106 protein-coding genes and 1 tRNA gene (1 of these 107 running past the window's edge) are annotated in these 115343 nt (G+C 35.3%); 56 read left to right on the top strand and 51 right to left on the bottom strand.

Annotated elements, in window-relative coordinates; all coding sequences use genetic code 11:
• The 7 genes from BUA89_RS00540 to BUA89_RS00510 form a co-directional block, all read right to left on the bottom strand.
• On the bottom strand, positions 1 to 956 hold the 5' portion of the coding sequence (locus BUA89_RS00540) for a CsgG/HfaB family protein (RefSeq protein WP_072952679.1). It extends 409 nt beyond the left edge of the window; 956 of the gene's 1365 nt are visible here — the first part of the coding sequence; the start codon lies at positions 954 to 956; its stop codon lies off the left edge, out of view.
• Positions 957 to 989: 33 nt separating this feature from the next.
• Positions 990 to 1400 carry a curli production assembly/transport component CsgF gene (locus tag BUA89_RS00535; protein ID WP_072952678.1) on the bottom strand — a complete coding sequence of 137 codons (411 nt, stop codon included), beginning with the start codon at positions 1398 to 1400 and terminating at the stop codon, positions 990 to 992.
• 11 nt (positions 1401 to 1411) lie between these two features.
• Positions 1412 to 2143 (bottom strand): CsgE family curli-type amyloid fiber assembly protein, encoded by a 732-nt coding sequence (locus BUA89_RS00530; RefSeq protein WP_072952677.1) that lies wholly within the window; start codon positions 2141 to 2143, stop codon positions 1412 to 1414.
• Positions 2144 to 2154: 11 nt separating this feature from the next.
• Positions 2155 to 2553, bottom strand: coding sequence for a hypothetical protein (locus BUA89_RS00525; RefSeq protein WP_072952676.1), 399 nt, complete (start codon positions 2551 to 2553; stop codon positions 2155 to 2157).
• Between the two features lie 171 nt (positions 2554 to 2724).
• A complete protein-coding gene (locus tag BUA89_RS00520) occupies positions 2725 to 3543 on the bottom strand; it encodes a hypothetical protein (protein ID WP_072952675.1) in 819 nt (272 codons plus the stop codon).
• A 497-nt stretch (positions 3544 to 4040) separates the two neighbouring features.
• Entirely contained in the window at positions 4041 to 4430 is a 390-nt protein-coding gene (locus BUA89_RS00515) for a VOC family protein (RefSeq protein ID WP_072952674.1), read from the bottom strand.
• Positions 4431 to 4437: 7 nt separating this feature from the next.
• On the bottom strand, positions 4438 to 5580 hold the full coding sequence (locus tag BUA89_RS00510) for an acyltransferase family protein (protein WP_072952673.1): 1143 nt from the start codon (positions 5578 to 5580) through the stop codon (positions 4438 to 4440).
• A gap of 110 nt (positions 5581 to 5690) precedes the next feature.
• Between BUA89_RS00510 and BUA89_RS00505 the strand changes: the two genes are divergently transcribed.
• The gene (locus BUA89_RS00505) at positions 5691 to 6551 is read left to right on the top strand and encodes an AraC family transcriptional regulator (protein WP_072952672.1); all 861 of its coding nucleotides are present in this window, start codon (positions 5691 to 5693) and stop codon (positions 6549 to 6551) included.
• A 332-nt stretch (positions 6552 to 6883) separates the two neighbouring features.
• Here BUA89_RS00505 and BUA89_RS00500 read toward each other — a convergent pair whose 3' ends face one another.
• The 8 genes from BUA89_RS00500 to BUA89_RS00465 all read right to left on the bottom strand — a co-directional run bounded on the left by BUA89_RS00500 (position 6884) and on the right by BUA89_RS00465 (position 22483).
• Positions 6884 to 7588 carry a hypothetical protein gene (locus BUA89_RS00500; protein WP_143152231.1) on the bottom strand — a complete coding sequence of 235 codons (705 nt, stop codon included), beginning with the start codon at positions 7586 to 7588 and terminating at the stop codon, positions 6884 to 6886.
• 69 nt (positions 7589 to 7657) lie between these two features.
• Positions 7658 to 8074: a hypothetical protein gene (locus tag BUA89_RS00495; RefSeq protein ID WP_072952670.1), complete on the bottom strand. Its 417-nt coding sequence runs from the start codon at positions 8072 to 8074 to the stop codon at positions 7658 to 7660.
• Positions 8075 to 8191: 117 nt separating this feature from the next.
• Positions 8192 to 8467, bottom strand: a complete 276-nt coding sequence (locus tag BUA89_RS00490; protein WP_072952669.1) for an RHS repeat domain-containing protein — start codon at positions 8465 to 8467, stop codon at positions 8192 to 8194.
• Between the two features lie 270 nt (positions 8468 to 8737).
• Positions 8738 to 9166: a hypothetical protein gene (locus BUA89_RS00485; RefSeq protein ID WP_072952668.1), complete on the bottom strand. Its 429-nt coding sequence runs from the start codon at positions 9164 to 9166 to the stop codon at positions 8738 to 8740.
• Complete coding sequence (locus BUA89_RS23025; protein ID WP_262487532.1) at positions 9132 to 10109, bottom strand: RHS repeat-associated core domain-containing protein; 978 nt, start codon at positions 10107 to 10109, stop codon at positions 9132 to 9134. Before BUA89_RS23025 ends, BUA89_RS00485 begins: the two co-directional genes overlap by 35 nt.
• A 268-nt stretch (positions 10110 to 10377) precedes the next feature.
• Complete coding sequence (locus BUA89_RS00475) at positions 10378 to 10767, bottom strand: hypothetical protein (protein WP_072952666.1); 390 nt, start codon at positions 10765 to 10767, stop codon at positions 10378 to 10380.
• Positions 10764 to 21092, bottom strand: a complete 10329-nt coding sequence (locus tag BUA89_RS00470) for a SpvB/TcaC N-terminal domain-containing protein (protein WP_083531559.1) — start codon at positions 21090 to 21092, stop codon at positions 10764 to 10766. Before BUA89_RS00470 ends, BUA89_RS00475 begins: the two co-directional genes overlap by 4 nt.
• An 8-nt stretch (positions 21093 to 21100) precedes the next feature.
• A complete protein-coding gene (locus BUA89_RS00465) occupies positions 21101 to 22483 on the bottom strand; it encodes a T9SS type A sorting domain-containing protein (protein WP_178362409.1) in 1383 nt (460 codons plus the stop codon).
• A gap of 514 nt (positions 22484 to 22997) precedes the next feature.
• Here BUA89_RS00465 and BUA89_RS00460 point away from each other — a divergent pair.
• Genes BUA89_RS00460 through BUA89_RS00445 form a run of 4 tightly spaced genes read left to right on the top strand, consistent with a single transcriptional unit; the run spans position 22998 to position 26252 of the window.
• Positions 22998 to 23624 (top strand): NUDIX hydrolase, encoded by a 627-nt coding sequence (locus tag BUA89_RS00460; protein WP_072952663.1) that lies wholly within the window; start codon positions 22998 to 23000, stop codon positions 23622 to 23624.
• Positions 23625 to 23651: 27 nt separating this feature from the next.
• Positions 23652 to 24458, top strand: a complete 807-nt coding sequence (locus tag BUA89_RS00455; protein WP_072952662.1) for a lysophospholipid acyltransferase family protein — start codon at positions 23652 to 23654, stop codon at positions 24456 to 24458.
• 12 nt (positions 24459 to 24470) lie between these two features.
• Complete coding sequence (locus BUA89_RS00450) at positions 24471 to 24908, top strand: hypothetical protein (protein ID WP_072952661.1); 438 nt, start codon at positions 24471 to 24473, stop codon at positions 24906 to 24908.
• Positions 24909 to 24914: 6 nt separating this feature from the next.
• Positions 24915 to 26252 carry a UDP-N-acetylmuramate--L-alanine ligase gene (locus BUA89_RS00445; RefSeq protein ID WP_072952660.1) on the top strand — a complete coding sequence of 446 codons (1338 nt, stop codon included), beginning with the start codon at positions 24915 to 24917 and terminating at the stop codon, positions 26250 to 26252.
• Positions 26253 to 26299: 47 nt separating this feature from the next.
• On the opposite strand, the gene BUA89_RS00440 is transcribed toward BUA89_RS00445, so the two are convergent.
• From BUA89_RS00440 to BUA89_RS00430, 3 genes are all read right to left on the bottom strand, one after another.
• Complete coding sequence (locus tag BUA89_RS00440) at positions 26300 to 26746, bottom strand: lipocalin family protein (RefSeq protein ID WP_072952659.1); 447 nt, start codon at positions 26744 to 26746, stop codon at positions 26300 to 26302.
• An 88-nt stretch (positions 26747 to 26834) separates the two neighbouring features.
• Positions 26835 to 27164, bottom strand: coding sequence for a RebB family R body protein (locus BUA89_RS00435; RefSeq protein ID WP_072952658.1), 330 nt, complete (start codon positions 27162 to 27164; stop codon positions 26835 to 26837).
• A gap of 109 nt (positions 27165 to 27273) precedes the next feature.
• Complete coding sequence (locus tag BUA89_RS00430) at positions 27274 to 28149, bottom strand: aldo/keto reductase (protein ID WP_072952657.1); 876 nt, start codon at positions 28147 to 28149, stop codon at positions 27274 to 27276.
• Between the two features lie 201 nt (positions 28150 to 28350).
• On the opposite strand from BUA89_RS00430, the gene BUA89_RS00425 reads away from it, so the two are divergent.
• On the top strand, positions 28351 to 29946 hold the full coding sequence (locus BUA89_RS00425) for a T9SS type A sorting domain-containing protein (protein WP_072952656.1): 1596 nt from the start codon (positions 28351 to 28353) through the stop codon (positions 29944 to 29946).
• A gap of 112 nt (positions 29947 to 30058) precedes the next feature.
• Positions 30059 to 30493, top strand: a complete 435-nt coding sequence (locus BUA89_RS00420; protein ID WP_072952655.1) for a GNAT family N-acetyltransferase — start codon at positions 30059 to 30061, stop codon at positions 30491 to 30493.
• A 192-nt stretch (positions 30494 to 30685) separates the two neighbouring features.
• On the opposite strand, the gene BUA89_RS00415 is transcribed toward BUA89_RS00420, so the two are convergent.
• On the bottom strand, positions 30686 to 31603 hold the full coding sequence (locus tag BUA89_RS00415) for a LysR family transcriptional regulator (protein WP_072952654.1): 918 nt from the start codon (positions 31601 to 31603) through the stop codon (positions 30686 to 30688).
• 293 nt (positions 31604 to 31896) lie between these two features.
• On the opposite strand from BUA89_RS00415, the gene BUA89_RS00410 reads away from it, so the two are divergent.
• The 6 genes from BUA89_RS00410 (at position 31897) to BUA89_RS00385 (ending at position 36569) form a co-directional block, all read left to right on the top strand.
• Positions 31897 to 32679, top strand: coding sequence for an alpha/beta hydrolase (locus BUA89_RS00410; protein WP_072952653.1), 783 nt, complete (start codon positions 31897 to 31899; stop codon positions 32677 to 32679).
• Positions 32680 to 33033: 354 nt separating this feature from the next.
• Positions 33034 to 33648 (top strand): NAD(P)H-dependent oxidoreductase, encoded by a 615-nt coding sequence (locus tag BUA89_RS00405; protein ID WP_072952652.1) that lies wholly within the window; start codon positions 33034 to 33036, stop codon positions 33646 to 33648.
• The gene (locus BUA89_RS00400; RefSeq protein WP_072952651.1) at positions 33648 to 33935 is read left to right on the top strand and encodes a putative quinol monooxygenase; all 288 of its coding nucleotides are present in this window, start codon (positions 33648 to 33650) and stop codon (positions 33933 to 33935) included. The genes BUA89_RS00405 and BUA89_RS00400 overlap by 1 nt, the downstream gene beginning before the upstream one ends.
• Positions 33936 to 34078: 143 nt before the next feature.
• On the top strand, positions 34079 to 34831 hold the full coding sequence (locus BUA89_RS00395; protein WP_228420502.1) for a type 1 glutamine amidotransferase domain-containing protein: 753 nt from the start codon (positions 34079 to 34081) through the stop codon (positions 34829 to 34831).
• Between the two features lie 192 nt (positions 34832 to 35023).
• Positions 35024 to 36007 carry an aldo/keto reductase gene (locus BUA89_RS00390; RefSeq protein ID WP_072952650.1) on the top strand — a complete coding sequence of 328 codons (984 nt, stop codon included), beginning with the start codon at positions 35024 to 35026 and terminating at the stop codon, positions 36005 to 36007.
• A gap of 97 nt (positions 36008 to 36104) precedes the next feature.
• A complete protein-coding gene (locus BUA89_RS00385) occupies positions 36105 to 36569 on the top strand; it encodes a PPC domain-containing DNA-binding protein (protein ID WP_228420501.1) in 465 nt (154 codons plus the stop codon).
• 62 nt (positions 36570 to 36631) lie between these two features.
• On the opposite strand, the gene BUA89_RS00380 is transcribed toward BUA89_RS00385, so the two are convergent.
• The 4 genes from BUA89_RS00380 to BUA89_RS00365 form a co-directional block, all read right to left on the bottom strand.
• On the bottom strand, positions 36632 to 37075 hold the full coding sequence (locus BUA89_RS00380; protein WP_072952648.1) for a carboxymuconolactone decarboxylase family protein: 444 nt from the start codon (positions 37073 to 37075) through the stop codon (positions 36632 to 36634).
• A gap of 68 nt (positions 37076 to 37143) precedes the next feature.
• Positions 37144 to 37587: a carboxymuconolactone decarboxylase family protein gene (locus BUA89_RS00375; protein ID WP_072952647.1), complete on the bottom strand. Its 444-nt coding sequence runs from the start codon at positions 37585 to 37587 to the stop codon at positions 37144 to 37146.
• A 5-nt stretch (positions 37588 to 37592) separates the two neighbouring features.
• On the bottom strand, positions 37593 to 38024 hold the full coding sequence (locus BUA89_RS00370; RefSeq protein ID WP_072952646.1) for a DoxX family protein: 432 nt from the start codon (positions 38022 to 38024) through the stop codon (positions 37593 to 37595).
• A gap of 63 nt (positions 38025 to 38087) precedes the next feature.
• Complete coding sequence (locus tag BUA89_RS00365) at positions 38088 to 38660, bottom strand: Crp/Fnr family transcriptional regulator (RefSeq protein ID WP_072952645.1); 573 nt, start codon at positions 38658 to 38660, stop codon at positions 38088 to 38090.
• Between the two features lie 65 nt (positions 38661 to 38725).
• Here BUA89_RS00365 and BUA89_RS00360 point away from each other — a divergent pair, with 65 nt between their 5' ends.
• Positions 38726 to 39091, top strand: a complete 366-nt coding sequence (locus BUA89_RS00360) for a DUF1304 domain-containing protein (protein ID WP_072952644.1) — start codon at positions 38726 to 38728, stop codon at positions 39089 to 39091.
• Between the two features lie 270 nt (positions 39092 to 39361).
• On the opposite strand, the gene BUA89_RS00355 is transcribed toward BUA89_RS00360, so the two are convergent.
• Together BUA89_RS00355 and BUA89_RS00350 are read right to left on the bottom strand one after the other, a co-directional pair.
• On the bottom strand, positions 39362 to 39829 hold the full coding sequence (locus tag BUA89_RS00355; RefSeq protein WP_072952643.1) for a thioredoxin family protein: 468 nt from the start codon (positions 39827 to 39829) through the stop codon (positions 39362 to 39364).
• A 150-nt stretch (positions 39830 to 39979) separates the two neighbouring features.
• The gene (locus BUA89_RS00350) at positions 39980 to 42049 is read right to left on the bottom strand and encodes a TonB-dependent receptor plug domain-containing protein (protein ID WP_083531558.1); all 2070 of its coding nucleotides are present in this window, start codon (positions 42047 to 42049) and stop codon (positions 39980 to 39982) included.
• A 148-nt stretch (positions 42050 to 42197) separates the two neighbouring features.
• Here BUA89_RS00350 and BUA89_RS00345 point away from each other — a divergent pair, with 148 nt between their 5' ends.
• The 8 genes from BUA89_RS00345 (at position 42198) to BUA89_RS00310 (ending at position 51500) form a co-directional block, all read left to right on the top strand.
• On the top strand, positions 42198 to 43499 hold the full coding sequence (locus BUA89_RS00345; protein ID WP_072952641.1) for a toxin-antitoxin system YwqK family antitoxin: 1302 nt from the start codon (positions 42198 to 42200) through the stop codon (positions 43497 to 43499).
• A 110-nt stretch (positions 43500 to 43609) separates the two neighbouring features.
• Positions 43610 to 44797, top strand: coding sequence for a homogentisate 1,2-dioxygenase (locus tag BUA89_RS00340; protein ID WP_072952640.1), 1188 nt, complete (start codon positions 43610 to 43612; stop codon positions 44795 to 44797).
• Positions 44798 to 45141: 344 nt separating this feature from the next.
• Positions 45142 to 46416: an acetyl-CoA hydrolase/transferase family protein gene (locus BUA89_RS00335; protein ID WP_072952639.1), complete on the top strand. Its 1275-nt coding sequence runs from the start codon at positions 45142 to 45144 to the stop codon at positions 46414 to 46416.
• A 284-nt stretch (positions 46417 to 46700) separates the two neighbouring features.
• Positions 46701 to 47831 carry a 4-hydroxyphenylpyruvate dioxygenase gene (hppD, locus tag BUA89_RS00330; protein ID WP_072952638.1) on the top strand — a complete coding sequence of 377 codons (1131 nt, stop codon included), beginning with the start codon at positions 46701 to 46703 and terminating at the stop codon, positions 47829 to 47831.
• 69 nt (positions 47832 to 47900) lie between these two features.
• Positions 47901 to 48380: a hypothetical protein gene (locus BUA89_RS00325; RefSeq protein ID WP_072952637.1), complete on the top strand. Its 480-nt coding sequence runs from the start codon at positions 47901 to 47903 to the stop codon at positions 48378 to 48380.
• Between the two features lie 138 nt (positions 48381 to 48518).
• Positions 48519 to 49766 (top strand): fumarylacetoacetase, encoded by a 1248-nt coding sequence (gene fahA, locus BUA89_RS00320; RefSeq protein ID WP_072952636.1) that lies wholly within the window; start codon positions 48519 to 48521, stop codon positions 49764 to 49766.
• Positions 49767 to 50060: 294 nt separating this feature from the next.
• A complete protein-coding gene (locus tag BUA89_RS00315) occupies positions 50061 to 50882 on the top strand; it encodes a flavin reductase family protein (protein ID WP_072953260.1) in 822 nt (273 codons plus the stop codon).
• 18 nt (positions 50883 to 50900) lie between these two features.
• Positions 50901 to 51500 (top strand): hypothetical protein, encoded by a 600-nt coding sequence (locus tag BUA89_RS00310; protein ID WP_072952635.1) that lies wholly within the window; start codon positions 50901 to 50903, stop codon positions 51498 to 51500.
• A gap of 44 nt (positions 51501 to 51544) precedes the next feature.
• Here the strand turns inward: BUA89_RS00310 and BUA89_RS00305 are convergent, their stop codons facing one another.
• Positions 51545 to 51754, bottom strand: coding sequence for a hypothetical protein (locus tag BUA89_RS00305; RefSeq protein WP_072952634.1), 210 nt, complete (start codon positions 51752 to 51754; stop codon positions 51545 to 51547).
• Positions 51755 to 51851: 97 nt separating this feature from the next.
• On the bottom strand, positions 51852 to 52694 hold the full coding sequence (locus BUA89_RS00300) for an alpha/beta hydrolase family protein (RefSeq protein ID WP_072952633.1): 843 nt from the start codon (positions 52692 to 52694) through the stop codon (positions 51852 to 51854).
• Between the two features lie 182 nt (positions 52695 to 52876).
• Here BUA89_RS00300 and BUA89_RS00295 point away from each other — a divergent pair, with 182 nt between their 5' ends.
• The 5 genes from BUA89_RS00295 to BUA89_RS00275 all read left to right on the top strand — a co-directional run bounded on the left by BUA89_RS00295 (position 52877) and on the right by BUA89_RS00275 (position 58561).
• Positions 52877 to 53650: a HipA family kinase gene (locus tag BUA89_RS00295; RefSeq protein ID WP_072952632.1), complete on the top strand. Its 774-nt coding sequence runs from the start codon at positions 52877 to 52879 to the stop codon at positions 53648 to 53650.
• Positions 53637 to 54020, top strand: coding sequence for a DUF3037 domain-containing protein (locus BUA89_RS00290; RefSeq protein ID WP_072952631.1), 384 nt, complete (start codon positions 53637 to 53639; stop codon positions 54018 to 54020). The genes BUA89_RS00295 and BUA89_RS00290 overlap by 14 nt, the downstream gene beginning before the upstream one ends.
• A 73-nt stretch (positions 54021 to 54093) precedes the next feature.
• Positions 54094 to 55116 carry an alpha/beta hydrolase gene (locus tag BUA89_RS00285; RefSeq protein WP_072952630.1) on the top strand — a complete coding sequence of 341 codons (1023 nt, stop codon included), beginning with the start codon at positions 54094 to 54096 and terminating at the stop codon, positions 55114 to 55116.
• A 305-nt stretch (positions 55117 to 55421) separates the two neighbouring features.
• Entirely contained in the window at positions 55422 to 56522 is a 1101-nt protein-coding gene (locus BUA89_RS00280) for a serine hydrolase domain-containing protein (RefSeq protein WP_072952629.1), read from the top strand.
• A gap of 197 nt (positions 56523 to 56719) precedes the next feature.
• A complete protein-coding gene (locus BUA89_RS00275; protein ID WP_178362408.1) occupies positions 56720 to 58561 on the top strand; it encodes a carbon starvation CstA family protein in 1842 nt (613 codons plus the stop codon).
• A gap of 88 nt (positions 58562 to 58649) precedes the next feature.
• Here the strand turns inward: BUA89_RS00275 and BUA89_RS00270 are convergent, their stop codons facing one another.
• From BUA89_RS00270 to BUA89_RS00255, 4 genes are all read right to left on the bottom strand, one after another.
• Positions 58650 to 59417 carry a phospholipase D family protein gene (locus BUA89_RS00270; RefSeq protein WP_083531557.1) on the bottom strand — a complete coding sequence of 256 codons (768 nt, stop codon included), beginning with the start codon at positions 59415 to 59417 and terminating at the stop codon, positions 58650 to 58652.
• 154 nt (positions 59418 to 59571) lie between these two features.
• Positions 59572 to 60390, bottom strand: coding sequence for an alpha/beta hydrolase (locus BUA89_RS00265; protein WP_072953257.1), 819 nt, complete (start codon positions 60388 to 60390; stop codon positions 59572 to 59574).
• Positions 60391 to 60592: 202 nt separating this feature from the next.
• Complete coding sequence (locus BUA89_RS00260; protein ID WP_072952628.1) at positions 60593 to 62926, bottom strand: ATP-dependent helicase; 2334 nt, start codon at positions 62924 to 62926, stop codon at positions 60593 to 60595.
• 152 nt (positions 62927 to 63078) lie between these two features.
• A complete protein-coding gene (locus tag BUA89_RS00255) occupies positions 63079 to 63690 on the bottom strand; it encodes a short chain dehydrogenase (RefSeq protein ID WP_072952627.1) in 612 nt (203 codons plus the stop codon).
• 161 nt (positions 63691 to 63851) lie between these two features.
• On the opposite strand from BUA89_RS00255, the gene BUA89_RS00250 reads away from it, so the two are divergent.
• From BUA89_RS00250 to secG, 3 genes are all read left to right on the top strand, one after another.
• Complete coding sequence (locus BUA89_RS00250; RefSeq protein ID WP_072952626.1) at positions 63852 to 65165, top strand: M16 family metallopeptidase; 1314 nt, start codon at positions 63852 to 63854, stop codon at positions 65163 to 65165.
• Between the two features lie 51 nt (positions 65166 to 65216).
• Positions 65217 to 67262: an insulinase family protein gene (locus BUA89_RS00245; protein ID WP_072952625.1), complete on the top strand. Its 2046-nt coding sequence runs from the start codon at positions 65217 to 65219 to the stop codon at positions 67260 to 67262.
• 133 nt (positions 67263 to 67395) lie between these two features.
• A complete protein-coding gene (gene secG / locus BUA89_RS00240) occupies positions 67396 to 67743 on the top strand; it encodes a preprotein translocase subunit SecG (RefSeq protein ID WP_072952624.1) in 348 nt (115 codons plus the stop codon).
• Positions 67744 to 67816: 73 nt separating this feature from the next.
• On the opposite strand, the gene BUA89_RS00235 is transcribed toward secG, so the two are convergent.
• The 5 genes from BUA89_RS00235 to recR are packed head-to-tail and all read right to left on the bottom strand — an operon-like array spanning position 67817 to position 72607.
• On the bottom strand, positions 67817 to 68845 hold the full coding sequence (locus BUA89_RS00235; RefSeq protein WP_072952623.1) for a WaaS/CpsH family glycosyltransferase: 1029 nt from the start codon (positions 68843 to 68845) through the stop codon (positions 67817 to 67819).
• Positions 68842 to 69972 (bottom strand): NAD-dependent epimerase/dehydratase family protein, encoded by a 1131-nt coding sequence (locus BUA89_RS00230; protein WP_072952622.1) that lies wholly within the window; start codon positions 69970 to 69972, stop codon positions 68842 to 68844. Before BUA89_RS00230 ends, BUA89_RS00235 begins: the two co-directional genes overlap by 4 nt.
• 4 nt (positions 69973 to 69976) lie before the next feature.
• The gene (locus BUA89_RS00225; protein WP_072952621.1) at positions 69977 to 70804 is read right to left on the bottom strand and encodes a glycosyltransferase family 2 protein; all 828 of its coding nucleotides are present in this window, start codon (positions 70802 to 70804) and stop codon (positions 69977 to 69979) included.
• Positions 70801 to 71964, bottom strand: a complete 1164-nt coding sequence (locus BUA89_RS00220) for a hypothetical protein (RefSeq protein ID WP_072952620.1) — start codon at positions 71962 to 71964, stop codon at positions 70801 to 70803. The genes BUA89_RS00225 and BUA89_RS00220 overlap by 4 nt, the downstream gene beginning before the upstream one ends.
• A gap of 28 nt (positions 71965 to 71992) precedes the next feature.
• A complete protein-coding gene (recR, locus tag BUA89_RS00215) occupies positions 71993 to 72607 on the bottom strand; it encodes a recombination mediator RecR (RefSeq protein WP_072952619.1) in 615 nt (204 codons plus the stop codon).
• Between the two features lie 220 nt (positions 72608 to 72827).
• Here recR and BUA89_RS00210 point away from each other — a divergent pair, with 220 nt between their 5' ends.
• The 5 genes from BUA89_RS00210 to BUA89_RS00190 all read left to right on the top strand — a co-directional run bounded on the left by BUA89_RS00210 (position 72828) and on the right by BUA89_RS00190 (position 76691).
• Positions 72828 to 73433, top strand: a complete 606-nt coding sequence (locus tag BUA89_RS00210) for an LURP-one-related family protein (RefSeq protein WP_072952618.1) — start codon at positions 72828 to 72830, stop codon at positions 73431 to 73433.
• A 17-nt stretch (positions 73434 to 73450) separates the two neighbouring features.
• Positions 73451 to 73942: a hypothetical protein gene (locus BUA89_RS00205; RefSeq protein WP_072952617.1), complete on the top strand. Its 492-nt coding sequence runs from the start codon at positions 73451 to 73453 to the stop codon at positions 73940 to 73942.
• Between the two features lie 125 nt (positions 73943 to 74067).
• Positions 74068 to 75513, top strand: coding sequence for an aminoacyl-histidine dipeptidase (locus BUA89_RS00200; RefSeq protein WP_072952616.1), 1446 nt, complete (start codon positions 74068 to 74070; stop codon positions 75511 to 75513).
• Between the two features lie 81 nt (positions 75514 to 75594).
• A complete protein-coding gene (locus BUA89_RS00195; RefSeq protein WP_072952615.1) occupies positions 75595 to 76110 on the top strand; it encodes a DUF2963 domain-containing protein in 516 nt (171 codons plus the stop codon).
• Positions 76110 to 76691 (top strand): LOG family protein, encoded by a 582-nt coding sequence (locus BUA89_RS00190; RefSeq protein WP_072952614.1) that lies wholly within the window; start codon positions 76110 to 76112, stop codon positions 76689 to 76691. The genes BUA89_RS00195 and BUA89_RS00190 overlap by 1 nt, the downstream gene beginning before the upstream one ends.
• A gap of 82 nt (positions 76692 to 76773) precedes the next feature.
• Here BUA89_RS00190 and BUA89_RS00185 read toward each other — a convergent pair whose 3' ends face one another.
• Together BUA89_RS00185 and BUA89_RS00180 are read right to left on the bottom strand one after the other, a co-directional pair.
• The gene (locus BUA89_RS00185) at positions 76774 to 77103 is read right to left on the bottom strand and encodes a 2Fe-2S iron-sulfur cluster-binding family protein (protein WP_072952613.1); all 330 of its coding nucleotides are present in this window, start codon (positions 77101 to 77103) and stop codon (positions 76774 to 76776) included.
• An 81-nt stretch (positions 77104 to 77184) separates the two neighbouring features.
• Positions 77185 to 78240 carry an NAD(P)/FAD-dependent oxidoreductase gene (locus tag BUA89_RS00180; protein ID WP_072952612.1) on the bottom strand — a complete coding sequence of 352 codons (1056 nt, stop codon included), beginning with the start codon at positions 78238 to 78240 and terminating at the stop codon, positions 77185 to 77187.
• A 157-nt stretch (positions 78241 to 78397) separates the two neighbouring features.
• Here BUA89_RS00180 and BUA89_RS00175 point away from each other — a divergent pair, with 157 nt between their 5' ends.
• Entirely contained in the window at positions 78398 to 79168 is a 771-nt protein-coding gene (locus tag BUA89_RS00175; protein WP_072952611.1) for a DUF3108 domain-containing protein, read from the top strand.
• 569 nt (positions 79169 to 79737) lie between these two features.
• Here BUA89_RS00175 and BUA89_RS00170 read toward each other — a convergent pair.
• The 4 genes from BUA89_RS00170 to BUA89_RS00155 all read right to left on the bottom strand — a co-directional run bounded on the left by BUA89_RS00170 (position 79738) and on the right by BUA89_RS00155 (position 83995).
• On the bottom strand, positions 79738 to 80382 hold the full coding sequence (locus tag BUA89_RS00170) for a response regulator transcription factor (protein WP_072952610.1): 645 nt from the start codon (positions 80380 to 80382) through the stop codon (positions 79738 to 79740).
• Positions 80379 to 82109 carry a sensor histidine kinase gene (locus tag BUA89_RS00165; RefSeq protein WP_072952609.1) on the bottom strand — a complete coding sequence of 577 codons (1731 nt, stop codon included), beginning with the start codon at positions 82107 to 82109 and terminating at the stop codon, positions 80379 to 80381. The genes BUA89_RS00170 and BUA89_RS00165 overlap by 4 nt, the downstream gene beginning before the upstream one ends.
• A gap of 85 nt (positions 82110 to 82194) precedes the next feature.
• Positions 82195 to 83205, bottom strand: coding sequence for a phenylalanine--tRNA ligase subunit alpha (gene pheS / locus BUA89_RS00160; RefSeq protein ID WP_072952608.1), 1011 nt, complete (start codon positions 83203 to 83205; stop codon positions 82195 to 82197).
• Positions 83206 to 83335: 130 nt separating this feature from the next.
• Entirely contained in the window at positions 83336 to 83995 is a 660-nt protein-coding gene (locus BUA89_RS00155; RefSeq protein WP_072952607.1) for a YceI family protein, read from the bottom strand.
• Between the two features lie 85 nt (positions 83996 to 84080).
• On the opposite strand from BUA89_RS00155, the gene BUA89_RS00150 reads away from it, so the two are divergent.
• The gene (locus BUA89_RS00150) at positions 84081 to 85016 is read left to right on the top strand and encodes a sulfate/molybdate ABC transporter ATP-binding protein (protein ID WP_072952606.1); all 936 of its coding nucleotides are present in this window, start codon (positions 84081 to 84083) and stop codon (positions 85014 to 85016) included.
• Positions 85017 to 85752: 736 nt separating this feature from the next.
• Here BUA89_RS00150 and BUA89_RS00140 read toward each other — a convergent pair.
• Complete coding sequence (locus tag BUA89_RS00140; RefSeq protein ID WP_072952604.1) at positions 85753 to 86097, bottom strand: zinc ribbon domain-containing protein YjdM; 345 nt, start codon at positions 86095 to 86097, stop codon at positions 85753 to 85755.
• A 173-nt stretch (positions 86098 to 86270) separates the two neighbouring features.
• On the opposite strand from BUA89_RS00140, the gene BUA89_RS00135 reads away from it, so the two are divergent.
• Positions 86271 to 87476: an RsmB/NOP family class I SAM-dependent RNA methyltransferase gene (locus BUA89_RS00135; RefSeq protein WP_072952603.1), complete on the top strand. Its 1206-nt coding sequence runs from the start codon at positions 86271 to 86273 to the stop codon at positions 87474 to 87476.
• Positions 87477 to 87504: 28 nt separating this feature from the next.
• Here the strand turns inward: BUA89_RS00135 and BUA89_RS00130 are convergent, their stop codons facing one another.
• Positions 87505 to 88464: a hypothetical protein gene (locus tag BUA89_RS00130; RefSeq protein WP_143152230.1), complete on the bottom strand. Its 960-nt coding sequence runs from the start codon at positions 88462 to 88464 to the stop codon at positions 87505 to 87507.
• Between the two features lie 134 nt (positions 88465 to 88598).
• Here BUA89_RS00130 and BUA89_RS00125 point away from each other — a divergent pair, with 134 nt between their 5' ends.
• The 13 genes from BUA89_RS00125 (at position 88599) to BUA89_RS00065 (ending at position 102902) form a co-directional block, all read left to right on the top strand.
• Entirely contained in the window at positions 88599 to 90263 is a 1665-nt protein-coding gene (locus tag BUA89_RS00125) for a GLPGLI family protein (RefSeq protein ID WP_083531556.1), read from the top strand.
• Between the two features lie 323 nt (positions 90264 to 90586).
• On the top strand, positions 90587 to 92260 hold the full coding sequence (gene asnB / locus BUA89_RS00120; RefSeq protein WP_072952601.1) for an asparagine synthase B: 1674 nt from the start codon (positions 90587 to 90589) through the stop codon (positions 92258 to 92260).
• Between the two features lie 518 nt (positions 92261 to 92778).
• Positions 92779 to 93591, top strand: coding sequence for a hypothetical protein (locus BUA89_RS00115; RefSeq protein ID WP_083531555.1), 813 nt, complete (start codon positions 92779 to 92781; stop codon positions 93589 to 93591).
• Between the two features lie 205 nt (positions 93592 to 93796).
• Positions 93797 to 95203 carry an MFS transporter gene (locus tag BUA89_RS00110; protein WP_072952599.1) on the top strand — a complete coding sequence of 469 codons (1407 nt, stop codon included), beginning with the start codon at positions 93797 to 93799 and terminating at the stop codon, positions 95201 to 95203.
• Positions 95204 to 95454: 251 nt separating this feature from the next.
• A complete protein-coding gene (locus BUA89_RS00105; protein WP_072952598.1) occupies positions 95455 to 96330 on the top strand; it encodes a pirin family protein in 876 nt (291 codons plus the stop codon).
• Positions 96331 to 96512: 182 nt separating this feature from the next.
• A complete protein-coding gene (locus BUA89_RS00100) occupies positions 96513 to 96824 on the top strand; it encodes a GNAT family N-acetyltransferase (RefSeq protein ID WP_072953255.1) in 312 nt (103 codons plus the stop codon).
• A gap of 76 nt (positions 96825 to 96900) precedes the next feature.
• Entirely contained in the window at positions 96901 to 97803 is a 903-nt protein-coding gene (locus BUA89_RS00095; RefSeq protein WP_072952597.1) for a pirin family protein, read from the top strand.
• A gap of 18 nt (positions 97804 to 97821) precedes the next feature.
• On the top strand, positions 97822 to 98355 hold the full coding sequence (locus BUA89_RS00090; RefSeq protein ID WP_072952596.1) for an NADPH-dependent FMN reductase: 534 nt from the start codon (positions 97822 to 97824) through the stop codon (positions 98353 to 98355).
• A gap of 49 nt (positions 98356 to 98404) precedes the next feature.
• A complete protein-coding gene (locus BUA89_RS00085) occupies positions 98405 to 98803 on the top strand; it encodes an OsmC family protein (protein ID WP_072952595.1) in 399 nt (132 codons plus the stop codon).
• Between the two features lies 1 nt (position 98804).
• The gene (locus BUA89_RS00080; RefSeq protein WP_178362407.1) at positions 98805 to 99107 is read left to right on the top strand and encodes a GNAT family N-acetyltransferase; all 303 of its coding nucleotides are present in this window, start codon (positions 98805 to 98807) and stop codon (positions 99105 to 99107) included.
• A 113-nt stretch (positions 99108 to 99220) separates the two neighbouring features.
• Positions 99221 to 100660: a sodium:solute symporter gene (locus tag BUA89_RS00075; protein WP_072952594.1), complete on the top strand. Its 1440-nt coding sequence runs from the start codon at positions 99221 to 99223 to the stop codon at positions 100658 to 100660.
• A 345-nt stretch (positions 100661 to 101005) separates the two neighbouring features.
• On the top strand, positions 101006 to 101857 hold the full coding sequence (locus BUA89_RS00070; RefSeq protein ID WP_072952593.1) for a transketolase: 852 nt from the start codon (positions 101006 to 101008) through the stop codon (positions 101855 to 101857).
• Positions 101858 to 101954: 97 nt separating this feature from the next.
• Positions 101955 to 102902: a transketolase family protein gene (locus BUA89_RS00065; protein WP_072952592.1), complete on the top strand. Its 948-nt coding sequence runs from the start codon at positions 101955 to 101957 to the stop codon at positions 102900 to 102902.
• 238 nt (positions 102903 to 103140) lie between these two features.
• Here BUA89_RS00065 and BUA89_RS00060 read toward each other — a convergent pair whose 3' ends face one another.
• From BUA89_RS00060 to BUA89_RS00040, 5 genes are all read right to left on the bottom strand, one after another.
• Positions 103141 to 103554: a nuclear transport factor 2 family protein gene (locus BUA89_RS00060; protein WP_178362406.1), complete on the bottom strand. Its 414-nt coding sequence runs from the start codon at positions 103552 to 103554 to the stop codon at positions 103141 to 103143.
• Between the two features lie 6 nt (positions 103555 to 103560).
• Positions 103561 to 104085 carry a TetR/AcrR family transcriptional regulator gene (locus BUA89_RS00055; protein ID WP_072952590.1) on the bottom strand — a complete coding sequence of 175 codons (525 nt, stop codon included), beginning with the start codon at positions 104083 to 104085 and terminating at the stop codon, positions 103561 to 103563.
• A 462-nt stretch (positions 104086 to 104547) separates the two neighbouring features.
• Entirely contained in the window at positions 104548 to 104925 is a 378-nt protein-coding gene (locus BUA89_RS00050; protein ID WP_072952589.1) for a hypothetical protein, read from the bottom strand.
• A 67-nt stretch (positions 104926 to 104992) separates the two neighbouring features.
• Entirely contained in the window at positions 104993 to 105463 is a 471-nt protein-coding gene (locus tag BUA89_RS00045; protein WP_072952588.1) for an Lrp/AsnC family transcriptional regulator, read from the bottom strand.
• Positions 105464 to 105597: 134 nt separating this feature from the next.
• Positions 105598 to 110394 carry a translocation/assembly module TamB domain-containing protein gene (locus BUA89_RS00040; RefSeq protein ID WP_072952587.1) on the bottom strand — a complete coding sequence of 1599 codons (4797 nt, stop codon included), beginning with the start codon at positions 110392 to 110394 and terminating at the stop codon, positions 105598 to 105600.
• A gap of 4 nt (positions 110395 to 110398) precedes the next feature.
• Here BUA89_RS00040 and tsaD point away from each other — a divergent pair, with 4 nt between their 5' ends.
• From tsaD to BUA89_RS00025, 3 genes are read left to right on the top strand one after another with little or no spacing between them, the layout of a single operon-like run.
• Entirely contained in the window at positions 110399 to 111415 is a 1017-nt protein-coding gene (gene tsaD, locus BUA89_RS00035; protein ID WP_072952586.1) for a tRNA (adenosine(37)-N6)-threonylcarbamoyltransferase complex transferase subunit TsaD, read from the top strand.
• On the top strand, positions 111412 to 111822 hold the full coding sequence (locus BUA89_RS00030; protein ID WP_072952585.1) for a hypothetical protein: 411 nt from the start codon (positions 111412 to 111414) through the stop codon (positions 111820 to 111822). The genes tsaD and BUA89_RS00030 overlap by 4 nt, the downstream gene beginning before the upstream one ends.
• Positions 111823 to 111867: 45 nt before the next feature.
• Positions 111868 to 112563, top strand: a complete 696-nt coding sequence (locus tag BUA89_RS00025; RefSeq protein WP_072952584.1) for an RsmE family RNA methyltransferase — start codon at positions 111868 to 111870, stop codon at positions 112561 to 112563.
• Here the strand turns inward: BUA89_RS00025 and BUA89_RS00020 are convergent.
• Together BUA89_RS00020 and BUA89_RS00015 are read right to left on the bottom strand one after the other, a co-directional pair.
• A complete protein-coding gene (locus BUA89_RS00020; RefSeq protein WP_143152229.1) occupies positions 112560 to 113147 on the bottom strand; it encodes an XAC2610-related protein in 588 nt (195 codons plus the stop codon). The two genes, BUA89_RS00025 and BUA89_RS00020, sit on opposite strands and share 4 nt — an antisense overlap.
• 77 nt (positions 113148 to 113224) lie before the next feature.
• Positions 113225 to 113899 (bottom strand): TrmH family RNA methyltransferase, encoded by a 675-nt coding sequence (locus BUA89_RS00015; RefSeq protein ID WP_072952582.1) that lies wholly within the window; start codon positions 113897 to 113899, stop codon positions 113225 to 113227.
• 65 nt (positions 113900 to 113964) lie between these two features.
• Between BUA89_RS00015 and BUA89_RS00010 the strand changes: the two genes are divergently transcribed.
• Together BUA89_RS00010 and BUA89_RS00005 are read left to right on the top strand one after the other, a co-directional pair.
• Positions 113965 to 114981 (top strand): asparaginase, encoded by a 1017-nt coding sequence (locus BUA89_RS00010; protein WP_072952581.1) that lies wholly within the window; start codon positions 113965 to 113967, stop codon positions 114979 to 114981.
• 58 nt (positions 114982 to 115039) lie between these two features.
• Positions 115040 to 115126, top strand: a tRNA-Ser gene (locus BUA89_RS00005).
• The last annotated feature ends 217 nt before the right edge of the window (positions 115127 to 115343 follow it).

The following is a 115343-nucleotide window of genomic DNA, read 5'->3' as shown; positions in this document are numbered from 1 at the left end:
ATATAGTCATCTCTTACTTTCTGTGCTTCCACATTTCCGAACACGGCAAAATTATGCCTGTGATAGCTTGGAAATTTATTCCCGATAACCCGGTTGATATTTTCCTTCTGCTCTCTGTCGTATTCATCTATTATGGCCTGATAGTTTGCCATATCTCCTGCAGATTTACCCCATATTTTATCTTTAATGCCTTCTACAATCAAGGCTTTAACAGATTTTTCAATAGCTTCGGTTACGGCAAGCTGAACAGGCTCGTTTTGGGTAAGCCCCACCTCAGCTTCCAGTAATCTTTCGGTATCGATATACCTGAAAAAGCTTCCGTTGACACTGGTAGATAGAATAGTTTTGGAAGTATAAACCGTCTTCAGGATTTCTCCGTTTAAGGTAGAAACGGCACGCAGGTAAATGGTAATTCTGTCCTGTCTGTATTGGGTAGAAGCTCCGATCCCGAAATACCGGGCTCCCAGACCACCGGTCATAATATTGCTGTCATAGGAAATTACTCCGCCTTCCAGCAAAATTCCTGCGTACAGAAGGGGTGGCAGAGCGGTGCTGTTTTTGTCGGCATCTTTAAGGTATTCCTGTCTTGTAGAACGGATAATCTGTCTTTCGTTCAGCAGGTTGGCAATATTTTCTCTTTCGATGGGAATAAACCATTTACTGTCTTCAAGCGCTTTTATCAAGATAGTGGTGGTACCCTGCGGAACAGCAGTACTCCAGTTGTTTCCGTTTTCTGCCGGCTTATACTGCCCTGTCTGATCCCTGAATTTGTAAACGCCGATTACAATTTTCTCTTTGGGGAGGGGCATACTTTTTAGTTCTGTGGTGTAGACTGTATTTTCTCCTAATGTGGATCTTTCAGGATTGGAAGGCAGCCCTAATAAGGAACTGCACGCCTGCAAAATACACAGCATCACAGCACAGAAAAAAATTCTGGTGTAGGTTTTGGATCTCATGGTTAAAAAAAAATTAGTTTTTTAGGTATTTCTTTATTTTGGAATAATAATCTCGGACTGTTCCCCTGTGCTGGTATCCAAGATATTAATCAACAATCCCTGAGCGGTAGAAGTTACCTGCAGATACATCGAGCCGAAAAGATAATTTCCGGGCTGGAGGCTTCCTTCTCCGAACTGATCCTGAAACAGCTTTCTGGACAATTCACTTAATACCTGCCGGTTGAGGCTCTGGCTAAAACTGTCGAGAGAATTCACGTCATTCAGCAGGCTGGCAAAATCGTTTTTCTGATCAAACTGATTCTGTGCGTTTGCGGAACTTAGAAGCCACTGATAATTGAATGTATCTCCTCCGAAAGCAGGATTAATAGGTTTATAAACAAGCTGCTGAGATTTCCCGAGAAATATTCCTCCGAAAAGCATTAAAATAAAAATAATAGTTTTCATGGCTTTTATTTTTAGTATATAAATTCATTTTTTATAAGATTTTTCCTGGCATTAAATTCTTTGATATATTTTAAACTGGCACTGAGCTGCTCTTTCAAATAATCATCACTGGGATTCGTCATAAAGCTGTAGACTATTTTATCATCAATCTGCACATTAATCTGCCCGCTGGTTCCCCGCGAAGGCAACTCTGAAATGGTAACTGCTGAGGTACTTTTATCAGGAATCTGACTGTAATACATATAAAAAAGATCATAAAAATCTTTTCCCACCTTACTTTTGGTTTCGTCTATGGTAAGGCCTTTCAGCTCATAGAATACCTCTTCTTCAATTTTTGCCACCTTTTTTTTAAACAACTCATTATTCAGCTCCAGACTGTCTTTGGCAACAAGCTTCTGGGTTTCTTCATCTCTTATATAAAGAAAAGCTTTCAGGGCATCTTTAGTTTGAAAATTGACATTGATCTCCGAGAGAACTTTAACCTCATTAGGATTAATCGAAAATTTTCCTTTTTGCTGATTGTTGGATAAATTTCCTCCGTCGCCTTTTTTTATTGAAATCAAAAGATAATTAAGCTCCTGGTAAATGGCTGTTCCGTTGGTAACGGTTGCTTTAATCCTTATCTGATCTTCCAGCATACTGCTTTCGATTTTTGCAGTTACTTTCTTATCTTCCTGTCCGTAAGTGGTAATGGCCAGGAAGATAAAAAAAGTACACAAAGTCAAAGCTGATAATTTTTTCATCACCGAGGTTTTTAATAGTTTCTCATGAATATGGTTTTGTTATCTCCTTTTACATTGATCTGCAAACCGTCTGAAATGCTGTTACTTCCCGTAATATCGATGATATTGTTATGTCCCTGAGTTGTAATAGCTGTTTTGGTTTCCGTATCTGTAAAGGAATTCACAAAATACAAGGTGTTGTAATCCCCCAATTGCTTCACCACAATGTCTGTTTTTGAATTGATATATAGATCTGCGTGATTGGCGTTTCCCTCCTGAATAATGTTGGAGTACGTAGCTTTGGGATCTGTATTCTGCAGTGCAATGATGTTGACAGCATTATTACTGTTGATTTTATCCCAATCGATCTGCTGTGATTGTACAGACATGAATAAGAAAAGTGCGGGGACACTCCATCTCAGTGTAAACATGGTTATTAATTTTATTTAAAGATACTTTTTTGATGTATGGAAGAAAACACGTTTGGCAGGTAGTCTGATAAAGTAGTGGTTTCCCGTTACGTAAAATCCCTGTTAAAAATGGTAAACAAAAAGGAGAAGCCATTCGCTTCTCCTGAATTTCACTCCAAAGTTAAGAAGCTACTAATTTGATTGATTAACCATTAAAGAATTATTGTTTCCGGTTTGAACTCCTATATGAGTATGCGCATCTCCAGATTGGCTTACCAATGCAATATTTCCGTCACCAGCCTGAGTATTTAGTGCTGTATTTCCGTTTCCAACCTGTAATTGGCCTAAAAGATTACCATCTCCCACCTGAGCACCCATCGCTACGTTGTCGTCACCGATCTGAACTGCCCCTGCGATGTTACCATCACCCTGCTGATAGTGAGATGCCATGTTGTCGTCCCCAAGCTGATACTGTACCAAAATGTTTCCGTTTCCGACCTGAGCTCCGGAAGCTTCATTTCTTCTTCCGTCCTGAACCTGTCCGGCAATGTTTCCGCTACCCCATTGGAAAGAATCTGCGGAGTTTCTGTTACCTTCCTGTGACTGAACAGCAATGTTTCCTGCCCCCCACTGGATGGAAGAAACTTCGTTTCTGTTTCCTGTCTGAGTCTGAACGGTAGAGTTTGAAATACCCACCTGCCAGGTAGAAGCTGCGTTTCTGTTTCCTGTCTGGGTAACTTCATTAGAATTTAACCATCCGTTCTGGTCTACATCTACAGAGTTTCTGTTTCCTACACTCTCTGCAGTATTAGAGTTCATAATACCCACCTGATCGATATCGGCTGTATTTCTGTTTCCGTCCTGCAAAAGCTCGTTGGAGTTCATCATCCCTGTCTGATCAACGGTTGCAGTGTTCAGGTTCCCATTTTGAGTACTCATGTCCAAATTTGCCTGTGCAAATGTGAAGCTCATAGCCATTAGTGTAAATACACCAGTAATAAGGTTTTTCATATTAGTAAAAATTAATTGGTTAATAGTGAGACAAAGGTATACGCTAAACCAACTGCGCGAACCACGAAAAAGGTGTAAATTTTCAAAATCACTGATTACGGTATGAAATTGTCACCAATTTCTGTTTTTGTGGTATCATTGATTTTAATTAGGGGAAAATACGGTAAGAGAAGGATGAAAAACTAAAATGAATGATCGTACTTTGAAGTTAAACTTGTTTAAACTTTTTTTATTTAACCGCAAAAGACACAAAAGATCTGTATACTATATGTAAAACTTATCATTTAAGATAAAAAAAGAACGCATAAGCTCTTAAAAACTTTTGATTTTTATTTTTTTGATGGCTTTTGTCCCTTTTGCGGTAAGATTTAAAATGAGTTTAAACAGATTTGTTATTTAAACTTCGCAGCCAATCAAATATCAATAAAAAAATCGGCTCAGATCTTCTATCTGAGCCGAACAAAAGCGAACGATGAGTTTCACTTTGAGAATTAAAACTATTTTAAAATCTCGATGATGTTATTTTCAGGATCGAGAATTACACTTTCGTAATAGCCATCGCCGGAAGTTCTTGGTTCTCCTACAATTTTATAGCCGTCGTTTCTTAAAATTTCCGTTAATTCATCCACTTTTTCTTTGCTTCCCGTTTCAAACGCAAGATGAATAATCCCGAATTTTTGAGCTTCAAACGAATTATTTCCATCTTCAATATCGGGTCTTGTCATGATTTCCAGCCTGCTTCCGTTATCAAAACTTAAGAAATAAGATTCGAAATTTTTAACAGGATTATGATATTTTTCGTTGGAAACAGCTCCAAAATATTTTTCATAAAAACTTCTCATGAGTTCCAAATCCTTTACCCAAAACGCAACGTGTTCTATTTTCATTTAATCTTTATTTATTTGAAATTAATTTTTTATTTAACCATGTTCTCACCGGAATATCATAGAATTTCATGAAGCCATACGCTAAAATTATTGAGGTAAATACCGTTAACAATCCTAAAATCCATGACTGAGGTTCTTGCAGAGTATGTTTTCCATTCACAATCCATGCCATATAAACGTACACCAACGGAAAATGGGTAATATAAATCGGATATGAAATATCCCCTAAAAATTTACATAATCGATTCGCTTTTTCACCAACAACTTTTCCGCCTGCTCCCAATAAAATAATAATCGGAAACATTATCATCAATGTAAAACATTCGTAAAAAGCATTCTGCCAATGTGCCGAAGTCCCTCCTAAACGTGGAAACGCAAATAAAATGATTAATAAAATACTCGTTGTAAAAAAAGCGTGTTTGGTGAATTTTAATTTAACGGCTCTTGCCAAGAAAATTCCCATTAAAAAAGGAAAAGCCAATCTTGTAAAACCTATTTTTAATTGCGTTATATCATCGATTGACCAACCTCCAATGATGTCTCCATTTGGATTTGTAAAAGCATAATGAATCGTAAATCCGGCTGAAATGATCACTAAAATTCCTAATACAATTTTAGAGACTCTTCTTAAAATTAAAGCATAAACGATATTCGCAATATACTCAAAAAATAGCGACCAAGCCGGTCCGTTCAATGGGTGCATTTCATTCCAGCCTCTGATGTCGAGACTTTTTCCGACCGGAATGACTGTCATTCCGATGAGCATGACCAATATTAATTTCCAAACCGGAGTTGTTGAAATTCCGCCCCAACCTAAACCTTCCGATTGTTGGAAATAAAATAAAACCGCTCCAACCAAAGAACCAATGATAATCATTGGCTGCAATCTCACCAAACGACGGATGGAGAAATCTTTCAATGTCATCTGATTCCAACGATTGTCGTAAGCGTAACTGATCACATATCCCGAAAGCATAAAGAAAAAATCCACCGCCAAATAACCATGATTGATGATCTGTTTGGTATGATCTCCGTTCGAAAATGTTTCAAAAACATGGAAAAATACGACCATGATTGCGGCAACACCACGCAATCCGTCAAGGATTTCATAATGAGGTTTTGATTGAGAAATATTTAAAGCTTGATTCATATTTTCACTTAAAAATTAATGCAAAAATATAGGGTATTGTCTCAAAAGGATTGTTTTATATTTTTTTATTATTGTCTTATATTTACATTATCCTGATTTCAACTATTAAAATGAAGCAAAATTTAAAATATTATCCAAAAGCAAGAACCCATACTTTCCACTTCGATCACGTTCATATCCAATGGAATCAGCAGGTTCCCCTTCATCAACAGGAAACATGGGAATTGTCTTATATTATCACCGGAAGCGGTGCAAGAATTATTGGTGACGTTGTGGAAAACTTTTCGAAAGGAGAAGTTATTCTGATTCCCCCCAATATTCCGCACTGCTGGTCTTTTGATGAATCAGTTCATGACCGTGAAGGAAAAATTGAAAACATCACCATTGTTTTTGAAAATGATTTTCTGGAAAGCTGTAAAAATCTTTTCCCTGAACTTTTCAACCCTATTTCTGAACTTCAAAATAATGAAAATGCAGTATCTTTTAAAGATGAACTGTTGGAAAAACTTCAAATTTTAATGACTTCTATGATTCATCAAAATAGTATTGAAAGGGTTTCTTCTTTTATTAAATTATTAGAATTAATTTCTTACTGTAAAGATATGCAAGTGGTCGGAAGACCCGTCATTGAAAACAAGAAAGAGAAAAAAATGCAGGAAATTTATCTTTTTATTCTAAGTAATTTCCAGCGAAATATCACTCTGGAAGAGATTTCAAAATCTGTCGGAATGCAGAAATCTTCATTCTGCGTTTTTTTCAAAAAAATGACCGGAAAATCTTTTTTCACCTATTTAACAGAATTCAGAATTGAATCTTCCTGCCAAATGCTGCTGAAAACGAAACTGTCTGTCGGAGAGATTTGTATTGCTTCCGGTTTTAGTGATATTCCTTATTACAATCGGGTTTTTAAGAGGATTAAAAGTGTGACGCCGACGGGGTTTAGGAAGCGGGGATTTGTTGTGGAAGAGTGATTTACGGATTAGCAAATTACAGGAAGACTATATTTGTCTCAGATTCGCCATAAAAAATCCGAAGAAATAAAATATATCTTCGGATTACATATTGTTTAATCTATGTTAACCTTTTTAGTAAGGCTCAAGTGGACGAGGAAAATGCTCGCAATAGCGGGTTGCTAAATAAAATAAAATCCACCGCAAAATAGTGGGTTTATTTTTATCTGCTCAAAGTCGAGAGACTTTGCGTAGCGGGCATTACCTTTAATATAAAAAGCCAACTCCTAAAAAGTTGGCTTTTGTGTTGTTCTTCTTCTAAATTTCATAAAAAAAAAGAAAAGAGCCGGAAATTAGGAAGTTGACAATATCGTATAATCTTCTATTTCCCAATAATTATCATGCAATCTTAGTTTAAATACAGCATTTCTACCGTAATAATCTTTTTTTATATGATGGTCAACAAAAACTAATGCTCTTTTTTTAGAAGGATCAAATACAATCTCTGAAAAATAGACAACACCTATCTCACATTCATTTGTATGTTTATCATACTCTGCCAGATCCAAGACTTTTGCGGTACACAAATTAAATTGATTTGCTTTTATAGAACTTCGTGTACTTAATTTTTTAATAATATCTGTATTATTGGAAAATTCTTTTAAAAGTTCCTTCCTACTTTTTTTGTGATTTATATGAGCTTCGGGATGGCCTGTAATAAAATTTTTACTACTTGTAGCAAAATCTGTATTTTTATTTTTAGTAGAATCTATATACAAATTGCAAAATTTTTCACGATGATTAAAAATTTCGTTGTGGGCTTTTGTCTTCTCTTCGATATATAAATCTTCATCGTGAACTCTTAAACTATCAAAATATCTTTTTTCACCTAAATAATCTTCTCTAAAAAAATAAGGTATCAACTGATCTGTTAAATCATTATATAGTTTTACATTAGTATCGGTAGATTGGCTTACACATTTTTTCATTTCCTCCTTACAATTCGTAAGTAATAAAGAGGATAACAAAATCACAACTATTTTAGTTTTAAAATTCATATTGTTTAGGGATTTTGGGTTAATAATATGGTCTTACTCGCAAATTATCTTTTGGTTTTTTATAATTATCTAAAACAGATGGCATTTTTTGTGATTCAAGTCCCTGATTTCACGTTGTTGCCTAAAATCTTTTGCAGCATTATTCCTCCTAAATCCATCAAACTTTTCACTAATTATATCACGATCAGAAGCAGAAAATTGAGTATCTGTTCCAAAATAAATAATTTCCCAATTATCTCCTATATCACCCTTAACACCTTTTGATTGAAGACTCTTCTTAAAAAGTGGGTCCTGTTCCTTGGAAACATGGTCAATTGCATAGTCTGCCCAATGACCACCTTCATGAATTATTATTTCTGCTAAATTATCAATATACTTTTTATTTCCTTTATTTTTTGAAACCGTGTTTACTACGCCAGAATCTATTTTAATAACATTGGGATGATCTGGATGAAAACTCGCCAAATCAAGTAAACTTTCATTCATTATAACAAGGGGCCCATCTCCATTTGAGCATTTTCTGTATCATTTTATCATTTACTTTAAATCTGTCTTTAAACGCTTCTCGAAATTCTGAATCTCGAAACACCGCTTTTATAGTTTTTATTGCCGCTGTATATAATGCTCTTTCCTCTTTCGTAGCATTTGCTGGTAATCTAAAATTTCCATCAGGATCAATGTAATTAATAGGGTTGTTCCACAATATGCATACGGCGACCAACTTGGATACTTCTCCGCTAGTGGATCGACACCATACCAAATACTCAACCTTGGATTATAATATCTTGCACCATAATAATACAGCCCCGTATCTTCATCCAATTCTTTTGCATTAAACTTATACGGATTATTATAAGATCCATCCATCTGTTCCAACATCGTTTCCCCGAAAGATAAATTTAAGAAAAATTGTGTTGTCTCGCCCTGAGAATTTTTTTAATAAGTTTTATTTTATCACTATCACTAAATCTGATACACAAGGAATGATCTTCAATCAATTGGATATGTTTTTTTCAGTCAAAACAAACACGAGTAAAGAACCTTACTCGTGTTGTTAATAATACATTTTTAATAATTGTTGAAATTTAATGAGTTAATTATATAAAAACCATCATCACTAAATTTGATACATTACCCAGCCTTTTTATTCTATAATCTAAATGACTTTAGTTTAGTTGGATTATTAGTTTGTAGATTAATTAAAATCCTTTTCTTTTTGTCATTGGAGTATTGTAATATTAAAGTATCTTCTTTAAACTTTAATACATCATATGTCTTATTTTCTATTTTCAGAACATTATCTTTTTGTTGATAATTCCATTTCATAATCTGCTTAACGTCATCCATTCTGAAATTCTTTAAAGAGTTGGTTGAAAAATCAAAACCCTTATAATCAATACTTCCATCAGGATAAAATTTGTATCCATAATTAATATTTTCATAAATGTTTTCTTCTTTGTTGGATGCGTAAATATACCAAAAACTATTTTTTTCTGTTATTTTTTGTTCTAATGAACTTTTGGTACAGCTAGATAATAAAAAACTATTTAAGATTAGGAGCACTATTAGATTTTTCATATATTATAGATTTAGTTTTATTATCTGGGGTATTGATGTACATTTTTCCATCTGATTTATCAAATAATAATGAATAACCTGAATTGTTATTATTAAAATCTTTTATTAAATCATCTGCTCTTTCTGTATTTCCCTCTTGATAATATGAATTCATTATTAATTGTGAAAAATATCCCACTTCACCTTCTTGATGAGCTCTTGATGATTCTTTAAATGTCCAATGACTAACAGCTTTATTAGCAACCACGGCATGAGAATAAAAAGTTGAAGATTCAATATTATGATAATCGTCGTATTTATGCATGTTTTCATGATATGTAATATTCATTAAATCATATTTATTGTTTACCATAGGATGAAGATAGCCATTCTTCTGAGCATTAAAAACAATACCTCCATCATTGTTATAATATGCGGTAGAGTTATTACTTCTTTCCGATGTCGTGCTAATATTTGTCGCCCCAATTTTTGAAGCATAATAGGCAATAACATTTTTACTTGCTTTCATATTAAACCCATAAGCATTCGACATGGGAAGATTTCCTAGTAATAAAGATTTATTATTATGAACCAAGGTAATATATTTAGACCCATTATTAACAACTCTGTTAATACTACCATCATTATTTAAATAAATTATATCTTTCGGTGCCATTCCGTCTGGATCGGTAAATCTTACTGGATTATCAAACGTATATGCATACGGCGACCAATTCGGCATTTTTACTGCTAGTGGATCAACCCCATACCAAATACTCAACCTTGGATTATAATATCTCGCTCCATAATAATACAGTCCTGTATCTTCATCCAATTCTTTAGCATTAAATTTATACGGATTATTATAAGATCCATCCATCTGTTCCAACATTGTTTCCCCGAATGGTAAATTTAAGAAAAATTGTGTTGCATCACCTTGAAAATTGGCAACACTACACCATATTCTCTAGATAATCTAAAGCTTATTAACGAAATTAATAGAGAAGAAAAATATTTTCTTAAAACTTATTGAAACTTTCATTTCAAAAATTTTTAAAATTTATCTGCAACAAAATATTGCAACACTGTAAAATAACCAAAGCCACCTTGAAGAGTGGCTTTGGTTTATTGTTGGAACGAGCGAGACACTCGCACCAGCAGGGGAAACGCTTTCTAAGGCTCTTGCAATATAAAAAAGAGGCGGTCTCAAAAGTGAGATAGCCTCTTTTTTATTAGAAATTAGTTGTTAGTATTTCTTCTTGATTATTTTCATAGTCCAAAGTGTCTGTTTTAAAATTATTTTTAATAACCAACTTTAGAGAACCTTTTGGTTTTATTATTGAATCTCCTATCTCAATTTTTTCATCCCAACCTGTATGGGTTGGTAAACTATCTCTTCCAAATACAACATATGTAGCTCCATGGTTACTAAAATCAATACTTTTATTTGTAATTACAGAATTAACTGATTTATCTTTTATCTTTTTAAAAAGAAGTTGATTAAGATTTTCATTATTTATTGGAGTATTTTTAAAATAAATAAAAATAAAAGTAAAAACACTTAAAATAATAACGGATATAACTAAGATTAAACGAGGATATTTTTTATTGAAAAGCATCATTTCTTTTTGTTATATGGGGTGAAAAATTTTGTATTTGTTCTTGTCCAAGCAGCACCTGCATCTAAACCAATACCATAACCAACACCATTCGTAGTATATCCGTTCTTATTCTTGCCCCATGCATTTGGATTAATATTTTGCATAAAGGTTGTATTTGTATCTGTTGTGCCACCATAACTAACAGATGCGCCTATACCTCCAGAATATGCATTCCCATAACCTTCAAAATCTGCCACTTTGAATAATCTCTCATTATCTGTTGTCTTAATTGGCGTAAAATCAAATCCTACTCCTATATTAAGACCTATAGCTTTGCCATACGAGTAATAAAATTTTCCATCTCCATAGGAGTCTTTAACATATCCTGCTGAAAGAGTAAAACCAGGTGCAATTAATGGTGCAAAAGTAATTCCACCTTGAACAGACAAACCGCTTACGCTTGTTTGAGAAGTTGTAATTGTACCACCTGAAATCATACTTAAAGATTCGCCACCTTCTGCATGAAAAATAGTAGTTTTAGCATCACCTGTTTTTACTGTGGCAGAACCATTAGCATGTAAATAATACATCCTATCAATACCATCCGCAGAAGCTCCAATTGTATTACTCTTACCTAAATGTTCATAACCTTTAACCTCTTTATTGGTATCTTTCCACTCTATATTATTGGTTTTCTTATTACGATACCAATCAGTTGCTTCACGTCCATCGGGATCCACATATCTTATCGGGTTATCGAATGAAAAAGCATACGGCGACCAGCTTGGCATCTTCTCCGCCAGCGGGTCAACACCATACCAAATACTCAACCTTGGATTATAATATCTCGCTCCATAATAGTACAATCCTGTATCTTCATCCAATTCCTTTGCATTAAACTTATACGGATTGTTGTAAGAACCATCCATTTGCTCCAACATTGTTTCCCCGAATGGTAAATTTAGGAAAAATTGTGTTGCATCACCAAAAGAATTGGTCACAAATGTAGCAGTTCCCAGATGGTCTCCATGCAGATAGTATAAATCCGGTCGTTGCCACATTTCTCTAAATTCTATAGAAATATCATTGCCAAGCCCTGCTTTTTCAAGATACGCTCTGAAATCAGATTTTGTATCCGGTGTTTTTTCTTCAGTCTTGCTTGCTGCAGATTTATTCAGAATACTCGGATCTTCAAACATGGCTGCATTATCCAGTACCCTGCTCGCAAATCTTTTGGAACCTTCAAAATAATGTTTTGTATACTGTCCTGAAGAGCTTACCGTAACATAAGGATTAGGATAAATTTTATATTCCAGCATTTTAAGATCATCAATCTGAACAGGAGCTCCGTTCTGATATAGCTGTGCCGGAGCTTCCAGCCCATACTTAATTACCCTTTCACCTTTATCGTCATAGGTATAGTATTGGTATATTCCTGTGTTGTCATTGTAAAAGGCTCTCAACCTGTCTTGTTCGTCCCAAAACATAGATCTTGTGCCATTACTGTCATTGTGCTTCACAGCATTACCATTATAATCATAGACAAATGACTCTTCATTTCCTGTAAAGCTATCCATTACCTTTTCCACCTTATGGGTTCCGTCCACATATTTGTATTTGTTCTGATAGGTATTTTCAGGAATGACTGTCAGATCTCTTTCATGATGCTGTTTTTTTCTAATGATTCCGCCTGCATTATTATACTCCATTTCAATATTATTTTTTGTAGGAGCCATATAAGCAGGATTTACAGGCTGAGTGCCCATATCTTCCAGATAAACAGTATCTCTTGTTGAAGTTCCTCCAAGTCTGTTCAACGTATCATAAGTAAAATCCATATGGAATACTCCTCCCATTCCGTTAGACAAGGGATAAGCATCATTTTTAATTGTAGTGACATTACTAAACTCGTCATATCCGTAGATGTTATTCAGCATCGGCTGATTGGAAGAATTGATCAGGTTATAGAACAGCAGCTTTCTATTCTGAATATTATACGTATATTTTTGGGAAGTCCCATTTCCGTATTTAATCATAGTGCGCTGTTCATAGCCATCATAATCAATCTTCTGAATATAGGTTTCTCCGAAGTTATTATTCACAGATTTAAGATTTCCTCCCAAATCATAATGATAAGAAACAATCTCATCATCCGGATATTTAATCTTTGTAATACGATTCCAACTGTCGTAGTTGAAGTAGGTTTTAAAATACATGGTGGGTATATTATGTCCTACTACTGTTCTTTCTTCAGAAAGTACTTCTCCCATTCTTCCGTACGCGTAAGAGGTTGTCCCGGATCCGTCATATTTTGAGACAATTCTTCCGGCGTTATTTCCTGCTGTTGAAAGACCATATTCGTAATACACTTCATTTGGGTTAGGGTCCCCGGAAGGTAAATCCGGCAATACAATTCCTGTAAGCCTATTGTAATCATATTTATAAAATATATGATGTGTGCTGATGCTGGAATCATTCACCAAATTATCTGTTGATAATCTGATAACATTTCCTGCCAGATCATATTCATAAAGAGTTGTTCCTTTATCCGGATGGATCTGGCTTTTACGTCTTCCTGCCAGATCATAGAAATACTGAGTTTCAATCCCCTCAGGATCTCTTACACTGACAAGCTCCCCAATGGTATTATACTTAAAAGCAGTTGTCAGTGGTTGCGTATTAAGATAATCATCTTTTTGTACAATCTTACCTTCTGCATTGGTATAAGATTCCGACTTTTCATTTGAAATTTCGGTTGTCGTTTTAAGCAGGTCGCCGTCGATAGCATACGTTGTATTAGTATCAATCCCGTCTTCATCCGTAAAGGTAATTACCCTGTCTTTGCTATCATAAGCTGAAGAGGTAAAAGGAGAGGATAGCGAATTACTATTTAAATTTTGATTTCCCATTCCTTCCACTGTTGGATGATGTTGCCGGATCACTCTTCCCAAAATGTCATATACTGTTCTTCCCGATATTGATCTGGATTCAGCACCATAGAATTCAATATCTTTTTTCACCTGTACGATTCTTCCAAGGAAGTCCGAGTAAGTATCTGTCATAATGGTATTATTTATACCAGCATACTGAGGATCAAAATTAGATGTTGAAGCTCTATAAATTTTTACAGACGCATCATTATTCGGTATTCCTGCATGATCCAGCCAGTATCTGTACCTAATGGTAGGAACAGTAGAACCACTTGCAATCTCATTAGGTCCCATAATGGATTTTGTTCTTCCAAAGCCGTCGTAATAAAATACCATGGCATTTCCTCCTGTATCTACCTTTCTCGTTACTACATCAAAAAGCGGATTATATTTTGCTGTTGACTGGATATTGAAAACATCTTTCACCTGAACAACATATTTCCCTGTTTCAGTATCATCATAGGTATACTCAACGAAATACCTCTGTGCACTGTTATTTTCAGGATAGGTCACTTTTTTCACATTTCCTACAGAATTGTATTCTACATCGGTAACACTTTCATTAGTCCCGTTAAAAACCGCATATGTACCTACGTTACCGTTATTCCAATTGATATTATAAGCTCTTCTTCTTCTCAGCAATGTGGATGTTGCAGTTCCGTCGTATACTTCAACAAGTACAGGAATACCAATAATATTGTTAGCAACTGCCTGATAGGTGATATTAGAATTATATGTTGCAGAAGGACTAGTGTATTGATACTTTGAAATAAGACCTTCCGGTGTATATGAAAACTTTTCAGTCGTTGTAATACTACCGCCTGTTTCAAATATCGTTTTTACCTTTTCATCTAATAGAGCGATGCCCATTTTTCTACCTTCCCTACCCCCACTGTCATAATCTAAAGGTAAATCTGAACTTAAATCGATCTCTGATGTATCATTGATAAATTTTCTAAGTTTATAATTGTACTTTATATCTGACATCAAACTTCCGCCATCTCCTTGTACTGTACTTTGCTTAATTAATCCACTCAATAAATAACTATTGGTAAAATAATAGTCAGTAGAAGTCCTTGCAACTGTGCCACTATTCATTTCCTCTTTTACCACAATACCAAACCCAAAATCGTCTCTTTCTCTTCTGTCATACTTCCTGTTCTGGAAAGTATAATTGGTTTGCATTTTATTCCCGTATTCTGTCGTATAATTTGCAGAAAATACATCCGGTTCTACTACACTAATTTTGTTAACAACCAACTTAGCATGTGGGTTATTATAATTAGCTCTGGAAAATCCGTAATCTACCAAGTATTTTCCTTTTGAAAATGTATTGGTAATTGATTTAAGTTTATTGGTTCTTCCTATTAATGAATAATTAACAACCAATCCACTGTCAGTATCCTGAACAACATCTGTGAATCCGTCACCGTTCATGTCTTTAAATGCCTTTTTCGTTTCAGAAACATTAATCCCTAAATTAACTGTTGCTCCTGCTCCTGCTTTAATCCAAAGTATCAGTGCTACTACTGGGGGAATAAGAGTAATAGGTCCTATATTAAACATATAGTTTCCACCGAAAGAAAGAGATCCGTTAAATGATTGCGTTTCATCAGTAAAATCAATATTTCCTCCACTTTTTACCAAAGGAACGGCAGTATTAAATTTATTTCCTAAATTATATCTTACTGAAGTAGAATTGTTAGAATTATCAATTTCAAGAATATCAATAAGCCCATCACCATTTACATCTTCATATACTACCTCTGCAGTTCCTTTTGAAGCAGATGCTCCTGCACTAGCACTTATTCCAAAACCGAAACTACTTAATGCACCTAGATTTGCCGAAGCTCCCAAAGCTCCGCCTATGCCAATACTAAAGCTTCCCTTAGGATGAGATCGGTAGGTAATTAAGTTGTCGACCGGAGTATATCCACCTAAACTCTTTCCAAAGTTTAAAGCTACTGCCATATTGGATGCCCCGCCATTTTTTATCCTATCTGGAAGTCCATCTCCATTAATATCCATCCAGAATGTTTTTCCCGAATCATATGAATCATAATAATCATTCATACCTGCACTTACTGATCCTCCTCCCGACCATGGTAATCCTGTGTCAGATTGAGTAGACGTTCCGTTAGACCCCTGTGCTCCTATTCTTCCTGTTACAGAGAATGCATTATAAGAAAAACCTAAGGAATTCATCCTCTGATAGCTCGCAGAATTTGTTGGAAAATCTCCTGTATTATAGCTCATTACATCTTCCAAACTTCCTGTAGAATTAGTAAACTGAACAGACGCCGGATATATGATGTCCGGATATCCATCTCCATTAAGATCTGAGAAGGTTTGTGTTTCAACACTTCCCTGATCTCCCGAAAGGACAGTTTCAGAATTTCCACCGCTTCCCATCCCATAGCTCAAGCCATTGGTTGTATTTTTTGAACTGCTTTTATATATTTTATTGATCGATTTCATCGTTGTATCCACAGACAACTGCCCTGAAGTATAAGTAGCAGGTGTTGGAACCGGAACATTAGAAACCGGGTCAGAAAAATAACTTACTGTATCGTCGTCCTGAAAACCTGATGTTGATGAATATTGATTAGGTCCTGCACCTACCCATTTTCCCAATGAAACTCGCCCACTCTTTGTTAGCTGTGGTTTCATTGGAGCTACTAATTGAGAAACAGTATTATTACCTAAATTAGGATTGCTGGTAGCATTTAAAATACATTCGGCTAAAGCAGCATTATTATTAGTTATTGTCTGACATGCAGTATAAGTATTCTGTGTAGAAACAGCAGATGAAAAGGCAGAGTTTTCAATTACATTCCCATAAGTGTAATCATAAAAACTTCCAGGTTTATATAAGAATTGTCCCCAATTTTTGAAGAAAGGAGTTTTTGTATTATACATTGCTGTATTAACAGCCGTTGCCGAGGTAGATCCATACATCGTTGTATCATCATAATAAACATTGAAAGGATTTCCTGAAAAATACTCTGTATATTTATTAAATAAAGCGTAGTCTCCTCCCGTTTTGCAGTATACCTCTACCGTTATCAAATGATCAGTGCCAACAGTAGCTAACGTGGGATTCCCCGTAAAAAAATTAACTGGAAGGATCCCCGAAATATCAGCATCGGTATCCATATCCTTCTCTATAAGAATATTATTGGTGTGTGAGACAACAACTTTTCTTTTGCCAAGAACCTGATTTCCCTTTTTTATAATATAGTAGAATGATCCAGTTCCCAGATTTGAAAAATTGGTAATATTTTTGTTAATCTGTATACCAAAATTATGATCTGATGTAAAAAAGATACTATTAGGAATACTGTAAATATCTAATTTTGATTTTAATTGTGTTACAGCAAAAGATGGATACTCAGGAATAGCTGAGAAATTAACACTTACATTTGGGGTATTCGGATTGGCCGTTGTAACTGCATTATAATCAACAGTAATTTTACCATTCCAACTAGATAAAAAATTAGTATGTGAATCTGACTCTACTATGAATCTCAAATATACAGGCTCAGAGGGATTAACGTCCAAAGTCAGAGATTGAGGTACTGTAAAAAACAGAAAATCATTTTGCGGATATACCTGTGGAGGTACCAAATTGGTAATTACTCCCGTAACAGCATTTTCTTTTACAATTCTAAAAGTAATTTTATCGGTTGTAGCACCTAACAAAACACGTTCTACATTAATTGTTGCTGTTCCTTGGGCATCAAGATAAATTGGTGCAATAAGATTATTTAAGAGCATATTTGTTCCATAGGTTCCATTATTTAATTGAAATGACCCTTGTGAAAGTTCAAAAGTATTTGGAATGTCGTTTCCATTAGTATCAACATAAGTTATATTTGGATCGGAGGTTATGGGATAATCTTGAACTGTATTTTTATGTAATCTTACATACACTTTATCTCCACTTCTTACATATAGCTGTTCTGAACTATTAATAGCCGCATTAACTGGAAATGATTGCATAGAAGTATAATAATCATTATATCGTCTAATGTTGATATTTTGCATCGGGTCTCCTGCATGTAACTCAGTTAAATAAATTCTTCCGTTTCCATTATTATTTTGTACTCCTAATGGAGCAGGACGTTGAATTTCTACAGAATAAAAAATCCTCTGTGGAGGATTTTGAATTGTCCCATACGATGCCATTACAATATTATCTATAAATCTGATATATCCGTCTTTCGGTGCTATCCACACTTTTACAACATCAACAATTGGAGTGGGCGGATATTCGGGATCTATAGGGCATTCTTTTGGATCCGGACAGATCACATGGCTCTGTATGGCTTTCGCTTTTACAACCATATTTTCTGTATATTCGGAATACTTGGTCATTTCAGATTTTCCTGAAACAGTATCATATTTATTAAACCAAACTTCTCCGTTATTTACAATATCCATCAATCCATCCGAATTGGCATCGGTAAGGTATGTTTTGGTAGTACTGGTAGAAGATGAGCCTATTTGTGAACGGCTATAAATAATCGCTCCCATATCCCATCCTGAACTCGTGGTTTTTGTTTCTGTAAATGAAAAATCGCCTCCATTATAATTACCTATGAATTTTGATCCTAAAAAGCTTAGATTTCCTCCAGAATCCAATTGCCCCGTTCTTAAAAACAACCCCTCATTAGGAACTCTATAAATCATATCTTGTATTCCATCTCCATTGAAATCCACAAGCTGTTGCGCATTTCTGGCTTTAGAACTAGAGTTACCAAAAGGAAATCCAAACATTAAATGTCCGTATGCATCACTAGAAGGAGTATAAAAATTTAATCCCGCAGCAGGTCTAAAATTTATTCCTGTTTCAGAGCTGATATTTCCATTAATTTTAGAAGGTTTTAGGTTATTTATTATTCCTGAGTATGCTTGTTTATCATTTTGAAAATTAATATAAGTATCAGCACCAAATAATCTAACATTTCCCTGTCCGTCTTTTACATCATTATAGTACTCGAAAGTATAGCTATCTGAAATTTCATTACAGGTAGGTTCAATTCCACCATCAGTTCCGCCATTACCTCCAGTTCCATCATCCATATCCCTCTCCTTGTTAGCTATTGTTTTATTCATTGGTAAGGTTGTAGTACAGGGATTATTTGGAACGATATAAATTCTTTTTAAAAGAGTTTTAAAAAACTCTCCCTCAATATAATCCATTTTATATGTTCTGACAAGCTCAGTTTTATATTTAACTTCAATATCATTGAGTAAATAAGGTTCTACCCGTGCGAAGCCTTGTTTAGCATTAACACTGATATCTTTTCTAGTAATACTTACTTGTCTGTTAAAATTTACAGTATAATCATAATTCTTTCCATATTCAATTTTTTTGACTTGAAAAAAAGTACCACCTCCAGCAGATTCATTATAATAAGTAAACTTTATAGTATTTCCATGCGCGTCTTCTATTAGCCTTAATCCCCAATGTGCGACTCCTCCCACACCAGAAAGTACGGAATCCCCAGACCCTCCATAATATCTTTTAGTTCCATCAGTAGAAGTTACTTTCCACGTATAATTAGACGGACTTGTTCCTATTCTTTCAATAAGTGTAAAATCATGATTTTTTCTAAGATAGAATTTTTTCACTTGGTTATTACCTGCATCAGTATAAGCTGTTCTAAGTTGCTTTTCGGTGGTAATAGCTGTATTGGATTCACTAACATCATTATGTCTGTGCGGTAAATAGGTATTGGGATATACCAGCATTTCCCCATCTAATGAGTATAGTTCTGTTTCTTTATCGCTATTAAAAGTTGGCGTTCCCCATCTTGTATCCACTGTAATAGCCGACAAACCATTGATATTCCAACCATCTCCCATCCAGCCGTTTCCTCCTCCACTGCTGTAGCCAATTGACAGTGAAGGCTGAAGACCGCCAAGACCTGCAGGCACGCGGATCGGATAATTCGCATTTGCATCTCCCTTTTGTGTTGCTGTTGGAACCTCCATCAATTGGAGACCTGCGGTAGGATCTGCTGCTTTCAATCCGCTAATGCTTGTAGGGGCAAAAGCTTCCAATTGTGAAGATTCAGGAACGGAAATTACACCATTAATATAATCTGTATCTCCTTTCGTCTCAACGATAACTACTTTTTTCTCGGTATCTACTTTACTGGTAGGATCAACTTTCCATTTTTTTGATGTATAATCAAAATAAAAAGCCTTTAATTCTTTTGCAGACCTTGCTCCCAATTTCTTTTCATCATATGGAAAAGAGAAAATCATACTTTTTGTAAGTTCTCCCGAACGGTTTTCTAAACGGTAAGCGCCAGAATTTACAGTCATACTTTTAATCTCTCTCGAAATAGCAGGATAATCTTTTTTTCTAAGTTTTAAAACCTGAACATGGGCAGTATTTTCTACAGAATTCTTTTCAACCGAAATTGTAGTACCTTCATACGTATTGGTATATTCTGCATCTTTTGAAATATTAATGACAAGAGGTGCAAACCTTTCCTCACTCAGGGTTTTGAATGAAGACTTGCTTTCAGGAAATTTATATTCTTTAATTCCGTTTGAGGTCGTAATGGTAACAAAACCTTTGTCTTTGTCTTCTTCTGTAAGATTCAATAAGGCTTCGTATTCACCTTTTACCGATGAAACAGCTTTACCTTTAATATTAACAGATCCGTTTTCAACTCCTTTTATGTAAAGATTATTCCCTGATAATAAAGATGAGATATTATCAGACAGTTTAAAATTATTCTCAAAAACAATTTTTACATTCTTTACCTTATATTTTACTCCATTAAGAGAAGAAGTAAACAGAATTGTATTTTTTCCTTTTTCTAAAGAATTTAAAGCAATTTCTTCTTTTTGAAGACTCCACTTGCTGTTTGCAACAATAATGTCTCCTCCAAAAGCAATATTTTTATTGATTGATCTTGAAACCGAATGATAAGAATCCAGCCCAAAAAGATCATATACTAAATATGCTTTAGTATTTTGTTTTTTTATTTCAGGAATAACAATAGTAAAGAAATTATCAGAAACATTATCCGATTCATCTTCCGAAAATTCACCAATAATTCCCTGCTTTTCTTCAGAAGCAAAAATATTATCTAAATTCTCATTCCCATAAAATGTAGTATTAGACAGTATTTTATTTGGAAAACTATCTTGATTTGTTTTCTCAATGATGTCAGGATTTCTATGACCTTGATTTTTAGATTTCGAATATTCCGGCAAGTTTACATCATTTGATTCCGAATGATAAATATATTTATCCATCATTCGTAGCTTAAAGGATCTCACCTTCTGTCGGTCTTCTTTTGTAAAGCCCGCAAATATAAACATGCTGGCAAAGAAGCAAACAATAGATATTGATCTTTTAAAAGAAAACGATTTATTAGTTTGTATTTTCATGATTGCTATTAATCAACAATTAGTTTGAACGTTTTGATAATTTTTCCGTTTTGTGTAAGAGTAACTAGGTATGAACTCTGGATCGGAAGGTGATGAACATATGAGCTGGCCGTATGGCTTATCTTTTCCAATTTAACCAACCTTCCACCAGCATCATAGATGGAGATTACCAGATTTTCCATCGGAGGGAAAACAATCGTAAAGTTTTGGTCTTTTTTAACAGGATTTGGATATAAAGAAATCTTTTCATAATCCAATGAAAGATCACTCTGGCTGTATTGGGTTTCAGTTCTCGGATTATGATTTCCGTCCGTAGGTTTTGAGTCTTTCAAAGGACTTACTGCAAAAGTAAAATGTGCCTTATTACCGGAATCAAAAGCATCAAGAAAATCTACCTTATTAAACAAAACATATTTTTCATTTTCAATTCCCGGAATTTTTTTGATTTCTCCATTATCTTTTTTAATCAGCATCCAATATGAAATAGGTAAAGATCTCGGATTAAGAGTTTCTTTGATAATTCTTACACTATAATCGGTTTTTTGAATTTTGCTTCCTATAAAATTGATTTCCCAATTCCTTTCCAGAATATCCAAATCTTTTTCATTTTTTAAAGACATACCGTTGTTGTCATCCGACCAGATCACAAAATTGTTATTCTCAATTGTAGTCGGATTTTCAAAATTAGTTCTTGATATAGTATTCATTCCGATTGCTAAAAACTGGTCAGCCTGATTAGACGATTGTTTTTGATACAATTCATTGGCTTCATCCCTACCTAATCCCGTGGATCGATTATGATACTCTTTATGCTTTTCAGGATCCCAAATCACTTTTCCATCACTTCCATAGTATTTTCCTTTCTCTAAAGAAATTCCATATTTAATGGAGAGATAGGAATGAAGTTTATTAAGTTCCATTGCTTTTACTTTCCTTGGAAAGAAAATCATCTCATACAAGTTTTGATCCTGAAATCTGATTTTTAAACTGTCGCTTTTCTTATTGTGAGGATCTGCAGTTCCGGTATAAGAAAAAATACTCGGTCTCTTACCAACCTCATTAATGATTTTACCTTTATTATAATGTGTATTACTTAAGGAAGTATTCTGGTCAGTATTTTCCCAAATAAGCTCATCCTCCATTGAAGTATGAACCAAGCTTAGCGTATGGCTTTTATTTTTGCTGTATTTAATGTATTTTTTAAGAGATTTACCCTTTATTCCACAGTGAAAATTCAACAAATTTTCATCCGGACACCGGGTTGCTTCACGAAGCGTAGAATTGGATTTCTCCCAAGGACCCGCATCCGAGCCAACTAATTGTGAATATGCAGAGAATGAAAATGAGAATACAATCATTGCGAAAATTCTCCTGTAGAAGATTTTAATCATAAAAAATTGTTTTGTAGCGGTTATTGAAATATAAAAAGAAGAGTAATACATTAAGTTAAAATTATGTCTGTTAATCAGCAATAACTCAACTCTTTAAAAGAAATTTATTTTGATTCATGGTTTAGTCATTATTTCCCAAATGTAAGAAAAAAATAATATCCAACATTAACATATATTAACTTATTTTATAATAGTATTCTTCTTAATTATCTTGATACAAATATCCTGACCCTTAGCGTCAAAACATGTCGTATTTTAATAATTTTCAAATATGTACAAACAAAATAATTCTTAATGTTTTCTTAGAGAGTTCTTCGACACTCCTTCGAAAAAAGTACCTTTTTTCCGAAGCCTATCCGAAGGTCTTCCGAAGAAGACCCGAAGAAATAAAGACTCAAATAAAAAAACTGAGTAAACAATATTTTACTTCGCAACTTCATACCCCACCTTACTTTTACATTTAATTAACATTTCACACTCTTCCATCCTTCAAAAGAAATTCCTAAATTTGAGAATGAGTTTTGGAAAAGATTTATTACGAAAAATAAAAACTGCGGAACTGCCAGGCATAAACGCTCACGGAATTTTCTCTCCGCCTGCACGGCCTGTTTTTACCTATGAAGAAGTTTTGGAGAAAAATCCGAAATTTGCAGCAGTCAACATTGTTTTGTATCTGAAAAATGATGAATGGCATTTCCCTTTAATTCAGAGAACGATTAACGAACATGACCGACACAGCGGGCAAATTTCCTTACCCGGCGGAAAACGTGAAGAAATGGATCAGGATTTTGCGGAGACAGCTGTTCGGGAAACGTCGGAAGAAATCGGAATCGAGAAACACTATGTGAGAATTATCCGGGAAATGTCGCCGATCTATATTCCGCCAAGCAATTTTTACGTATATCCTTATATTTCTTACACCAAAAAGAATCCGGAATTTATTTTACAGCAAAGCGAAGCAGTGGAAGTGATAGAATTTCCGATTACATGTTTTTTAAACCTTCCCGATCAGCCTGAAATTATGGCATTGCCAAGCGCAGGAGGAAATGAAGTACCGGTGATTAATTTCAACGGGTATATCATTTGGGGAGCTACAGCGATGATATTGAGCGAATTCAGTCAGTTGCTGAAAAAAATGTAACTTTGCAGTACCGTGTTTAATTGAGAGATGGCGAAGAAAAGTATTTTTACCGACGCGTTCGGAACTCCTTATTTTTTAAAAAGGTTAATTATTTTTATTTTGGGAGTTGTATCTTACCGAAGATTCAATGGCTTTAATAAATTAAAAATAACCGGAACCGAGCATCTTGTGGATCTTCCGGATTCCAATGTTCTGTTTGTATCCAACCATCAGACTTACTTTGCAGATGTGGCAGCCATGTATCATGCCTTCTGCTCTGTGAATAACGGATATTTAAATACCATAAAAAACCCGATCTATCTGCTGAATCCAAAGATCGATTTTTACTATGTAGCAGCAGAAGAAACCATGAATAAAGGGATTCTTCCTAAAATTTTTAAAATTGCAGGTGCCGTTACCGTAAAAAGAACCTGGAGAGCTGAAGGCAAAAATGTCAACAGAATGGTGGATATGAGCGAAGTGGACAATATTATGAAAGCTCTTGACAACGGCTGGGTAGCGACTTTCCCTCAGGGTACTACTTCTGCTTTTGCACAGGGACGAAGAGGAACGGCAAAACTGGTAAAAAACCAGCGCCCGATCGTAATCCCTATTAAAATCAACGGATTCCGAAGAGCGTTTGATAAAAAAGGACTCCGCGTAAAGGTAACAGGCGTAAAGCCTACCATGGAGTTCAAAGCACCGCTTGACATTGATTATGACAATGAAAAAGCACCTGAAATCCTGCATAAAATTATGACTGCCATAGAGCAGACAGAAGATTTCAACCTACTGCACCATTATGATGAAGAATTAAAAGCTAAAAAGTTAGAACAAAAAGACTCGGATAATTAAAGCAGAAAAATTATGAAAAGAATAATAGGTATCTTATTCGCCCTCATAGTATTAGTATCATGTAACAGCCAGAAAGCATATTCGGACTTTGATATCAGTTATTCAAAAAGCGGAGGTTTTGCACCAATCTATGAGAATCTACTCATCAAAGGAAACAATGCAATGTATTCTTTCGAAGGCCAGGGGAAAAAATACAAACAGGATTTTAAAATTACAGATGAAGATCTGAAAAAATTGGACCAGACACTTTCCCAAAACAATTTCAGAAGAATACAGGAAGATCATCAGAAGATATACGACAATATCACAACTTCTATTAACGTAAAAAAAGGTCCGAATGAAGGCAGTAAGACGGATGCCAGTGCAGTAATGCCCAATTTTAAAACCAACTGGACAAACATCACCTCTGCTTTTCAGGAACTCATTAATATTAATGTAAAAAAACAGTAAATACAATTGAAGACCCATTTCATCGCAATCGGCGGAAGCGCTATGCATAATCTTGCGATTGCATTAAAAGACAAAGGATATCAGGTAACAGGCTCGGATGATGCTATTTTCGAACCGTCAAAATCAAGGCTGGAAAAGAAAGGAATTTTACCCGAAGAAATGGGTTGGTTTCCGGAAAAAATTACGTCTGATATTGATGCTGTAATTCTCGGAATGCATGCTCATCAGGACAATCCTGAATTGGCAAGGGCAAAAGAACTGGGTTTAAAAATATATTCCTATCCTGAATTTCTGTATGAACAGTCAAAAGATAAAACAAGAGTTGTCATCGCTGGTTCTCATGGAAAAACGACGATCACTTCAATGATTCTTCACGTCTTGAATTTCCATCAGAAAGAAGTGGATTTTATGGTAGGAGCTCAGCTGGAAGGTTTCGATTGTATGGTTAAACTTTCTCAGGATAATGATTTTATGGTATTGGAGGGTGATGAATATCTTTCCTCTCCTATCGATTTGCGCTCGAAATTTTTATTATATCAACCGAATATCGCTTTATTAAGTGGAATTGCTTGGGATCATATCAATGTTTTTAAAACGTTTGATGATTATATTGAGCAGTTCAGAAAATTTGTTGCAAGCATCACCGCAGGCGGAGTTTTAGTATACAATGAAGAAGATGCTGAGGTGGTAAAAGTAGTGGAAGCAGCTGAAAATTATTTCAGAAAAATTCCTTATAAAACTCCCGAGTACGAAATTGTGAACGGAAAAGTTCATTTAAAAACTGAAATGGGCGATGTTCCGCTTTCTGTTTTTGGGGCCCACAATTTATTGAATCTTGAAGGGGCAAGACATATTTGTCACACATTGGGCATTATGGATGAAGATTTCTATGAAGCGATTATGAGTTTTAAAGGGGCTTCAAAACGTTTTGAAAAAGTTGAAAGAGAAGATAAAGGAACACTTTATAAAGATTTTGCGCACGCGCCGAGCAAGGTAAAAGCTGCAGTAAAAGCCTTTAACGAACAATTTAAAAAAGATAAAAAATACGGTTTCCTGGAATTGCATACTTATTCTAGCTTGAATCCTGTGTTTTTAGAACAATATGACCATGCAATGGATGGTTTGGATGAAGCGATCGTTTTCTATTCTGAAGATGCTTTAAAGATCAAAAGAATGGAACCTATTTCTCCTGAATTCATCAAAGAAAAATTCAAAAATGAAAATTTAAGAGTTTTCACAAACGCTGAAGAACTTCACGCTTACTGGGATTTGTTAGATAAAACACAAGGTGTTTTTCTGATGATGAGTTCCGGAAATTTTGGAGGACTGGATTTGACAAAATAATTTTATATATAAAACAAAACTCCTTTCGATTTGAAAGGAGTTTTTATTTAATTGATTCTTTTATAAAAACGTCTGAGTATATCTTTGATACCGTCACCGTCAAAATCTTGAGTTCTGTCTTCCATTACCATATCGCTTAAAGTAAGCTTAGTGACGAAATACGGATAATTTTCTTCGCCTTCATACCAAAATTTACCATTTCCTTTATCAAACATATATTTTCTTGCTACGGCATCTGTCTTCACGCAGGTGTTATTGCTTTGCGCAAAAGTAATCGACATTACATGAGACGGAGTAAATTCATGAGTGCTCATTTTCTCGCAGTCTGTTGAATAAAAAGTCTGGATCTGCGGATTTAATGATCTATATATTTCACTTTTCTCAATATACCATTTTCCGACGATTGCAGGCTTGTCTCCTGAATTTTGGACCTCATCATCGCTGCTACAAGAAATGATTGATAATAAAATAACCGAAAGAAATATTTTTCCCATAATTAATTTGAACTGATTTAAAATCAACAAAAATAAATCAATTAAATGAGATCATTTCTTTTTCAATGGTAAGTTTATTCATGCAAAATTACTCTTTTTTATCATTATTTTTAGAAGATGATTCCGCATTTCGACCATTGGGATTCATCATTTGCGCTATAGAAACTGCATCAGCAACTGTATCCAAACTATAAATTTGCATTACTCCCTGCGTTGTTGCAGCCTGTCCCAAAATATTCTGTTGATTTTGATTATTTACAGCATTTTCAAACATAATTCCTGTTGAATGTGCTGCTGTTTGGTATACATTCCCTAAAGCAATTGCCGGAGCTTCTCCCACAGCTTTCACGTTGGATTGAGTTACAGCATCCGTAATTTGTTCATTTACTGATGTTGATTTTTTGTCTTTGTTTTCCATGGTTTAACATTTTAAATTTGATGATTAAAGTTAAGCTTTATTTTACATTAATGCCACAAAAAAAGAAGCAATAATTCATTGCTTCTTAATCATTTATATATTGAAAAAATTAAATATCCGCCACAGCCTTCAACATTTTCTCTTCCCAGACCGGATCTTTCGGATCGAAGAACAGTCTTTTTCCTGTATCTAGAGAACGAACAACATTCATTTCGTCTTCTGTCAGTTCAAAATCAAAAACATTGAAATTTTCTTCAATTCTGGAAGGTGTTACCGATTTCGGAATCACGCAGAAACCTTCCTGTAAATGCCATCTCAAGATAACCTGAGCAACTGTTTTATGATATTTTGCGGCAATAGTTTTTAGTTCTGAATTATCCAATAAACCAGCATTTCCGTTTCCAAGAGGGCTCCAAGGCTGTGTAACGATATTGTTTTCTCTGTTATAAACCTGAAGTTCTTTTTGCTGAAAAATCGGGTGCAATTCAATCTGGTTGATGACTGGTAAAACCGTTGAATTCGCTTTCAGCTCTTCCATTTTCTCAATTGTAAAATTGCAGACACCAATTGCCCTGATTTTTCCTTCATGGTATAATTCTTCCAGCGCTTTCCAAGCCCCAACAAAGTCAGAGTAAGGCCAATGAATAAGATACATATCCAGATAATCCAGCTGTAATCTGTCCAATGTTCTCTGGAAAGCTCCTTTCGCCTTCTCATACACTGTATCCTGAACCCAAAGTTTTGAAGTCACAAACAAATCTTCTCTGTTTACTCCACTATTTTTGATAGCATTTCCGACAGCTGTTTCATTTTGGTAAATCGAAGCTGTATCGATCATTCTGTATCCCGTTTCAATCGCTTTGATAACCGCATTTTCACACTCCTGCAAATCTTCCATCTGCCAAACACCAAAACCCAGTGCAGGAATATCAACTCCGTTGTTTAATGTAATTACAGGTTGTCCTGCATATGTCTTTTGCCCCATATCAATAATATTTTGTTTATTTTTTAATTTAAAGTAAGACAAATTTCCGATAAAATTTTGAAATTCTTGCTTACCAATTTTACTTAAGATTTTATTTTTAATTACATATTTTACTTTTTTATAATTGTTGCTATTACATAAATAATAAAGGGTTTTTCATTTATAAATTATATATTTGCGCCTCTAATTCAATAAAAAACCATGAAATTAAATTACAAGAAAATGCTGCCTTTTATAGGTATTCTGTGTTCAAACGCTATTATCGCACAAGCTCCAGCCATAGAATGGCAAAAATCTTTAGGAGGAACAGGAGATGAATCCGCGAGCTCTATCATTCAAACTTCAGATGGTGGTTTTATGATCGCCGGAAGTTCTAATTCAAATAATGGTAATGTAACCGGAAATCACGGAAGTTTTGATTACTGGCTTTTAAAATTAAGTTCAACAGGAAATCTTCAATGGCAAAAATCTTTGGGAGGAACAGGAAACGATTATGCAAGTTCTGCCATTCAGACGGGTGATGGTGATTATGTGGTTGCCGGAACTACTGATTCAAACAATGGAGATGTGTCAGGAAATCATGGGCTTACAGATGGCTGGATTTTAAAATTAAATTCTGATGCAGGAGTTATTTATTGGAAAAAAACTTTTGGTGGGACAAATTATGACGTCATTAATGAAATAATCCCAACAACAGACGGCGGGTATATCTTTGCAGGAAACTCTTCTTCAAACAATGGAGATGTTCCGGGAAATAACGGCTATGTAGATTATTGGATCGTGAAAGTAAATGCCGATGGAAATGTTCAGTGGAAAAAAAATTTAGGAGGAACAGGAGACGACAGAGCCACTTCTATTACTCAAACCAACGATGGTGGATATGTAGTAGCAGGATATGCCGAAAATAACAATGGTGATGTAACCGGAAACCACGGGGGAAAAGATTATTGGATATTGAAATTAAATACTGACGGTGGCGTTATTTATTGGAAAAAATCTTTAGGAGGATCACATCAAGATTTAGCGAGGTCTATTGTAAAAACTTCTGATGGAGGATATATTGTAGCAGGTCATGCTTTTTCTAATGATGGAGACGTAACAGGAAATCACGACGGAACAGATGCATGGATTGTAAAATTAAATTCTGACGGAAATATTCAGTGGCAAAAAGCTTTAGGAGGAACTAAAGTAGATGAAGCATATTCTATAATTCAAACTACCGATGGTGGATATTTGGCTGTAGGACATACAACTTCAAACGACGGTCAGGTCGTAGGTTATCATTCCCCTTCAAATACAGGTGGTGGAGAAGCCCCTCTTTCTTACGATTATTGGGCTGTAAAATTAAGCGCTACAGGAAATCTTTTATGGCAAAAATGTTTAGGAGGCTCAGGAAGTGAAAGCGCTAATTCTGTTATTCAAACAGCAGACGGTGGTTACGTTATTGCAGGAAGTTCAAATTCAAACAATGGCGATGTAACAGGAAATCATGGAAGCGATGATGTTTGGATTGTAAAACTGGCTCCTGATAATATACTTGCAACCAGTGAAGTAACAGAAGATATAAAGTTTAATATCTTCCCAAATCCCGCAAAAGAAAGTCTTAATGTAAGACTTGATTATTTTACGCCGACTATGAAGATTACAATTACTGATGTTTTAGGAAGAACAATTCATACTCAGAAATTGGACGGATTAACTACAAAAATAAATACCAGCAACCTTGAAAAAGGAATTTATTTCTTAAACCTAACTGGAGGTAAAGAAAATATAAGCAAAAAATTCATTAAAGAATAGTTTTATATTACAATTCCATTTACAATAAAACCCGCATTTCTTGTGCGGGTTTGCTATTCATTATTTCTAAAGTTTATTCTTATTTCTTACTTTTATAAAAATTTTAAAGATAATGTCGCACTCAATTAGACTCGCCACATCAGAGGATTATCCAAGAATTATGGAAATTTGGGAATCTGCAGTGAAAGCAACTCACGATTTCTTAGCCGAAGAAGATTTTAATTATTTTAAAGAAGCAATTCCAAGAGATTATTTGCCCAATCTTGAAGTTTATTTAATTACTGAAAATGAAAACCCGAAAGGTTTTGCATCCGTTGCGGAAGGAAATCTGGAAATGCTTTTCATTCATAATGATGCGCGTGGAAAAGGTCTTGGCAAAGAATTATATCACTTCATGAAGGAAAAAACCAATTTAACAAAAGTTGATGTGAATGAACAAAATTTACAGGCTATCGGGTTTTATGAAAAATTTGGTTTCAAACAAATCGGAAGATCCGAAAAAGATGGCTCCGGAAAAGATTATCCCATTATTCACATGAGTCTATAATCAATATAAACGTTTTTTACTAAACTAAAAGATTGCCATTCTGAATGAAATAAAGAATCTCTAAAAGTAATTTGAGCTTCTTTGAACTCCGTTCGCATCCCTCCAGGCTGTGTCAGAATGACAGTTAAGATCTCCAACTTGCACACAACATCTGTGTAAATCAGTAAAATCTGTGGGGTAAAAAAGAAAAAATTAAACCATCAAAGTCTCATCCTTACTCATCACTTTTCTGAATAAACTTTTGATATGATCAATTTCTTCAGCATAATTGGTCTTCTTTCTGAATCCGAAATATAATGTATTTTCTAACTTTTTCTCACCTTGCCAAATCAGTTTTACCTCGCCGCTTTCAATTTCATTTTTGCATAAAAAATCCGGAACAACAGCCAATCCTGTACCCCCTTTCAGACATCGGATGATTGAATTTAAATTCGGAACGATATAATTCGGACGGAAATTCGGCTTATGCCCAAAATTCAGGATCCAAAACTGGAAAAGATGCTCCATATCTCCCGTTGTACCGTACCATTTTTCCTGTTTCAGCCATTCTTCCACATGCTCCAGACCTTTTGTGGCCACTACTTCATTGAAGCTTTCGGTGTCTACATTTTTACCCCCGACTAAAATAATCTGCTCTGAAGAAAACGGTTCATGTAAAATATTAGGCGAAGTCCCTTTTTTAGGGGTAATAATTAAATCTAAAATCCCTTTATCCAACTGATCCAGCATTTCAGGATATTCACCGAAACTAATAATCAAATTAAAAGGCAAGGTCGAAACATACTGTTCCAAAGTCGTCTGAAACGTCTCAAAACACATTCCCACACTTATTGTCGGTGTGTGTTTTTCTGTAGATTTTTGGAAGTTCTTTTCAACATCTTCCAGTTTTGTCAACGGTTCAGAAACCGCATTGAACAACACTTTTCCTCTTTCCGTCGGAATCATTTTCCTTCCGGTTCTGTCGAATAATTTATATCCTACGTACGCTTCCAAAGAACTTAAATGAAGACTCACTCCCGGCTGGGAAATAAACAGTGAATCTGCAGCTCCGGTCAACGTTCCGGTTTTATAAATAGCTTTAAAAGTTCTGTACCATTCAAGATTTACCATGATGTTAATTTGTGAATTATAAATTGTCAAATTGTTCCGGAGCGAATTTGCATTAAAGCTTCTGTTTTAATTTGCAGAAAATTCATCGCTCATTCATTATATTTCTAATGCAAAATTATAAAATAATCATCATTATAATAATTAAAAAATATTAAGTCACGTGTTACATGTTTCAAAAAAATACAGAAAGGAAAAAAGTACAATAAATACGAACTTTTATGTATTTTTTCAAAACACTGACCTCTATATCTTTGCCATAGAATTTTAACAATAACAATCTTAAATTCAACATAATGAAAAAATCATCAGTTTTAAAATCGCTTGGATCAATTTTATCCATATTATTTATTTTAGCAATAACCGTTTCAAATGTTTCTGCGCAATCACAAAAAGTAATCAAAAATGTAGTATTGGTACATGGTGCTTTCGTAGACGGATCCGGTTATAGAGGAATCTATGATATTCTGAATAAAAAAGGATACAATGTTACGGTTGTTCAAAATCCTCTAAGTTCTTTAGCAGATGATGTGGATGCGACAAAAGCTGCACTCGACAGACAAGATGGGCCAACCTTATTAGTTGGACATTCCTACGGCGGCAGTGTTATTACCGAAGCCGGGGATCACCCCAATGTTGCAGCACTGATTTATGTAGCCGCATTCCAGTTAGACAAAGGAGAATCTGCACTGGATTGGGCAAAAACAGAACCCGGTTCTCCTAAAAACGGGATTTTACCCGCCGACGAAAAAGGAATTCTTTATTATGACAAAGATAAATTTCATGATGGATTTGCTGCAGATCTTCCGAAAGAACAGACAGATTTCATGTATGCTTCGCAAGGCCGTTTCGCAGCAGCAGCATTGGATGCAAAAGTAACCAAAGCTCCTTGGAAAACAAAGCCGTCCTACGGAATTGTAGCCACTCAGGACGAAGCGATATTACCTTCTATCCAGCGTAAAATGTATAAAAAAGGAAACGCTAAAATCACTGAGATCAAAGGAAGTCATGCAGTCTTTATTTCCCATCCGCAGGAGGTTGCTGATGTTATCATCAAAGCTTCGAAAGATGTAAAATAATATTTAATAACACCCGTTGTACATTTTGCGAAATTTTGTTATTAGATCCGTCAGTTTTAGTGTTTTTTCGTAACAAGGTGAAGAAAAAATGTATTAAGAACAAATTGATCTTCAAAATTAAAAACTTTCGATACGATTTTTTTCAATAATCTACTCAAATTGACGAAAAACAAATCAAAATGGACAACGGATTTAATAAAAGAAAATCTACAAGCTGTTTCAATTATGAGACAGCTTTTTCTATTTAATAAAATTTAATTATCACTATTCTGATAACTAACTATAATTCATATTATTTTTATTATACAATCTACGGTTATAACTTTGCATCGTAAAATTTAACATCATACAACAATGAAAAAAGTATTAATCATCAACGGCGGACAAAATTTCGGACATTCCGGAGGAAAGTATAATCAGACAATTGCAGAAAATACATTGGAAGTCTTGAAAAGCTTCGAAAATGTAGAGGTAAAAATTACCAACGTAAGCGACACCTATGACAGACACGAAGAAGTTCAGAAGTTTGTTTGGGCAGATTACATTATTTATCACACTCCAATCTGGTGGTTTCAATTACCAAACGGATTGAAAAAATATATTGATGAAGTTTTCACCGCCGGTCATGCCAAAGGAATTTATATGAGTGACGGCAGAACTGCGGAAAATCCTAAAATCAATTACGGAACAGGAGGAATGCTGAAAGGCAGAAAATATATGTTGACTACAAGCTGGAACGCTCCTGAAACGGCTTTCACGCTTCCAGGAGAATTCTTCAACGAAACAAGTGTGGATAACGGACCACTATTTGGTTTTCACAGAATGAATGCCTTCGTCTCATTAGAAAAAATGGAAAGTTTCCACTTTCATGATGTAGAGAAAAACGCCAATATTGAACGGGATATGAAATTATACAGAGAACATTTAACAAATGTTTTTGAAAAAGAATTAAAACCACAATTAGTCTAATGAAAATTTATTTAACAGCCATTATCAAAGCAAAAGAAGAGCACAGAACAGAAGTTTTGGAAGTTCTTCAAAATATGGTAAAAGAAACCGTGAAGGAAGAAGCCAACGAATTATACACGCTTCACCAGGGCATTGAAGATAAAAATCAATTTGTTTTCTATGAAATCTGGAAAAGCAAAGATGGTTTGGAGCAACACAATCAACAGCCTTACATTCAGGCTTTCGGAGCTTTGATTGATGAAAAACTACAGGAAAAACCGCAGATTTATTTAACTGAAATTATTTAACATTAAACCATTAAGAAAATTAAGAAGTTAAGATATATTAAGAAAAATCAATAGATTCTTTTAGGCATACCACTTAAAGCATCGCTAATTCTTAATACTCTAAATTCCTTAAATAAACCTTAATGGTTAGAAAATTATTAAATATGAAAAAAATAGCATTTTTATTACTGACAATCTTCACGATAGGATTTATTCAGGCACAAACCAAAAAATCTAAAAATATGAACAAGAAAATTTTATTCGTCGTGACGAGCCATGACAAAAAAGGTGACACCGGCGAGGAAACAGGATATTATCTTGGCGAGGTTTCGCATCCCTGGGAAGTTCTTCACAAAGCAGGCTACGAAATCGATTTTGTAAGCCCGAAAGGCGGAACTCCACCTGTTGACGGTTTTGATTTGAAAGATCCTGTCAACAAAGAATTCTGGGAAAATAAAGAATATAAAAATAAAATCGATCATTCTTTAAAACCTTCAGAAGTTAATCCAAATGACTACTCTACTATATTTTATGCCGGAGGTCATGGTGCGATGTGGGATTTTGCAGACAATACACAACTATCAACCATTGCTTCAAAAATTTACGAAAACGGAGGAATTGTTGCCGGAGTTTGTCACGGTCCGGCAGGTTTGGTGAATATTAAACTGAATAACGGTAAATATTTGGTAGACGGTAAAAAAATCAATGCCTTTACCAATGAAGAGGAAGCTGAAGTGAAATTAACGAAGGTTGTTCCTTTCCTTCTGGAAGATAAACTGAAAGAAAGAGGGGCAAAATTTGAAAAATCGGGGCTTTGGCAGAATCATGTCGTGAGTGACCAAAGAGTGATCACCGGACAAAATCCTCAATCGGCAAAAAGTGTTGGTGAGGCTATTTTAAAAGAATTGAACAAATAAAATTTTCAACCACAAAAGTCACAAAAGACACTCATAATTCAATCATAAAAAGTTAAAATTATTCTTTTGACTAGAGCATAAAGTTTTCTAAAAATCTTTGAATTTCTTCTTATGTGATCTTATGTTTTTCATAGTGTAAGCTTAAAAAATTAAACTTTTTGTGACTTTTATGGTTAAATAAATTAAAACAAAATGGAATATAGAAAATTAGGAAACACCGATCTGGAACTTTCAGTGATTACTCACGGAGCCTTTGCCATCGGTGGAAATATGTGGGGCGGAAATGAAAAACAGGATTCTGTCAATTCAATTCACGCATCTTTGGATCACGGGGTAACATCCATTGATACCGCACCATTTTACGGGTTCGGATTGAGTGAAGAAATGATCGGAGAAGCCATTAAAGGAAAGGACCGCTCGAAAATTCAGCTGCTGACAAAATTTGGGCTGGTTTGGGACGGAAGTAATGACGGGAAAGGAGAATTTTTCTTTGATGCAGAGGAAAATGGTAAAAAAATTCCGGTTTATAAATTTGCTTCCAAGGAAAATATCATCAAGGAAGTCGAGGAAAGCTTAAAAAGATTGGGAACAGATTATATCGATCTTTTGCAATTGCACTGGCCGGATTCCACAACGCCAATCAATGAAACGATGGAAGCTTTGGAATTGTTGATTAAACAGGGAAAAATAAGAACAGCAGGTGTGAGCAATTATTCTGTTCAACAAATGGAAGAAGCGAATAAAACGGTAAAACTATCGAGCAATCAGGTTTCATACAGTATGCTGAACCGTGCGATTGAAAATGATCTGGTTCCTTATTCTTTGGAAAATAATTCAGGAATTATCGTATACAGTCCGATGGAAAGAGGATTATTGACCGGAAAATATTTTAAAGATAATAAACTCAAAGAAAATGATCACAGAAACGGATATTTTTCGCAGTTTGATTTAAATAAAGTAAAAAATTTTTTAGATAAAATTGAACCGATTGCTCAGGAAAAAGGAGTGAGTCTTTCTCAACTCGTTTTACGTTGGACTACTTTGCAGCCAGCGATTACAGTTGTTTTAGCAGGAGCAAGAAACGCTCAGCAAGCCATTGAAAATGCCAAGGCAATGTCTTTCGATTTATCTCAGGAAGAATTTAATTTTATTAATTCTTCTTTAAAAGAAATTTAGGATCATCAACTTGGTGCAAAATTTTCATTATTTAATTTAAATATCATTGATTATGAATGTATTGAAAAACATTTTTATCGTCTTAATAATTCTGATAATGAACAATTTAACAGCACAACAAAAAGATAACTGCCGCTACATCAAAACTCCGACAGGCTATTTAATGGTTCTTCGGCAAGGTGATGATGTGATTGCCAACATTGAAAATTTAGCAAAATCCGAAAAAATTCCTTCTGCAAGTTTTACAGGAATCGGTTTTGCTTCGGATGTCACTTTTGGATTTTATGATTTTAATGCTAAAAAATTCGATCCCAAAACTTTTAATAAAGTAGAGATGGGCAGCCTTACCGGTTCGATTGCCTGGAATGATCAAGACCCATCCATCCATGTTCACGGTGTTGCGACGGACGATAAATTCAATGCATATGGCGGACATATTTTGTCTCTTCGCGTTGGAACGGGCTCGATGGAAATTTACATCAACGTTAATGACCAAAAATTAGAACGGAAAGTTGAACAGCCTTTAAATGCTAATGTCTTGCAGCTAAACTGCCAAAAATAACAAAGCGCTTCTCCATATTGAGAGGCGCTTTGCGTAAATAACTTTTTAAACAAATAACAGATTTATTTACCGATCGGCATGTGCGTTGAAATTGCAATTCTGTTCCACATATTGATAGAAATGGCTGCCATGATAATATCCACCAGCTGTTTTTCGTTGAAAATTCCTTTGGCCTGCTGATACGTTTCTTCCGAAAGCCCTTTATCACTGATTAAGGTAATTTCTTCAGCAATCGTTAAAATAATCTGCTCTTCAAGGCTGAACAGTTCTTTCGAATCTCTCCATGCATTCAGAAGAAAAATTCTTTGGGGAGTTTCACCATATTTCAGAGCATCTTTGGTATGCATATCGAGACAGAAGGCACAGCCATTGATCTGTGAAGTTCTGATTTTAATTAATTCTTTTTGAATCGGGCTTAAAAAACTATCCTGAAGAGCAGTTTCCATTCCAATTCCCGCTTTATAAGAGGCAGCGTTTGTCGTTGCCATGTTGAATCTTGCACTCATAATCGTATATTTTTGTGAATTTGTTTTGTTAAGAATTTCTTTTTATCGTTAATTAATTTTGACCAGAATTATTTCCCGATTTCCATGTGGGAAGCTTTTGCAATTCTGTTCCACATATTGATCGCAACTGCCGCCATAATGATTTGAGAAATCTGGGTTTCATCGAACAGCTTCTTTGCTTTTTCATACGTTTCTTCTGTCAGTCCTTTCTGGTTGATCAGCGTAATTTCCTCTGTAATCATCAAAATAACCTGCTCTTCTTCCGTAAAAAATTCTTTCGCGTCTCTCCAGGCATTCAGAATAAAAATTCTCTGTGGAGTTTCACCATGCTTCAGGGCATCTTTGGTATGCATATCCAGACAGAACGCACATCCGTTGATCTGTGAAGATCTGATTTTAATTAATTCTTTCTGAATCGGATCTAAAAAGCTGTTCTGAAGAGCCATTTCTATTCCTATTCCCGCTTTGTAAGCTGCAGGGTGAAGCGTTGTCCAGTTGAATCTTGCGCTCATAATACTTAATTTTTTTTAGTTAATGTATCTAGTGAATAATTATAATTTTGTTGTGATGCTAAAAGAAATGCAGCCGCACTTCCAATCCAGACCGAATAATCTAAAGGAGCTTTTGCCCCTAAAGCGATCGTCATCGATAAGGCAAAAGTCAGCAATAAAAATCCTGTTCCATAAGCTGCTAATCTGGTTTTGAAACCTAAAATCAACATCAAAGAAAAAAGGATTTCCAAAAAAGTTGCGGTGTATGCAGAAAAAGTACTTAAGCTTTCAGGAAGAAAATAGGTAAGCTGTTCCGTATATTTTTCGAAATTCCCCCAGTTTCCCCAGGCAGAATTTTCACCCCAAAATCCGAACCGGTCTGCAACGGCAGAAAGCATCGTAGCTGAAATGGCAAGTCTTAAAAATAATTGCGGATACTGAACTTTTTCTTGTGCCATGATGTTTGCTTTTAATTACATGACAAAGTTCAGCATATAGAATCTTAAAAATCTTAAACTGGTTTAAGAACGTAATTTTGCCCGTATTTCACTTAAATATTCCGGAGTGAAACCTAAAAAGGAAGCAATCAAATATTGCGGGATTCTCTGAATAAACCAAGGATATAATGTACTGAAATTGATATACAATTCTTCTCTGGTCATTTCATAAAGATAGCGAATTCGCCTTTCAGAAGCTGCATAAGCTCTCTGATAAATCATTCTGAAATAACGCTCCATCACCGGATGTTTTTTCAGTAATTCTTCCTGGGTCTGAAGATTTATTTCTAAGATGATCGATTTTTCAACCGCCTGAATACAAAAATCAGTCTTGATCTGCCTTTCATAAGCAAAAGTATCGGTCATCCACCAGTTTTCTATTGCAAATTCAGTAGTTTGTTCTACTCCCTTTTCATTAACGAAAAATTTTCTCAGACAACCTTTTACCACAAAAAACATTGATCTGCAAACTTCCTGGCTTAGTATCAAATCCTGCTTTTTTTTAACCTCTCTAACCTCAAAAAAAGATAACACCGAAGTAAATTCTTCGTCACTGATCGTTATAAATTTGTCTAAATGTGCCTTGAAAGTTTCCATTTTTGAAATTGAGTATTCAAACTTAACTTTATTTTTTTAGTTTTACAATGACAAAACAGTAAATCATGGAAATCGTTGCCAAAATTTTAATTGCTGCTGTAGCCATCGAACATCTTTATATTCTCTGGATGGAAATGTTTGCATGGGAAACCAAAGGAAAAGAAGTTTTTAAATCTGCGTTACCTGCTGAACTATTTAAACCAACCAAAGGTTTAGCAGCCAATCAGGGATTGTATAACGGGTTCTTATCAGCCGGATTAGTATGGTCCTTCCTGATTGAAGATGAGAAATGGCAAACGAATATCGCTCTATTCTTCCTGGGATGTGTTGCTGTGGCAGGAATTTACGGTGCTGTTTCTGCGACAAAGAAAATCTTTTTCGTTCAGGCTTTGCCGGCGATTTTGGCGATTGGTGCGGTGCTTTTGAAATAGTATTTTATTATATCCCCGTAGATTTTGAGGATTACGTAGATGCTGATGTTATATTTTTTTAGAAGCAATTCCCTCTTTCGCGACTCGCTTTTTCCTGATTAGGCTCGGCGGCTTCGCCGCCGAGCCTAATCAGGAAAAGAGCTTAAACATACCGCTCAATCGGGGCTAAGATTTAAGTCATCCATCTAAGTATTTGAAAAATATTTACAACTTTAGGGGAATAAATTAAAAAACTAAAGATTAAAAAAAGATCTGCGAAATCCACTAAAATTAAAAATTTAAAATCGCATTAAGTCTCCGTTTTATTTCCTCAGCTTTAAATATCCCTTCATGATATTCAATCAAATTCTGATTTTTATCCAAAATAATCCACAACGGATAAACAGGCTGTTTTTTATTTTTAGACAACGCCAGAACCAACTCATGAATTCCGGAATTCCCATTCGATAAGTACTCAAATTCTTTTCCCTGAAAACGGATTTTCTCTTTTGTTTTTTCCGCTTCAAAATTGATGAAGTAAAAATTGTCATTAATCAACTGAGCTAATTCTTTATCTTTATTTAATTCAAAGGACTCAATCTTGCAAACCGAACACCAACTCGTATAAATATGAATAATAATCGGCTTCGGATTTTCTTTTTGCCCAATTTCCAAGTCCGAAAAAGTGCCTGTCTTTATCTGCGAAAGACAAAAACACGGCACCAACATTAAAAATAAAAATATCGTTAAAGTTTTCATTCTTTATATTTTTTCAACCACAAAAGAGACAAAAGATTTTTGAAACCTTTTTAGATAATTAAAAGCAAACAAAGTTTGAAATTTAAGTTTTGTAAACTTTTTAAAATCTTTTTTCCAATCATTTCTTTTGTTTCTTTTGCGGTAAAATCATTATTTCAAAGTATATTTCACACCCAAAAAGCCTCTTATTTTCTGCATCGGCGCATATCCGTAAGTCGTATCAAAAGTATAATGTTTCGGATTATTAATCGGATCATCCACATTTTTATCAAACGGATCAAAGGGGCGCATCAAAGGATCTTTTGGTGTGAAATTGAACAGATTTTTGATTCCGCAATACACCTCAAATCCCGATTTGAAACTCTTCGAAACCTGAACATTTGCCAAAGAATAAAACGGAGAATATTCAGAGCGGTAATCATTTGGCAAAACTGGTAACCTCATCGGTCCGTAAAATTGTCCGGTAAAATCTATTGTTAAATTACTTGGAAATTTATACGTTAGATTGTAAGTTCCGCTCCATTTCGGGGCATGAAGCTGCTGTGATTTTTCATTTTCACCATCAAATTTCTGATAAACATCCAGGTATGTCACTCCTAAATTGATACTCAATGGAAAACTAAAGTTATAATCTACATTCAGAGAAGCTCCTCTGGAAATTCCATAACCGTGGAGATTATCGTAAATGATCTTTTCAGGATCAGTATCAAAATCACCGACAATTTTATTACTGAAATAGGTGTAAAAAGCAGAAGCATCCAAATTAATCAACTTATCTCCGACAGGAATTTTCCAGACATAATTTAAATTTCCGTTAATTGATTTTTCTGGTTTTAAATTGGATTGAATCACAACTTCACGAGAACCCGTCAACGCTGCATGATCTTCCGTAAATAAATTTACCACACGGAAACCCGTTCCAAAATTGAAATGTAATGTATGATAAGGATTCGGCGAAAACTTCCACGCAAAACGTGGTGAATGCACAGTATGATGAATTTTATCATAATCAAATCTGTAACCGAGCAACAAAGTATTTTTCTCGTTAATTTCCCACTGATCCTGAATAAACGCTCCGAAAATCGGTGACTTCATCGGCTCATTTATGAGTCCGTCTGAAGACAGAGTTCCGGGTGTATTGTCGTCATAAAAAGTTCGTTTGAAAGTCGCTCCTACAATTAAATCGTGTTTTCCCAATTTTTTATCCCAATACGTTTGTGTAAAAGCCACTTTCTGGGTCGCCACAAAAGGATTATTTCCATAGAAAGAATTCTGATCATGGAAATTGTAAGAGAACTGAGTAATTATATTTTCCTTCAAAGGCCATTGATAAACGCCAAAAGCTTCTACTCTATTCGTATAAATACTTTCTCCGTAGACCTCATCACTGCCACGATACGATTTATTCCACTGCATTTCTCCGCCAAAACGGTCTTCATATAAATATCTTAATGCAAAACTTGCCAGTCGGTTTTCTTTTCGTTGAAAATTCCATTTATTAAAGATGGAAATCCTGTTCTGCAAAGCAGCATCCGTAAAGTTGTCTTTATTATAATCAAATCTTTTTTCGTAATTGAAATAATTCAAACTTAATAAGGAAGCGGCATTTTTACCCAGATTAAATTTTGTGGAAAAATCAAGGTTATTTTCACTCCAGGTGGTGGTCATCAGATCAACACTTAATTTCGGAGCGGTCAAAGCATTTTTAGTAATGATATTAATAACTCCTCCCATCGCTTCAGAACCGTAAATGGATGAAGCCGGACCTTTTACGACTTCAATTCTATCGACCAGACTATTTGGAATACCACTCAGTCCGTAAACGGTTGAAAGTGAACTTACAATTGGCATTCCGTCAATCAGAATCATCGTATAAGGGCCTTCCAAGCCGTTGATGTGAATATCTCCCGTATTACAAACCGAACAGTTCAGCTGAGGTTTTACTCCGTTTACCATAGAAATGGCTTCAAAAATATTCGGAGTCGGGTTTTTCTGGAAAAATTTCTGGCTGTAAATTTCCACCGCAACAGGACTTTTCGATTTACTGATTGGTTTTATGGTTCCTGTAATCACAACATCGTCAATATCTTTCGTCTTCATTTTTCTATCTGAAATTTTAACTGAATCCATTTTCTTTGATGGCTTTAGATGCAAACTATCAGTTTCTTGTGAAAAACAATATCCGGAAAAAAAGAGGGCAGAAAATAATATTCGCTTCATGAAATTAAAATTGTTAGACAAAGCTAACAATTATTTTTAGAATAGAAAAACTAATTATAATGTGTTTATAATTTTTATCACAATAAAATTGAAAACATGTACAAATTATCGTAGAAATTCATAATTTTATTATATAAAAACTAAAGCTATGAAACTACAAATCAACATACTAACAATACTCTTATTTCTCACCAACGTATCTATTGTAAAAGCCCAGAAAATTGTTCCAGAAGATCAGCAATATGCAGAATTTTATTATGCCGAGTTTGGATTACCAAATTCTGACGAGCCTAAAATACTCGTAATCACCAGCTACATTTACAGATTGAAGGAAAATTTCGGAGATGCTGCTTCTGTAGTATTGGAACCTTATATTTACAACAAAATTCAGCAGATTGAAAAAGAAGGATTTAACGGCAATCAGCTTGTTTTAAAATCCAAAATAAAACAAGTTTATGCTGTCATCTATAATGGAAAAATGTCAAATTATATAGGAGATCAGGAAGTACAGTTTAATAAAAATGTAAAATCTACCACCGCATTTGTACTCAATGCAAGGCAAGCCATTCTTGATCAATACCAAAAAAAAGGCTACACCATTTATCAGACAGATTTGACAAACGATTTTGCTAAAAGCAGTTCCTACAAGTACACCAACAAAGTTGAAAAACTTTTATCTTCATATATTGAAGAGTATAAAGCAGGCACATTAAGCACGATTACAAAAACCATCAAAAAACCACTAGAAAATCAAAATATTGTAAGTAATAATCAAAACAAAGAAATAAAAGAATACCATGATAACGGAAAACTTTCTGCTTATGGTTATGAGACACCAGACGGAAAGGAAACAGGAGTATGGAAATTTTATTATACAAATGGAAAGCTGAAAGAAGAAGGAAGCTATAAAGATGGAAAGGAAACAGGACAATGGAAAACCTATTTTGAAAGTGAAAAAACTAAAGAAATAGGAAACTATAAAAATGGGCTAAAAGACGGGGAATGGAAAACTTATTTTGAGAATGGGAATTTAGATCTGGTGGCGAACTACAAAGATGGAAAAGTTATCGGTGAAGGAAAAAGCTATTATCAAAATGGAAAATTAAGCAGCATCGGAACTTTTTCTGCAAACGGAAAGTATATTACCGAAAAACTTTACTACGAAAACGGCAATTTAGAATCGGAAGGAAAATACATCATCAATACAAATACAACTACAATCATAGTGAGTGGTGGAAAAATGATACCGATAGGAGAATGGAAATACTATCATGAAAATGGAAAATTAAAAGCTGTAGGAACTTATGGCGGGGTGAACAAAGATGATTTCACCGGTGAATGGAAAATGTATGACGAGAATGGAACTCTAAGAGAAGTTTCTTCAAGTTTTGTAGCCGGAACACCTCTGAAATCGAAAAAATATGATGAAAAAGGCAAACGTATTAACTAAAATGTTAACTCAAAAAAATCAATTAAAACTTCTGAAATCTTCAGAAGTTTTTTTGTTTTTAATGATTCCCCAAAAAGTATTAAATTTGAGAGTCAACATATAAAAGTAAAATGAGATATCATCAGTCGGGAAATATCCCACAAAAAAGGCATACGATTTTCAAATCTCCTGAAGATAAGTTTTACTATGAACAGCTTTTCGGAACCGAAGGTTTTCATGGAATTTCTTCATTATTGTACCACATTCATCGTCCGACTCAGATCAAATCGATTGGCGAACCGAAAGATGTAGCACCGAAAATCGCAGTCGAGAAAAACGTAACTCCAAGAATGTTTAAGGGAATGAATGTAACTCCCGAAGATGATTTTATGGACAGCCGCAAGTTTTTGATGGTAAACAATGACCTGAAAATGGGATTGTCGAAGCCAAGAAAATCGATGGATTATTTCTACAAAAATGCAGAATGTGACGAGCTTTTATATGCTCACAGCGGAAGCGGAATTTTGAAGACTTTTGTTGGAAATTTAGAGTTTTCTGTCGGTGATTATTTAATTATCCCAAGAGGAACCATTTATCAGGTAGAATTGCATTCTGATGATACGGTTTTCTTTGTGGTAGAAAGTCATTCTCCAATTTACACACCGAAAAGATACAGAAACGAATTTGGGCAATTGCTGGAACACTCTCCTTTCTGCGAAAGAGATATCATTACTCCTACTTTTGTTGAGCCTAAAGATGAAAAAGGGGAATTTCTAATTAAAGTAAAAAAGGAAAATCAGATCACAGATTTCATCTATGCAACGCATCCATTTGATGTAGTAGGTTGGGACGGATATTTTTATCCTTATAAATTCAATATCAAAAACTTCGAACCGATTACGGGAAGAATTCACCAACCACCGCCCGTTCACCAGACTTTTGAAGCGCATAATTTTGTGGTTTGTTCGTTCTGTGCAAGAATGTATGATTATCATCCACAGGCAATTCCTGCACCTTATAATCACTCGAATATTGATTCTGATGAGGTTTTATTCTATACAGAAGGTGACTTCATGAGCCGTAATCATATTGATTTAATGGACTTTACGCTTCACCCGGGAGGAATCGTACACGGACCTCATCCTGGGGCGATGGAAAGAAGCATCGGTAAAAAATTCACTGAAGAATATGCTGTTATGGTTGATCCTTTCAGACCTTTAAAATTGACGGAAGAAGCTTTAAAAGTAGAAGATCCTTCGTACAAAACTTCCTGGCTGGAAAGTGAAGATCCTAGTTTGGAAGACCGTTCGCAAGAGTAATATTTGATTTAAAAAATTAAATAAAATAAGAAAGACTGAATGTAATACATTCGGTCTTTTTTGTTGGTCAATCGCTAAGGCGCAAAGTTTTTTTTTCTTCATATTGCTTTTAAAACACAAGAAAATCATAGATTTTCAGCAAAGTTTTTCCAGTACTAAAATTTTATCACAGATAGAATTCTTTCGTCTTAAACATGCTTTATTTAATATACTTCGCGTCTTTTGCGATTCACCAACAAAAACACAATTTTCAATAAAAACATGACAAATATCTTCGGATAATTGGGCGTATTAAAAACAATATAACTTATCTTTAAGACAGAGAAAATTATAAAACTTTCAATATGTACAATTATATAAGTGCCGAAGAAGCTGTATATACTGTAAAAAGCGGAAATCGTGTGTTTTTTCATGGGAGCGCATGTACTCCGAATTATTTAATTGATGAATTGGCGAGACAGTCGCACCGATTGGATAAGGTGGAAATGGTTTCCATCACCCAACAGGGAAATGTGGAAATTGCCAAACCAGAATACAAAGATAAATTTTTCGTGAATTCCCTATTCGTTTCGTCTCCCGTAAGAGATGCAGTGAACTCAGAGAGAGGCGATTTTGTTCCTGTTTTTCTAAGCGAAATCCCGATTCTTTTCAGAAAAAAAATTTTACCGCTTGATGTTGCATTTATTACGGTTTCTCCACCCGACAAACATGGTTTCTGTACATTGGGTACTTCCGTGGATGTTGCAAGAGCTGCGGTAGACACTGCTCAAACGATTGTTGCGATTGTTAATCCTTTGATGCCAAGAACGCATGGCGACGGAATGATTCACATCAGCAGAATACACAAACTGGTTTGGCACGAAGAAGAACTTCCGACGGTTGATTACGGCGCAAAAGTAGGTCCTGAAGAAATGCTGGTCGGAAAAAATGTTGCAGAATTAATTGATGATAAATCTACTTTACAGATGGGAATCGGGACTATTCCTGATGCGGTTTTAAAATGTTTAGGAAATCACAAAGATCTTGGCGTTCACACCGAAATGTTGAGCGACGGTGTGATTGATTTAATTCAAAACGACGTTATCAATAATAAATACAAAGGTTACAACGATAATAAGACCATTACCAGTTTCTGCTTCGGGACGAGAAAACTGTACGATTATGTGGATGATAACACGGTATTTTCATTTGATGATGTTAGTACCGTGAATTTCCCGATTAATATTATGCGTAATCATAAAATGGTAGCGATCAATTCTGCGATTGAAATTGATTTGACAGGGCAGGTTTGTGCCGATTCTATCGGAACCACACAGTACAGCGGAATCGGCGGCCAGATGGATTTCATGAGAGGAGCAGCTTTAAGCGATGACGGAAAACCGATTATTGCCATTACCTCAAGAACAAAAAAAGGAGTTTCGAGAATTGTGCCTTTCCTAAAACAGGGAGCCGGAGTTGTTACGACGAGAGGTCACATTCATTGGGTCGTTACAGAATACGGAAGTGTGTATTTATATGGAAAAAATCTTCGCCAGAGAGCGCAGGAACTCATCAGTATTGCACATCCTGATGACAGAGAGATGTTGGAAAGGGCGGCTTATGAGAGATTTAAGCATTAAACACACATCGATTTTAACACATTAGTCACATCAGTTTTTTAATATTCTTTAATCATAAGAAAAGCACAGAAGATAAAAATCAAAGATTTTTTTTGGATCGCCTCAGAAATCTTTGATTTTCTCTCATGTGATCTAAAATATTTTCAAACCAAGATGAAAACTGATGTATCTATTATCTCTTTGTTTTTTATTAAAACTTTAACTAACAACTGTTTGTTTTCGATTTTAAAGATTTGAGAGAATTTTGTAATTTGCAACTCAAATAAAAGTAAAAAATAGAAAATATGTCAACATTAACATTTGCCGAAAAAATTGCTCAGGCAGAGAACTTTTTACCGATTAACGGTACAGATTATATCGAGTTTTATGTGGGTAATGCAAAGCAGGCAGCTCATTATTATAAAACAGCGTTCGGTTTTCAGTCGGTTGCGTATGCAGGACCTGAAACCGGAGTGAGAGACCGTGCATCATACGTTCTTCAGCAGGGAAAAATCAGATTGATTTTAACAACTGGTTTAAAGTCTGATTCTCCAATCAATGAGCATGTAAAAAAACACGGTGATGGTGTTAAAATTTTGGCACTTTGGGTTGATGATGCTTATGCAGCTTTCGAAGAAACGACTAAAAGAGGTGGAAAACCTTATTTAGAGCCTACCACATTGACAGATGAGCACGGTGAAGTGAGAATGTCAGGAATTTATACTTACGGAGAGACTGTTCACATGTTTATCGAAAGAAAAAACTATACAGGACCTTTCATGCCTGGTTACGAAAAGTGGGTAAGCGATTATAATCCTGAAGAAGCCGGACTTTTATATGTTGACCACTGCGTTGGAAACGTAGACTGGGACAGAATGCTTCCAACTGTAGAATGGTACGAAAAAGTAATGGGATTTGTGAACATTCTTTCTTTTGACGACAAGCAAATCAACACAGAATATTCTGCTTTGATGTCTAAAGTAATGTCAAACGGAAATGGTTACGCAAAGTTCCCGATTAACGAGCCTGCAGAAGGTAAAAAGAAATCTCAGGTTGAAGAATATCTTGATTTTTACGAAGGTGAAGGCGTTCAGCACATTGCTGTTGCAACAAAAGATATCATTCACACCGTAACTGAATTGAAAAAAAGAGGGGTAGAATTCCTTTCTGCTCCACCGGAAGCTTATTACGACATGGTTCCTGAAAGAGTGGGCCACATCGACGAAGACCTTAAAAAACTTCAGGAATTAGGGATCCTTATTGATCATGACGAAGAAGGATATTTATTACAAATCTTCACAAAACCGGTTGAAGACCGTCCTACTCTATTCTTCGAAATCATTGAAAGACACGGAGCTCAGAGTTTCGGAGCAGGTAATTTCAAGGCGCTTTTTGAAGCTTTAGAAAGAGAACAGGAAAGAAGAGGAAATCTTTAATTTTAATAACAATATTGAGTTTTGTCAGGATGAAAAGTCTTGACAAAACTTTTTTATAAACACATGATTATGAGAAAATTTTTAATCGGAATGTTATTTTTTGGAGCAACTTTTGGCTTAAAAGCTCAATACGGTTCACTAAACGGCATTCTTACCAGACTTGAGGAAAGGAAAGGAATCAATCAAAATCTGGAAGCTGTAAACATAGACAATAAGAAATTTGTCTTCATTAAAGATGAAGCAGACCATACGGAAAGGGATTTTATCGTCATTAAGGGCAATAAAGCGACTTATGTGGAAGTTTTCGACGATAAAGCAACGGGAGAAACAAGTTCTAACGTATTTTCGGGGGATATTGTCAGAAATAAAAAGAACATCATTTCTTTACGGGCAGATTTGCTGGAAAACAAAAAAGTTCCCATTCCGGTTACCAAAACCTTGTTATTAACCATGCAGGATAATATTTTATACCTGATTGATGTCAACACAAAGGACAGATGGATCGACGAGGCCTCCTTTTCTAAAACAAAAATCAAGTCTAAAAAATAAATATTCTGTAATCATTGTAAGGAAATGAATGATGAAACAATCTATTTCTGATTTTCATTCCGTTTTAGCAATGTAACAGATGTTTAAAGTAAAATTATAACGGGTTTTCATTAAAATCCAAATTAAAATTCTAAAATTATGAAATCATTTGTAGAATATTCATCAAATTCAGATTTTTCTATCCATAATATTCCGTTTGGAGTAGCAGTTTTCAATAAAGAATATATTGCATGCTGCACAAGAATCGGAGATCAGGTTATTGATCTTGCAGCATTGTATGATCTCGGATACTTCGAAGAAATCGAAGGTCTTGAGGATAACGTTTTTGAAGCATACACCATCAACGAATTCATCGAACTTGGAAAGCCGGTTACGAATGCAGTTCGTTTGAAAATTCAGGAATTATTACAGGAAGGTTCAACATTGTCTAAAGACCAAAAAACAATCGAGGAAGCATTCTACGATTTGGATAAAGTGAAAATGATGATGCCCGTTCACATCCCGAATTACACGGATTTCTACAGCAGCATCGAACACGCCACCAACGTTGGAAAAATGTTCAGAGATCCGGCAAACGCATTACTTCCCAATTGGAAGCATCTCCCTGTAGGATATCACGGAAGAGCTTCATCCATCGTAGTTTCAGGAACTGAAATCAACCGTCCTAAAGGTCAGACAAAACCTGCAGATGTGGAAAAACCAATTTTCGGACCTTCAAAACAACTGGATTTTGAATTGGAAATGGCATTCATCATCAACAAAAATACAGAGATGGGCGAAAGTATTTCTACAAAAGACGCTGAAGATGCTATTTTCGGAATGGTTGTTTTCAACGACTGGTCTGCAAGAGATATTCAGGCTTGGGAATACGTTCCGCTTGGACCGTTTTTGGCTAAAAATTTCGGCTCATCAATTTCTCCATGGGTTGTAACGCTGGAAGCTTTAGAACCGTTCAGAACTGCTTCTCCTACACAAGATCCTGAGGTTTTAGATTATTTAAAATTCGAAGGCGATAAAAATTACGATATCAATCTTGAAGTATATATTCAACCGGAAAATGGTGAACAAAACCTGATCTGCGAAAGCAATTACAAACACATGTACTGGAATATGACGCAGCAATTGGCGCATCACACCGTAAATGGTTGTAACGTCGAAGTTGGGGATCTATACGCAAGCGGAACGATTTCAGGAAGCGATCCAAAATCTTTCGGATCTATGCTTGAGTTAACCTGGAGAGGACAAAATCCTTTACAGCTTAGCAACGGACAGGAAAGAAAATTTATCGACGATAATGATACCGTAACAATGAAAGCCTGGGCTGAAAAAGACGGGGTGAGAGTTGGTTTTGGTGAAGTGAGTGGTAAAATTATTCCTGCTTTGTAGTTTACAATCAAAAAAATTTTGACACATTAGTCACATGAGATTTAATTAAAATATTTTATGAATATCCGTTATTTGTCATGATTGATTTTAACCACGAAGCGCACTAAAGATTTCACCAGGAACACCAGAGTTGTGAGCTTTGTGGATAACCTTAGTGTACGTTGTGGTAAAAATAATCATAATTACAGAAAACAGTTTTTTAATTACTGCATATTGCGTACAATCAGAGAATATTTTCAAAATAATAACCTAAAATAACTAATGTGACTTATGTGTCAAATTAATTTATTTAAAATGAAAACAGTAATCCCATCCGAAATAACTCCCGTTCAACTACAAACAATCATGCAGACCGCCGTTTCGCCACGTCCGATTGCATTGGCGTCAACAGTTGATAAAGACGGAAACAGTAATTTATCGCCGTTCAGTTTTTTCAATATATTCAGTACGGTTCCCCCGATTTTGATTTTTTCACCTTCGAGAAGAGTTCGTGACAATACAACGAAGCATACTTTGGAAAACGTATTGGAAACCTCTGAAGTTGTCATTGGAACCGTAAACTTTCCGATTGTACAGCAGATTTCTTTGGCCTCAACAGAATATGGTGACGGCGTAAATGAATTCATCAAGTCGGGCTTAACCATGAAAGATGCTGATTTGGTTGCACCTAAATTAATTGCAGAATGTCCGGTAAATTTCGAGTGTAAAGTTTTAGAAATAAAATCTTTAGGAGATCAGGGCGGTGCCGGAAATCTGGTGATTTGTGAAGTTCAGAAAATCCATATCCGTGAAGAATATCTGAATGAAGAAGGAAATTTAGACCAGAAAAAGTTGGATATGGTTGCACGGTTAGGCGTGAATTGGTATTCGAGAAGTAACGAGAACAGCCTTTTTGAAGTGCCAAAACCATTGGTAACCAAAGGAATTGGCTTCGATCTTCTTCCTGATGAAATCAAACTGAGCAAAATCTTTACAGGAAACGATTTGGGGATGTTGGCAAATGTGGAGGTTTTGCCTGTAGGAGAATATCACTCAGATGAAAATATTCATCAGGATGCTCAGAAATTATTGCTTGAAAGTAAGATTGAAGAGGCATGGAGAATATTAATTAAATAATCTGAAAATATCAGCTTTATGAAAAAATATATTTACCTGCTAATTATATTAATCAGCTTACAATCATGCTATTATCCGGTAAGGAAAGATTATGGAGTTTACAGCAAATCGCTGGCTTTTTCAAAAGATAAAAAGTGGCTGATTAATAACATCAATACAGATGTAGATGCTCATCACAGAGAAATGATGAGCAGGGAAACGCTTAAATTATTTCAGGAACTGAGTGATGGTAAAGCTTCTGATCTGAAAACAGCAAAATCTGAAAACATCATCAATCACAATATTCCATTTGATCCTGAAGATGAAGATCTTAAAGAACTTAAAAACAATACAGATTTTAATTTTCTGGTGAATATTTATACCTTTAAAGTTAGGAACGGCTTAGACGGAGAACTCGGTGTACAATATGAATACAAGAAAAATGAAACTTTTGCCATGATGGATGTGTATGATATCCAAACGTTGAAAAAAATCTATTCATTCAAAGCGTATTCAGAAGTTTCTGTGGAAAAGGGTGAAAAGGCAACGATCTTTAATCCGTCAACAGAAATGATGACCATGAAAAATTTCAGGGCTCTTTTAAAATCAGTAAAAAAGAATGCCGTAAAAGTAGACTAAAAAAGGAGTGAAAATTTTCACTCCTTTCTATTTAATATTAGAATTTAGTAACAACACTGCCAACGTCCGTTTGCATTGGTTTCTGTACCAAAATTTGGTGTTTGACATGGAGGTACAAGACAATTGCCATTTCCATCACTTAGATAAAAATTATAGCAACCTGCCGCACACACTAAAACTTTTTCTCCACCTGAAATGTGCTTTTGAGCTTCTCTGCTTAATTTCTGACCATTTTTTAAATTTGATTTTTTCATAGTAATTTAATTTAGTGTTAAAAATATTTTTCACTAATATATGAAAAATTTAAACAAATTTTAAAAACAAATATTGAAATTCAATAAATTACAACATTTATTGCAATTTTTCTTTGATAAAATCAATCGATTTTTCAACTACCTTATTCAGATCTTCAGGCAATTCTTTTCCTTCCCACGGTTCTTTTGCGCCAAAAGTATGATTGGCATTTTCAATTAAATACAATTCCGAGTTTGGGTTTAAAATATGAAGATGTTCCGCATTTTTTACGCTCACCGATTCATCATTTGTCCCATGAATAATAAGAACATGCGCCTTTGCCATTTCTGTCGCTCTCTCCACATCAAAACGGTGCTCATCTTTTTCAAAATCTTCATAAAACTGATAATAATGTGGCATTTCCTGTTTCGTTCTTCCGTTCAAAACGTAATAAACGCCTGCTTCTTTCCATTTTTCAAAGGCGTCATTTTTCGGGAAACGTTCCAAAGTATCTACACTTGCCAAAGTAATCAAACCATTGATTCTTTCATCTTCATAAGTCTTCACAATAGAAATCCCCCCTCCCCGGCTGTGACCAATTAAAATAATTTTCTGATCATCAACTTTAGAATCCTGAACAAAATAATCGATCACCGCTCCCAAATCAGACAATTCTTTTGAGTAATTATTGTTTCCAAAGGCTTCTAAATCTGCAAAATTATAAGGATCTTCAACCGTAGTTCCATTATGTGAAAAATTAAACTTAACAAAGAAAAATCCTGCTTCCGCAAACTTTTCTGCCATTAAATTCCATGCGCCCCAATCTTTATAACCTTTATAGCCATGCACAAAAATCACTAATGGTAATTTTTCATTGGTACCAGGATAAAATGCATCTGCAAGAAATTCTTTGGTTTCCGGATTTGGGATGATAATATTTTGCTTTTTTGTGATTTGCATATTTATTTTATTTAGTACGTTTTCTGTCATTTCGACGAAGGAGAAATCTATATAACAGATTCTTTATTACGCTTCCCTTCATTCAGAAAGACAGACTGTATATTTTTAATGATTAATTTAAATTCCACTTAAAAATATTAAAAATAGAAATAAACACAAAGTAAAAACCTTATTTTTGCTTCATGTTGGATTTAAGAACGGTAACCGTCATGCGTTACATTCTGCCCCTTCGTGAAGGAGGTTCGCTTCCCGCTTTGGCAGAGGCTGATGATGATTTTAAATATGTATTGAAATTCCGTGGTGCAGGTCATGGCGTTAAAATGCTGATCTCAGAATTATTAGGTGGCAAAATCACCGAATTATTAGGATTAAAAATTCCGGAGCTGGTTTTTATTAACCTTGATGTCGATTTCGGAAGAACGGAGGCAGATGAAGAAATTCAGGATTTACTGAAAAATTCTGAAGGCTTAAATTTGGGATTGCATTATCTTTCAGAAGCGATTACGTATGATCCGAGCGTTCAGGTTGATCCTTTTCTCGCTTCAAAAATTGTCTGGCTCGATGCTTTTATTACAAATATCGACCGTACTTTCAGGAATACCAATATGCTGATGTGGCATAAAGAATTATGGATCATCGACAACGGTGCGTCTTTTTATTTCCATCATTCCTGGCAGAATTTTGATACAGCGGCAAAAACTCCGTTTAAATATGTAAAAGACCATGTTTTGCTTCCAAAAGCATCAAAATTGGATGAAGCGGACCAATTGGCCAAAGAAGTTTTGAATGAAAAAGTATTCAGGGAAATTGTTGATATGATTCCCGAAGACTGGTTGCACTGGAACGATGCCGAAGAAACGCCGGAAGAAATCCGTAATGTGTATTTCAACTTTTTGAAAACACGATTAGAACATTCTGAAATCTTTTTAAACGAAGCCAAAAATGCAAGAGGATAAAATTTACGAATACGCAGTAATACGTTTGGTTCCGAAGGTTGAGAGAGAAGAATTTTTCAACATCGGACTGGTGATGTTTTCTAAAAAAGAGAAATTTATCAAGGTAGAATTTTATTTGTGTCCTGATAAATTTAAGCTAATGCACAGTAAATTGGATTACGAAGATGTGATACAAAATCTGGAAAGTTTTAAAAAAATTGCAGAAGGAACCAAAGACGGCGGGCCGATTGCCCAGCTTGAAATTCCCGAGCGCTTCCGTTGGCTCACGGCAGTTCGAAGTGCTGTTGTGCAGACATCCAGACCTCATCCAGGAAAATCCAAGGATCTTGAGAGTACTTTTAATAAGCTTTTTAAAGAATTAATTATGTAAAACCTTATTAATCGGTCAGGTTTTTGGTAAACTTTTTGAAGAGCTATTAGCAACACGCTTCAAATAAAATTCTATGAAACCACTCAGCTACAATATAATTCACAGGTTTTCTATAAACCTGTTTTTTATTTTATTTTTCAGTTGTTCAGCTTTAATCTATTCTCAACCTCCTGCTGAACAGCCTCTAACACCGCCAAGTTCTATTCTTCCTGAAAAAACTGATTTTTTAAAGGATATTTCCTATAAAACTGATAATGCCGGAAAGCCTCTGCTTTTAGATATTTACAAACCCAAAAACTCAACGTCTGATAAACTTCCGGTTGTTGTGTATGTTCATGGCGGAGCTTGGGCAAAAGGTGATAAAACGGTGAGGGCCGACAGTTATATTGAAAGTTTTATTTTAAAATTAGTCGATAAAAATTACGCTGTCATCAGCATTGATAATACTTTGGTAAGTGAGACCGTACATTTTCCGCTGCCGATTCAGGATACTAAAGATGCAGTGAGATGGGTAAGAAAAAATGCAGAGAAATATAATTTTGATATCAATAATATTGGTTTTTTCGGAGCTTCGTCGGGTGCACATTTGTCGATGCTTTCGGCTTATACTAACGATACTGAATATGTCGGAAGCCCTGGACTTTCAGCATATTCAGGAAAGGTAAATTATGTTGTCAGCAATTTTGGGCCGACGGATTTAAATAATCTGTTGCATACTAGATTAGGAAAGTTTCCGGTAACCATTGTTGGCTGGTTTTTCAAACCGATTGTCGAAATCAGACAAAAGCTTGTTATGGGAATTTCTGGATATGATATTCAAACTGAAAAAAGGAAAGCCATAGATTATCTGGAAACTGTTTCTCCCATTAATGATGTTGAAAACGGTATTCCTACATTCATGCTTCATGGGAATAAAGATAAAGTTGCGCCAATAAAACATTCAAAAAGACTAGCCAGAAAGTTAAAAAAACAAAATATAGAAGCGACTTTGGTAGTAGTAAAAGATGGAACACATGGCTTTGGAAATACGGATAAAGCGTATCTTAACCAATTAACAGATAAAATGGTAGACTTTATTGAATCGCATAAGAAATAGCTTAAATTTTACTCTCACAAAGTCTTGATTCTTGACAAACTTTGTGGATTACAGCCTCATAGATTTTTCGACAACCTATGAGGTTTAGTTTTATATAACAGTCGCAAGTTCATAGCCCCGATTGGCGCGGCATCCTTTTGGGTTGCGGCGGTGCGAAGCGGAGCCGTAACCCAAAAGATATAGCAGAAAGCGGGATAAAGCTCCTAATAAATTTTAAAATATATAAATTAATTTAAATTTTATTAGTTTAAATTTAACCGTCATACATTTTATTTATCTAAAAACTAAAATTAAACTAGTTTTACATGAAAATAAAAAATTTACTTTCTATTTCTGCATTTTGTCTTATTGTAATATCTTGCAGCAGCTCTACAGAGGATTCCGCAGACCAAAACTCTTCGCAGAATGATACTTCTACCACAACAGAAGCAATGTATTTTCCGCCATCTAATAGTGATATGTGGGAAACAAAATCGATTTCTAATTTGGGATGGCATCAGGATAAAGTTCAGGATTTACTGGATTATTTGCAGACTAAAAATTCTAAAAGCTTTATGATTCTTCAAAACGGAAGAATTGTGATGGAAAATTATTTTTCGGGACACACCGCTACAACGCCATGGTATTGGGCAAGTGCAGGAAAAACTTTGACCTCTACCGTAACCGGAATTGCAGAACAGGAAGGATTTTTAAATATCGATAATAAAGTCTCAACCTACATCGGGACGGGCTGGACGAGCGAACCTTTGGCGAAAGAAAATCTCATCACTTGTAAAAATTTATTGACTATGACTTCAGGATTAGACGATAGTTTGGGCGATGACGTAACCCCCGCAAACCTAAAATACAAAGCCGATGCAGGAACAAGATGGGCTTATCACAATGTTTATGTGAAACTTCAGGATGTTGTGGCATCCGCAACCGGACAAACTTGGTCGCAATATTTCAATGCAAAACTGAGGGATAAAATTGGGATGACCGGCAGTTGGATTCAAAGTGGTGACAACAGTGTGTATTGGAGTACCACAAGAAGTATGGCTCGTTTTGGCTTGATGGCTCTAAACAATGGCAGTTGGAATGGCACACAGATCATTAACTTCAATTATTTTCAAAGTGCTACAACGACTTCTCAAAACATCAATTTGGCTTACGGATATTTGTGGTGGCTGAATGGGAAATCGAGCTATCATTTGCCTCAAACGCAATTTCAGTTTAATGGAAAGCTGATTCCGAGTGCGCCGGATGATCTGTTTTGTGCTTTAGGAAAAAATGATCAGAAAATCTATGTTGTTCCGGGTAAAAAACTGGTGATTATCCGGATGGGAGACGCTGCTGATAATGTAAATCTTGCGCTTTCTGATTTTGATAATGTGCTGTGGCAGAAAATCAATGCGGTGATTAATTAATATACATAATCTTTTCATTAAATATAACTAATAATTAATTTTCAGATACTTAAGTTTAGATAAAAACATAAATTTGCTAAATTAGTATACATATCAATATTTTTATATCTAAAATAATTAACTTGGCTATTGTTTAAATTATTCAAATTAAAACGACCAAAATTTTATATTTTTTATTTATAAAAAACTTAACTGATATGGATTCACTAAATAACATCAACGCATTAACCTTAGTTTTTGTTTCCGTACTGATTTTTGCTATCGCTTATCGTTTTTACGGAATTTTCATGGCAAATAAAGTTTTGAAACTTAATGACAATAACACAACTCCTGCTGTAGAATTTGCCGATGGAAAAGACTATGTGGCAACAAATAAAAATGTACTTTTCGGGCATCACTTTGCGGCTATTGCAGCAGCGGGACCTTTGGTGGGACCTGTTTTGGCAGCACAATTCGGCTATCTTCCCGGAGCTTTATGGATTCTGATCGGCTGTGTGTTGGGAGGTGGCGTTCATGATATGGTGGTTCTATTTGCCTCCGTTCGCCATAAAGGACAAAGTTTGGCAACCATTGCATCTAAAGAAATTGGGAAAACAACAGGAACTGTCGCAGGTTTTGCAATATTATTCATCTTAATTCTTACTCTTGCAGGGTTGTCTTTGGCTTGTATTAATGCCATGCACGAAGCATCCTGGTCGTCATTTACAGTGGTGATTACGATGCCAATTGCGATTATCATGGGATTGATCATGCGATACAGAAAAAACTCGGTAACATTTGCAAGTATTTTAGGCGGAATTCTTTTAATCGCAGGAATTATTGGCGGACACAATCTCATGCAGAACGAAACGATGAATAATCTTTTCTCTTGGCATATTACAACGATTTCCATCGCCATTCCGCTGTATGGATTTTTAGCTTCGGTTTTACCGGTTTGGCTGCTTTTGGTTCCTAGAGATTATCTTTCAACCTACTTAAAAATCGGAACGATTATCATGTTGGCTATTGGAGTAATTGTTATTCACCCGACAGTTCAAATGCCGGCCTTAACACAATTTGTAAACGGCGGAGGCCCTGTAATTGGCGGACCAGTTTTACCTTTTATTTTTATTGTGATCGCCTGTGGCGCAATTTCAGGATTTCACGCAGTGATTGCAACGGGAACCACTCCCAAAATGCTGAACAGAGAAAGAGAAATTCTTTTTGTCGGCTACGGAGCGATGCTGGTGGAAGGTTTTGTGGCTTTAATGGCTTTAATTGCCGCTTGTACTTTAATGCCAGGAGATTATTTTGCCATCAATACTCCGAAAGATTCTTACGATGCTTTTCTCGCTGCACATCCTTCTCTACATGGTGTAGATATTGATTATTTCTCACAAAGAATTGGCATCGATCTACATGGAAGAACAGGCGGCGCGGTTTCTCTCGCTGTGGGTATGGCTCATATTTTCAATAAAATCCCGTACATGGATCAATTAATGGCATATTGGTATAACTTTGCCATCATGTTTGAAGCCGTTTTTATCCTTACCGCAATCGATGCAGGAACGAGAGTAGGACGTTTCTTTTTACAGGAAATGTTGGGTTCTGTGATTCCAAAATTTAATGATAAAAACTGGACACCGGGAATTATTATCAGCAGTTTACTCTTCACTTTTGCCTGGGGATATTTAGTGTATACCGGAAATGTAAGCAGCATCTGGCCTTTATTCGGAATTAGTAATCAGCTTCTGGCAGCTTGTGGGTTGATTGTCTGTACAACCATGCTCATCAGGTTAAACAGAGGAAAATATGCGCTCTGTTCTGCAATTCCGGGAGTTTTTATGGCGATTATTACATTTTGGGCCGGATATATTCAGGTGATGACGATTTACATTCCGAAAGAACAATATTTATTGGCAACATTAGCAGTGGTAGCAATGGTTTTAATGCTCATTGTATTCATCGGAGCATTTAGAAAGTGGTATCAGCTTTTGAAAGTAGATAAAACAGAAATCGATTTTTACGGAGAATCAGTGAAAGAATTAGTGGAAAGGTAATTTTAAAATGGATGGTCAATACTCAATTTGCTTCGCAGTTAATTTAAAAATTCATAATTGACTGCAACGCAAATTGACCATTCACTTTTTAGTTGATTGGTTCTTCATACAACTGACTTCCCCAAAATTGGATATCCCTTTCGGGTATATTTGAATTGAAATAGATTTCTTTCATTTCTTCAATAATTTTGGCGACTGCATTCGGATCGGTGGTTCGGATTCTTGTCTCATGATTTTCTTTTACCCCACTTCCTGTAAAATTAAGAGAACCTAAATAAGCAATTTCATCATCGATAATATAAATTTTACTGTGAATAAAGGTTTTATGGGTAGAATTCCCGCTATTCGGAGAAACAAAAACTTTAAACGGAAATAACTGTTTGTAAGTATAATGATACACTTTTGTTCCCTTGATTTTCTTCACAACAGAATCTCTTATAAAAAACATCAAAACAACCAAAATAAAGCCGTAAGCCAATTTGAAATTGTTTAAAAGATACATCAAAGGAAGCAAAACGATACCCAAACCAATCATCGCAAAAAGCAAAGTCCCTGATAAACTCACGAGATGATCTCTCGTTTCTTTTGCCTTTTCGTCGATACTTTTATTTTGAATAATAAGTTTGTGGATATTTTTATCCTCTCCATAAAAATCTTCGATTTCATCACTGGTAATCAGTCTTATTTTGATGCCTCTTGAATGAAGATAAATGAGTTCTTTAATTAAAAACGGAGAAAGATAAGGCGAAACAATTTTCACGTTCTTCTTTGCATTTCTAATATCCTGCAGCAGCTTGGCTCCCGCTTGTTTTCCTATGTAAATATCACAGACCGCATTATTGTAGAACGTTCCCATTGTTTCGAAATCAATTTATTTTCACCCCAAAGAAATAAAAATTTAAAAACTTTGCAAAATAATTGGTGGGAAATTGGAAGCACGAAGCTTGAAGTCTAAAAATTGCATGTATAGCTTTAAACCTCCTGCTTTCCTCTTCCAACTTCAAGCCATATTACTTCTTCAATTTCTCGATCCTCTTAATTTCATTCAAAAGCAATGGAAATGCTGGTTGAGCCATTCCACCATGATCAAAGCCCTGAAGTTCGTATAAAGTCGTTTCTTTGTGACCTTTCAGCTTCATCATTCGGGCCATGTAGGCGTTTTCTTCGTATCGACCGAGCAATTCTTTTTCACGATCACCAGTAATTAAAAGCAGAGGCGGCGCATCGGCTCTGATAAAGTGAAGCGGTGCAAAATCATCAATTCTTGCATCCAGTTCATCGATTCCTTTTTCTTTTCTTGTGGTAAAATGCGAGATCATTTGTCCGCTGAAAGGGATAATTCCTGCCAGTTTATTAGCATCAATCTGATATTTATTTAAATAAGTTTTATCCAAACCTACCATAATGGCAAGATACCCTCCCGCAGAATGCCCGGTGATGAAAATTTTCTCATCATTTCCGCCGTATTTTTTAATATTGTTGAAAACCCATGCTGTTGCAGCGGCTGCATCCTCAATATACTTGGGAGCAGTTACTTTTGGCGAAAGTCGGTAATTAACAGAAATTACTGCAACCCCTTTATTCTTCAGCTCTTCTGGCAAATGTTTTTCTCCGCCTGTAATGCCACCACCATGAAACCAGATGATCGTTGAAAAATTCTTTATATTGGTCGGAATATAAACATCTAAGACACATCTTTCATTGATATATGCATCAGATTTATTTATTTTCTCATCGTAATAATGGATATTTTGAGCCGTTTTGTATTCCTGCGAAAATAATGGTGTGGAAAATAAAGTTATAATTAAAAATATCAGAATCTTTTTCATTTGAGAGCTTTTTAAGGTTTTTAAATATACGAAATTCATATTGTCTCAAATTGAGGTTATTCATTTAGTAAAGTTTTAAACTAAAATTCCCACAGATTTCACAGCTTGCACAGATTTTTTGTTTATTTTTTCTGTGAGATTTATGAAATCTGTGGGAAATATTTTGAGATCGCTTCGTCGCTTCGCTCTTCGCGATGACAATTTAGATCTTTGTCAATTTAGCATATTTCAAAATCAAATTTTTCTCGCCTTCATGCATAAAGACTACTTTTGCTTTGATATTCTGCGGATCGGTTCCGTCGAGGAAAGTTACTTCCCCAATTCCGAAACGGTCGTGTCTTACTTTATCTCCCACTTCAATATCTTGTGAAGAAGCGCCACTTGGGTTAATAATTTTCGCTGTTGCAACAGGTTTTAGTTTACGAGGTTCAGCGATTGGTTTTGAACTGTCTGATCTTTCGATGGTTTTCTTTTCAACCTTTTTAAAGCTTCTCATTTCAGAAGGATGCTCATCAAAAATATTGGATTTTACTCCTGAATTGTTGATGAAACGCTTCTCAATCGCAGGATTTACAAATTCAATATACTGCTCATCGATTTCACTTAAAAATCTTGATGGCTCTGCATCTGTAATTTTCCCCCACTGAAAACGGGAAACCGCATACGAGAAAAACACCTGCTTTTCGGCTCTCGTTAAAGCAACGTAGAACAAACGTCTTTCTTCTTCCAGATCTTCTCTCGTCGCCGAACTCATGAAACTCGGGAAAAGATTTTCTTCCAAACCAACCAAATGAACAACAGGAAATTCCAGACCTTTGGAAAGGTGAATCGTCATTAGCGAAACCATATCTTCCTCGTCATCTTTCACCTGTGTATCTGCAGAAAGTGCAATGTTTTCAAGGAAATTTGGCAAGCTTGGATCTCCGTCTTCCAGCTGCATCTGTTCTTCAATGAAACCCTGCATCGAGTTCATTAATTCCTGAACGTTTTCTACTCTTGAAATTCCTTCCGGAGTTTGGTCGTCTTTTAAAAATTTAATTAAACCGCTTCGTTTTGCAACTTCCATCGCAACATTGTAGGCTGTTTCAGTTTTTAGCAACACCTGAAAAGCTTTGATCATCGACCAAAAATCATTCAGCTTATTTAAAACACCATTATTTAAGCCTAACTGCGGAGCATACATCGGAAGGTTATTCAAAACCTGTGAAATGGAAATATTTTGTGAATCTGCAAAAACGGTCAGTTTATCTTGAGTTGTATTACCAATTCCTCTTACTGGATAATTAATAATTCTCATCAACGCTTCCGAATCATTTTCATTGATTAAAAGTCGAAGATAAGCGATCAGATCTTTCACCTCTTTCCTTTGGTAGAAAGAGAGACCTCCGTACACTTTGTACGGAATATTTTTACGTCTCAAAGCGTCTTCAAAAGCACGTGTCTGAGAGTTGGTTCTATACAAAATGGCAAAGTCACCATACTTTCTTTGTTCGCGGTTTCTGGTTTCCCAGATATTTCCGGCTACAAAATTCGCTTCATCGGCATCCGACATTGAGCGATATACTTTAATCTTGTCCCCTTCTTCATTTTCACTGAAAACATTCTTCTTGAACTGCTGAAGGTTCTTTGCAATCACAACATTGGCTGCATTCACAATATTCTGAGTAGAACGGTAATTTTGCTCCAAAGCCACCGTTACCGCATCAGGATAATCTTTCTTAAAGTTTAAAATATTATAAATATTCGCACCACGGAAAGAGTAAATTGACTGCGCATCGTCTCCTACCACACAAATATTTTCAAATTTTGAAGCTAATGCTTTTACAATCAGATACTGGGAATGGTTCGTATCCTGGTACTCATCCACCAAAATATATCTGAAACGATCCTGATATTTAGCTAAAACTTCCGGAAAACGAGTCAGTAATTCGTTGGTTTTTAACAATAAATCATCAAAATCCATCGAACCATTTTTGAAGCATTGCTCAACATATTTTTGGTAAATCTGCCCGATGAATTTCATGTTGGCTTTTTCGTCAGCCTCTATCAATTCTGGGTTTGCGAAATAGGCTCTTACGGTAATCAGGTTGTTTTTATAACTCGAAATTCTTGCCTGAACTTTTTTAGGTTTATACAAATCAGCATCAATGTTCATGTCTTTCAATACTTTTTTGATGACATTTAGTGCGTCCTGCTGATCGTAAATCGTAAAGTTGGAAGGATACCCTAAATAATGCGCCTCACTTCTCAGAATTCTTGCAAAAACTGAGTGAAAAGTTCCCATCCATAGGCTTTTTGCATTGCTTTGTCCCACTACTTTTGCGATACGTTCTTTCATCTCTTTTGCTGCCTTATTCGTAAAGGTCAGCGCCAGAATATTGAAAGGATCTACTCCATTCGTAATCAGATGCGCAATACGCATCGTAAGAACACGCGTCTTTCCGGAACCCGCTCCGGCAAGAACCATTAATGGTCCTTCCAACGTTGTAACGGCATCAAACTGTGATTCATTAAGTCCTTTCAAATAATCCTCCATGCTGCAAAAATTTTTGGGAACACAAAATTAGTGTATTATAAGGAGAATTCAAATTTTGTCTTTATAAGTTGAAAACGAGATTATTTTTTTAAATTAAAATAAAAAAGCAACATCACTTTGACATTGCTTTATTTCATCCATTAAATATCATTTCAAACTTTAATAATTCGTCCATTAAAAACTCCTGCAATAGATTTCTCATAGGCTTTTGCGACTTTCCAGGCTTCAACAGGAATAAATCCGGGGAAAAACGGATGATAACTTTTTGCTTCCTCCAAGACCGTCGGACTGATACAATTGATTCTGATATTTCTTGGCAATTCATATGAACTTGCCTTCACAAAACCTTCAATGGCACTGTTTACTGTAGAAGCAAGAATTCCTCCTGCAATCGGTTCGTCAGTCAAAATTCCTGAAATTAAAGTAAAAGAACCATTATCATTGATGAAAGGCAATGCCGTTCGGACAATATTAATCTGCCCCATCAGTTTACTCCCGAAAGAAAATTCAAAATCTGCATCTGTAAAACTTTCCAAAGAATCGAATTTTACATCGCCGGCTGCGTTGGCAACCGCATCAAAACTTCCGACAGATTCAAACAACTTTTCCAGGCTGTTTTTATCCTGAATATCGGCATTAAAATCTCCTGAACTTCTGGAAACACGGATGACTTCGTGTCCGCTTTCCTCCAGATTATTAGCAACTTCCTTCCCAATTGTTCCGCTGGAGCCAATTACAATAATTTTTAATTTTTTAGAATTCATTTTTTTAAAGATTGGGTTTGTTATTTAAAAGTAAGCATTTCAGAGGAAACATTTTTCATTTACAGATATTCCATCTTACGTGGGAATTTGGTAAAAAATCATTTCAGAATTGTAACAATTAAAGTAAATTTGACACTAATTGACAAAACAATTTCTACTTTATGAAAAAGCGACTTCTTTCTGTTGCTGCAGCGGCTTTCTTCGGAATAGCTCTGAATGCACAACAAATTAAATTCGAAGAGTATGACTTACCAAACGGTCTTCACGTAATTCTTCATCAGGACAATTCTGCACCGGTTGTAACAACTGGGGTAATGTACCACGTAGGTGCAAAAGATGAAGTAAAAGGAAGAACAGGTTTCGCTCACTTCTTTGAGCATCTTTTATTTGAAGGAACCCCAAACATCAAAAGAGGTGACTGGTTTAAAATAGTTTCTTCAAACGGAGGGCAAAACAACGCTAACACGACAAACGACAGAACGTATTACTACGAAACTTTTCCATCAAACAACGAGCAGTTGGGTCTTTGGATGGAAGCTGAAAGAATGCGTCACGCTGTCATCAATCAGATCGGTGTTGATACGCAAAGAGAGGTTGTAAAAGAAGAAAAGAGATTGAGAATGGATAACCAACCTTATGGAAATCTATTCACAACGATTCAAAAAAATTTGTTTACAAATCACCCATACAACTGGCCAACGATCGGTTCTATGGAAGATTTGAATTCTGCGAAATTGGATGAATTCCAGGCATTCTATAAAAAATATTACGTTCCCAATAACGCTACTTTGGTAGTTGCAGGTGATATCAAGCCTGAGCAGACTAAAAAATGGATCGAAACCTATTACGGAGGAATTCCAAAAGGAACTCTTTATCCAAAAGATTTTCCGAAAGATGCGCCTATCACTCAGGAAAAAGAGGTAACGGCAACAGACCCTAACATCCAGCTTCCTGCTTACGTTTTCGCATACAGAACGCCGGGTAATAAAGAAAAAGATGCTTACATCTTAGATATGCTTTCTTCTTATTTGAGCAGCGGAAAGTCTTCAGTTTTATATAAAAAATTGGTGGATCAGGAGAAAAAAGCGCTTCAGGTACAGGCTTTCAACCAAGGTCTTGAGGATTACGGAATTTTTGCATTCTTTGCGATCCCGATGGGGCAAACAACTAAAGCTACTTTACAGACTGATATAGATGCTGAAATCAAAAAACTTCAGACCACTTTAATTTCGGAGGAAGATTATCAGAAACTTCAGAACCAGTTTGAGAACCAATTTGTAAACTCGAACTCGAGCATTCAGGGGATTGCTGCTTCATTGGCAACCAACCACGTATTGATGGGTAATACGAATTTGATCAATAAAGAAATCGACATTTACAGATCGATCACAAGACAGGATCTTCAAAATGCGGCTAAAAAGTATCTTAATTCCAACCAAAGAATAATCATTAACTACGTACCTGAAAAAAAGTAATCAACTAAACTTTAGGGTTAAAAATGATTATTAAAAATTAAATTTTTACAAATGAAAAAGCAATTAACATATATAGCTGCAGCGTTTTTCTTCACAGGAATGGTTTCAGCACAAAAAATAGATCTTAATGCAATGCCAAAACCGGGGCCAACTCCCGCAATCAACATTGCTAAGCCAAAAACTTTCCAACTGAGCAACGGTCTTACGGTAATGGTTGTGGAAAACAACAAATTGCCAAGAGTAAGCGCAAGCCTTTCTATGGACAGACCTCCATATTATGAAGGAGCAGTAGTTGGTGTAAGCGAAATCATGGCAGAACAGTTCGAAAACGGAACAACAAACATGAGCAAAGATGATTTCAACAAAAAAGTTGATTATCTTGGTGCAAACCTTAATTTCTCTACAGGTGGGGCTTCTGCAAACTCACTGTCAAAATATTTCCCTGAGGTATTGGGTTTGATGGCTGATGCCATTATCAACCCTAAATTCTCTGCAAAAGAAATTGAAGACTCAAAAGAAAGAGCGGTTGAGGGATTGAAGTCTGAAGAAAAAAATGCTTCTGCTATCGCAGGAAAAGTTTCCAACGCTTTGATGTACGGAAAAAATACGTCAAGAGGAGAATTTGAAACGGTAGAATCTATCAACAAAATTCAGTTGGCAGATGTACAAAACGTGTATAAAAAATATTACGCTCCGGACAATGCTTATCTGGTAATTGTTGGGGATGTGAAATTTGACAAAGTAAAACCATTAATTGAAAAAGCCTTCAGTGGGTGGAAAAAGGCAAATACACCTATTTCTCAATTGGAGCCGGCTTCTAACGTTGCTAAAACTGAGATTAATGTAGTGGATGTTCCTACAGCAGTACAGTCAGTTGTTTCTTTAAACAACCTTAACAATTTAAAAATGAAGGATCCAAATTATTTTGCAGCAACGATTGCCAACTATATTCTTGGCGGCGGCGGTGAAGCAAGACTTTTCATGAACCTTCGTGAGAAAAATGGATTTACTTACGGTGCCTATTCAAACATGAGTGCCAGCAAATACTCTCCACAGTTTTCTGCCAGTGCAAGCGTAAGAAATGAGGTAACAGACAAGGCTGTTAAGGAATTTATGAACGAACTTAATGCTATTTCTACTGTAAAACCGGAAGAACTGGAAAACGCAAAAGCAAAACTGAAAGGGTCTTTCATTATGTCTTTGGAGCAACCGGCAACCATCGCAAGATTTGCATTAAACCAAAAAGTTCAGGACTTACCTGCTGATTTTTATACAAACTATCTAAAATCTATCGATAAAGTAACTGCAGCAGATGTTTCAAATGCAGTAAAAACTACTATTTTACCCAACCAAAGCAGAATTTTCATCGCTGGTAAAGCTTCCGATATTTCTGAAGGATTGGAAAAATTAGGCTATCCTGTAAAATATTTCGATAAAGAAGCCAATCCTGTTGCAAAACCCACTGCACAAAAAGTTGACGCTGCCGTAACAGTAGCTTCAATTGCAGATAAATACATCAATGCAATCGGAGGAAAAGCAAATCTTGATAAGATTTCTTCTTACACCGTAAATGCTTCAATGTCTATGCAGGGACAGAATATTGATTTGAAAATGACCAAAGCTCAAGGAGGAAAAGAACTTACTCTGGTAACTGCAATGGGGCAGACTTTCAGCAAGCAGGTATTCGACGGAAAAACAGGGTATTCTGAAGCTATGGGAAAAAAGACACCTGTAACAGCAGAACAGATTGCTGAAAAACAGAAACATCCCGAACTTTTCGAAGAACTTGGTTTTGCTAAATCTTCTGATTATAAAGTTGCAGGAATTGAAAAAATCGCAGGAGAAGACTCTTATGTTGTAAAAGGCGGTAACACTACGTACTACTACAGTGTAAAAACAGGCCTTAAAACAGGAGAAACGAAGACAGAGAAAATTCAGGGGCAGGAAATTACCATTCCTACTACGTTCTCTAATTATAAAGATGTAGCAGGAGTAAAAATGCCCTATACAATCAACGTATCCCAAATGGGAATGGACATGACGATGAATGTAAAATCCATCGATGTAAACCAGGCTAAAGATTCTGATTTTAAATAAAAACAAAGTCTTATCATCATGAAAACGGCAACAATTGTTGCCGTTTTTTATTTTTATCGATATTTGGAGGATTCTTTCTTTGCCATTCCACAAAAAAAGATTAAATTTGCCCATTCAAAAAGATATCAAATTAATGGATTCTATATTTATACTATTGATGGTTCTTATTATGATCGCCAGCATTTTACTGGTAATCATCGTTATGGCTCAAAATCCAAAAGGCGGAGGTCTTTCCAGTACTTTCGGAGGTGCATCTTCTGCTCAGTTTGGAGTACAGAGAACCAATGACTTTATGGAAAAAGCAACATGGACTTTAGGAGCAACGATTATCGTCCTTATCCTAATCAGCGTTGTTATCACAGGTAAACCATCAGCAGCAGCTCCTGCCCAGGTTCCGACTCAAAAAGAAGCTCCGGCTAAGCAAACTTCTGCGCCTGCTTCTACAACAACTCCGGCTCAGACTCCTGCACCGGCTAAATAATCAAATAATATTTTTACATACCAAAAAGCAACTCGACGGAGTTGCTTTTTTATTTTGTTTAAATTAATTTTTTTTATTTTCTGAACGAATTCCAGTACTCATCCTGATGTCTATCAAAAAAACATTCTATAAAAGAATCTAAAGACATTTTACGCAACACCTCCCTATCGATTTCTTTGAAATCTGTCTTAAAAAAATCAGGCTCTAGTTGGATATTTTCCCGGTCGACAACCAAAATATTATTCGGACAGTAAAAAGGATAATTTTTAATATCAGCATTGGTCGTAATCAGTTTTCTTCCTGATGCTAAAACTTCAAAAGTCCTGATCGTTAAACCATGTTGAAAAGGTTTATTAATATCTAAGACAGATTTCGTTTTTTTATAAAAATCAATGATCTGATGATGATTTAATTTATCAAAACTTACTTTGTCAATATCAAACTGTTTTAAATTTTTATCGATGAGCTTTTTCAATCTAAAAGCGATTCTTCCCATCGCATAGTAATAAAAGTAAGAGTTTAAATTAAGCCTGTCTGCAGCCGCTCTGATTTTTTCTCCTACAATATAGCGGTCTGTATGTGCACTTCCGATAAATACAACATCATATTCTGATGAACGATTATTTTGGTTTAAATTTTTATACTCTTCCAGATAAAACAATGGTCTGAAACTCAGGTTAAACTTCACAGAATCATTATATTCGAAAGTAAATTTTTTATCAAAATATTTAAGATGGGAAATTAAGTTCGGATACTCTGTTAATGGATCAAAATTATAGTAGATCATCTCCATTTCAGGATTGTTTTCTTTTATTTTCTCAAGAAAAAAAGTAGGGATGGCTTCCCCTTTTATTAAAAAGAAAAAATCGTATTGCTTACCGCGAATCTCACTTAAAATCCGGTTGTAATATTGATTTATTTTTAAATGATAGAACCTTTTATTAAAGCGGATAATTCCTTTGGAAATATTGGAGTTGGAAGGTCTTTCGTCATAAAAATCAACCTCAGCACCTAGCTCAGTCAATCTTTTTGCTATGGCTCTTTCATATTTAAAAAAACTGACGGATAAGAAAAGTATTTTTTTGTCTTTTAAATTGATCATTTTAAAAGTCCTTTTACTTTCATCTCCTCCAAAGATTCTTTGAATTTTACATCCTGAATATTCTGCTGCAGCACCCAATTGGTAAACTTCGACATTCCCTCCTCAAAGGATACTTTCGGCTGGAAATTCAGCTTCGATTTGATCTTGCTGATATCGGCAAAATTATGCCGTATGTCGCCCAAACGAAACTGCCCGGAAACATTGATTTCAAAATCGATATCGTAAAATTTCCTCAGGTTTTCAGCAACGGTAGTTACCGACGTTGAGACCCCCGTTCCGACATTGAAAATTTCTCCGTTTGCCGCATCGTTTTCAATACATTTTATTGTTGCCTCCACCGCATCATCAACATGAATAAAATCTCTGGATTCATTCCCGTCTTCAAAAACGTTGATATCGTTTCCATTCAATATCTGCGATGAAAAAATCGATAAAATTCCTGTATACGGATTCAGCAAAGATTGTCCTTCCCCATAAACATTCTGAAACCTTACTGCGACCGGAGCCAATCCCATCGAAGAACAGGCTGTCATCACCATCTGTTCCTGGGTATATTTTGTAATTCCGTAGATGGAAGTCGGGTGTATTTTTGATTCTTCATCAGTCGGAAGTGCCCTGAGCATCTGCCCATCCGGATATATGATTTCGAAAATCCCATTGCGCATTTCTTCTATATTTCTGGGTCTCGGATAAATCAATCCCAGTTCAGGATGCAGATATTTCCCCTCACCATACACGGCTCTCGAGGAAGCAATAATCACTTTTTTTATCTGATGCGGTTTATTTACCAAGAGATCCAGCATTTTTGCTGTTCCCGAAACATTCACTTCCGTATATTTTTCGATCTGATACATCGATTGTCCGGTTCCCGTTTCGGCCGCGAAGTGCACAATTACATCGTGCCCTTCCATTGCAGTTTCCCAATCTTCAAGATTAACAACATCTCCTTTAATGAAATTAACTTTCCCTAAAATACTTTTGTACAAAGGCGAATCTTCCTCAGGATTTTCTCCGTGAATCTGAGAAGAAAGATTATCTAATACCGTAACTTCATACCCCTTCTTCCTAAGCTCTAAAGATAACTTGCTTCCTATAAATCCGGCTCCTCCTGTGATGAGTATTTTCATGCTGCTATTTGTGAGATGTTTGTTTTTTTGTTTTATTTAAATTAAAATAAAAAGTTCTGAACAGCAAAAATAAATATTTTGTCCTGTAAAAAAGCCTAAATAAGATATATTGACTAAGATTTATTTTTTTTAGCAGATACATTTCCTTCAGATTCTTCTTAAAACCTTTCGCCATTTCCGGAAGGTTTGCCGATAATCCGGAAACTCCGAAACTTCTTTTTCCTTTTCCGATAATGACAAGACTTTCGCTTAAAATATACATTTTGTTCTTTAGCGAAATCTTCATCCAATAGTTCACATCTTCCGCATATCTTTGGTTATCATCAAAATATCCTGTATTTTCAAGCACTTTCCGTCTAAACATTACCGTTGAGGGCTGTGCTTCGTTCCTTATTAAAAGTTTTTTAAAAGTAATTTGTGCCAGTCCGTTTTTTATATGATAAGGAGAAAGGATTCTATTGTTATTCCTTGCTGTTGCCAGAAAATCCATCCCTGTTCCCATCTTCTCAAAATAATATATCTGTTTTTCTATTTTTGTGGGATTCCATTCGTCATCAGCATCTAATAAGGCAATATAGTCGCCTTTTGCAATTCTTAATCCTGTATTCCGGGCACTGGAAACTCCTCCGTTTTTTTGATTCAGTAAAATGATATCCATCTGCGGGTTTTCCTGAATATAATTTTCTGCAAGTATGGAACTTTCGTCTGTGGAACCGTCATTAATAATGATAATTTCAAATTCTTCCTGCGGAAAAGTTTGATTTTTTACAGAATCTAAAGCTGAAACGATAGACTCTGCGGCATTATACATGGGGACAATTACAGAGATCATTTAATTTCTTTATTATGGTTTTTAAACATTTCTAAAATCACAGTGATGATCACAAATGGCATACACATATTAAAAAAGCTCAGATCAAAAAAAGAATTTTTAATCATATTCGTGTAACCATATTCAAAGAAAAACATAATGAATGGCACAAAAACACAAATAAAAAGCAATATTCCTATCCAGAAAATTGTATCGTAAAATGATTTTACTCTAAATGACAAAATACAGGCAATTCCGATGTACGAAAGACTTAATATTAATGGCTGTTTAGCCCCTTGTATTATCAAAGGGTTATGTTCTAGGAAAACCTCAAGATTAGGAGCATTATGAAAAAAAATATATCCCAACGCAGAAATCGTAAAAATAAAAACAGCTATAAATCTTAGTTTTTCTTTACCTGAAAATTCAAAGAACTTTTTAATTAGTAAAATAGTTAGAGGAATAACAGATGAAAAGCGCGTCAATAAAACTAAAGCGGATAAAAATGAAACAATTTCCAATTTCATTATTTTCATCTTTAAAAACTTTCTCCAAATTAAATATACAAATCCTGTAATGATCATAAAATTAGAAAACAGATCACTTTTTACATACACTTCCCACAAATAGCTCGGAGAAAGAAAGAGTAAAATTAGTACTGCCAACCTTTGTCTATAATAGCTGAAAATTTTAAAAATCAAAAAAGTAAAAAATAGAAAAGTGAAAGGCTGCAAATATCCTACACTTCCGAAAAGCAGATAAAAAGGCATTCCCAACACAATAAGCATCGGAAGATTAGAAGATTCTCTTCCCATGTGATCCGGAATATTGTATGGATATTGCCCGTTGAAAATAGCCTTTATCCCAATTTCCATCGCGGACCAACGATCGACATTCAGAGAATTACCATCAACATTATAATTAAGGTAAATACTAAAAAGAAAAAATAAAATGACTCCAACTACAAAAAATAACTTATAGACGATATCTTTCAAGTTTATTTTAATATACAAAATACTTATTCCTGACACCATTACCAAGTAACCGCTCAAAAGTGGAATGATGTAATTTTCTCCGTATTTTATAACAAATAAAGAATTTACAATCAGGTAAACAAAAAATACACTGTAATTCTTAATATCTAAAAAAGCCGGATTCGAAGATACTTTTTTAATGTCCATGGATATTTGTGTCACTTTTTCTCTTTATCTAAGAATTTCCTTCATTATAAGGCAACCTATTCATAATCGATCTTCCCAAAGAAATTTCATCTGCATATTCCAGCTCGTCTCCTACGGAAATTCCTCTGGCAATGCTGGAAAAATTTACGTTAAAACTTTTAAATTTCTTATAAATATAATAGGCCGTAGTATCGCCTTCCATCGTTGCGCTTAAAGCAAAAATCAGTTCTTTTACTTTTCCTTCATTCAGTTTCTTTTCGATGCTTGAAATATTGAGTTGGTTCGGTCCTACACCTTCCATCGGTGAGATTTTCCCGCCTAAAATCAGATATTTTCCGGTATATTTTCCGGTATTTTCTATGGCAATCACATCGCGGACATCCTCCACAATGCAAATTACCTCATCGTTTCTCTTTTCATTGCTGCAGATTTCACAGATATCAAAATCAGAGAAATTATGACAGTCTTTACAGTATTTTATTTCGTTAACAAGATTAATCAGAGAATTTCCAAGGCTTGTAGCTCTGGAGTTGGGTTGTTTTAATAAATGTAATGCTAAACGCAAGGCCGTTTTCCTGCCAATTCCGGGTAAACCGGCAATTTCATCCACCGCCTTTGCCAATACTTTACTTGGGTAATCCATAAGACAAAAATAACGATAATAGTTGAAAAAAGAAGAGGATTGTAGGTATTCAGTTTTTAATGAATAAATAATCAAATATTCATTTTTAAAATAAAATTTTAAGGCTGTCTATAAATTATCATTACCAAAAAAATAACACTCATTCTTCACCACCTACCACTCCGAAGTCTAAAAAAATCTTATCTTTGAGCACTAAATATTAACTTGAAAAATAATACTAATGGCACTTAACAATTTAAATTATCCTCTGGATTTTAAATTTAAAATTACAACCTTTGCTAGCGACTTCAACATTACGGACAAAAACGGCAGTTATGTAGCTTATGTACGTCAGAAAATGTTTAAATTAAAAGAAGACGTTATCGTTTTCAATGACGAAAGTAAATCTAAGGAACTCTTCAGAATCAAGGCCAACCAATGGATCGACTTTAATGCTTCTTATTCTTTAAATGAAGTGGCTACCGGCAAAAACTTTGGAAGATTGGCAAGAAAAGGCATGCGTTCTATCTGGAAAGCAAGCTATGATATTCTGGATGCTAACGATCAGGCAAAATTTAAGATTCAGGAAGACAGCGCATGGGTTAGATTCTTAGACGGTTTTGTTGGAGAACTTCCTATTATCGGGATGTTTACAGGATATTTTTTAAATCCTACCTACACGGTAACCGGAGTTGACGGAAAAGCTTACTTCAAACTGAAAAAAATGCCTTCATTCTTTGGAAGAAGATTTCAACTGGATAGATTGATTGATATTAATGATGATGAAGAAAGTTCAGTAATTTTATCTTTATTAATGATGACGCTTCTTGAAAGAGCAAGAGGCTAAAACAAAAGCCATACACAATGAAATATTTAATCATCTTCGCTTCATCCATTCTTTTGGTTGCCTGTAAAAAAGATCAGCAGACCGTTCAAAATTCTACATCTGCGGATTCTGCGAAAGTAGTTCAGGATTCTGCAACTGCGAATACTTCTTCAGGAAAAATCCTAATTGAAGAATTTCCTTTTCCTACTGAAATTAAAGAATGTTCATGTTATTTTGCTAAAAGTAAATCAGACTTCGAAAACGAAAAATATATTTATGCTGATGATGCCGGGAAAACTGCTTATATGAAATTAGACGGCAAAAGACTGGCTATGAATCTTCTTTCTTCAAGTGATATGGAAGTAGACGAAGAACTGAGCAAAGAAATAGAAAGTGATGATTATAAAATTTCTGTAAAGGGCAAGAAAATAAAAGGCGAAGAAGCTTTATTATTTCAGGGAACACTGACTATCGAAAAACCAGATGGAACAGTCGTTACAATACCAATCTATGGTGAATGTGGCTGTTAAAAATTCAATTCATTGAACTGTAAAAGATAAATTTACTTTTGCAGTTTAACTTATTAAATAAAAAAGAATGCTCCTGAATTTCGGGAGCATTTTTTTTATCCGTAATTTTGAGAAAAATAAATTTCATGGAGCTATCTCATATAGAACCGCAGATTATCTGGAAAAATTTTTCCAAATTGAATGCTGTTCCAAGACCATCAAAAAAAGAAGAAAAAGTAATTGCCTTCATCAAGGAATTCGGTGAAAACTTAGGATTGGAAACAACTGTTGACGAAGTAGGAAATGTGATCATTAAAAAACCTGCCACTGCAGGAATGGAAAACCGCAAATCTGTGGTTTTGCAATCGCATCTGGATATGGTTTGCCAAAAAAACAATGATGTAAATTTTGATTTTGACACAGAAGGAATCAAAATGGAGATCGACGGAGATTGGGTAAAGGCAAAAGGAACGACTTTGGGTGCTGATAACGGTTTAGGAGTGGCAACCATTATGTCTATTTTAGAAAGTTCAGATATTCCTCATCCTGATTTGGAAGCACTTTTCACCATTGACGAAGAGACAGGAATGACCGGAGCTTTAGGTTTAAAACCAGGACAATTAACCGGACAGATTCTATTAAACCTTGATACAGAGGAAGATGACGAAATCGATATAGGTTGCGCAGGAGGAATTGATGTAACGATCTCTCAAAGCTACGAAACCGAAGCTGCCAACGGACAAACTGTAAGATTTGAGGTGAAAGGTTTGCAGGGAGGTCACTCCGGAATGGATATTCACAAAGGTTTCGGAAATGCGAACATTATTTTAGGAAGACTGCTTTACAAAGCATTGGAAAAAGAAAATATCCAGTTGATCTCTATTGACGGAGGCGGATTGAGAAATGCCATTCCAAGAGAAGGTGTTGCGATTGCCTCAGTAAGAAATGCCCAGGAATTTATTGAGGAAATTACCAACGGGCTTAAAAAGGAAATTTTAGAAGAATTTGCAAGTGTAGAGCCCAATCTTCAAATTAATATTGAAAATACAACGTCTTCTGAAAAAGCCATTTCTGAAGCAGATTCAAAGAAAATTATTCTGACATTAAAGTCCCTTCACAACGGAGTTTACAGGATGAGCCCGGATGTAAAAGATTTGGTAGAATCATCAAACAATGTGGCAAGAGTTGAATTAAAAGAAGGAGAATTAAAAATTTTAAACCTTTCAAGATCGTCCGTAGAATCATCAAAAGATTCTGTGGCTGAACAATTGAAATCTGTAGCAGAATTAGCTGGAATGAATACTTTTTTCAGTGGTTCTTATCCGGGCTGGAAGCCAAAACCCGGTTCTGAGATCGTTCAGTTGATGGAGAAAATCTATGTTGAAAAATTCAACGAGAAACCTCACGTTGTGGCTTGTCACGCAGGTTTAGAATGCGGAATCATCGGAGCCAATTATCCGGAAATGGAAATGGTAAGTTTCGGACCAACCATTCGTGGCGCTCACTCTCCGGATGAAAAAGCGAATATTCCTTCAGCACAGAAATTCTGGGCATTTACAAAAGATATTTTAGCGAATATTCCTCAAAAATAAAATTGTAAAATTGCTATATTGAATATCCAAAGTCGTTTTGATTTTGGATATTTTTAATTTTAATCAAACTAATATTTAAACATGAAATTCAAAATAGTATTCATTCTACTTTTGGCATTTATTAAGGGATATAGTCAGGAAAAAGTGACTATTGATGACCTTTATTTCGAAAACTATATCGCTTACCATAAATTAGATAACAAAAAATTTACAGGAACACTTCAGGATAAAAAGAAAAAGAATCACATCAAATGGGAAGAAATCTATGAAAACGGAAACCGAACAAAAATGCTAAGATATTTTAATATCTATGACAGACAGGTTATTTGTGATGAATTTATTTTTGATCCAGAAACAAAGCAAAAAATAAAACAGATTGGTTACAGCTCAAATGGCTTACAGTATTGGGAAACAGAATTTGATGAAAATCAAAAGAAAAAAAGTTTTAGTTTTTATAAAAACAATATTCTGTATACTTACGAAGAATTCAGAAACAATAAAAAACACGGAAAATGGTTTTGCATCAATAAAAATGGTATAAAATGTGAAACTGAATACGATAACGGAAAGAAAATAAATTCACAAACAAGTTTATAATGAAGAGCATCACAGTATTCTGCGGATCAAGCTTTGGTTCGGATGACATCTATAAAGAACAGGCAACTTTGCTAGGACAAACCTTAGCTAAACAAAATATTCAACTCGTTTACGGCGGCGCAATTACAGGTTTGATGGGCGCAGTCGCGGACGGAGCATTAAATGCGGGCGGAAAAGTAATCGGAGTTCTTCCTCACTTCTTACAATCCAAAGAAATCGCTCATAAACAATTAACAGAATTGATTTTGGTAGAAACCATGCACGAAAGAAAAACTAAAATGAATGACCTTTGCGACGGTGTAATCGTTCTTCCTGGAGGTTATGGGACTTTGGAAGAGTTTTTCGAAATGATAACCTGGGCACAACTCGGACTTCACAAAAAACCAATCGCTATTTTGAATATTGACGGCTTTTATGATGACTTGATTAGGTTGGTTCAAACAATGGTTAATAAAGGATTTTTGAAGCAAATCAATAGAGATATGTTGTTGATGAGCGATGATGTTAATGAATTATTAGAGATGATGAAAAATTATGAAGCTCCGACAGTTGGAAAATGGATTTCGAAGGATGAAATTTAAAATTATAATGAGAGGAAACAAAATAAACCAAAAACTCCCGAAGAAAAATCTTCGGGAGTTTATATTTTAAGTTAAAAATGTTCTAAGGGTAAGGGGCAATTTCCACTTCAAGACCTTCCATTTCCATCGCCATATGCAGTTGGCAACCCAATCTGCTGTTTTCTTTCACATGGAAAGCTTCGGCAAGCATTGCATCTTCTTCATCACCCATCGGCTCAAGTCCCGGATCGTGTACCACGTAAACCTGACAAGAAGCGCACATCGCCATTCCTCCACAAACTCCGATCGTTCCCTCTTCTGCCAATTCATACGAACGAATAATTTCCATCAAATTCATGGACATATCCGTAGGCGCTACAACATCGTGGGTTACACCTTCTCTATCGGTGATTTTTATATTGATATCACTCATTTTTGTTGATTCTTTATTGTTAGAAGTTGATGGTTAAAGTAAGTTTTAACTTTCAACTCATAACCGTCAACTGCAACAAATTTAGTCAATTTTTTTCACAACTGCTTTCTCAGCTTCTTTTCTGCTTCCGTCGAATCCGTCTACTCCACTTACTGTTGTATATTTCAAAACGAATTTTTTTCCCGGATTTAGTCTGTTATAAACACTTTGGCACATCAAAGTTGCCTCATGGAAACCACAAAGAATCAATTTCAATTTTCCAGGATAAGTATTAATATCACCAATTGCATAGATTCCGTCGATGTTTGTTTGATAATCCAAAGCATTGTTTACAACAATTGCATTTTTCTCGATATTCAATCCCCAGTTTCCGATTTCTCCTAATTTTGGTGTCAGTCCGAATAAAGGAATAAAGTAATCCGTTTCAATATCGTAAGGATCTTGTCCGTCAACTGCAACCGTGATTGCCTCAACTTTTCCGTCACCTTTAATCGCAGTAACTTCAGCAGGAGTAATTAATTTAATTTTCCCTTGATTCTTTAAATCCTGAACTTTTTCCACAGAATCCAACGCTCCACGGAATTCGTTTCTTCTGTGAATTAACGTCACTTCACTTGCCACGTTTGATAAGAAAACGCTCCAATCCAGCGCAGAATCACCTCCACCGGCAATCACTACTTTTTTATTTCTGAAATGTTCAGGTTCTTTTACGAAATATTCAAGACCTTTTTCTTCGTAGTCTGCGACATTATCCATTGTTGGTTTTCTAGGCTCGAAAGTTCCCAATCCACCTGCAATAGCGATTGCTTTACATCTGTGAACAGTCCCTTTGTTAGTTACCACCTCAAACCATTCATCATCTACTTTAGTATAAGAAACAGCCGTTTCTCCCAAAGTGAATCCTGGCTGAAACTGCTTGATCTGCTCCATCAAATTATCCACCAGCTCCCCTGCATTTACAGACGGATATCCCGGAATATCGAAAATAGGCTTTTTAGGATAAAGCTCCGCCAATTGTCCTCCCGGTTGAGGAAGTGCATCAATAATGTGACACTTCATTTTTAATAAACCTGCTTCAAATACAGCAAAAAGTCCAGTCGGGCCGGCTCCTATGATCAATATATCGGTCGTTATCATATTTGTAAAGATAATTTAATTATACTTGCAAGTGCAAATTTACTAATTTTAGTGCGAAGCATATTTAATTCATTCTAAATAAAAAACTGAGATTTATCAAATATCCTGAAAATTTCAGCGATTTTAAATTTGGCAGTGTTTTTGTAAAATTTGAGTTATGAAGAAAATTTTTAATTTTTTAACCCTATTTATATTCTTTTTAGGTTTTGGGCAGATAGATAATATCGCAGACGGAGAGTCGATTACCTTAAGAATTCACTATGGATTTTTGAATGCCGGAACTGCGAATCTTACCGCTCAAAAGACGATCTATAAAGGAGTTCCTCATCTTCATGTAAAGGGAACGGGGCAAACGACGGGAGCTGTAAAAGCCTTTTTTAAGGTAGAAGACCTGTACGAAAGCTATATTAATATGAATACAGAACTTCCAAGTTTTTATATTAGAAATGTAAGAGAAGGAAGCTACAGACAGCATTTGGAAACGACCTTTAATCATGATAATAATACTTTAGTTTTAACCGACAGAAAAACTCCGGCCAACGGATCGAAAATCATTAAATCAGTAAAAGGCGTTCAGGATATGCTTTCGTGTTTTTATTTTTTAAGAAGTAAAAGTCCGGCAGAATTAAAAGTAGGAACCATCATCAATATGAATGTCTGGATTGATGACGAAATGTTTCCTTTCCAACTAAAAGTAACAGGAACGGAAAATCTCGACACAAAATTCGGGAAAATCAATTGTCTGAAAATTATTCCGTCTGTAAAAAGCGGAAGGGTTTTTAAACAAAAAGAAGGAGTTACGATGTGGGTTTCCAATGATGCCAATCATATCCCTATTTTATTAAAGGCCGAGCTTGCCGTAGGATCCTTGAAAGCGAGCATTGATGGATTTAAAAATGTAAAATATCCTTTAAAATTTACAAAGTAACATATAGTTAGCTTTTCTAAGAATGTCTGTAAAAACTATTTTTGCAGACATTTTTTATTTTCATGTAACAGATTTCAATTCATGATTGTCTTTAATTATGTAAACCGTTTTAAGAAACAACTTTTACAAAACTATAGTAAATTTTTCGATACAATCTCGTTTTTAATTACGTTTTGTTTCTTAGTCAGTAATTAAAAACATCAAGCCTCCGAATTTAGGAGGCTTGATTTTACCAGTGCTTTGCACAAAAATAATTTTTTTTCATCATTTTGTATACGGTATCTGAAAATCTTTTCAGGTTTAAAGACACCTAGGTTTATTAATGGTAGTAAAGATCTTTGATTCTGATTCTTTTCATCATTTGTGTTTTCAGAACCAAAGATCTTTTAGTTATGTCCGATCATCATAATTTCTTCTTTTATCATAACCTTTATTGTTGATACAAAGATACCACGATCGCCATATAGAATCACTATAAATCATTTAGAAGTAAGTCGGAATTGACGTAGATTTATATCGACAAAACTCTCTCCAAAAATTTAAACAGCTGAAAATCAGTAATTAAAAATTTAATAATGATTTTTGATCATTTCAATAAGCTGAACAATATTATCAATATTCAGTTTTTCGAAGATTCTTTTTTTAAGGGTGCTTATCGTATTTTGTTTAACGTCAAGCGTATTCGCAATTTCCAGATTTCCGTAGCCGTCCGCATACATTTTGGCAACCTGTAACTCACGAGCAGTTAAACCAGCTAAAGGATTAATGAGATTACGATTATTAATCGAATTCATCAGTAAACGCTGTGTCAGTGGAGAAATATATTCACCTTCATTTAATATCTGCACAATTGCTTTTATAATTTCTTCTTCTTCATTAAGCTTGCTTAAAAAACCATCAGCCCCGGCATTGATAAATTTCAAAGAATGTGTTGCTTCATCAATTCCTGTAAAAATCAGAATTTTAATTTCGGGTTTCAGTTTTTTAATTTCCGGAAGAACCGACAGACTGTTCCCGTCAGGAAAATGTGCATCAATAATCGCTACATCAATAGAATTTTCCTGGATAGATTCTGTAAGCTGCTGCAAATTCGAGGCATGAAAAACCTCATACTCCCACTCTGTATCTTCCAAAAGAAAAACAATTCCCTGCCGGATCAGGCTATGATCGTCCGCAAGGAGAAAACTGACAGGCTTTTTATCTAACAAATTCATTTATTTCTATTTAAATTAACAGAGAAAGTTACCGTTGTTCCTTTTCCAACTTCACTTTCCACCGATATATTTCCTGAATATAACTCTACGATTTCCTTACACAAACTCAGTCCGAGTCCGGCTCCCAGATTTTCTACATCTTCTGATAAAACGCCCTGATAATAAGGTTCAAATATTTTTTCCAGATCGGATTTTGAAATTCCTGCTCCGGTATCTTTTATCTGCGTTGTCAGTAAAATTATATTTTCATTAATGGTTTCAGCCTTTGCAGTCACGGTAATTTGTCCGTTTTCTGTAAATTTATTGGCATTTCCCAGAATATTCATAAAAACCTGATTGATTTTTTTATTGTCAGAATATACAGTCAACTCAGGATCAATATCTTCATGGATAACAAACCTATTATTTCTGGTTTCTATGTAAGGTTCAATAGAAGCCAATATCGAAGTAATTTCATTTTTAAGGTTGAAAACCACCGGAATCAGTTTATTTTCCACAGCCTGATTTTTGGTGTATTCCAGAATCTGGTTGGCCTGCATCAGTAAAGTATCGTTCGTAAAACTTATTGATTTCAGATATTCTTTAATCTTTTCATCGTCCGTTTTTTTATTAATTCTGTTGATAAACAGACCGATAATTTTCAATGGCGACCTTAGTTCGTGGCTCAGCATCCCCAGAATTCTGTTTTTAAAATTCAGGTTTTCTTTGATCTGGATATTGGCTGCCTTCAGTTCTCTTTCGTATACAAATGCAATTCTGGTCAGAAACATAATCAGAATCGATACAATAAACATCAGAATCATCGCGCCGAATATAAGATTGGTTCGTATTTTATTATTTTCAGAATTCTGCTTGTTATATTCTTTTTCAAGATCGAGCTTAGAATCTTTAATGGCAATTTCGTAAACCTTCATCAAGCCGTTGCTGTAAGTAAGAAGATCGTTAAAAATAGTATAGAATTTCCCACTGTTATTTTGATTTTGAGCCTGATTTTTGATAATCTTAACCTGAATTTTCTTGATCTCGCGGGTATAATGATTATTCACTTCGTTAATAATACTATCCATTTCTGCTTTTATGGCGGTAGATGCAGGAACTTTTCCTTGCTTCACAGTAATTACGGTACTTTCTTTACGTACATTTTCTTTTCCTGAAATTGCATCCCCTAAACGTCCGAATAATCCTTTTTTCTTTATCGTATCAGAGTAGGTCTTGGTTTCAATATCGAATTTATCAAAATTGTAATTCAGATCATATTTTTCAAGCTTAGGTAAAGAATTGTCTATCTTTAGATTTGATTTCGTAGAATATTCATATGTAGAATCAATAATAGATTTCAGATTTTTAACTTCCGAAGAGTCTTTCTTTTGGGATGGCAGGATATTTTTTAATTTGGGATATTTATTTTCATAATGACTGATGCTGACCAGGTTTTTATCAAGCATGTTCAGAGCATTAAAATAAGAGTCTAAATCCTTCTGTTCTTCGTTCACCATATATTTCTGGAGATACCCTTGTGCCGTGGAGAGTTCTTTCCGTGAATTATCTGTCAGGTTTTCCAATGTATGAATCTCTTTCAGCTGATTTTCAATAAACGCAAGATTTTTTCTTGTAATAAATTCATTATAAAAAAATCCGGCAATAAGAAGTTGTATCAACAGTATACATGCAATTAATGAATAGTGAACAATTTTCCTTGATTTAAAATTCAATAATTTTTTTGACATTTTGCGTTAGGTTAGATGATAAAATTAATAAAAAATCCTGTAAAATTGAATTTACAGGATTTGAATTTATTGAAGTTTAATTTTTTTATAAAGTTTTAAACTGTTCCAATGTTCTGATATCATTTTCGAAGAACATTCTGATGTCACTCATCTGATAAAGAAGCATTACAATTCTTTCAATTCCCATTCCGAAAGCATACCCTGAATACTTCTCAGAATCGATGTTTACGTTCTTTAAAACTGCAGGATCTACCATTCCGCAACCCATAATTTCCAGCCAGCCAGTTCCTTTTGTGATTCTGTAATCTGTTTCGGAGTTGAGTCCCCAATAAACGTCGATTTCAGCACTTGGCTCTGTGAATGGGAAATAAGAAGGTCTTAATCTTATTTTAGATTTTCCGAAAAGCTCAGTCGTAAAGAACTGAATCGTTTGCTTTAAATCTGCGAAGCTTACATTTTCATCGATGTATAAACCTTCAATCTGGTGGAAAATACAGTGAGAACGTGAAGAAACGGCCTCATTTCTGAACACTCTGCCCGGAGATAAAATCCTGATCGGCGGCTGATTTTCTTCCATGTAACGGATCTGTACAGAAGAAGTGTGTGTTCTTAACAAAATATCAGGGTTTTGCTCGATGAAGAAAGTATCCTGCATATCTCTTGCCGGATGATATTCCGGAAGGTTCAATGCGGTAAAGTTGTGCCAGTCGTCTTCGATTTCCGGTCCGTCTGCCACAGCAAAACCGATAGATTTAAAAATCTCGATGATTCTGTTTTTCACCAGATTAATTGGATGTCTTGAACCTAAATCCAAAGGAAAAGCCGGTCTTGTAAGATCTTCTTTTTCTACGATAATAGAAGATGCTGAAGCATTTTTCAAATCCTCCAATTTTACGTTAACAGCATTCTTCAGAGTATTGATTTTCTGCCCGAAATCTTTTTTCTGGTCGTTTGGAACTTCTTTGAATTTTTCAAAAAAATCGTTCAGAATCCCTTTTTTACCATTGTACTTGATTCGGAAGTTTTCGATCTCCTCCTTAGATGTAGCATTAAAGCTGTTTACCTCAACGAGTAATTCTTCTATCTTTTCTATCATTGTTTTACCCTTTCAAAATGTTTTGCAAAAATACGGTTTTTCAATTGAATAATTTTCTTAAAAATGTTAAAAAAAATCTGCCTCTTTTGGTAGGCAGACTTCAATCACTTATTTCACTTAAATAAAAAAATTATTTTTTTTCTAAAGCTTTCACGTTGATCTGAAGCGTGACCTCATCTTTAATCACTCCATTAGCTGCGGGTGTCTGAAATTTCACCCCGAACTCTTCTCTCATGATATCTTTCGGTTCTGTGGCAATGCTTACAGTTCCTTCTTTTATGGAAACATTTGCTTTAAACTGAATGGGTTTTGTAATTCCTTTAATCGTTAAGTTCCCATCCAGAAGCGTATTGTAATCGCCTTCTGCAGAAGGAGTAATCTTCGTTACTTCAAAAGAAGCGGTAGGAAATTTTTCCACTTCGAAGAAATCTCCGCTTTTAAGATGTCCGTTTAGTTTTTGTAAATTTTCGGTATCATTCTTTAAATCTTCCGATGTTAAAGAAGCCATATCCGCAACGAATTTTCCGCTTTCCAGCTTTCCGTCTTTTACGGTAACGTCACCACTTTCAAATTTAATAGTTCCGAAGTGGCTTGTATTTTCAGATTTAAAAATTTTATACCCCTTCCACTCTACTCTGCTATTGAGAGTATCTACCATATACTGAGCTCCGTCTTTAGTTGTCGCCACTTCATTACTTTCGCTGGAAACCGGTTTATCCTTGTTGCAGGAAACGAGAACAGCCGATGCAAAAACTGCCGGAATCACTAATGAGAACAGCTTTTTTTTCATGATTTATTATTTTTTAATACCTATGCTAAAGTAATAAAAAAATCGTTCTTTTCCTAATAACATTTCAATTCATTACATTTGTCATATGCTATTAGAAATAAATAACCTTTACTTTTCATATTCCAAGGAAAAACCGCTGTTTCAGAACCTGAATCTTACATTTGAAGAAGGAAAAATCATTGCATTGGCAGGAGAAAGCGGGTGCGGAAAGTCGACATTATTAAGTTTGATTTACGGACTTCTGGATTGGGAAAGCGGGGAGATTATTTTTGACGGAGAAAAACTGATGGGGCCGAAAGGAAATCTGGTTCCCGGTGAAGCCCAAATGAAATTTGTAGCACAGAATTTTGATCTGATGCCTTATGCAACTGTTGCAGAAAATGTCGGGAAATTTATTTCTAATATCAACTTAGCCAAGAAAAGGGAAACCGTTGCAGAGCTGCTTGAAGTGGTAGGCTTAGAAGAGTTTGCCAATGTTTTGCCAAAATACCTGAGTGGCGGCCAACAGCAGAGAGTTGCCATCGCAAGAGCACTTTCTGTACTTCCAAAATTATTGGTGCTTGATGAGCCTTTCAGTAACCTTGATTTTTCCAGAAAGGTAGAACTGCGGGAAAAACTGTTCCGGTACGTGAAGCAGAATAATATTTCTCTTATTATTTCAACCCATGAACTTCAGGACATTATTCCATGGCTGGATCAGATTGTTGTTTTGCAGAGCGGAAGACTCATTCAGAACGACGGTCCGGAAGAAACGTTCAGAAATCCTTATAATTCTTATGTTGCCAAACTTTTTGGTGAAGTGAATATTTTTAATGAATTTGAAATCTCAGATTTTCAGCTCCCGAAATTTTCTTACTATCCCAAAGAAATAAAAATCTCCGAAAACGGTTTTGAAGCCGAAGTTCTGGAAAGCCGCTTTGCCGGAAATCATTACTGGAATAAAGTGAAAGCAAAAAATAAAGAAATGATCATATATTCTGATGAGAAACTGACAAAAACCGTTATGCTGTCATTTAATTAATACTCTGTTGTGATTTTCTAACGAAGCCGAAAATCGTAGCCCTGATTGAGCGGCATGTTTGAGCTCTTTTCTTGTTTTCGGCGGCTGCGAAGCAGCCGCCGAAAACAAGAAAAAGCGAGTAGTGAAAGCGAGAATAGCTACTGAAAAAGACACGTAACTATCACTTTAGCCATAACTTATTGTGAATTTGTGGATAAAAAAAATACAAACACAAGAATAGCCTTTAAAACTTTTTCTTACATTTGTATTTCTACGACATAAGGAAATTTTTGGTTAATTCTCTTTCTGCCTCCCAAAACGAAAATTAGTCATTCGACAATTCAGTTTTTGAAAGATTACACTGTCCAATTCTTTCCTTTTTTTTTATTTTATGACCTATCTTTCTTTTGGTTGTAATAAAATCCTCCAATCTGTAATGTAAAAAATACAACACCTGAAATAATATATATGGCTTGCATATATCCTTTTTCATAAAAACAGTAAAACAATATAAAAATAAATAGCATCAAATATGCTACCCAAAAAGAATTTACGGCATTGCCTTTGTATAGAAAAAGTAAAATATTCTCCGTTACCAAACTATATATTAATAAAACAATATACAATAAAAATATCATCAATACTGATATTGCCCCACCCTGACCATTAATACCTGAGAATGTAAGGAAAATAATACAGGATAGAAAAAATCCTATCGTACATACCGAAAGGCTCCTCAAAATATTTTGCATAAAGATTATGCCTTTTTCACAAACTCAGACTTCAAAGCCATTGCTCCGAAACCATCTATTTTACAGTCAATATTATGATCGCTGTCTGGTCTTAAACGAATATTTTTAACTTTTGTTCCAGCTTTTACAGGTTTTGGGGCTCCTTTTACGGGAAGATCCTTAACAACGACTACAGAATCTCCATCCTTCAATTCGTTACCGTTTGAATCTAAAATTTTCCCTGAATTTGTTGTATCTGCGCTTACTTCTTCCGGATCCCATTCGTGGAAACATTGGGAACACACCATCATATTATCACTCGGATAGGTAAATTCGGAACTGCATTTCGGACAAAGTATTGTATCACTCATATTTTTAATTTTTGCAAAGGTAGGATTTTTGAGTGATGAGTTAAAAATTATGAATTATAAGTTCATAGCGTTCAAATAAGCTGAAATCCATAATACATAACTTATAATTTATAACCCTATAAAGTTTAAATTTTTCGTATTTTTGCAGATTCAAAATAGCAGAACCCAATTTTATGGAATTGATACACAGAAACCTGGCAATCGGAATTCACGATGCTTTACAGGAAACATTTTTCGAGAAAAATAAATACGCTGATAAAGTAATCGAAAGACTTTTAAAGGCAAACAAAAAATGGGGAAGCCAGGACAGAGCGGTTGTCTCTGAGATTTTCTATAATATTATCCGTTGGAAAAAACGCCTAGAATATTACATGGGCGAAGGGGTAAAACCTAACAATATCTATAAATTAATCATCGCTTACCTTCTTTGGAGCAAAACAAATTATAAAAAATTTGAAGAATTCGACGGAATAAAAATCGCCGATATTCTTACAAAACTAAAAAAAGGAACCGTTCCTACAAAAGCTATTGAATATTCAATTCCGGATTGGCTTGCTGAAACTTTGGAAAAAGAATTGGGACCGAAATGGGAAAGAGAAATGCAGGCATTGAACGAGCAGGCTCCGACAGTTTTGAGAGCAAACTCTTTAAGAACTACCACAAAAGAGCTTATTTCTGACCTTTCGGATGAAAATGTAGTTTCTTATCCAATTAAAAATTATCCTGATGCGGTTCAGCTTGAGGAAAAAAAGAATGTTTTCCTTACGACTGCCTTCAAAGAAGGATTATTTGAAGTTCAGGATGCTTCTTCACAAAAAATCGGATATTTCCTTGACGTAAAAGAAGGACAAAGAGTTGTGGATGCTTGTGCAGGTGCAGGTGGGAAAACACTTCACTTAGCAGCTTTGATGCAAAATAAAGGACAAATTATTGCTCTGGATATTTTCGAGTGGAAGTTGGCAGAATTAAAACGTCGTGCAAAAAGAGCCGGAGCTCACAACATCGAAACGCGTCTGATTGCTGATAATAAAGTCATCAAAAGACTTCATGATAAAGCAGACCGATTATTGATCGACGCCCCTTGTTCCGGATTGGGAGTTTTGAAAAGAAACCCGGACAGCAAATGGAAAATCGACCAAGCCTTTATCGACAGAATTAAAATTGAGCAGCAACAAATTCTTCAGGACTATTCCAAAATGGTAAAAGTAGGCGGAAAAATGGTGTATGCAACATGCTCTATTCTTCCTTCCGAAAACAATTTGCAGGTTGAAGAATTCATTAAGAACAATCCGAATTTCAAAATGATTAAAGACGAAAAAGTAATGCCAAGTACAGGCTACGACGGATTCTACATGGCTTTGATTGAAAGAATTTCTTAAGTGAAATTTTAAAGATAAATTACAAGAACTACTCTACTTTTTGGAGTAGTTTTTTCTTGATATCGTAAACATAAAAGAAATCTTCCATCGCCGGAATCAATAAAATTTTACTACTTGTGATTCTCTCCTTATTCATCATAAAAGGATAAAATCCATTCACTTTCTCTTCAATTTTTTGCACACAAGTATTCTTTTCCCATCCATCAAAATAGGTAAAACTGGATGAATCCTGAAAAATAACAAAGAAATCATTCCAGAAATTTTCAATATAATATTTAAAATCCTTTACAATATACTTTTCAGTTTTAAGACTTAAATAATTTCCATTTTTTGGTGGAATATTATTAAATCCAAATATAAACTCTCCATTCTTCCAGGATATTTTAGTGTGGCTAAAACCATTATTCAAAAGCTCAATTTCATCTTTAATAATCTCATCGATTAAATCAGATTTCTTTTTTAAAATTTTTTGAATGAAATCTTCGGAATTCGCAGGAACAGTTATTTTGTTTTCATTACTATAATCGTAAATATAATCTGTAGGAATTAAAAATTTATTTATTTTTTTCCTGTTACATATAGAATATTCCACTAATTTTAAAACATCAATTACATTGATATTTTCATCAATAATTCTTACAGCCAAACCTTTCCCGTTGCTTTCAATAATACTTCCTCCCGTCAATCCTAAAACTTTGTAATTGGTATTATTATTTTCTAAAATGATCAGCTTATTTTCCTTATAGCTTCTCTCATATTCAATCATTAAAGTATCTTTAAAATTCAATCTCTTCCCAACAGTTTCGGAAAGCTTTCCAATAATATGAATTTTCATTTCTTGGGACTCTCTTGTTTTATCACCAAAATTAAATCCTGATTTGAAAAAAGTTTTTACATTACCAAATTTCTCCGATTTAGACTTTGGCTTATGAGCAGTCAGAATTCCTGAAAGTAACAGAAATATCAAAAGAGTTAAAAATTGTTTCAAGGTTATTATTTTTTTATTGAACGTAACATTCACCACATTATTTCAACTAATGATTTAAAAAACTAATGTGAAAGTTCACAAAGTTGAGAGTCTGTCAGCTAAAAATTTATCTTTGTGAAAAACCATTTTCAATTATGCATCAAAGAATTTTATTAAGTTTCTTTACATTTCTATATCTTCTGTCTTTTGCACAGACTTACGAAGTGCAGTACATCAGTTCTTCTAATGGGAAAATATTGACTGATCAGTCCCCAACTTTGGTTTGGGCAAACGAAAAGGAAAATTTTATTTTGAACAATAAAATCAGAGAACAAAAAGCCGATTTTCCGTACGAAATAACAAAAATTGAAAAACCTTCGAATACGGTAGTTTCTTATGCATTTTTGAAACCCAACGAAATTATTTCAACTTCCGACAAAGAATCTATTGGAAAACAAACTTTTGAATTCACGAACGAGACAAAGAAAATCCTAGGCTACAACTGTAAAAAAGCCGTTACCAAGATTAATTCAAACACAATTGAGGTTTGGTACACCAATGATCTGAAAATTCAGGGAGGCCCTTCAACAATCGGCCAAAATTTAGGTTTTGTTTTGGAAATAGAAAGAAATAAAAATTCTCTTATTACCGCAAATTCCATCAAAAAAGTGAAGAAAACCGATATTGATAACATTCTGAAAGGTTCGATCAATTCTACCGATCAGTTAGGTTACAGAGATCTTCTTTGGAAAAGCAGATTCATCACATTGAAAGTTTTTGATAACGAGACCATCAATTTTTCTGACGATTCTAAATCTGATGAAAATGTAAAAAGATTTGCCAATGGAACCATTATCCTGAAAAAAATCAAATTTCCTAAAATTTCGGAAGGTGAAAATATTTTTGTTGAAGTAAAACAACAATCAAATGGCGATGCCTACGACAGAACAGGAACCGTTTTCTTCATTCCTCAGGATAAATCACAGTCTTTCTTTAACGGACTTGAAAATGGCGTAAAAACACTTCCCGCCTATGACAACGGAAATGGAAAACAATATTACGGAGTAACAGCAACCGAAAATTACAATCCTGCTATTGAAATGATGAGATTCTTTACGGCTTTCGGGGTTAACAAATTCAATCATATTCAGTTAAAAGATAAAAACTGGCAGACCGTGAATCCCTATCGTCAGGATATTACAGATCTTAAACCTTCTTTATCGGAAAAAGAATTATGGATCGGAACCTTCATCGGGAACTACGATAAAGGCGGTCATAAAGTAAGTCTGGAAATCACCATTCACAAAAGTGACCAGGCTATTTATAAAAACAACACTATCATTCCTTTATTTAATACGTTAAACATTATGGAAATGGCCGGTCAGGACTATTCTACAATGTTTAATAATGACAAAGGATTATTCGTGGAATTTACTTTGAAAAAAGATTTGAAAAATGCTCAGCTAAAATACATCACAACAGGTCATGGCGGCTGGGAAAACGGCGACGAATTCGTTCCTAAAGCCAATTCTATTTTCCTAAACGGAAAAATGACCTATTCTTTTGTACCGTGGAGATCAGACTGCGGTTCTTACCGTTTGTACAATCCCGCTTCGGGAAATTTCGCAGACGGGCTTTCATCATCAGATCTCAGCAGGTCCAACTGGTGTCCGGGAACGGTTACCAATCCTAATTTTATTCCGCTTGGAGATCTAAAAGCCGGAAAACACACGATTCAGGTGAAGATCCCGCAAGGACCTACAGAAGGAACAAGCTTCAGTTCTTGGAATGTTTCAGGGGTTTTATTAGGAGTTGAATAAAAACAAAACCTTCTCGCAAACTGAATTGCAAGAAGGTAAAAACACAAATGATGAAAAAAAATTATTTCGAGCCACAAAGTAAGGGCTAAAAATCACAAAATAAATTATCATAGATTAAGAAATATTTCATTTTTATTTCGTATGTAGATAATAGAAAGCACACTATGGTGAAAAAAATCAACTAAAATTATACTTTTTATTAAATTTAATTAAAATTTTACATTTAAATAAATTAATTAGTTAAAAATATAAACCAAATAAAAATTTTTGTTGTTAATTTTAAACCACCCTCATACTTTTGTTTCAAATTAAAATGATAAAAGATGTGTGGAATTGTATGTTTATTTGATGCCAAACAGAAAACCGAAATATTAAGACCTCAGGTTTTAGAAATGTCTAAAAAAATCCGTCACAGAGGTCCGGATTGGAGCGGAGTTTTTCAGAATGACAATGTTATTTTTTCTCATGAAAGACTGGCAATCGTAGATCCTACTTCAGGAAAACAACCTTTATTTACCAAAGACGGAAAAGTGGTTTTGGCAGTCAACGGAGAAATTTATAACCATAGAGAATTAAAAGAAGAATTTCCGGATTATGAATTTCAGACCCAATCGGACTGCGAAGTCATTTTGGCTTTGTACAGAAAATACGGAAAAGATTTTGTTGAAAAACTGAACGGAATTTTTGCCTTCTCTTTATATGATACAGAAAACAATGTCTATCTCATCGCCCGCGATCACATGGGAATTTGCCCACTGTATCATGGTTGGGACAAAAACGGAAACTATTATGTTGCTTCAGAGTTAAAAGCACTGGAAGGTGTCTGTAAAACAATTGAAACATTTTTACCGGGACATTTTGTGTACAGCAAAGACGGAAGCGAACTTCAGCAGTGGTACAAAAGAGACTGGGAAAGTTTTGATGCGGTAAAAGACAACGAAACCGATATCGATGCTTTAAGAAAGGGATTGGAAGATGCCGTTCACAGGCAATTGATGAGCGATGTACCTTACGGAGTTCTGCTTTCCGGCGGTTTAGATTCTTCGGTAATTTCTGCGATTACTGCAAAATTTGCAAGACAGAGAATTGAAAGTGGAGATACTCAGGAAGCCTGGTATCCTAGATTGCACAGTTTTGCGGTAGGCTTGGTAGGTTCGCCTGATCTGGCGGCGGCTCAAAAGGCGGCGGAGCATATAGGATCGGTTCACCATGAAGTTAATTTCACAGTTCAGGAAGGTCTGGATGCCATCCGTGACGTGATCTATCATCTGGAAACTTATGATGTAACGACAGTAAGAGCTTCGACTCCGATGTACCTTTTGGCAAGAGTCATTAAATCGATGGGGATAAAAATGGTACTTTCAGGGGAAGGTTCAGATGAATTATTTGGAGGATATTTATATTTCCATAAAGCTCCGAATGCACAGGAATTCCATGATGAAACAGTGAGAAAATTAGGAAAACTCCATCTTTATGACTGCCTGCGAGCCAACAAAGCTTTGATGAGCTGGGGAATTGAAGGGCGTGTTCCTTTTTTAGATAAAGAATTTATGGACATTGCAATGACGATCAATCCAAAAGATAAAATGGTAAGTGCAGCTGAAGGAAAAATTGAAAAGTGGGTTTTAAGAAAAGCCTTTGAAGATATCCTTCCGGAATCTATTGTCTGGAGACAGAAAGAACAGTTTTCCGACGGTGTTGGATATTCCTGGATTGACACTCTAAAAGCAGTGGCTGAAAAAGAGGTAACCAATGAAATGATGGCGAATGCAAAATTCAGATTCCCAATAAACACGCCTCAAAACAAAGAAGAATACCGATACCGAACAATTTTTGAAGAACATTTCCCAAGTGAAACAGCCGCGGCAACTGTGCCTTCTGTACCTTCAGTTGCGTGCTCTACTCCAATTGCCCTGGAATGGGACGAAGCTTTCAAAAATATGAATGACCCAAGCGGAAGAGCAGTGAAAGTGCATGAAACTTCTTACGAGGAATAAGGCTTTTTGGGTCGGAGAATCAGCAGGTTTTGGAATTGATGAAATAAAGATTTCTTTACCCGTTGTTCATTTTGGAAAGTAAGTGCCCAATACCTCTGTTCTTGTTTTACTTGTTTGAATGAAATGCCTTTGTTTATCTTTTATTAAAAATTGCTTTATTTTAATAAGCTTTGTTTCGCCTGGTGATAATTTAAATGCAAAGAAAGAATTGATTTTAATTACTTGGAACGAAGATAAACAAAGGCATTTCACTTAATTTCGAAATACAAAGATTCAAAATGCACAACAGGTATTTCTTTTTTATCTTTTATGTTTAAAAATTGAGAATTCTTAATATTAAAAAAAACAAATTTTAAGCCTTACATTCTACCCTTCACCATAAATTTTATTAATCCTGTAGCAATACGGGATTTTCTTTTGAATTAACGATAATAATATTGTCAGAATTTAACCGTTAATCAAAAATAATATCTAATAAATAATTATATTTGGAAAACGAAAATATCAATTATAAAAAAATGAGAAGAAACATTACTATCTTATTTGCTTTATTATCCATGACTTTTGCTTTTGGACAGGGGAAATACGGCAAATATCTTAGCTCCAAGAAACTGGCGATGGTGTATAAGAGCGTTAAGGATCAAGATAAAGACGACTTTTATCAGCAATATTACTGGTTGGTAAAAGCCGAACAGCTGAAAACGTATCCTCACCTGAAAGAGGTAAAACCAAAGGTTTTATATGAATTTGTAAAAAAAGTAAACCCTCAGAATCCTACGAAAAAACTTGATGAAAGAGGAAAAGAATTAAGAGCAACTGCTGAATTATCTTTAAATCAGTACTTCAAAAATAAAAATCTGGACAACAATGCTGTATTAATGTACAATATTGAAACGTATGTAGATCCATCAAAAGGACAATATTATACAAAAGTGGATGCTGAAAAAATTAAGGAACTGGTTCCTAAGGAATTATTTGCATTCAATTCAAACAATAGAAATACAGGAGAAGACAAGACTTACTATCTATGGATCGACAAGTCGAAAGACGATTTCAACATTGTAGATATTATCCCGGACGAGAAAGATAACAAAGCTTTTTATGCGAGAGTGAAGCAGTATCTTCCAAGCTATAAATTCTCCAAATATGTTCCTTCTGTAAAAAAAGGTACAAAAACAGACAGAACAGATGCAGATTTTTATTATATCATGCCGTTTGAGCAAAATACAGATAACATAGAATACAAAACAAAAGATTTCAAAAATTTCGAATTGAGCCAGTATAGAAAAGCCGGTGATGAGTGGAAAGGAGTAGAAAAACCTAGAAAATAAATCAAAAAGTCCTGTGAAGTTTCGCAGGACTTTTTTAATTTTATAAGGATTTTATCATCCAAGTAATATCATTATGTCAGTTCGAGTAATTTTCGTAATGAAATGAAGAAAATATATCGAGAACTATTTCTTGAATTTCTCGATACGATTTTTCAAATCTACTCGAAATGACGTGGATTTATTAATACAGAAGAGCCAGAATAAAATGTCAGAAGTAATTTCACAACCCAACAATTCAATCAAAAAAGTACTCCCGCTGATTCTCGCAACAGCGATTTTCATGCAGATGCTGGATTCCACCATCCTGAATACCTCTTTACCATCTATTGCAAAAGACCTTCAGGAATCTCCACTGAATATGCAAAATGCCATCATCAGTTATGTATTGACATTAGCTGTTTTCATGCCTGCAAGCGGCTTTTTAGCAGACCGGTTCGGAACAAAAAAAGTTTTCATCTTTTCTCTGATACTTTTCAGCTTGGGTTCTTTATTTTGTGCATTTTCGCAAAATCTGACACATCTTGTTATCTCAAGAGTCGTTCAGGGCGTTGGCGGAAGCTTAATGACACCCGTCGGAAAATTAGCCTTAATTAAAACTTTTGACAAAAGCGAATTATTAAAAGCCATGAACTTTGCCATTATTCCCGCATTGATCGGGCCTGTTTTAGGACCGTTGGTCGGCGGATACATGGTAGATTATCTTTCCTGGCACTGGATTTTTTTAATTAATATCCCCATTGGTGCCCTAGGAATTATTTTAGCTTTAAGATTCATGCCCAACTATAAAGCGAGTGAAGTAGATTTTGACTTAAAAGGCTTCCTGATCTTTGCAGCTGCTTCCCTCCTGCTTTCCATTTCGTTGGAACTTTTTGGAGATCTGCAAAATACCACTCCGGTTTTGGTAATTTTTATTTTAGGATTTCTTTTTATGTATTATTATTACAGACATGCGAAACGCGACAGCAGTCCCATTTTTCCTCTGAGTTTGTTTCAGGTAAGAACTTTCCGTGTAGGAATTGTAGGAAATCTTGCAACAAGATTAGGAATCAGCTCTATTCCTTTATTATTGCCCCTTATGATCCAGATTGCTTACAAACAGTCTGCAGTCACTTCGGGCTGGATTATTGCTCCGATGGCTATTACTGCCATGTTCGGAAAATCTTACGTCATTAAAATTTTAGACAAGTTTGGCTATCGGCAGACCTTAATGACAAATACTTTTGTGATCGGCGTTCTGATCTGTCTGCTGGCAATTCCTGATATCCATACCTCACTGTATTGGTTTATCCCTATTATTGCCGTATTAGGTTTTTTCAACTCTATCCAGTTTACCTCGATGAATACCATTTCCATTGCAGACCTTAGAAATTTTCAGACGAGCAGCGGAAACTCATTGCTATCAGTCAATCAGCAGCTTGCTATCGGATTTGGGATCGCATTTGGGTTAATTGTATTAAAAATATTCGAAAATACCGATCTCATTGAAGGAGAAATTCACAATGCATTCCGGTATACCTTCCTTACAGTTGGCGTTCTCACTATTATTTCCGGACTTGTTTTCAGGAGATTGCATATTTCTGACGGAAAAAACATGAAATCGAAAGAAGATTAAACCGGAATATTTTTTCAGCTAAAACATTTTTGATATTCTAAAATTTAAGGAGCTATTTCCGGCTTTCCACTATATCTTTTGAGGTACGGGCTCCGCTTCGCTTCGCCCGCACCCAAAAAGGATGCCGTTTCAATCCGGGCTAATAGTTGAACCAGAAACAAACTCACGATGCCGGATCTGTAACTCTTATCACAGATCAATGCAGGTGATTTCCAACTCAACTACCTTTGTTTCATAATACCAACAATATTATGACAACAAAAAAAATACAAAAAATAATCCCTCCGAAACCCGCCCATTTTGTGGGAGACGGTTTCAGAGTTCATAATTTCATTCCGGGAATTGCCGGTTTGGATATGAAAAGAATGGATCCGTTTATCATGCTCGATTATAATGCAAAATTTCATTTCAACGGGACAGACCAGCCGCGTGGTGTCGGAGTTCATCCGCACAGAGGCTTTGAAACGGTAACAATTGCGTATCAGGGTAAAGTACAGCACCACGACAGTGCCGGAGGTGGAGGAATCATCGGCGAAGGTGATGTACAGTGGATGACCGCTGCAAAAGGTGTTCTCCACAAAGAATATCACGAAACCGAATGGGCTAAAACCGGTGGAATTTTCCAGATGGTTCAGCTTTGGGTAAATCTTCCGTCTGTTTATAAAATGAGTTGTCCGAAATATCAGGCAATCAAAAATTCGGATATGACAAAAGTCGATCTTGGTGAAAATGGATTTATAGAAATTATTGCAGGAGAATATCAACAACAGAAAGGTCCCGCTTTCACTTTCAGTCCGGTTCACATGATGAATGCGAAACTGAAAAAAGGCGGAAAAGCAGACTTCAACTTCCCTGAAAATTTCAATACGGCAGCTTTGGTGATCGAAGGAAGTATTATCGTAAACGGAGAAGAAAAAGCACCGACCAACAATTTGGTTTTATTTCAAAACGAAGGAGAAAATTTTACAGTTGAAGCAACGGAAGATTCTATTGTTTTAATCATCAGCGGAATGCCTTTAAATGAACCCATTTACCCTCACGGCCCTTTTGTAATGAATTCCAGAGAGGAAATCATGCAGGCTTTTGAGGATTATAATTTAGGACGTTTTGGTTATCTGGCGGATTAATTTTATTCAAACTTATATTTTGAGTTATTCTTTTTCTTAATTTTATGTGATTGTGTTTTTATTGTACACTGTCATCCAGAACGAAGCGAAAGCGCAGTGATGAGTCTATTAACTGAATAGATTTCTCCTTCGTCTAAATGACAGCAACGCACAAAAAAAAATTAAAACAATCCAAAAAAATTATGAAACCAGAATTTGAAAATATCCCCTTAATCAACACCGGAAGCAGATTCGAAATAGAATTTAAAGGACATTCTGCTTTTATTGATTACCGTGAAATGGGAAGTCAGATCGCTTTAAATCATACTGAAACAGATTTGTTGATTTCAGGAACAGGTGCGGCCGCCGCAGTTGTAGAAAAAACCTTACGTTACATCGAAGAACATAAAAAGAAAGCACTGCCCTTCTGTCCATACGTTGCAGCATTCATTAAAAAAAATCCCGAATGGAAGCGTGTGGTAGACGAGAGATTTCATGGATACGACCAACTTTAATTTCATTAAAGTACCATGAACATTGAAAAATTTAATTACATTAGCTTAAACAAAAATTGAAAAATCACTTTATATTATGTCAAATATCGGACTTATCATAGAAGAAAAATCAGCAGATATAGGAAACTTTTTGGTGGGGAGATTATTGCCTTTCCGCGAAAAAAGAGCAGTCGGGCCTTTTGTATTTATCGATCACATGGGACCTTCTGAATTGAAAGATTATCAGAATCTTGATGTTCCGCCACATCCGCACATCGGGCTTTCGACTTTAACGTATCTTTTGGAAGGTTCCATTTTCCACAGAGACAGCATTGGAAGTGCTTTGGAAATCAAACCGGGAGCCGTGAACTGGATGACTGCCGGAAAAGGTGTTGTTCATTCCGAAAGAACTCCGGAATATTTAAGACATTCGGATAAGAACCTTCACGGTTTCCAAATCTGGGTAGGACTTCCAAAGCATTTGGAAAAATCCGAACCAACTTTCCATCATATTGAAGCAGACGAAATTCCGGTTTGGGAAGAAGATGGAATTCAGTACAAATTAATTGCAGGAGAAGCGTTTGGAAAAAAATCTCCGGTTCCTGTTCACAGCAAATTGTTTTTTATTGAAATTAAAACAAAAGATGCGAAAAAAATCAGCATCGGAAAAGATCTTTATGGAGAAGCTGCGATGTACGTTTTAGACGGAACAGTTTCCACAGACGGAAATTCTTACGGTTCAAAACAATTAATGATTGCAAAAGACACGAAATTGTGTGAATTCGACATGAGTGAAAACGGAACTGTTTATCTTTTTGGAGGCGAACCTTTCGACGAAGAACGTTTCATATTCTGGAATTTTGTAAATTCAGATAAACAACTAATTGAAGAGGCAAAAGTAAACTGGAATGATCAAAATCACGATGCTTTTCCTTTAGTTCCGGGAGATGAAAATGAATATGTTCCGCTTCCAAAGGCAATTTTAAACAGAAAGCCTTAAAATTTTAGAAATAATTACATGAAAATATTAGCATTTGCAGGAAGTACTTCTTCCACCTCTATTAATAGAGAATTGGTAAAATTTGTTCTAAAAGATTTTCCGAATGAGGAAATTAATTTAATTGATTTAAATGATTTCGACATGCCTGTTTTCTCTGTAGACCGCGAAAAGAAAGGTTTTCCGGATGCAGCTCACCATTTTTTAAAAGTCATTGAAGAATGTGACGTCATCATCTGCTCATTGGCAGAACACAACAGGTCGTACAGTGCCGCTTTTAAAAATGTTTTCGACTGGGCATCGAGAATCAATGTAAAAGTTTTTCAGAGTAAGCCGATGCTTTTAATGTCTACCTCACCGGGAGGATATGGCGGCGGGAATGTAATGAATACGGCAAAAACATTCTTTCCTAATTTTGGCGCCGATATAAAAGATACCTTTTCGCTTCCTAAATTTTATGAAAATTTTGATCTGGAAACCGGCGTAATTAATCCGGAAATGCTGAAAGAATTAAAAGACAAAATTGAAAATTTTAAAAATCAGATTAAAAACTAAAAATTTAGTGGGTTTTTATCATTACATTTCAACTTAATATTCAAACAAAATGGCCATTACTGTAAAAGCAAGTTTAGGAAAAGAAAAATATTATACCGAAGTTATTGCCGGAGAAAATACCCTGATCACCGATGAACCGGTAGACAAAGGCGGGCAAAATAAAGGCTTCAACCCGTTTGAAATTCTGGCAACTTCCCTGGCAAGCTGTACAGCAGCCACCCTCAGAATGTACATCAACCGAAAAGAATGGGAGGTGGAAAAAATAAATGTAGAAGTAGAGCTGGAAAATTTTCCTTTAACCAAAAGAGCAATCTTTAAAAGAGACATCAGCTTTGAAGGCACAAATCTTGATGATGAACAACTGAAGAGGCTTCATACGATTGCAGATGCATGCCCGATTCATAAAATCCTGACCAACGATATCGAAATATTAACCAAATTTTCATAATATGATTGACGTAAAACATAACAACGACGAAAAACACGGAAATTTTGAAGCTTCCATAGACGGAAACCGTGCAGGTTTAATGACCTATACCTGGGCCGGAGATGAAAGATTTATTATCGACCATACCGAAGTGGAAGAAGCTTACAACGGAAAGGGTGTGGGTAAAGAAATGCTTTTGGCTGCCGTAGATTTTGCAAGAAAAAATGGGAAAACGATTATTCCGCTTTGTCCTTTTGCAAAGGCTACCTTCCAGAAACATGAAGAGCTTCAGGATGTTTTGGTGAATCAGACACAAGCGCAGTAATTATTTTTTTTAAATTAAAAATACTGAAACCTTTCGGCTTATGATCCGGAAGGTTTTTTCTTTTTCAGCAGACCATAAAAAAACTATATTTGTAAAATTTTAATCGAGTAAATATGTCTCCAATTATATTATTATCCATCATTATCGTCTATTTTGCCTTGCTGCTTTGGGTAGCTTACCGTACAGGAAAAGGGAGTGATAATGAAAGTTTCTTCATCGGAAACCGTAAAAGTAATTGGATGCTTGTTGCCTTCGGAATGATCGGAACTTCGCTTTCGGGTGTAACTTTTGTGAGTGTTCCGGGCGCGGTTGGGAACGATAAATTTGCGTATCTGCAGATCACTTTGGGATACCTCATCGGATATATTGTTGTGGCTTACGTTCTTCTTCCTTTGTATTATCGATTAAAATTGACATCCATTTACGGGTATCTCCAACAAAGAATGGGACAGCTTTCTTACAAGTCGGGAGCCTGGATTTTCATTGTTTCGAGATTAGTTGGAGCGACTGCGAGATTGTATTTGGTGGTGAATATTTTACAGATTTCCATTCTGGATAGTTTGGGTGTCCCGTTCATTGTCACCACATTGATTATTCTTGCAATGATCATTCTTTACACGTATGAAGGCGGTGTAAAAACTATTGTCTGGACAGACACTCTACAGACTTCGTGTATGCTGTTGGGATTGATTATCTGTACCGTTTATATGTTGAATCATCTAGGATTAAATGTAGGAGAAAGTTTTGCTGCAATGAATGAAAAAGGCTACACAAAAATCTTTGATTTCGACCCGAATAATAAAAGTTTCTTTATTAAACAAATTTTAGCGGGAGCCTTCATCACGATTACCATGACCGGAATTGATCAGGAAATGATGCAGAAAAGTTTATCGGTAACAAAACTGAAAGATTCCCAGAAAAATATGGTTACACTTGGCTTTATTTTATTAGGTGTAATTTCATTATTCCTTTACATGGGAGGACTTCTTCACCTTTACGGAGCCGAACAAAATGTAGCAAGCTCCGGAGATCAGTTATTCCCTGATATCGCTTTGAATCACATGCCTCCGTTTATCTCCATTATCTTTATTATTGCTTTAATTTCGGCGTTATTTCCGAGTGCGGATGGAGCGATGACAGCTTTAACCTCGTCTTTATGCATCGATATTTTCGGGATGAGAGAAAAAAACCAGTGGGATGACGGAAAAAAAGAAAAGTTCAGAAAGAATGTTCACCTGCTTGTAGCACTTTCTTTCCTGATTATGGTGATTATTTTTAAAGTAATTAATGACAACTCCATGATTGGTTTAATTCTTAAACTGGCTGGATTCACTTACGGCCCACTTTTAGGATTATTCGCTTTTGGAATTTTCACGAAATATAAAGTAAAAGATAACCTAGTTCCTTTTGTTTGTATTGCAGCGCCGGTGATCTCTTTTTTTATCGATAAATATCAGGAAACATTTTTTGGAGAGTTTAAAATTGGACTGGAATTATTGATTATCAATGGATTGCTTACATTCTTTGGACTTTGGTTGATTAGAAAGAAATAATTATTTCAAGTTTTGGATAAAGCCAAGTTTGAAGTATATTTTTTTAAGGACTAAAGCCCGTTCCTATTGAATGTTGAATTGTAGATTTTTAAAGATTTATATAAATCATTAATTTACATTTTAGTTATCATTTCAAATAAGAAAAGCTTCACTTCTAAATTCATTGTATGGCCGAGATTCTTCCTTCGTCAGAATGACAAAAATGCTTCTAACTGACAGAAAAAAATAAAAATACTTATCATAAAGCAATTAAAAAATATTGAAATCCGGACATAAAATCCGGGTTTTTACATTTCCATAAGCCACTAAAAAATTGTAGCTTTGTCTGTATATAAACCCTATACAATGAGTAAAAGTATCGAAGAGTTGAAATCTCTTACTACACAAATCAGAAGAGACATTTTAAGAATGGTTCATGCTGTAAATTCCGGTCACCCGGGAGGAAGTTTAGGTTGTACTGAATTTTTCACAGCCCTGTACGGAAAAGTAATGAACTATAAACTCCCTTTCACAATGGAAGGTAAAAATGAAGATCATTTCTATCTTTCCAACGGACATATTTCTCCGGTATTCTATTCTACTTTGGCAAGATTCGGCTTTTTTCCGGTGGATGAGCTGAGAACTTTCAGAAAATTAGATTCAAGGTTACAAGGTCACCCTACCACTCACGAAGGACTTCCTGGTGTAAGAGTTGCTTCCGGCTCTCTTGGGCAAGGGCTTTCTGTAGCGCTTGGAGCTGCTCAGGGTAAGAAATTAGACGGTGACAACTCTATCGTTTATTCTTTACATGGAGATGGTGAATTGCAGGAAGGTCAAAACTGGGAAGCAATCATGTATGCTGCCGGTAAAAAAGTAGACAATATCATTTCTACCATCGATTATAACGGACAGCAAATTGACGGAAGTACTGAAAATGTACTTTCTTTAGGAAATCTTCATGCAAAATTCGAAGCTTTCGGATGGACTGTTCTAGAAGAGAAAAACGGTAACGATCTTGAAGCTGTTATCGCTATCCTTGAAAAAGCAAAAACTGAGACAGGAAAAGGAAAACCTGTAGTTATTCTTCTTCATACAGAAATGGGTTATGGCGTAGATTACATGATGGGAAGCCACGCTTGGCACGGAAAAGCTCCGAACGACGAGCAGTTGGATACAGCATTCAAGCAATTATATTTAGAAGCTCCTGCGGATTATTAATTATAAATGATAAATTATTAACGATAAATGATGATTGCAAATCTTTAAAATATCATTAATCACCTGTCATTTATCAATTATTAAAAACTTAAGTAAAATGAAATTTACATATACAGAAAAAAAAGATACACGTTCAGGGTTCGGAGCCGGATTAGCTGAATTGGCAGATAAAAATCCTAATGTTGTAGCACTTTGTGCAGACCTTATCGGTTCTTTGAAAATGGAGAAATTCATTGAAAAAGCTCCGGAAAGATTCTTCCAGACTGGTATCGCAGAAGCAAATATGATCGGTCTTGCGGCAGGTCTTAGCATTACAGGGAAAATTCCTTTTACGGGAACTTTCGCTAACTTTTCTACTTCTAGAGTGTACGACCAGATTCGTCAGTCTGTCGCCTATTCAAATAAAAATGTAAAAATCTGTGCTTCTCACGCAGGTCTTACGTTGGGAGAAGATGGTGCTACTCACCAGGTTCTGGAAGATATCGGAATGATGAAAATGCTTCCGGGAATGACGGTTATCAACCCATGCGACTACAACCAGACTAAAGCGGCTACTTTGGCAATTGCTGATTTTGAAGGTCCTGTTTACCTCAGATTCGGAAGACCGGTAGTTCCTGTTTTCATTCCGGAAGATATGCCTTTCGAGATCGGAAAAGGAATCATGCTTCAGGAAGGAACTGATGTAACGATTGTTGCAACAGGTCACCTGGTTTGGGAGTCTTTGGTTGCTGCCGATGAGCTTGAAAAAGAAGGTATTTCTTGTGAAGTGATCAATATTCACACCATTAAACCTTTGGATGAAGAAATCATCTTAAAATCTGTTGAAAAAACAGGGAAAATTGTAACTGCTGAAGAGCACAACTACCTTGGTGGTTTAGGCGAATCTATCGCGGGAATGTTGGCTAGAAAAAGACCAACAAGACAGGAATTTGTTGCGGTAAACGATACTTTCGGAGAATCTGCAACGCCTGCTGAACTGATGAAGAAATATAAAATCGACTCAACTGCAGTAAAAGAAGCGGTGAAAAGAATTTTAGATAAATAATTTCTTTTGAAATATATTTTGAAAAGCATCCGTTTTTGGATGCTTTTTTATTTTGATTTTTAGTTGGAATTTTGCAAAGACGCAATTTTTTTTTGATTTTTAATACTGTTATAAGACGCAAGAAATCAAAGATTTTCTTTTATGCATAATCAATTTCGAAGTTAAAATCCTTGCCCCTTAAAGTTTAATTAATAGAAAATAAAAGTCATTGCGCCTTTGCGAATTCCTACTAAAAAAACTATTTAAACTTTCGATCTTCTTCTTTTATCTCCAAATCATTAATGCTTGCATACCTTTTTGCCATCAGGCCATTTTCATCAAACTCCCAGTTTTCGTTGCCGTACGCTCTGAACCAGTTTCCTTCTTTGGTTTGATATTCATATTCGAAACGGACTGCAATGCGGTTTTCGGTATGTGCCCAATATTCTTTTTTCAGTTTATAATTCAGTTCTCTTTCCCATTTACCGCTGAGAAATTTCACGATTTCTTCTCTGCCGTTAACGAACTGATCTCTGTTTCTCCATTCGCTGTCGATGGTATACGCTTTGGAAACTCTTTCAGGATCCTGGCTGTTCCATGCATCTTCTGCTAATTGAATTTTTTCTAATGCTGTTTCTAACGTGAAGGGCGGGAGTGGATGTTTCTGTTCCATAATAAGTTAAATTAGTTGGGTGATTATTTTTTTTGCTTTTTCTATTAATTCGTTTGATTTAAAGAGCTGACTTTCAATGATACTGCTTTCAAATAAAAGATAAATATGATCCGATAAGTCTTTATCTTCCATTAATTCTGAAAAATAATTCCTGAGATCTTTTTTATGATTTTGAATGACCTTTAAAATTTTTACATTATCCGTAGGAATTTCAGAAAGAATGTTAAGGAAGCTGCATCCCCGGAAGTTTTCTTTTTGGTTCATGTAGATTAAAAAATCAAAAGAAGCCATCAGTTTTGATTTTACCTCTTTTTCTTTCGATACAAAGCGTTTCAGCTCATTAAACCAATAATCATGTCTTACGTTCAGAAACTCGACGCAAAGGTCTTCTTTGGACTTAAAATATTGGTAAAAGCTTGCCTTTGCGACATTCGCCTCAGCAATAATCTGATTGATTCCCGTAGAGTTGTAGCCCTGTTTAGTAAACAGTTCGAAAGTCGTTGCAATAATTCTTTCTTTTGGTGATGGCATGTTTTATTTTTTAACAAGTCAAAGATAGATTAAAATTTTAAATACAGACAGACTATTCTGTCTATAATTATAATAGGAAAACATCAATAGTTATTAAATTGTATAAATGTTAAGATCAGAATTTTTTTTAATTAAACTTGAAGATATTTCCTAAAGGGCACTTCGGTAAGCAAATAATATATTCTAAACTTAATTAAATGGAAAGACTTCGACCCTAGCCCCGATTGCAACGACATCCTTTTTGGGTACGGCTGTATCCCGAAACTTCGGGAGGAAGCCCTACCCAAAAAGATACAGTGGAAAGCGGGATTAAGCTCCTAATCAAAATTATATGAAACGTCGATATAAGTTTGGCTAAAGCCTCCCGAATTTGTAAATGAAAAAAGCGGACTAAAGTCCGCTTCTATTGATATTTAATATTTTAATCTTTAAGGATTTAATTCTTTAATTTAAATAGAAAGATTATTTAAAGAACTTCCACTTCGGGATAATAGCCAGCATCCCAAAACCTGTAAATAAGAAAAGATTGGTAACATCCGTATACAGGAAAGTTGAAAGGTAATAGCTATGCATAAAAAAGTGTAATACCAGTAAAGCAGGAAAGGCAAAGATCCCGATTTTTCTGTAAAAATACATCAGCACCAGACTTACCGCCATTAATGCATCAATTGCGAAAACAGTGTATGCATACCAGGCCGGAATATTCAATGTTTCATGTTGCAGGTATTCATCAAGATCAATCCCGAATCCCATTAGCGTAAACAACATTAAGGCTGCAAATGCCAGAATAAATCCCCATCCTTTTTTCGGATCTTCATCAAAATAGCTGTATTCTTCCATAGGTACAAAAATAAAGAACTTATGAGAGATTTCATAAGTTCTTTTATATAATTCGTTTAAAATTTGATTATACAGAGATAGCGTTGATCAGTCTGTTTTTATCACTCAAGAATTCTTCCATAGAAATCATACTTTCAGTTCTCATTACATCCTGAATATCATCTATCTGATAGATAATTCTTTTCGCATCATCAGTATTTTTAGCTCTTACTTTACAGAAGATGTTATATTTTCCGGAAATTACACTTGCTTCAATTACGTTAGGAAGTGTTGCCAACTCTTTCAAAACCTCCTGAGTTCTGTTAGATTTTGTTAACAAAATTCCGATGAAAGCTGTGAAGTGATAGTCTAACTTTCCATAATCGATGTTAAGAGATGATCCCAAAATAATACCTGCATCCTCCATCTTTTTCACTCTTACGTGAATTGTACCTGCAGAAACATCCATCTGCTTTGCAATTTCTGTAAAAGGCATTCTTGTGTTTTCTACTAAGAAATCAAGAATTTTCTTGTCTATTTCGTCCAGTTGATAGTTCATATTAGTTAAATTACAATTTCTTTAAAAAATCTACGTATTTTTTGCAAATTTATGAAAAATAATTTAACAAAAAAAATTATCTCAAACATTAACAATAATTAACACGGATGATAAAAATCATTAAAATATTCTAATTATTTACCGTCCGATTTTACAGAATCTGTTTTTATTTCCTGCTGCATCTCTGGTTGTTTTTTATCTTTTTTCTTCTTTTTGAAGATAGAATTAAAACTCTTAGTCCAGACAATACCACCTCCATACGCCTGATTGGCAGTACCGTTGGATCCGGCACCGTTTACCATACCGATATTGGATGGTTTGGAATATCCTCTTAATACAAGACTTCCGTCATTTTTTTTCGAAATATCATATTCTATCGTTCCTTCTCCGGAAAGGTAATTGGTTTGTGTATTCTCTGTTTTTGTTAAAGGAATTCCCAAACCTGTCTTCACCTTTATTCTTGGTGAAAGTGCAAAGCTTACTCCTGCATTTGCCCTGTCTCCCGTATTGGAATATTGATCTCCTTTTACATAATTAAGGTCGATCTGGAATTCGTTACTCATTGCATTCAAAACAGAACCTAATTGCTTTAAAAGTATATTATATCCTGAAGATTCCGCTACTCCTGCAACATCCACATCCACTCCACCGGTATTGGAAACATTGAAACTGCTTAGTAACAGCACCGAACCAAACTGAAGAACCTTCTCCCCTTCCTGACTCATTTTTGCCGCCAGCGTCTCTTTTACCTGGCTGGAAACATCGAGTGCCGTTACATTAAGATCTACTTTCGGATCTACAAGAGACTGTGTAATATTGGCCTGAAGCAAAATACTGATCGGCTGAATACTCCCCATATTCAGATACTCTCCTGCGTTGGAAACCATTCTTACATAATTGGCTGTAATATCAAGAGCAGGCTTCATTGCATCACCATCCCAGCGGATGCTGCTGCCTTTTTCGATCTGGAAGGTTTTATTCAGAATAGCTTTTGAGATAAAGGTTCCGTTATCGACTCTATACGTCCCGTTCATGGCAATATTTCCCTGTCTGCTCATCTGGAAGCGCAGTTTTTCGGCCGCACCTTTTACCATGATGCTACCGACATCATCTCCAATCAGAACGTTTACTGTAGTCCCTTTATCCACATCCAGAGCAAAATCGATATTCATATTGGCTCCGGATTTTTTCTTTTCATCAAGCGTTACCAATCCGTTTTTTCCTTCTTTTAAGAACCTCAGCATTTTAAATTCTTCCACATTCGAAGTTGAGCCTGAATTAAATGTAAACGTACTTCCGCTCAAAGCTTTCATATTCGGGGTTGATATGCTTAAACCTGAAACAGGTCCGTCCACATATAAGTCTCCCTGTCCGTAAACTCTTCCCCAAAACAGGTCGAAATCTTTCTGAGTGGTATTCAGCATCAATAAATTATCAGCTCTCATTACCAGGTTGACCCCCATCGAAGAAAGAGTTTCAAACTGGATCGCACCCGAAATATTTCCTTTAGAATTTGTTCTTCCGTCGTGTACTTCAACATTATTCAGGATTGCCAGACCTCTGGTTAAAGGAATGATCGTATCGTCGAACGAATAATCGACTCCTGTAAACAGTAATTTTAATCCAAAATCCTTTAAAGCAATATCCCCGCTATAATCCAGATCACTGAATTTTCCTGCAATTTTAAGATCACCTGTAGCTTTTCCTCTTAAATTCCCAAAAACCGTAGTGACAAACTGCTGGGCGAAAGCTACATCAAATTCTCTCATTTCTGCCGTAAGATCGATAGTAGGTGAAGCTGTGTTATTATTTACCGTTCCGGTAACATGAAGGCTGTTATTTCCTATAATACCTGCAGAATTTACTTTTACATCAACATCATATACATTCAGAGAATAGCTGTTCGTGGCAGAAATCGTGATATCTCCCATGTCATTTCCGTTCATCATGATGTCATCGATCGTCATATCAACTAATGGCTGAAGCGTATTTTTGTCCATCTTGATCTGAACATTTCCGTTGGCCAGACCTTTGATATTCATAGCATTTCCGCCTGCCTGCATTTCGAGTAGTTTTTCGATGGCGAAATTGTCGACTTCAGCATCTACATAAAAATCTTTAGCAGATTTGAACTGAGCTTCTTTTATAAACAATGCGCTGTTATCCGAGAAAACTCTAAGATTCTGAATATCAAAATCACCCTCTTTCTTCCGATAGGTTATGGAATGATTAAGATCGGGACTTGTATCAATGGCCCAGGTTACATCATTAAATTTAACTTCCGTCGGTTCAAACCGGAATACAAAATCACCTCCTGCATTGGTCGACTGATTAACATTGATTGCATATTGCTTCAGATTATCATCCAGTTCATCCTCCGGGCTTCCGTGTTTAAATTTTGTAGCTAAATGAAGAATCGAGTTATTTTCATTTCTTCCGCTTAATGTAATATCTTTAAGAACATTTTTATTATACAAAACCCGACTGATCCTTGCATAGATCTGCTCATCAAGATTTGCCGTGTTAATTCTCACCATCACACTGTCGACCATTGCACTGTCTTTGGTGATTTTATCTCTTTCATTGATTTTATATTCAGGATTTGCTGCTGCCAATGCTTTATCAGCTTCTGTAATTTCCTGAGTCTTGGTCATGATATATTTCAAAGAAGCGGCATCAAGATTTAAGATAAGATTATTTGAATTTCCATCATACTGACCTTCCACTTTTGCTCCCTGAGGAATTTTAAGATCCGGCAAAAAATAGCTTACCAAACCCTGCTGAACATCAAAATCCATAGCAAAGTTCTGACCTCTGTATAATTTTCTCGGAGCCGGACCGACTAAAATTTTGTTTAATCCGTTTTCCACCATTCCTGCAAGATCTGCAAGATTATATCTTCCGGAAATTTTGCCGTTCACCGCTCCCGGAGCATCAACATCGATCAAACGACTGCCATTTTCAACGAAAGTTTTTACCTTAGCATTTGGGATAGAATATTTCTGGGTTGCCGTGGCAAAATTAATTCCGTTGGCTTCAATATCCAACGTTAAATCATTAACAGAAGTCATTGCCATTTTACCGTTTACCTTTCCGCTTACGATCTGGTTTCCGGGCTTATCGGTGAAATAGTTCATGTTTAAATAGTTAACATCGGCATCCACGTTCATAGAAATTCTCGGAGTACTGAAATCAATCAAACCTTTTACCGTAGCCTTGGCTTGCTCATCGTTAATGGTAATTAAACCATTGTATTTTTTATGATCCAATAATCCGTCCAGATACAGATTATTGATCTCTTTATTCATAATTTCAATACTTGAAATCTGAGATTTTGTCGTTAATCTCATGGTATTGACATCGAAACTTTGTCCGTTGATATCAAACCTTCCGGAAATCAATCCAACCGATTTATTTTTGGTAATCACAGAAGTATTTAAGTCTTTTACTTCCGCAATTCCGACGTATTTTGGCATAGCTGAACTGTATTCAGTCAAAGCAAAATTTGTGATCTTGGCCTGCCCGATTCCTGTCATCAGATTTCCGCTGGAAACATACACCCGATTCGGATTTACACTTGCCGTTCCGTTGTATTTCAGTTTTCCGAAGTCATCAGCAAAATTCTTCATTTTTTTAGAAATAAATGAAGGCATCATTGCTTTAAGATCTTTATAGGTAAAATCTGCAGAAAGATTGTTGGTTTCAATTAAGAAATTACCTTTCAGCAAACGGTCTACGTTCATTGTCTTCGTAGCAATGTTCACATCAGGATTTCGGATGAGGAAATTATCCAGCTTAAAATCATTCAACGGCCCCGTCATTGCGCCGGAAACGTTGAAAGGTTTGAAATTATCCCAGTTGGTTACAAAATAGCTGATGTCATAGCCACTCAGCTGGCTTCCCTGCTTAAGATTCATGTCCCATTTCACTTTATCAGCAAAATCTGCCCAGGATCCATCGTCATGAAGATTGAATTTGATGTCGCCCTGCAAAAGAGTATGATCGGTATTTAAAGTCAATTCTTTTAAGAACAGATATTCCGGGGTCATTGAAAGTTCTGTCGAAAAAGTATCTACAAAATGAGATTTTCCCCATCTTGTTGTGATGAAAGACATATTATTAATTAAAGCTGAAATATTTCGCCCGTTGACTTTTACATTCGGAGCTTTGAGGTTGAAATTTTTTGCGGTAAGCCATTTCCCGGCTTCTCCGGGAGAATTTAAATTAACAATAGAAACTTTGGAATCAATGATCTGAAGCCTAGAATTTAACTGAAAAGGTGGTTTACTCGGGTCCCTTTTTTTCCCGTTGTCGAATAATTGGGTAAAGCGGATAAAGTTTGAAATACTGTCGCCTTTATAGGTAATGACTTTAACATCAGCATTTTTTAAGGTCAAAGAATTGAAACTTAAAGAATTATTTTCGCCGATATTTGTTGCCAAAGAAAACCAATCCGAATTTGCGGTGAACTCTTTAACTGTAATAAAATTAAACCCTTTATTATCTTTAATCTTCAGACCTTTAATCTTTACATTACCGAAAAAATTTACCTCAACACTTTCGGTTGACATCTGTGCTTTGAAATCCCGGTTAACAAGCTTTAAAGCCTGATCGGCAGCCCATTGCTTAGTAACAGGAAGATTAATCGTAATAAAAATGGCAGCCACCAGGCTAAGGCCAAGCCAAAAGAGAATCAGTAAAAGTTTTGCCCACCAGGAATAGCTTGTAACATCTTTTACCGCCTGTTTTCCGAATTCTTCGGCAGTCTGAACAGGATGATGAATCGCATCTGATGCCAGCTCAGATGCTTCTTTAACTGTTTCTTTTACAATTCCTTCCGCATTTTCAACAGCTTTATGTACCTGATCACCTAAGTTTCCAGCTACTGATTTTTTGTTCTCATTCTCGTTATTATTCTCTAACTTTGCCATTATTATGAGCGACTCTATAATTTTAGGTATTGAATCGTCATGCGACGATACATCAGCAGCTATCATCAAGGGAAATTCTATTCTTTCGAATATTGCAGCGAATCAGGCTATCCATAAAGAGTATGGAGGTGTAGTACCCGAACTGGCTTCGCGTGCGCATCAACAAAACATTATTCCCGTTGTTGAAAAATCTTTAACTAAAGCAAATATACAACAAAATGCAATTTCTGCGATAGGATTTACACGTGGCCCTGGACTTTTGGGATCTCTTCTTGTAGGAACTTCATTTGCTAAGTCTTTGGCAATGAGTTTGGATGTTCCGTTAATTGAAGTAAACCATCTCCAGGCGCACATTTTAGCCCATTTCATCGAGGATGCAAATCCTGTGCCGCCAAAGTTCCCTTTTCTGTGTCTTACGGTAAGCGGCGGGCATACCATGATTGTTTTGGTGAAGGATTATTTTGAGATGGAAATTATCGGAAAAACCATTGATGATGCAGCTGGAGAAGCATTCGACAAAATTGGAAAAATCTTTGATCTTGATTATCCTGCTGGTCCTATTATCGACAGACTGGCAAAAGAAGGAAATCCTGATGCTTTTAAATTTAATAAACCTAAATTAGAGGATTACGATTATTCTTTCAGTGGTATTAAGACTTCTGTATTATATTTTATCCAAAAAGAAGTTAAAAAAGATCCTGATTTTATTAAAAACAACATGAATGATCTTTGTGCTTCCGTGCAGAAAACCATCATTGAAATTTTGATGAATAAATTGGAGAAAGCAGCAAAAGATATGAATATTAAAGAAGTTGCGATCGCAGGAGGAGTTTCCGCCAATTCAGCTTTAAGAAAAGCAATGCAGGATAATCATGAAAAATTAGGCTGGAATATTTACATCCCAAAATTTGAATATACAACCGATAATGCTGCGATGATTGCCATGGTGGCTCAGTTGAAATTTGAAAGAGGAGAATTTACGGATTTAAGAACTTCCGCAACGGCAAAGTACGATCTATGAAAATATTGTTAGAAGAAAAAGTACTTGGAACTCATTCTAAGAAAAACTCAAAATATTATTGGGTATTGGAAACGATTACAGGTAAAAATGATGTTACACAGGAATTTGCAGAAGACGATTTTCAGATGACAAGTTCGGAAACGGGATATATTCAGAACATCAAAGAAGAAATTCTTGAGAAAATAAATGCTGAGAATGTTTTTAGTTTTCATTATGAGCCGAAAGAAGGAGATTATCTATCGATTAAAAACAATCTGAGAAAAAATGAATATCTGAATATGATTTTCCTGAATAATGTTTGGGTTGAGGAAATTTACGCGTGTACTTACCGTGATTGTGAAGGCGATGTTTACACGACTATAAAAACCGGAGTGGCATTTTTAAGCGAAAATGAAATCTACTTTTAATCATTACTTATCAATAAAATTCGGGCATATTCTAAATATTTAAATATGAAACTTTTTTTTGGAGAAATAAATAACGGAAAAGCAATCATCAACGACGAAGAACAGCAACATATTGTAAAAGTTCTTCGTATGAAAAACGGAGAAGAAATCCATGTGACGGATGGAAAAGGAAATCTGGCATCCGGAAAACTTCTGATTGAAGGCAAAAAAGCAAATATTGATGTTGATGAAATTAAATTCGATTTTCCTGATTTTAACCCCAAACTTCATATTGCAATCGCTCCCACGAAAAATATAGACCGTATTGAATTTTTTGTAGAAAAAGCTGTTGAAATGGGAATTTCCGAGATCACGATTTTACAAACCGAGAAAACAGAGCGTAAAAATATCAATATCGATAAATTGAGAAAACAGGCGATTGCGGCTTCTAAGCAAAGTCTGAGATTTCATTTTCCTGTTATTAATGATTTAACTAAAATTCAGGATTTTCTGAAAAATATTAATCCCGAAAGTACTTTTATGGCGCATTGTCATGAGAATTTGGAAAGAGTTGATTTAAAAGAAATTCCAAAGCCTGAAAATATCACGTTTTTGATTGGTCCTGAAGGAGATTTTTCTGAAAAAGAGATCTCGTTTTTAGCTGAAAATAATGTTAAAGCCGTCTCATTAGGCAACCAAAGATTGAGAACGGAAACGGCGGGGATTTTTGTGGCGGCTTGGAATTATAATATGATGATTTAATAATCGCCACCTTCCACCTCTTCTGAAGTTTTTATAAATTTTCCGTTTTTGTATTTATACGTTTCAAAATGATATTCTGTGGGACCAACATGATATTTGGAAATAATCTCTTTACTTCCTTTATTGATTACAGGACTTAAAATACTACTAAAAGATTGACAAAAATCGTATTTCTTACTTTTATTGTTATAAATCCATAAATAATATTCTGCATTCACCATCCCAACAAATTTTATGAGTTTAATATCCTGATGACCATCAAAATTCCAGTCTTCATGGGAAGAGAAATCAAATTCATTATCATGAAAGATAAACGCAGAATCTTTGGGAATTTTTATTTCCTGTATAAGTTTACCTGATTTAAGAATTTTTATTTTTCTAAAATTGACAACCTTATTTTTCTGCTCTTCACAATAAATTTTATATTTGAAATTATTGTTTGCTTTCTCAATAATATATTTGTTAACAATTTGTGATCTCTCTTTCTCTTCTTCCTGCTGAATTTTTAAAATTTCTTCATCACTCAGTTTCTTTTCAGGCTGATTATCTCTTATAACTACAGGAGAATCCTGTGTAGGTTTCATTTCAGCTGAATTTACTTCTTCGGCTTTTTTACACGAGAAAAAAGTGAGTAAAACAAGTAAGAAGATATCGATTCTCATTAGCTAAATTCAATATTATTATCCTTCAAATATTTATCAAAAATCTGCTGCCCGCTTCTGATCGAGTTTACCGCCCAAAGAATTTTCTTTCTTAACAATTTTTCTTCGTTTAATTTATAATCAATATCAGATTTTATCAATTTTTGCTTTAATTCATACATGCAAATTGAAGCAGCTACCGAAACATTAAAACTTCTTGTAAAACCATACATCGGAATCGCCAAAGTTTCATCCGCAAAATCCAGAATTTCCTGAGAAACACCTTCCATTTCGGTTCCGAAAACCAAAGCAATGGGTTCTGTAATTTCGTATTCAGGTAACATTTTTGCGTTGTTCTCCAACGAGACCACTACTATTTTATACCCTCTGTCTTTAATTTTTTGGAAAGATTCTAAATTTCTTGGCATTTTTTCTACCTCAACCCAAGTATCAGCGCCTTTTGTAACACGTAAATTAGGCTCAAAACTATACTCTTCCTGCAAAGCCACCACTTTATGAAAACCACAGGCTTCCACAGAGCGTACAATCGCTGCCGCATTTCGAAACTGATAAATATCTTCCACCACAGGAAGCACAAAGTCTGAACTTTCAGGTGAGAAATGTTCAATTTTAGATAATCTTTCTTCGGTTAAAAACTGCTTTAAATACTCAAAAGTTTTTGCTAAATCTTCCATTCATTTTCAAATCTTTGCAAATTAACGTAATTTTGGTCAGATTTAAAATTCTAGAAAAGTCCTGTATGAAAAGAAAAGTCCTGTTGATATATACTGGTGGAACCATTGGTATGGAGAAAGATTATGAAACCGGAAGTCTTCGCGCCTTTGATTTTGGAAATATTTTTGAAAAAATGCCCGAAATGAAACTGATGGAATGTGAAGTTTTTGTACATCCTTTCGAAAAACCACTCGATTCTTCTGATATGGGACCTAATGAATGGAGAATGATTGCCAATCTTATCTTTGACAATTATAAAAAATACGACGGCTTTCTGATTCTTCATGGAACGGACACGATGTCCTACACGGCTTCAGCATTAAGTTTCATGCTAAAGGGATTAACAAAACCTGTGATTTTAACAGGTTCACAGCTTCCGATTGGAGATTTAAGAACCGATGCAAAGGAAAATCTGTTGACAAGTTTATATTATGCAAGCTTGTACGAACAAAATGAAGCAGTTATTCAGGAAGTTGCGATTTATTTTGAATATAAATTATTAAGGGGAAACCGAACGCTGAAATATTCTGCGGAGTATTTTGACGCTTATGCAAGTCCGAACTACCCTATTCTCGGACAATCCGGGGTTCATTTAAATATTATTAAAGATAATCTTCACCGTCGTGATCCCAAGATTGAATTTCATGTAGATGATCATATTTCTGAAGATATTATTTTTTGGAGAATTTTTCCCGGAATGAATTTGAAACATTTCAAGGAAATTCCTAATATGAAAGTTCTGATTCTTCAGGTTTTTGGTTCGGGAACGATTTTCAGCAGTGAAAAAACAGTGGAAACACTACAGCAAATCCGAAATAACGGGACTGAAATCGTAGTGGTAAGCCAGTGTATTTCAGGAGGAATCTCGTTCGGAAAATATGAAAACAGTAATATTTTCTCAAGAATTGGAGCCATCAGCGGAAAAGATATTACGGCCGAAAGCGCCATTACAAAAGCAATGCATTTAATTGACAATCCTAATTACGAAGGAAGTTTTGCCGATAATTTTGCAAAAAGTCTTTGTGGAGAAATTACCGTATAAAATCGAATGAATAATTTGCATATTCAAGAAAATACTCTATTTTTGCAGTCTCAAATAAAGAGAGGTGTCCGAGTGGTTGAAGGAGCTACCCTGGAAAGGTAGTATACGGGTAACTGTATCGAGGGTTCGAATCCCTTCCTCTCTGCAATAGACTTGTAAATCAATGATTTATGAGTCTTTTTTATTTTACAATGCCTTTATTCTAAAGTCTTTAACAATTCCTTTGGATCAGTCTCAAAAGTTGGGGAGAAAATAAAAATAGTAACTTTGTGGAATGTTAAATGATGCTGAAATTCTGAAATTATTCTTACCCGAATTATTAATTGAGCACTTTGAGATGATGAAATTTGAGGAGGAAAATA

It is taken from the genome of Chryseobacterium arachidis, assembly GCF_900129245.1.
GTDB classification, from domain to species: Bacteria; Bacteroidota; Bacteroidia; order Flavobacteriales; family Weeksellaceae; genus Chryseobacterium; species Chryseobacterium arachidis.
The sequence above is the reverse complement of the archived record's forward strand: the minus strand, read 5'-3'. Positions and strand labels throughout refer to the sequence as shown.

What these genes read in the sequence shown, in the direction of transcription:
- BUA89_RS00290 (WP_072952631.1), top strand. Translation starts at nt 53,637, where the DNA reads ATGCAAGAGGATAAAATTTACGAATACGCAGTAATACGTTTGGTTCCG.
- BUA89_RS00345 (WP_072952641.1), top strand. Translation starts at nt 42,198, where the DNA reads ATGAAACTACAAATCAACATACTAACAATACTCTTATTTCTCACCAAC.
- BUA89_RS00180 (WP_072952612.1), bottom strand. Translation starts at nt 78,240, where the DNA reads ATGATAACGACCGATATATTGATCATAGGAGCCGGCCCGACTGGACTT.
- BUA89_RS00495 (WP_072952670.1), bottom strand. Translation starts at nt 8,074, where the DNA reads ATGAATGAAAGTTTACTTGATTTGGCGAGTTTTCATCCAGATCATCCC.
- secG (WP_072952624.1), top strand. Translation starts at nt 67,396, where the DNA reads ATGGATTCTATATTTATACTATTGATGGTTCTTATTATGATCGCCAGC.
- BUA89_RS00295 (WP_072952632.1), top strand. Translation starts at nt 52,877, where the DNA reads ATGTTGGATTTAAGAACGGTAACCGTCATGCGTTACATTCTGCCCCTT.
- BUA89_RS00015 (WP_072952582.1), bottom strand. Translation starts at nt 113,899, where the DNA reads ATGGAAGATTTAGCAAAAACTTTTGAGTATTTAAAGCAGTTTTTAACC.
- BUA89_RS00175 (WP_072952611.1), top strand. Translation starts at nt 78,398, where the DNA reads ATGAAGAAAATTTTTAATTTTTTAACCCTATTTATATTCTTTTTAGGT.
- BUA89_RS00250 (WP_072952626.1), top strand. Translation starts at nt 63,852, where the DNA reads ATGAAAAAGCGACTTCTTTCTGTTGCTGCAGCGGCTTTCTTCGGAATA.
- BUA89_RS00025 (WP_072952584.1), top strand. Translation starts at nt 111,868, where the DNA reads ATGAAACTTTTTTTTGGAGAAATAAATAACGGAAAAGCAATCATCAAC.
- BUA89_RS00040 (WP_072952587.1), bottom strand. Translation starts at nt 110,394, where the DNA reads ATGGCAAAGTTAGAGAATAATAACGAGAATGAGAACAAAAAATCAGTA.
- BUA89_RS00365 (WP_072952645.1), bottom strand. Translation starts at nt 38,660, where the DNA reads ATGGAAACTTTCAAGGCACATTTAGACAAATTTATAACGATCAGTGAC.
- BUA89_RS00285 (WP_072952630.1), top strand. Translation starts at nt 54,094, where the DNA reads ATGAAACCACTCAGCTACAATATAATTCACAGGTTTTCTATAAACCTG.
- BUA89_RS00095 (WP_072952597.1), top strand. Translation starts at nt 96,901, where the DNA reads ATGTCAAATATCGGACTTATCATAGAAGAAAAATCAGCAGATATAGGA.
- BUA89_RS00280 (WP_072952629.1), top strand. Translation starts at nt 55,422, where the DNA reads ATGAAAATAAAAAATTTACTTTCTATTTCTGCATTTTGTCTTATTGTA.
- BUA89_RS00425 (WP_072952656.1), top strand. Translation starts at nt 28,351, where the DNA reads ATGAAATTAAATTACAAGAAAATGCTGCCTTTTATAGGTATTCTGTGT.
- BUA89_RS00105 (WP_072952598.1), top strand. Translation starts at nt 95,455, where the DNA reads ATGACAACAAAAAAAATACAAAAAATAATCCCTCCGAAACCCGCCCAT.
- BUA89_RS00300 (WP_072952633.1), bottom strand. Translation starts at nt 52,694, where the DNA reads ATGCAAATCACAAAAAAGCAAAATATTATCATCCCAAATCCGGAAACC.
- recR (WP_072952619.1), bottom strand. Translation starts at nt 72,607, where the DNA reads ATGGATTACCCAAGTAAAGTATTGGCAAAGGCGGTGGATGAAATTGCC.
- BUA89_RS00380 (WP_072952648.1), bottom strand. Translation starts at nt 37,075, where the DNA reads ATGAGTGCAAGATTCAACATGGCAACGACAAACGCTGCCTCTTATAAA.
- BUA89_RS00070 (WP_072952593.1), top strand. Translation starts at nt 101,006, where the DNA reads ATGAGTAAAAGTATCGAAGAGTTGAAATCTCTTACTACACAAATCAGA.
- BUA89_RS00220 (WP_072952620.1), bottom strand. Translation starts at nt 71,964, where the DNA reads ATGGACATTAAAAAAGTATCTTCGAATCCGGCTTTTTTAGATATTAAG.
- BUA89_RS00460 (WP_072952663.1), top strand. Translation starts at nt 22,998, where the DNA reads ATGAGTTTTGGAAAAGATTTATTACGAAAAATAAAAACTGCGGAACTG.
- BUA89_RS00310 (WP_072952635.1), top strand. Translation starts at nt 50,901, where the DNA reads ATGAAAAAATATATTTACCTGCTAATTATATTAATCAGCTTACAATCA.
- BUA89_RS00525 (WP_072952676.1), bottom strand. Translation starts at nt 2,553, where the DNA reads ATGTTTACACTGAGATGGAGTGTCCCCGCACTTTTCTTATTCATGTCT.
- BUA89_RS00205 (WP_072952617.1), top strand. Translation starts at nt 73,451, where the DNA reads ATGAAATATTTAATCATCTTCGCTTCATCCATTCTTTTGGTTGCCTGT.
- asnB (WP_072952601.1), top strand. Translation starts at nt 90,587, where the DNA reads ATGTGTGGAATTGTATGTTTATTTGATGCCAAACAGAAAACCGAAATA.
- BUA89_RS00450 (WP_072952661.1), top strand. Translation starts at nt 24,471, where the DNA reads ATGAAAAGAATAATAGGTATCTTATTCGCCCTCATAGTATTAGTATCA.
- BUA89_RS00080 (WP_178362407.1), top strand. Translation starts at nt 98,805, where the DNA reads ATGATTGACGTAAAACATAACAACGACGAAAAACACGGAAATTTTGAA.
- BUA89_RS00090 (WP_072952596.1), top strand. Translation starts at nt 97,822, where the DNA reads ATGAAAATATTAGCATTTGCAGGAAGTACTTCTTCCACCTCTATTAAT.
- BUA89_RS00065 (WP_072952592.1), top strand. Translation starts at nt 101,955, where the DNA reads ATGAAATTTACATATACAGAAAAAAAAGATACACGTTCAGGGTTCGGA.
- BUA89_RS00470 (WP_083531559.1), bottom strand. Translation starts at nt 21,092, where the DNA reads ATGAAAATACAAACTAATAAATCGTTTTCTTTTAAAAGATCAATATCT.
- BUA89_RS00375 (WP_072952647.1), bottom strand. Translation starts at nt 37,587, where the DNA reads ATGAGCGCAAGATTCAACTGGACAACGCTTCACCCTGCAGCTTACAAA.
- BUA89_RS00230 (WP_072952622.1), bottom strand. Translation starts at nt 69,972, where the DNA reads ATGAAAATACTCATCACAGGAGGAGCCGGATTTATAGGAAGCAAGTTA.
- BUA89_RS00530 (WP_072952677.1), bottom strand. Translation starts at nt 2,143, where the DNA reads ATGAAAAAATTATCAGCTTTGACTTTGTGTACTTTTTTTATCTTCCTG.
- BUA89_RS00195 (WP_072952615.1), top strand. Translation starts at nt 75,595, where the DNA reads ATGAAATTCAAAATAGTATTCATTCTACTTTTGGCATTTATTAAGGGA.
- BUA89_RS00370 (WP_072952646.1), bottom strand. Translation starts at nt 38,024, where the DNA reads ATGGCACAAGAAAAAGTTCAGTATCCGCAATTATTTTTAAGACTTGCC.
- BUA89_RS00210 (WP_072952618.1), top strand. Translation starts at nt 72,828, where the DNA reads ATGGCACTTAACAATTTAAATTATCCTCTGGATTTTAAATTTAAAATT.
- BUA89_RS00355 (WP_072952643.1), bottom strand. Translation starts at nt 39,829, where the DNA reads ATGAAAACTTTAACGATATTTTTATTTTTAATGTTGGTGCCGTGTTTT.
- BUA89_RS00225 (WP_072952621.1), bottom strand. Translation starts at nt 70,804, where the DNA reads ATGATCTCTGTAATTGTCCCCATGTATAATGCCGCAGAGTCTATCGTT.
- BUA89_RS00255 (WP_072952627.1), bottom strand. Translation starts at nt 63,690, where the DNA reads ATGAATTCTAAAAAATTAAAAATTATTGTAATTGGCTCCAGCGGAACA.
- BUA89_RS00410 (WP_072952653.1), top strand. Translation starts at nt 31,897, where the DNA reads ATGAAAAAATCATCAGTTTTAAAATCGCTTGGATCAATTTTATCCATA.
- BUA89_RS00150 (WP_072952606.1), top strand. Translation starts at nt 84,081, where the DNA reads ATGCTATTAGAAATAAATAACCTTTACTTTTCATATTCCAAGGAAAAA.
- BUA89_RS00390 (WP_072952650.1), top strand. Translation starts at nt 35,024, where the DNA reads ATGGAATATAGAAAATTAGGAAACACCGATCTGGAACTTTCAGTGATT.
- BUA89_RS00420 (WP_072952655.1), top strand. Translation starts at nt 30,059, where the DNA reads ATGTCGCACTCAATTAGACTCGCCACATCAGAGGATTATCCAAGAATT.
- BUA89_RS00400 (WP_072952651.1), top strand. Translation starts at nt 33,648, where the DNA reads ATGAAAATTTATTTAACAGCCATTATCAAAGCAAAAGAAGAGCACAGA.
- BUA89_RS00505 (WP_072952672.1), top strand. Translation starts at nt 5,691, where the DNA reads ATGAAGCAAAATTTAAAATATTATCCAAAAGCAAGAACCCATACTTTC.
- BUA89_RS00305 (WP_072952634.1), bottom strand. Translation starts at nt 51,754, where the DNA reads ATGAAAAAATCAAATTTAAAAAATGGTCAGAAATTAAGCAGAGAAGCT.
- tsaD (WP_072952586.1), top strand. Translation starts at nt 110,399, where the DNA reads ATGAGCGACTCTATAATTTTAGGTATTGAATCGTCATGCGACGATACA.
- BUA89_RS00515 (WP_072952674.1), bottom strand. Translation starts at nt 4,430, where the DNA reads ATGAAAATAGAACACGTTGCGTTTTGGGTAAAGGATTTGGAACTCATG.
- BUA89_RS00125 (WP_083531556.1), top strand. Translation starts at nt 88,599, where the DNA reads ATGCATCAAAGAATTTTATTAAGTTTCTTTACATTTCTATATCTTCTG.
- BUA89_RS00155 (WP_072952607.1), bottom strand. Translation starts at nt 83,995, where the DNA reads ATGAAAAAAAAGCTGTTCTCATTAGTGATTCCGGCAGTTTTTGCATCG.
- BUA89_RS00170 (WP_072952610.1), bottom strand. Translation starts at nt 80,382, where the DNA reads ATGAATTTGTTAGATAAAAAGCCTGTCAGTTTTCTCCTTGCGGACGAT.
- BUA89_RS00435 (WP_072952658.1), bottom strand. Translation starts at nt 27,164, where the DNA reads ATGGAAAACAAAGACAAAAAATCAACATCAGTAAATGAACAAATTACG.
- BUA89_RS00405 (WP_072952652.1), top strand. Translation starts at nt 33,034, where the DNA reads ATGAAAAAAGTATTAATCATCAACGGCGGACAAAATTTCGGACATTCC.
- fahA (WP_072952636.1), top strand. Translation starts at nt 48,519, where the DNA reads ATGAAATCATTTGTAGAATATTCATCAAATTCAGATTTTTCTATCCAT.
- BUA89_RS00030 (WP_072952585.1), top strand. Translation starts at nt 111,412, where the DNA reads ATGAAAATATTGTTAGAAGAAAAAGTACTTGGAACTCATTCTAAGAAA.
- BUA89_RS00455 (WP_072952662.1), top strand. Translation starts at nt 23,652, where the DNA reads ATGGCGAAGAAAAGTATTTTTACCGACGCGTTCGGAACTCCTTATTTT.
- BUA89_RS00340 (WP_072952640.1), top strand. Translation starts at nt 43,610, where the DNA reads ATGAGATATCATCAGTCGGGAAATATCCCACAAAAAAGGCATACGATT.
- BUA89_RS00360 (WP_072952644.1), top strand. Translation starts at nt 38,726, where the DNA reads ATGGAAATCGTTGCCAAAATTTTAATTGCTGCTGTAGCCATCGAACAT.
- BUA89_RS00100 (WP_072953255.1), top strand. Translation starts at nt 96,513, where the DNA reads ATGAAACCAGAATTTGAAAATATCCCCTTAATCAACACCGGAAGCAGA.
- hppD (WP_072952638.1), top strand. Translation starts at nt 46,701, where the DNA reads ATGTCAACATTAACATTTGCCGAAAAAATTGCTCAGGCAGAGAACTTT.
- pheS (WP_072952608.1), bottom strand. Translation starts at nt 83,205, where the DNA reads ATGATAGAAAAGATAGAAGAATTACTCGTTGAGGTAAACAGCTTTAAT.
- BUA89_RS00200 (WP_072952616.1), top strand. Translation starts at nt 74,068, where the DNA reads ATGGAGCTATCTCATATAGAACCGCAGATTATCTGGAAAAATTTTTCC.
- BUA89_RS00490 (WP_072952669.1), bottom strand. Translation starts at nt 8,467, where the DNA reads ATGTTGGAACAGATGGATGGATCTTATAATAATCCGTATAAGTTTAAT.
- BUA89_RS00060 (WP_178362406.1), bottom strand. Translation starts at nt 103,554, where the DNA reads ATGGAACAGAAACATCCACTCCCGCCCTTCACGTTAGAAACAGCATTA.
- BUA89_RS00270 (WP_083531557.1), bottom strand. Translation starts at nt 59,417, where the DNA reads ATGGGAACGTTCTACAATAATGCGGTCTGTGATATTTACATAGGAAAA.
- BUA89_RS00020 (WP_143152229.1), bottom strand. Translation starts at nt 113,147, where the DNA reads ATGAAACCTACACAGGATTCTCCTGTAGTTATAAGAGATAATCAGCCT.
- BUA89_RS00350 (WP_083531558.1), bottom strand. Translation starts at nt 42,049, where the DNA reads ATGAAGCGAATATTATTTTCTGCCCTCTTTTTTTCCGGATATTGTTTT.
- BUA89_RS00275 (WP_178362408.1), top strand. Translation starts at nt 56,720, where the DNA reads ATGGATTCACTAAATAACATCAACGCATTAACCTTAGTTTTTGTTTCC.
- BUA89_RS00430 (WP_072952657.1), bottom strand. Translation starts at nt 28,149, where the DNA reads ATGGGGCAAAAGACATATGCAGGACAACCTGTAATTACATTAAACAAC.
- BUA89_RS00535 (WP_072952678.1), bottom strand. Translation starts at nt 1,400, where the DNA reads ATGAAAACTATTATTTTTATTTTAATGCTTTTCGGAGGAATATTTCTC.
- BUA89_RS00315 (WP_072953260.1), top strand. Translation starts at nt 50,061, where the DNA reads ATGAAAACAGTAATCCCATCCGAAATAACTCCCGTTCAACTACAAACA.
- BUA89_RS00115 (WP_083531555.1), top strand. Translation starts at nt 92,779, where the DNA reads ATGAGAAGAAACATTACTATCTTATTTGCTTTATTATCCATGACTTTT.
- BUA89_RS00045 (WP_072952588.1), bottom strand. Translation starts at nt 105,463, where the DNA reads ATGAACTATCAACTGGACGAAATAGACAAGAAAATTCTTGATTTCTTA.
- BUA89_RS00510 (WP_072952673.1), bottom strand. Translation starts at nt 5,580, where the DNA reads ATGAATCAAGCTTTAAATATTTCTCAATCAAAACCTCATTATGAAATC.
- BUA89_RS00010 (WP_072952581.1), top strand. Translation starts at nt 113,965, where the DNA reads ATGAAAAGAAAAGTCCTGTTGATATATACTGGTGGAACCATTGGTATG.
- BUA89_RS00140 (WP_072952604.1), bottom strand. Translation starts at nt 86,097, where the DNA reads ATGAGTGATACAATACTTTGTCCGAAATGCAGTTCCGAATTTACCTAT.
- BUA89_RS00185 (WP_072952613.1), bottom strand. Translation starts at nt 77,103, where the DNA reads ATGAGTGATATCAATATAAAAATCACCGATAGAGAAGGTGTAACCCAC.
- BUA89_RS00415 (WP_072952654.1), bottom strand. Translation starts at nt 31,603, where the DNA reads ATGGTAAATCTTGAATGGTACAGAACTTTTAAAGCTATTTATAAAACC.
- BUA89_RS00395 (WP_228420502.1), top strand. Translation starts at nt 34,079, where the DNA reads ATGAAAAAAATAGCATTTTTATTACTGACAATCTTCACGATAGGATTT.
- BUA89_RS00055 (WP_072952590.1), bottom strand. Translation starts at nt 104,085, where the DNA reads ATGCCATCACCAAAAGAAAGAATTATTGCAACGACTTTCGAACTGTTT.
- BUA89_RS00135 (WP_072952603.1), top strand. Translation starts at nt 86,271, where the DNA reads ATGGAATTGATACACAGAAACCTGGCAATCGGAATTCACGATGCTTTA.
- BUA89_RS00085 (WP_072952595.1), top strand. Translation starts at nt 98,405, where the DNA reads ATGGCCATTACTGTAAAAGCAAGTTTAGGAAAAGAAAAATATTATACC.
- BUA89_RS00465 (WP_178362409.1), bottom strand. Translation starts at nt 22,483, where the DNA reads ATGATTAAAATCTTCTACAGGAGAATTTTCGCAATGATTGTATTCTCA.
- BUA89_RS00110 (WP_072952599.1), top strand. Translation starts at nt 93,797, where the DNA reads ATGTCAGAAGTAATTTCACAACCCAACAATTCAATCAAAAAAGTACTC.
- BUA89_RS00475 (WP_072952666.1), bottom strand. Translation starts at nt 10,767, where the DNA reads ATGATGCTTTTCAATAAAAAATATCCTCGTTTAATCTTAGTTATATCC.
- BUA89_RS00075 (WP_072952594.1), top strand. Translation starts at nt 99,221, where the DNA reads ATGTCTCCAATTATATTATTATCCATCATTATCGTCTATTTTGCCTTG.
- BUA89_RS00325 (WP_072952637.1), top strand. Translation starts at nt 47,901, where the DNA reads ATGAGAAAATTTTTAATCGGAATGTTATTTTTTGGAGCAACTTTTGGC.
- BUA89_RS00260 (WP_072952628.1), bottom strand. Translation starts at nt 62,926, where the DNA reads ATGGAGGATTATTTGAAAGGACTTAATGAATCACAGTTTGATGCCGTT.
- BUA89_RS00500 (WP_143152231.1), bottom strand. Translation starts at nt 7,588, where the DNA reads ATGAATTTTAAAACTAAAATAGTTGTGATTTTGTTATCCTCTTTATTA.
- BUA89_RS00235 (WP_072952623.1), bottom strand. Translation starts at nt 68,845, where the DNA reads ATGATCAATTTAAAAGACAAAAAAATACTTTTCTTATCCGTCAGTTTT.
- BUA89_RS00335 (WP_072952639.1), top strand. Translation starts at nt 45,142, where the DNA reads ATGTACAATTATATAAGTGCCGAAGAAGCTGTATATACTGTAAAAAGC.
- BUA89_RS00165 (WP_072952609.1), bottom strand. Translation starts at nt 82,109, where the DNA reads ATGTCAAAAAAATTATTGAATTTTAAATCAAGGAAAATTGTTCACTAT.
- BUA89_RS00245 (WP_072952625.1), top strand. Translation starts at nt 65,217, where the DNA reads ATGAAAAAGCAATTAACATATATAGCTGCAGCGTTTTTCTTCACAGGA.
- BUA89_RS00440 (WP_072952659.1), bottom strand. Translation starts at nt 26,746, where the DNA reads ATGGGAAAAATATTTCTTTCGGTTATTTTATTATCAATCATTTCTTGT.
- BUA89_RS00265 (WP_072953257.1), bottom strand. Translation starts at nt 60,390, where the DNA reads ATGAAAAAGATTCTGATATTTTTAATTATAACTTTATTTTCCACACCA.
- BUA89_RS00485 (WP_072952668.1), bottom strand. Translation starts at nt 9,166, where the DNA reads ATGAAAAATCTAATAGTGCTCCTAATCTTAAATAGTTTTTTATTATCT.
- BUA89_RS00520 (WP_072952675.1), bottom strand. Translation starts at nt 3,543, where the DNA reads ATGAAAAACCTTATTACTGGTGTATTTACACTAATGGCTATGAGCTTC.
- BUA89_RS00050 (WP_072952589.1), bottom strand. Translation starts at nt 104,925, where the DNA reads ATGGAAGAATACAGCTATTTTGATGAAGATCCGAAAAAAGGATGGGGA.
- BUA89_RS00190 (WP_072952614.1), top strand. Translation starts at nt 76,110, where the DNA reads ATGAAGAGCATCACAGTATTCTGCGGATCAAGCTTTGGTTCGGATGAC.
- BUA89_RS00385 (WP_228420501.1), top strand. Translation starts at nt 36,105, where the DNA reads ATGAACAATTTAACAGCACAACAAAAAGATAACTGCCGCTACATCAAA.